Raw genomic sequence first — 115,343 nt, 5'->3', positions numbered from 1 at the left:
CCATCAATGCGTTTATCGGTTAAGATGATTGGGCTAACCACTCTTACCATGATTGAATTTTCCTCTCCGAATTTCAGTAACTTATCGATACGAAAACTAAATGGCGTGTAACCACCTTCGTGAAAGCCAACCACCTGATCGTTCACCCACACTTCTGAATAATAGTTAACGGCGTCAAAATCTATTTCAACAATTTTACCTTCCCAACTGGCTGGAATGTCAAATTTTCGGGTATAAAAACCAACTCCTTCATAATTCTCCTCGGTCTCTTCCCAGCATGAAGGCACTTCAATTTCTTTACTTTGCAGCTTGGTGAATTCTTTATCCAGGTACCATTTCTTCTCAATACCTTCGTTAAGATCATCGAATACGATGTTCCACGTGCCATTTAGTGAGAGGGTATTTTTATCTGATTGAGCACAGGCTACTGTTGGCATCAACAATAACAAGGTCAAAATATTTGTAACAAACTTAGTCATCTACTTCTTAATTAATCAATAACATATTTAGCAAGGACTTCCATATTTACATCTACACCTAAACCAGGTGTGTCAGGCACATGCAAGTATCCATTCTTGGGTACTATCAATGGTTCAGTCATCACATCTCTTAATTCATTCTCTGATCGATCAAGCTCCATCCATGGCGTTGATTCAAACATTCTACCCGGAACCACATCTAAATTAGAAATCAAGTGCATGGCTGCGTATAAGGCAATACCAGTACCCCAACTGTGCGGAACCACCTCAACGCCAAAAGTATTAGCCATAGCTGCTATTTTTTTCACTTCAGTTATACCTCCTGCTGCTGCAATATCGGGCTGAGCAACATCGACTGACAGGTTTTGGAATAGTTGCAAAAATCCGTAACGAAGGTATTCACACTCACCACCCGCGATTGGTATATGCGTTCTATCACGCAGCTGCTTGTAACAGCTATAATGTTCTGGTGAAACTGGTTCTTCAAACCACGAGATGTTTAGGTGTTCAAGTTTTCGAGCCAACAGTGCTGCTTCTTTCAATGAATAAGCATGATTGGAATCAATCATCAGCTCCATATTCTCACCAATGGCCTCACGAATAGCGGTGACATACTCCACATCTTTTGCAATACCCAGACCCACTTTCATTTTCAGTCCTTTGAAACCTTGCGTTTTATAATCAATGGCTTCTTTAACCAATTTTTGTTTAAGGTTATCACTTTGTGTAAAATAAAGGCCCGTAGCATATGGTTTTATCTTTTCTCTTTTTCGTCCACCTAATAACGATGAAACCGGCAAGCCAAAATGTTTGCCTTTGATGTCCCATAAAGCAATATCAATGGCGCTTAATGCAGCCATCATCACACCTCGTCGTGCATAGTCCAATGAACGGCGATACATGGTTTGCCATACATTCTCATGCTCAAGGGCATTCATCTCAATGATAAATGGTTTAAAAAATTCAATACCTTCTTTTACCAAATGAGCTGGCCCATAGCCTTCTCCCCAGCCATAAGTTCCATCTTCAGCAGTTACTTTTACAAGGCAAATAGTTCGCGTCTTATATTCCCATTGCGAGAAATAAAACGGTTCATTTAGTTCCTGGCTAACAACAAAGGGCTCTATTTTAATTATCTTCATTTTATCTTTCTAAATAGTGGCAATAAGAAAACACCAACAACAGCGTTACGTTTGCTGGAAAACACTCATTTACACAAGTTAAACTCCGTTTTATTTTGGTAATTTCTGAAACGATTAAGAATACTCAATTCTTTCTCGTTCCGATGTTTTTGACATTTTTTATGAAGCCACTTAAAATACACGAGTTTTCTTAGAAGCACTTAATAAATTGGCTGACAAATAACTCTGCCAGCCAACAAAATATTTTCTTAAACCACGTTGGCATAGCCCAGAATAATGCTGGCAATAATCAACACTGCTAATCCCAATATCAGGGTTTTAAATGGTTTAGCTGCTCCTTGCCATTCACCGGCTCTGTAGGCCCAAAAATTACTTACAATCAGTGATAAACCTAATAACATTGGCCATCCTATTACTCCGCCAATTGGTCCTATAAGTGCAGCTCCCTGACCATATACGCCCAATGCTCCAAACCAGAAAATACTAGCCAAGATTGCCCAACGATAGGCCTTAGCAGAACCCTTAACCCGGAATGAACTCCATGATTTGTTTTTGAACAGTAAGAAGATGGCATAGCCTGCGTTCATAATGAATGCACCAATTAATACAACAACCCAGGCTGCAAGACTTGCATTTCTATCAATGGCGCCCATCGATTCAGCCAGTTTTGCAATAGGAGTCGCTTCAACAAATCCAACATTTAATAAAGCTGATAAAACACCACAGCTAACAGCAATGAGTATTCCTTTGACGATATTTGACTTATCTCCTGAAACCTCAGCAGTCATTTTATCTTTATCAATACCCGCTTTGGCTGTAATAGCAACACCAACTAATGTAATGACCAACCCTGCAATTACATAAGGAAATTGAGGTAAAGATGTTGAATTTTCCATGCGTAATAATGGAATTAAAGCACCAACAGAACCGGCTAAGCCCATTACTATTCCCATGGTTAATGATAAACCAATATAGGGCACACTTACTCCAAATAGTATTCCTCCAATTCCCCAAAGAAATCCGAAAAACATGGCGATAAGTACAATATTTTGCATTTCAGGATTTGAAAAGGATGTGCCTAAAACATCGCACAAATCAGGCACGGCCAGGTAAGCCCAACCCATTGGCAAAAGAATCATGGCAATTATGACGTGAACCAGCCACCAAGATTCCCATTTTAGGGGGGCCATATATTTCATTCCTAGTCCAAAAGATCCTTGGAAAATACTGGCAAAAATTATTAGCAGAAAAGGAAAAAACATTGCTTCCATAATGTGATTTTTTAAAACTGTAGATTTATATTTTGGATTGTTTTATTTAGCAATAGAGATTCGTTTTTTAACAAGGTAATCGTCTAATGCTAAATGAGAGCAATCATAACCAATACCACTATTCTTTATTCCGCCATGAGGCAAATAAATCGAATACTTCACACCATTCACCTGAACCTCACCAAATTCCAGTTCCGCTATAAAGCGTTCTATACGATTATGATTATTGGTAAATATGTAAGATGCCAATCCATATTCGGTATCATTTGCCAGTTCCAACACTTCATCATCAGTGCTAAACTTAATAATTGGCGCCACAGGACCAAAAATCTCTTCCTGCACCACTCTCATATCTTTTGTAACACCAGACAGAACAGTTGGCTCTATCCAATTACCTTTTTCTTTTCCTTCTGGAACTTTTCCTCCAGCCTCAAGTGTTGCCCCTTTTGAAACAGCATCATCAACAAGTTCAAACATCCTATCTCGATCAGATCTGGTTACGACAGGTCCCATATCTGGTTTTTCATCCTTACCGAAACCTAGCTTTAAACTTTTAGCCCTTTGAATGTAGGCTGTAAGAAATTGTTCATAAATAGATTCATGAATAAAAATTCGGTTAGCCGCAACACAAATCTGTCCACTATTACCAAACTTCAAGCCTATTGCTAAATTCAGTGCCTGATCAAAATCAGCATCTTCAAATACAATAAAAGGTGCATTACCTCCTAACTCCATACTTAACTTCTTAATGGAAGTTGTACTATCAGCAATCACCCGCAAACCAGTTTGAGTAGAACCAATCATGGTGAGCACATTAGTCTGTTTACTCTTTGTTAAGACATTGGCCACATTGTTAATACTACCTGAAAGTATATTAACAACCCCTGCCGGAAAATTAATATCATGCATAATTTTACCAAGCATATATGCCGACAAAGGAGACAAAGATGACGGCTTGATTATTAAACTACATCCGGCAGCTAAAGCAGGCCCCAATTTAAACCCAACATTTAACAAGGGAAAGTTCCATGCCAAATAAGCCACAGCCACACCGGCAGGTTGATGCACCATTTTATGCGTATGTGTTCCTTCATAATCAGGAATTTGTTCATCCCTAAGGTTTTTCATGGCATTTGGGTACCACTCCAGACCATTAACCACAGCTTCGATATCTTCCCATGCACCTTCATAGGTTTTACCCATTTCGTGCACCATTGCCTGTCGCAGTAAATCCTCATTATCCAATACTGCCTGACGCAATTTCATCATCCATTCTGTGCGTTCTGCCAACGATAACTTTGACCAGTAGTTAAATCCCTTACGTGCTGCCTTAATTGCTCTTTCAGTATCGTCTATTGTTGCTTCAGCAATTTCGGCAACTGATTCACCAGTGGCCGGACAAATTACCTCTTTCTTTAGCTTATTACTGGAGTTAACGAGTTCTCCACCGATGTATAATTTATGATATCCAAAATTCATGATATATCTGATTTAAATGCTTTATCAACAGCTTATTATTTACTAAACAAATGTACAAGAACGATCAAGCAGAATTTTTTCAGTATTTATCTAACACTGACCACATTTTACCAATAGAACCAAAAAAATGACAGTTAAAACTAACTGCCATTTTTATTGGAATAGCATTTCCGGCTCAGCTACTCCTCTTATTGATTAATTTATATCTTATCAAGCAAAGCATGCTTGCACACTCAAACCTGTATTTAAAGTTTGGTATTTTCTTTTAAAATCACGTGGCGTAAGGCTCTTTAAATCTTTAAATACGCGATTAAAACTGGTTAATGAATTAAACCCGGTTTCGAAGCACACATCTGATATTGACTTATCGCCATTAATAAGTAGCTCGCAGGCTTTACCAATACGATATTCATTTAAGAATTGAAAAATAGTTTTATTTGTACGTGTTTTAAAAAATCGGCACAATGAATTAGGCGTCATTGCTGCTTCTTTTGAAATATGTTCTAAGGTTAAAGGATTAGTATAATTTGACGACACATATGAGATGATTCGATTAAGTCGTTGCTCTTCTGAATTTGACATAGGTAATGAAAATTCAGGACTTGCTAAAAGTTCCGTATCATTTTGATTTGCCAATATGTTTAAAACCTGAAGAAAAAGAATGATTTGCGAAGCAGGATCCGCGCTAATTAATGAAAGTAGCAAGTCATGAATTTGACCAAGTGACTTTTCACTGAATTTCACACCTCTTTGTGATAAATTAAATAAGCTTTTAATGCTATTAAACTCTGTCATCGACAATAAATTAAAAGCATTATGATTCGTATCAAATTTTATAATAATGGCATCCAAACCATCCAATTCAACTTCTTCACTATTCTTCCATAGGTGAGGTAAGCCTGCACCTACCAGCACTAAATCGCCTTTTTTAAACTCTGATAAGTTATCTCCTACAACACGTGAACCCTTCCCTTTTATATAATAAATTAACTCGTGTTCATTGTGATAGTGCCAATTATCTTCAAAGTGACGCTCGTTTATTCTTTCAATAACAAGGGCCTTTCTTCTTTCACTTTTAATGGATTTATATTTTAGCTTCATTTTAATTGGATTTTGGAAGTATCTAAGAAAACTGAATTGCTACTTTAATTTGTGAGCACTAGTAAAAGAATGGATAACAGAATAGCCAGAATAACGAAAAGGGCGTATTTGGTTACTTTTATTTTTTTTATTGATGATTTAATATCTCTATTTTCCATAGTATTATGAACCGATTTTAACTATTGCAAGATGTTGTACATTGATGAAAAACCAATGCTTCATCTATTCAATATTCATTTCTAATCTGTTCAATATTCACATCTTAAATTCTTCAAAAGATGTAGGTCAATTCGTCATCATTAAACATATTCATCTGAAACACTTACACTTGAAATTGCGAATAAGTAATTCATATCAGCCATTGACAATGGTTCAACACGCAGTAAAATCACCTACTTGAAAAGTTATAGGTCGACTAGTAGTTGTATTCAATCTTTAATAAAATCAAGCCAAATTCAGTTACAAATAACGCTTAAGCACATAGGCAACTAGGCATCTTTTTTACGATACTCACTTGGTGTTACTCCAAACTGTTCTTTAAAATTCTTTCTGAAACTAGCTGAATCCAGGTACCCTACCCGCTCAATAATTTCCGATACACTTAAGTCGGAATCTTTTAAAAGTTGAGCTGCTTTTTTCAGTCGAATAGATTTAATAAATCCAGCCGGTGTTTGATTGGTGGATTTCTTTATTTTTCGGTAAAAAGATGATGAACTCATCGCTAATTCTTTGGACAAGGCATCCGGTGTGAAATCAGGTAATTTTATATGTTTTTCTACAATTTTAACCGATCGCTCCAAAAACTGTGCTTCTTCCGAACTTATTTCTTCTTTCTTAGCCTCCAGAACAACCTTGCGCGAATACTTCTCTTTTAGCAATACTCTTGAGGCAATTAATTGTTTAATCTCTTCTAATAGCAATTCAGGATTGAATGGCTTTTTTATATATAAATCAGCTCCTTTTTGAGAGCCAAACAATTGCTCACTATCACTTCCTTTTGCTGTCAGTAATATCACCGGAATGTCCGATATCAAATCATTGGACTTAATTTTTTCACATAACTCATAACCGTCCATACGAGGCATCATCACATCTGATAATACTAATGCCGGTTTATATTTAATTGCCTTATCGAAACCATCTAAACCATCTTCAGATTCAACGATACTAAAAAACTCTCCAAGAAATTGTCGCAAGTAATCGCGTACTTCTCGATTATCTTCCACTATCAATATTGTAGCACCTTTGGTACCAGTATTAACCGAGACTTTTGAAACCGGTCTTTCTGGTTCTATTTGCAATACCGCGTGTTCGTTAATATTTACTAATCCATCTGTCGAAAAATGCTCCTTTCCTTTTCTTAAATAAACCGAAAAGATGATTGGCTCACCTTCAGTACTTGAAACACTAACTCGTCCTTTATGAAGCTCTACAAATGACTTTACGAGTTGCAAACCTATACCACTGCTTCCAATGGAACTACCACCCTTCACTTGGTAGAAGCGCTCAAACAAATGCTCTATTTCCGACTTTGGAATAGGCTTCCCCTCATTACAAATATCAATTCTAAAATACCCATCATCTTCTGTAACTATTACATCAACTTTGCCATTGGGCTCAACATGCTTAAATGCATTAGACAAGAGGTTCGTTAACACAATAGTGATTCGTTCAAAATCAAGATATACAGTTGTATTTTTAGCTTTATAATTGACCTTAAATCGAAAAGACTGCGTTTTTGCCAACTGTTTATATGCGAGGCAACTTTCATTGATCAATTGTTGTAAATTGACTTCACTAATTCTCAGTTCTAATTTACCAGATTCCATTTTTCTGAATTCCAATAGCTGATTCACCAAATTATACAAACGATTTGTATTGTGTCCAATCATCTGCATTCGTTCTTCGTAGAAGCTGGGTTTAATTTCTGAAAAATCTTTGTTGAGTAATTCTTTAACAGGCGCCTGAATAAGTGTGAGTGGTGTTCTGAATTCATGCGATATATTTGTAAAGAAGCGTAGCTTATAATCGTTTATTTCCTTTATTTGATCATTTTGTAAACGTCCGAGCTTGAGTGCATTCTGCAATCGTTCCTGCCGAACAACAGTACGGATAATAACCAATACTACCAATAGAATAAACAGAACATATGCGAAGATAGCATAGATACTTTTCCAAGGTGCGGGTAACACCTTTATAGTAATCTCTTTCAGGCTATTACTCCAAATTCCATTACTATTCGTTCCTTTTATCTGTAGTTTATAAGTATCTGGTTTTAGGTTACTAAATGATATTTCGCGCATATTTCCTAAATCGTGCCAGTCAGAATCATAAGGGATAAGGCGATAAGTATATTGGTTTTTATCAGGCGCTTTGTAATCAAGCGATGCCACTTGAAATGAGAATTCCATTTCCTTATGAGATAGCGTTAATTCATCAAGGTCGTTGATGTTTGACTTTAATAAACCATCATTATCACCTACTTTAATCACTTGGTTTAAAACTTTGAAAGCAGACACAACCAGTGGCGATTCGTATTTATTAATATTAATATCATCAGGCTTGAAATAGCTGAGCGAAGTATAACCACCGAAATAAATGGTTCCATCAGCATTTTTATAGTACGCTCCTTCAGAATAACTAAGGTCTCCAATCCCATCCGCTTTACCAAAATTAAGCACCTGACCGTTCTTTGGGTTCAGGGACGAAATGCCTGCATTGGTCGAACACCATATCATTTCATTATCTCCTACCACAATTCCGTTGATATAATCATCGGCTAAGCCTTGTGCTTTATTGTAAGTTTGAAGCTTAGATAAACCTGACAATTGCAGCTGATGAAGGCTACAAGGGGTGCCAAACCAAAGGTTTCCACATTTATCGAGTTCTAAACACAAAATGATATCACATGCCAGGGCCGAAGAAATACCCAGGTCCTTTAATGATAAGAAGGTTGAATCGTGCGGATTAAATCGAAAAAGCCCTTTGTAGGTAGCGAACCACATATTACCAGATAAATCCTTCCGAATAGCTGTTACGCGGTTATCACCAAGCATTCCATCTTCTTCTCCGCTAACAAAATGTTTAATCAATCGATATTTTGATTCATGTTGTTCAAACAAAAACACCCCCCTTTGTTGTGTTCCTATCCAAAGTTTATCATCATCGAAGAACAGCTGATGCACCTTTCGAACCCTCTTAAATTCATCTTGTTGGAATAAATCAACAACAGGCACTAGTCGGAAACTCCCATCCTTATCTTCAATAGTGAAAATTCCTTCTTCAAAGCAGACCCATAAATTATTATCAGGATCCTTGTTAATGGTCTTTACAGTGCCATTTTTTAGAACTTGGCTTGCCCCAACACTATGAAATGTATTTTTATCTTCGGTATAAAATAGTCCATTGCCGTTCGTTCCAACCCAGGTTATACCTTCATCATCAACACAAACAGCGTTAATATGGCTAATATTCTGTTTGTCATAATCAATAACTTTTACACTATTGAAATTATTCTTTGGAGATAATCGAACAATACCTCCCTGAGTGGCTAACCATAAATCCCCTACCTTATCTTCGAAAATATCTCTTATAACACGGTAGTCAACTGGTGCTGATTGTGCATTACCAGGGTAAATATCCACTTTGTTAAACACTTTGTTCCCTTTATCGAAATGGAAAAAACCTTCGCCCCATGTACCAATCCATAAACGGCCTTTGGTATCATTGAGTACACTATAGTTCCGTGCACTACTCGTCAGGTTATTTACATAGACATCCGATTCGAGTGTTTTATAATTGACTTTCATTAATTCTTGTGTCCATCCCAAAGTCCAAAGGCATTCATTTTTTGTATCCACCGTTATTGAGGTGATACTTTTCCCACCGTAATTAATTAACTGCCCATTATTTGTAATATATTTTAATCCAGTACTGGATCCCACCCAAACTTTACCATCTGCCGTCTCCGCAAAGTCCCTGACCTGTCCTGCATCTTTAAAGTGGATAATAGTATCACGCTTAATACAAACAATACCATTACTCCAGGAACCAATCCAAGTATTTCCTTTACTATCTTCAAAAAATGAAAGCACCCGGCTTAGACCATAATTCGTTGTAAGCTCAAATTCTTTAAATGTTTCTTGTGAATTGATATATTTTGATGGTCCTCCAGATTTTAAACCGATATAGATTTCTTCCGAAGAGTTTAAGAATAAGCTTTCAATTGAGGGGTTTGTAATGCTGGTAGAATCCTGTGCTAATGGCTTAAAATGCTTAAATTCATAACCATCGTAACGATTTAACCCACCACGTGTACCAAACCACATAAAACCATACTGATCCTGAACTATAGACGTCACTTCATTATGAGACAAGCCATCTTCAACAGACAAAAAACTTAATTGGTAATTATCTATTGATGAATACACTAATACATGATTCAACAAGATAATTCCGATGAGCAGTAAACGTATCTTTACCATTATTTTCTTTCGGCAGTGGTGATTTTCGATCAGAAAGATAAGTAATTACTCTTAAATATCACCACTCAATGGTTACTTAGATAAATTACTTAGGAACAACCTGTAAAGTTACTTTCAAGACAATACTCTTCGGTATTATCATCAGCATAAATTGAGTTCCTTCGGAATGTACCAGTGTTTACTATGAGACTTCTTCACAGGCGCTTCATGTCATGTTCGTGCCACCTTCGGCTTAACTACGCTCCCAGCGAGGTTGATACGTTGCAGGTACGAAGGGAGTACCTTGTTGGTTCCTTTATGAATTATAGCTATATCTAAACATATGAGTCAAGCAATCTCTTATGGAGGAGACTGATAAACGTTTTACCTATCTACTTGCCCGATACAGAATTTTCTAAAAGTTCATTTTTAGATAGTTGCAGCGTTCACGTTGTAAATATTGCGTAAAGATTATAAAACCGTGTTTTTCACTAGAAACATTGCTATTACAGCGTTATGAGGCAATTCTCACCTACTTTTAAAGCTTTAGAAATTTTAGAAAAAACGAACGGCATCTACAACGCTACTTCTTAGCATGAGTGGTCATTTTTCTCTTCATAAAAAGCTAAATGAAAAGTTGTAAAAAATGTAAATGATAATTTAAGAATGTTGAATTACTTTTCATCTGTAATAATTTAGCCGGTTATTTATCCAAACCTGGGTTTGGTGAGACACGATAGAATATCTTCCTATTATATAGAATTTAACAGCATTTCCTTCATTTTAGCCAATTGCTGGTGAAATTTCTTTTTCCAATGATTCTATTCAGCTTTATTGTTTGCTTCATGTGTTTTTAAATCAAGCCTAGATATGAAACTGTTATTCATTATTGCTCAAATAGGTCATTGACTCTAGTAAATCTTTTACATTGATGGTAGCAATTCCAGTTGATATATCCGACATGGCATAGGGAATGATTAATTGTTGATGAAGTAATAGACCGCCGCACGAATAAATCACGTTGGGCACATAGCCTTCCCTTTCTGTTTTTGTTGGTGTTATCAGTGGTTCATCCAGCCGGGCTATCACTTTTGTGGGGTTATCCAAATCAAGTAATATCACCCCAATGGCGTATTGACGCATAGGACCAACGCCATGGGTGAGCACAAGCCATCCCTCATCTGTCTCCATTGGAGAACCACAATTGCCAATCTGTATGAATTCCCAGGGCTTGGTTGGTTCCTGAATAACCTGGGATGATTGCCAGAAGTGCAAATGATCAGAAAACATGATGTAGTTGTTTTCGCCATCCTGCCGTGATAACATCACATACTTTCCATTGATCTTACGCGGAAACAGTGCCATTCCCTTATTCTGAACAGCCTTTCCATTCAGAGTCATCACTTTAAATCGGAGAAAGTCCTTAGTCTCAATTAACTGGGGTAGGATGCTGAACCCATTATATGCTGTATAGGTAGCATAATAGGTCACTTCACCATTGTCATCTTTAAATAGTACGAAACGGGCATCTTCAATTCCCCTGCTTTCATTATCAGAAGAAGGAAAAATAACTCGTTCCGAAATGTTACTGGTTTCATCAAACTGAAGCGTATAATTGGAGTTGGCCACCCAGTAGATGAACTCAATAACTTTATCATTGCATTCAAAATCAGTATCTAAGTAAAGTACACCTATACTCACCTTTAGCTCCTGATAAGAAAAGGTATCTGGAATCTGGTCAAATATGCGAATACTTGTTTCATCCCAGGCGTCCAAATCCTGCAGTTTCCATTGAAATAAATGCCTGTCATAGGCTGAGTTGTGGCACACCGAGGCTTGCTCGACATACCTGCTGGTTTCGTCAAATGAGAATGAACCATCTGTATTGATCACCCCACTACGAAAAACAATAGAGGAAATATGGCCTTCACCCGTGGCCCGCAAGCTCATAATAAATCTCAGGCAGCCATCTACTACATATTTCTGGTTCGGATGAGCAACAATGGAAGGGTTAAATAAAGCGGCTGATTCAATGGAGTATTCCATGGTTAAATAGGCGCCAATAAGCATCCGCATATTTTGGCTTAGCTGCACGGAGGCTGGAATATACTCTGAGACTTTATTAAAATGCTTAATCAACTGGTGATCCAGATTTCTATGTCTGCTTTCAAAATCACGATACACTTTTTGTAATTCCCGCTCAACCCCGCCATTAGTAAGCTTTAGTACCCTGTTGATGATGTTATTGATACGCACCAGTTCACCCGGGATATGAGCGCGTGTGATGACGCGTGAATCGTCTCCATGGATGATTATTTTCTGCCTTTGCACTAGTTCCGAAGCGTTTTTGTCCTCAATCTTAAATACTGTCATGGCCTTGTAATGTATTTGTTAATGATTCAGAATACTTTTGTAAACATCAATATACCCTTCAACCATTTTATCTTGCGAAAAATTGGAGATAGCCCACTGCTTGCAGTCCCATCGATTGATGTTTGAAGTCTTATCAACAGCAGCAACGGCTTCATCAAGCGTATTGACTAAAAAACCGGTTTTACCATCAAGTATGATCTCGGACATTGATCCTCTGTTAAAAGCGATGACAGGAGTTCCGCAAAACATAGCTTCTGCTACACTTAATCCAAAAGGTTCATTGAAACTAATCGGATGTAACAGGGCAAATGCCTGCCGCAGCAACTCATCCCGCTGTTTAGGCCCTGAATTACCAACATATACAATGTCTTCGTTATTGATATGAGGTTTAACACTGCTGTAAAAATAATCTTCATCCTGAACCAATCCAGCAATAATAAGCTTGCGTTTTGTTCTTTTTGCTATCTGAATGGCCTCGCAGGTGCCTTTTTCAGGGTGTATTCTGCCAAAAAAGAGCAAGTAACCGTCGGGATTGGCATTGAAGGTAAAATCAACCGGATTAATGCCATTGTAAACTGTTGCTATATAATTGAGTTCAGGGCTTCGATCAGCATTACTAATAGAAACGTAATAATTATGGTTGTTGTACCGCTTAAAAACCGGGATAATTTTAGGTGATGAAAAACCATGAATGGTAGTAACCATTGGAGTTTTAATAAGTTTGGAATAGGTCAGTGGCAAGTAATCAAAATGATTATGGATGATATCAAAGTCGTTAGCTTGTTCCATCAGGAAGCTGATGTGAAGACATTCCCACACCTTGGAAGCGATCGAATCGTCCTCGCCATAAGCGGTAGGCGAGATAGATTGCAATTTAGCATTGGTATTGGAGTTACCGCTTGCGAATAAAGTCACATCCAGCCCTTTGGCAACCAAGCCTTCGGTAATGTTAGAAGCGACCTGTTCCCATGGTCCATACCTTAAGGGAGGTGTTCTCCATGCTATTGGTGATAATATGGCTATTTTCATGGGCCTTTAATTTGTATTTATTATACCATACCTAATCTCGCGTCGGCGAGATGAAAATCGTCAAGAAAATTCATCTTCGCTTGAAAAACTTTCTTGTGTTGGCTTCATGGCTTTACGTTTTAATTCCTGAGGCATCGTCAATTAACACTCCTATTAGTCAGGCTTTAAATGTATCATTGCCAAATGTCATTTGTTACGAAACTTGATCTTTGACCTCTTTTGCTATCGGTTTATATAGCTTGTCTGAGATTACTGAGACAATGATCAACCAATTCGTCAATAACGGCTGTCCCGACACACATCACTTTATCTGCACCTCCCCAGTATAATTTAAGTGTACCATCAGGTTCAGGTATCGCACCACAGGTAAAAACAACATTGTGCACATAGCCCGTTATCTCATAGTCTTCTTCGGGCTGTAAGATCCATTCATCACCAACTGCAATGATAACTGACGGATCTTCAAGCTTATGCAAGGCAACACCTAAGCGGTAAACACATCCGTCCATCGTTGGAAATACCCCGTGGTATATATTTAGCCACCCACGCGATGTTTTGATAGGGCTTGCTCCCGGCCCTATTTTCATTTCATCCCAATGGTATTGCATTGGGCGCATAATCAGTTTGGATTGGCCCCAATGAATTAAATCAGGTGAATAGGATATCCAGATGGACCAGGGTGATATTTCGGAGTGCGGACGATCTAAACGGGCATAAAGGTTATTGAACTTTTCGGGGAAAATTACCACATTCCGATAGTCGGCTTCCGTAATAAGAGCCACACGCTGAATATGATCAAAGTCTTTGGTTTTAGCCAGTCCAATCCGAACACCATATTGGGAGTAGGCACTGTAAGTAATCAAATATTCTCCTTCTACTTTTACAATGCGTGGGTCCTCAATACCATAAGCTTCATATTTGTTAAACGGTTGCTCTTTAGATGGTATCATAAAGGGGTGCTCATCAACTTTAAAGTTAAAGCCGTCATAACTCACTGCTTTACCCAATATGCTGCGCCCATTAAATTTATGGGATCTGAAAATCATGATGTACTTATCCTCATGTTTGACCATGCCGGCATTATGCACTGTAGCAACAGGATAAGGCACATCATCTTTCTGTAAAATCGGATTGCCGGAATATCGTTTTATTAACATTTTTAATAATTTAAAGATAAGTAGAAGTTGCATTTAGTAGCAATTGATATCACTAAAGGCTGTAAAAATCTTCATGTGCTTTTAACACCGTTAAGTATGATATAAGATAAGCCAGGGTGCTTTCGGCACCTTGGTTCCGATTGATTCCGTCGCGCTCTAAGCCGTCGCAACATCCATGGGTTTCAAAATCATACAGTCGCATTCGCAAATCATTCTCACCTAAAAACCACATAAAAGAGGTGAATAATTTGCTCAGGTATTCTTTGTTTTTAGTAAGCTTATAAGCCTGATGAAACATCAGAATCATGGCCATGGCATCAACCGGTTGCTGACTAAACATCGCTTTGCGACCGTTTTTGTTAAACCATCCATCATTACCTATTAAAGACAGGTAACCATCACTCAGAGTGTGTTGAATCAAAAAGTCCATAGATGCGATACCAACATCCTTGATTTGCTCATCATTAAGTACCTTAGCAACATGCAATAGCGCAAGAGGGAGCATGGCATTATCGTAGGTCAATACCTCTTCGAACCAATTCCAGTTGGCAGAGCTATTGTCATCATAATAATCAACCAGCTTTTTGGCTAATTTTCTTAATACGGCCACCATACTGTTGTTATCGGGCGAGTTAGTTAAATAATAACTAATTCCTATTATTGTATTGGCAATGCTGCGAATAGATTTTAATTCTTCAAAAATGGGTGCTGCTTTAAAGAATATGGAATGACTAGCCTGGGAATAAGAGCCGTTAGGTGCATTTGCCATCAAATAACCTAAAGCCCAAATGGTTCGGCCAAAGGAGTCTTCGGAACCAACATTGTCTATATAGTTCCGGTTAAAACTCAGAAAGTTTCTAAAGGAGCCATCCTCGTTTTGCATGTAATGAATAAAACTTAGATACACATTGCATAAATTCAGTGCCTTTTTACTTTTCTTCTGGGTATAGGTCATGAGTGCCATTAGAAGAGCTCTGGCATTATCATCGAGGCAATAGCCATGTTTCAAATTAGGTATGCCATATTTAGCATGCTGAATAATCCCGGTATCATCCGTTAATCGTTTAATATGCTTTAGCGAAAATGCTGGTATCATCAGCAAATCAAACGGTTGCTCCTTGTTATCATCCCCTTTTATGCATTCTTGAATAGTGTGTGCCAGCAATTCACTATACTTAATACCAGTTATAGGCCAGGTAATTTCTTTTCCATAGTTACCTGCATTTCTTCTCAAGGTATTCAATTCCTCAGGGTGATCTAATAAATCAATCAAGATGTCACTCAGTTGTTCGGAATTGCCAAAATCAAACAGAAGCCCCCGGTTGTTAGCCAGCAATTCAACCGCATGCCAATAGGGTGTTGAAATAACACCAGAACCAACACCAACAGCATACGAAAGGGTTCCGCTGGTTATCTGCGCCTCGTTGTTGTATGGTGTGATATAAATATCCGATGCATGCAAGTACATAAATAGCTCATCCTGGCCCATATACTTATGTGGAATAACCACATGGTTCTCCAGACCTAAAGTTTTAACCAACTGCCTCAAGTAGATAAGATACTCTTCTCCAGAATAACCCAGCACATTGGGGTGGGTTTTACCCAATACAAAGTAGAGGCTATTGGGATGCCTTTCTATTACCTTTGGCAATGCTTTAATGGCCACATCAATGCCTTTGTTACGCCCAAGGAAACCAAAAGTGAGCATCACATTTTTATTTTGAAGCTTTAAGGTGATTTTTGCTTTCTGATGGTCTAGTTGATATTGAGGTACTCCGTGTTCAATCAATTCTATTTTATCTTTAGGCACATCATAAATATCATCCAGGAAATCAATAGCTTTTTGGGTCATTACAACTATTTTGCAAGCCTTTTTACATATCTCCTGAAGTATTAACTTCTCGCTATAAGACGGAGTGCTAAGTATGGTATGCAGAGTTACAACAAGAGGTATTTTCAGGCGGTGTATCAATGGAAGGATATACACTCCATCTTTGCCACCAAAAATGCCAAACTCATGCTGTAAAATACAAATATCGGTGCCACTGTGGTTTATAAATTTTGCGGCATCAATGTAATCACGCTGGTAATCCTGACGGATAATCTGTTCCACTTCATTCTGATACGAAAGCAATTTATCTGAATTGTTTAAAGCAATAATGCCAACTTGGTTATGGCGATTTGCCCCAATAATTGATTCATAAAGGTGGCGGGTGAATGTGCCAATCCCACATTCTCGGGGAGGGTATGTTCCTATTATTGCTGCTTTCATAATCTCATTTTTATCATTTATTTATCGTTAATCAATTTGTTGCAACAACTAATTGTTAATGTGTGAGGTTATGGAAGTGCTTTTCAAACCAATACAAGTTAGTGAAATAATAATGGAATAGATATAGAAATATCATCTTTTACATGCATTCTGAAATTTTATTACTGACCAATCTTCTTCTGTAGTCAGATAATTTCGTAGGATGTCACAAACTGCTTTATAAATATTTTGAATATCCTTAACTTTATAATGCTGCAACAAAGTTTCAGTGCCTTGTTTGTATTTGCTATAGAAGGAAGAAGTAGTGTAAATTGACAACTGAATAAGCATATTATACACGCATGAAAGTTTACATTAAAAATATGGTATGTATCCGATGCCAGATGGTTGTTAAGCATGAACTGGATAAGCTGGGGTTGGAATATACAGATGTAAAAATTGGGGAGGCTTGTTTCATTGGACCAGTGACTGATGACACATTGAAAAAGTTAGATGCGGCATTAAGAAAAGCTGGGCTACAGCTTATGAGCAATAAGAAAAGCATCCTCGTTGAAAAAATAACCAATACGATTATTGAATTGGTGCATTATACCGAAGAACAAATAAAAGTGAACTTATCGAATTACCTGAGTGAAAAACTGTGCTACGACTATACCTATCTGGCCAATCTGTTTTCGGAAGTAAAAGGCACCACAATCGAAAAGTTTTACCTGAAGCATAAAATCGAAAAAGTAAAAGAGCTTATTGTCTATGATGAACTAAACCTTTCAGAAATAGCTTACAAGATGCATTACAGCAGTGTTGCACACCTATCCAACCAGTTTAAAAAGATAACGGGCCTGACACCTTCTCACTTTAAAAAGCTTAAAAACAAGAGACGTGACACACTCGAAAATGTGTGAATTTTGCAAAATTAAACAGGAAAAATGTAATGCCTTTTTTGACTGACTATACGAAATTTGCACCAATACAATTCTCGCAGACGCAATGGTTGCAATGTTTCTGATAAACAAACCATTTGCAAGCACTAAAGCTGTGAGGATACAACTCATTGGTGGGGAATGGGATTGGCCATGAGCAGGCTAAACTATTTTGATTAAAGGTGATAATGAACATTTTACTCGTATATCCGCTATATCCCGACTCCTTCTGGAGTTTTAAACATGCGCTTAAGTTTATATCTAAAAAAGCGGCGGTACCTCCACTAGGCCTCATCACTGTATCGGCCATGCTGCCAGGTGAATGGAATAAAAAGCTGGTTGATTTAAACATTTGTGAACTGGAAGCTAAGGACATTCTTTGGGCCGATTACGTTTTTATTAGTGCCATGCACATTCAAAGGCAATCCGTCAGTAATATCATTTCGGAGTGCGTGAAACTGGGAACAAAAATAGTGGCAGGTGGTCCGCTTTTTACTCAGGAGCATCATAACTATCCACAGATTGACCATTTTGTCTTGAATGAAGCAGAAATCACCTTACCCTTGTTTCTGGCTGATTTGGCAAATGGCCATCCCGCCAAAGTATACAAGACAGACCAATTTGCCGATCTATCGGATACTCCAATGCCTGATTATCACCTGTTGCAAATGAAAAAGTATTTTTTCATGAATATTCAGGTTTCCCGCGGGTGCCCTTACTCATGCGACTTTTGTGAAATCACCTCCCTTTTAGGCCATAAGGTGAGAATGAAATGGCCCCGCCAGATTATTCATGATTTGGAGGAATTATACCGCCTAGGCTGGCGTGGACCTGTTTCAATTGTGGATGATAATTTTATTGGTAACAAAAAAGAAATTAAATACCAATTACTTCCTCAGATGAGACAATGGATGCAACAGCACAATTATCCTTTTGTGTTTAATATCCAAAGTTCTATTAATGTTGCCGATGATCATGAGCTCATGACATTGATGGTTGAAACTGGCATAACGTCTACTTTTATTGGCATAGAAACACCTGATGAAACATCGCTTCATACCTGTAATAAATTACAAAACAAGGGTAGAAATTTGTTGCAATCCATTAAAGTCATTCAAAAGACAGGATTGACCGTTTCGGGCGGCTTTATTGTGGGATTTGACAGCGATACGCCCAGTGTCTTTCAACGCCAAATTGACTTTATCCAAAAAAGTGGTATTGTTTCGGCGATGGTGGGCTTGTTAAATGCTCCCAGGCATACGCAACTATATAAGCGCTTAGAGGCCGAGAAACGTTTAACCAAAGAAACCTCTGGGAACAATACCGATTTATCAATGAACTTTATCCCTAAAATGGATTACCACCAATTGTTGGATGGATATAAAAAGATAATCTCAGCCATATATACTACCAAACCATACTATAAGAGGGTGCGTCAGTTATTTTTAAATTATAATCACACCTACAAACAACATCAGGGAATCAACTTGTCACTGTTTGTTGCCTTTCTTAAGTCTATGTATATCATTGGTATTATTAAAAAAGGCCGTATCGAATTTTGGAAACTGTTGTTCTGGACCTTATTTAAAAAGCCTGGCCTGTTAACCGAAGCCATCACTTTTGCTGTTTATGGCTATCATTTTAGAACGGTATATGGCCTTAATCCGGGTTAGTAAAATGTGTGAATGATGTAAATGAAACCATCAATAGTATAACAAATTACGATGTCTGTTGAAGTACCTTTGTTTAATCAGAAAAGTAAAACGTATGTCAACCACCGAATTAGAAAAATCAAAGACACATATTTTAATTGAAATCATTGAATATGTTCCCAATTCCGTGGTATGTAAAACCATTATAAAAAAAAACACAGGTAATGTGAGTGTTTTGGCTATTGACACCGGTGAAGCACTTACTGAAAAGACCTCTCCCTTTGACACCTTTATGCAGGTAATTGAAGGTCAGGCAGAGGTGGTCATTGACCATCACTCTAATTTCCTTAAAACAGGCAACGGTATAATCATACCGGCCCACACATCCCATAATATAAAAGCCAACGAACGGTTTAAAATGATATCAACCGTCATAAAGAGCGGCTATGAAGATGTAGCAATCTGAAAATTATTAAACAGTAAGGATGTCGAGGAGAGAAATTCACTAGTTAATCAATCCTATTATTGTTTGTAGGAATCACAAATACTGGAATACTTGAGCCAAGTAACACCTTTTGAGTAACACTGCCAATAGTTGTGTTTTCAAACCATTTACGGCTATGCGAACCCATAACTATCATATATGCGTTTAACTGATTGGCAACATCAATCAATGAATCGGCACATGAACCGTTTGCTACCATAACTTCGATGTTCTTATCTGCAAGATGTAACATCGCCTTATTAAGAAATTCCTGCGAAATAGCATCAGGGTCAATATTATCAGGTGCTATAGGTGTATCACCTTTTAAGTGACCTGAGAAGCCAATAACTACAACCTGGCCAAGGGAACTGTAATAATCTGCATCAGCTTTTACATGTACTAAAGTAACCTTAGCTTTTAAAGATTTAGCTAGGGCATAACCTTCCTCAGCTACCTTTTGAGCGCTGGGATCAAAGTCGAGTGCAATAATAACTCGTTTCATCAGATGATAGTTAAATAGTTAAATAAACCATGCTAACAATCATATTTGTATAGGCTTCGAAGGCGAGCCAGCCTAATAAAAGGTTCCTTTAAAGAAACCCCTCATTACTAACTTAAACTTATGGCTTAGCATTGTTATCTAATTAGTTTGTTAATCGTCTGGTTAAAATAAACCCCATAAGTATCGCTAATCCAGCAAATGCTAACAACCAATGAACGGATCCTGAAGAATTGAATCCAAAAAAGATAATTCCCCATATAACTATTAATAGTCCTGATATAACATACAATAAATTTTTCATGGTATTTTGTTTAAATAAGTATGTAAACAAACCAAATCTGATTAATTCAGCACATGGTTCATTCGAAAGATGATGCAGCATAATTGACTGGTTAACTGACTATTACTTCCCAACTAAAACCAACGTTATTTCTTTATGCGTGACCTAATAGTTCATTAAAAACATCTTAATTGAAGCAATCATCTTAGCCTGATCCTTATCAGATTGTAACTTAGCCAATGTTAGTTTGTGAGTATTTTCTAATATTAACAAGTAACAAAGCAATTATTCTAAATGCTTTATCACCTTATTTTTGTAAGAATACCTCCTAACAAATACAAAGTTACGATCCAGTTATTGGGGAGTCCTTACACAAATCCATAAATATGTTACATAATTCACACATTGGACACTTTTAAAATAACAGGAGAAAATTGTGATAAAGCCTATTCAACAGCAGTATGAGTTATTCAAAACTCAATTATTATTGCACTGATATACAAAAAAAGAATTTCAATGGTTAATTATGATTTGACCTTCTGATTTTTAGTTTAATATGACACGTTCATTAATTTAGTTTTTGTAATTGTTTTGTCAGATATTATAAATAGTAAATTGATCGTGAATATTAGGAAATGTATTGTTGAGTAATTGCATCAGCTTGTTTGTTAGCATTAATTAAACTCTACTGCCGCAATAGGTTGGCTTTTAAATTAGCTATTCGGCGGCTTTCAACTTTTACTTGTTTCATATGGCCTAAATTCATCGAAAGATATACAAACGGTTTGTACCAATTGCCTAATAATCGCTTCAGTACTGACGTTTTACTATAAAACTTCTTCCTGGCATTTATTTTCCCCAGCTGCAGCTCAAGGGGAGTCATATTTTTGGGCTTAAACACAACTGTATTGTGGTCATAATACTTCCAATCTGTTGTAATTAAGCGATCCTCATTTTTTAGCTTTTCATACACTTTGGTTCCGGGGTAAGGAGTTAAGACATTGAATGAAACGGTGCTCACTTTGTTTCGCACCAGGAATTGAACTGTTTCATCAAATATTTCCTTCGTATCATCATCAAAGCCAAAAACAATGGATGCATGGATAAGAATTCCCATCTTTTTTACCTTTTTAAAAGCGTGTTCAAGATGTTGAATTTCCTTTATCGATTTGCGCATAGATAACAGCTGTTTTACCGAAACACTTTCAATACCTAGAAAAAGTGACTGACAGCCACTTTCAGCTGCTAATTGTATTAACTCATCATCACCCACTAATAAAGATATAGAGGCTTGCCCAACCCATTTAATCTTCAATGGTTTAATAGCTTTAAAGAGCGCTTTGGCATATGCTGGGTTACCAATAATATTGTCATCCAGAAAAATAAAGACCTTTGCTTGTGATTCTCTTATATCGCGTACAATATTTTCAACTGAGATATGTCGTATTTTTTGTCCGAATAAGTTAGTTACACAGCAAAAATCGCAATTATAAGGGCAGCCACGGGTTGTTAATATTGGAATTATATTGAACAGTCTTTTCGATGCTATTTTTTTAAAATCTTTACGAACATATTTCTCTAAATCAGGATTAGAGTTGTGATATTTTTGCTTCAGAGTATTGTTTTCAAAATCACACAGAAGTGTCTCCCAAACACCTTCTGCTTCACCTATAACCACCGCATTGGCATGCAATAAGGCTTCGTCAGGAAGTATGGTAGGGTGTACACCACCAAGTATGACTGTCTTCCCTCTTTTTTGAAAATCATCGCAAAGCTGATAGGCCCTGGGGGCGTTAGCCGTCATGCAACTTATGGCAACCAAAGCACATTCTTGTTCCAGGTTAACCTTCTTTGTTTCTTCCTCTATCACCTCTACATCAAATCGATCAGGAGTTAATCCTTCAAGTATATAAAGAGCGAGTTGCGGTATCATAAGTCCTTTGTTGGTCCTTTTTTCAGTATCGACGGTTGGTGAGATGAGGAGAATTTTCATGTGCTTAGTATATGTTTTATCAATGGTCGGAGGGAACTCCCAAATAGACCTTAATCATCCAGTTATCGTCAGGAGTGATAAATTATGTGTCCATTGGAATCATCAAAATCACATACTTGATTCAAGTGTCTCATATCTATTGGATTACCTGTACGTTTCAGCAACTGTAAAATATATCTTAACCTATCGTTTCTTTGGCGTTATACACTAATATTTAATTGCCAAACAAAGGAGATCTGATGAACAAACCTGACGAAAAACAAATGGCTCTACCAGAGTGCTTTTTATAAAAAGAGGGTCAAAGAAATTCGATTTAAGTTACGAAACTTCTGCGCCTGCAGCAAGCCAAAGTATTCTAATCTTAGGGCAGAGATTATACTAATCAGGCTGATGATTAAGGTTAATTGCATTGTAACAGCAGTAAATAAACGGTAATAATTTGGTTGGGTAGAGCATAACTGGTCCAATAGCAAAGGCGGTAACATTTATCTAACTCAGAACAGGGCTCTGTAGTTTTTAATTTACTCGTAATAGAGAACTGTCATATAATTCATTAACGTGATGTTTGTTTCTAATGAATAACAAAGTATGATGAATCTAAAAAATAAGCTGATGAATTTAAAACTAGCAGTATTAATTGATGGTGACAATATTCCATCAGCCAACGTCAAAGAAATGATGGAGGAAATTGCTAAATACGGTAATCCTACTATTAAAAGAATATATGATGACTGGACACGACCTGACTTAAGTAATTGGAAAAAGGTATGACTGGAGAATGCGATTACGCCAATTCAGCAATACGTATATACATCGGGTAATAATGCTACCAATTCAGCTATGATAATTGATGCCATGGATATTCTATATTCTGAAAAAGTTAATGGTTTCTGCTTGGTATCGAGCGATAGTGATTTTACAAAACTGGCAACCCGTTTGCGAGAAGCAGGCATAATGGTAATTGGGATTGGTGAGAAAAAAACGCCAACGCCATTTATTGTAGCCTGCGATAAGTTTATATACATCGAAATTTTAAAAACCAGAGCTAAGGAGAAAGAGGACGAAGATGATAAGGAAGTTGAAAAAGAAGCATTTGATAAGATTACCCCAAAGGTAATTAGACTGATAGCCACTACCATCAACGACCTGTCTGATGACGACGGTTGGGCATTTTTAGGCGATGTCGGAAGCTTGTTGCAAAAGAAACGCCCAAACTTTGACCCACGTAACTATGGGTTTCAGAAATTGACCCCCCTGATTAACTCCATCAATCGATTTGAAATAGAGCAAAGGGATAGCCCCAATAGCCGACATAGATTGATTTATGTGAAGAATAAAGTGAAATTCGCATCAAAAAAATAAACTATCGGGCATTTATACTCCATTTAGAGAAGTATAGATGCATCCCGGAAGATACTATCTCGGATGATTTCGCTAGTCCACATTTTGGTTACCTGCCAAAAAATTACCTTTGTTGGGACTCTTTACCATGGTAAGAAAATCCCATACCTCATTTAAAATTTGACGCTCTTCACTCTTCGGAGGTTTAGTGCCATCGAGGTAATGCACTTCAGCAACACTTTTGAAAAACTTATCAAAATCAGTATAATAGCCTTCAGTGCGTTTAAAACGGATAAAGACACTGGGAAAGCTTAGTTTAATCACAAACTCATATTCAGGAAAGAATAGCTTGTTTGTTCCCAGATAGTAATTTTTAAACTTTTCAGGAATCATATTTTCTTAATCTTTTGATTATGGTCTGTTACATGTTACTAATGCTATAAAGAGCCCCGTGCAAAAATACCTGTTGCCATTACTTATGGCAAGGTAAAGTAAATTTGAATTCGCTGCCTTGTCCCAAATTACTTTCCACCCAAATTTTACCTCCTTCAATTTCAATAAATTCTTTGCAGAGTAGCAAACCTAATCCTGTTCCATGCTCTTGTGCGGTACCATAGGTTGAGTGAATAGCTTCCTGCTTAAAAATCTTACGCAAAGCATCTTCATGCAAACCTATTCCATTATCCTTCACTACAATTTCAATAAAATCATTCTTTGCAAGGGCTGTAACCTCAATAGTGCCATTGTTGTCAGTGAATTTTATGGCATTATTAATCAAGTTCCTGAAAACTGAGGCAATCATATGCTTATCTATATAGGCAACAATATCCTTATTGATAAAGTTATGAATGGTTATCTTTTTCTTTTGAGCATTTAATTGCGCTGAATTGATAGCTTCGGTTAGAATGGGAGAGATGTTGATGCGCGACGGTTTAAATGGCATCTTATCATTTTTAACATTTAACCATTCTGATAAGCTAATAAGTAATTCGTATGTTATTTTAGACGTCCGGTATAACATTTTCAGGAAGCTTTCAATTTCCTCCATTGTATAACTCCGAAAATCATTAATAAGTAACTCTACCAAGCCCAAAATTCCATTAAAAGGGTTTCTTAGCTCATGTGCAATTATAAGATAGAATTTATCACGTGCTTTTATTACCTCCTCAAGATCGTTTATTCTACCATTAACAATTTTATCAATTTCTTGCTGTTGTTCTTTGATAATTAGCTCTAGATCAGTATTCTGCTTTTCTAATTTTTGAATATAATCATCGGCGGAAAGTCTTTTCATCGAATGTAGTTTTATCTCTGTTTCATTATACTGAATAAAATACCTCATTAAAACCGAGAGCTTGAAAGTAGTGTAACAAAAACATTTAAAAAGTTGCTGACTCTACCTACAAGTTAGCGAAATATAATAGAATACTAACAAAATAATATATTATACAAGCTACTATTTTTTAAACTGGTGCATTTCTCAATATAACACCTTCTCACTTTAAAAACTTAAAAACAAGAGACGTGACACACTCGAAAATGTGTGAATCATGTAAAATTAAACAGGAAGAATGTAATACCTTTTTTTTACTGACTCTACGAAATTTGCACCAATACAATTCTTGCAGACGGAATGATTGCATTAGTTCTGACTTTGGCTGTACAGCTTTTATTAATCTTATAGATAGAACTGAAATAAATGCTGCAACGATCTGGCGCTGCTGTTGCCAATTGACGCGTGAGGAGCACCTCTTCTTCAAAGTGAAGTGTTTATTAGAGAAACCAACATGTAAATAATTAGTGTTTTTAAGATGAGTTCTATTTAGCTCGAATTTGATGTTAAAGAATTGGTATTTTATAACACATAGATGGTTGCATATCAGATAGAATTAAATGAAAATTTAGCAGCGAAATTATCATTGGTAATACTTTAATGATGCTTACTTAGCTGTATCAAAATAGTTCTTAACCTGTTTATTTTGAGCTTGCAAGGCCTCCTCTAAAGTGCCCTGAAATACAACCTGGCCACTATCAATAAAAACGATGCGGTCAGCTATTCTAAATATACTTGATACTTCATGTGTCACTACAACAATTGACATTCCTAATTGCTCTCTTAAGTTCAGTATTAATTTATCCAATGAAACCAGAGAAATGGGATCAAGGCCGGCACCCGGTTCATCACAAAATAGCAGTAACGGATCCATTACTATTGCCCTTGCTAAGGCAGCTCTTTTGAGCATGCCTCCACTTAGCTGGGAAGGGTATAAATAATAGGCGTTTAATAAATTCACCAGTTTGAGTTTTGACCAAACAATATGATCGATGAGTTCATGGCTCAGGTTACTGTTCTGTTCCAGAGGCAAAGCAATATTTTCGCCTACTGTTAAGGCATTTAGCAATCCGCCATTCTGATAAAAAACCCCCATTTGGAAGTACAGCCTTTTCTGTTCTTCTTCCTGCATTTCAGCTATATCCTTACCAAAAATGACAACCTCCCCTTCCTGAATATCCATGAGCCCCAGCAGGTGTTTTAAAAGCACTGATTTACCGGCTCCACTTCTTCCAAGGATAACTGTTATCTCTTTATCATACACATTAAAACTAATGTCCGATAGGATATTGCGGCCGCCTAATGAGGCAGAAAGGCTTTTTATTTTAATAATTTCTCTCAATGTAATTTTTTAATAAAACAGTAATCCCATGATACTATCAGCAATAAAGACCAATGAAATAGAAACAACTACCGCCTGGGTAGTAACCTTTCCAACACCTTCGGCTCCATGTTTAGCACGAAGACCAAAAAAACTACCTGTAAGAACAATTATACAAGCAAATACAAGGCTTTTAACGAGTCCAATCAGAATATCTCTATTATATAGCGATTCCGTCATTCGATTGATAAATACCTGGAAACTTATATCAAGATAAAAATAGGCCACAATCATCCCTCCAAATATTCCTAGTATATCTGCCAAAATAGTCAGAAATGGCAAAGTAACAATAGTTCCGTATATTTTAGGAATCACCACAAAACGAACGGGGTTTATACCCATGGTTTTAAGCGCATCCATTTCGGAGGTCACCTTCATCGTGGCTATCTCAGCGGCAATGGCTGAACCGCTTCGACCGGCTACTAAAATGGCTGGCATCAGTGGACCCATTTCACTCATCATGGCAATTACTATCAAGTCTACAATGTAAATGTTAGCTCCTAAATTACGCAATTGAGTAGCAGATTGAATGGCCAATACTAATCCAATAATGAAAGACATGGCTAATACTATCCACAAGGCATTTACTCCAATAAGAACAGCCTGGTTATAAAACTCACCCTGGCGCTGCATTTTCGGCTTAAACAGGTCGGTAATTGACCAATACATTACATTAGTCATCAAAATAATAAACGCTCTTAGGTCATCGTTTAAAAAACGATACATTTGGTATCCCACATCCTCCCAAAAAGGGACTTTCTTATTTTTTTGAATTTGAATCGTTTCGTTTAAGGAAAAGGTTTGGAGTTTTAGTTTGATTTCCTTTTTACCGCCATCTATCTGTACCTTAATTTTTCGTTCGTCCAATCTTGATTTTAAATAGTTTAATGTGGCCACACCAATGCTATCAATGTATTCCAGATGATCAATTTCAATGACAATCTGTTTATGTTTGTACTTTTTCAGGCACATCAGTACCTCCTCCATAAAAACATTGGCATTTCCTATCAGTAATGAACCGGCTAAATGCAAGGTTGTTTCCTCAATATTCAACGAATAGGCTGGTATGTGATTCTTATTTTTCAAAACTGCTTATTTATTATCCAAAGCATATTTCATTATTTTTTCCGTGAAGGCATTTAATTCCTGATAAAACAGCACGCCAATGGAATTTGCATATTCATTTAAATCCTTTTTTTCAAGTTTTAACAACTTGTCTGCGCGGTGCGATATCAATGTTTTATCTTCAGTGTTAGCTGACAGTATAATTTCCAAAGAAATATGTGCCAATAAATGGTTCTCCTGTTCAACAATTTCAAGTTTGTATATGGTCGTTCTTAATTTATAAACCGGGCTTAATCGCCAATATCGTGTTGAAACACCTTTAAAAACAGGAGTCTGAGTAAAGTAATCTTCCAGTAGTAAAGTAAAGGATACACCTGGTAACTGAGCCCATTGGTGATAGTTGTAATAAACTATTTCGTATCGATTACTCCTGTTTACTATTTTTTGAGTACCATAGGCGGGGTATATCTGTACGGGACTGATTTCGCAGAATCCATTCAGCCAGGTGGTATCTGTATCCATAGCATACTGAATCGAAGGTGGTTTTTCAATCAGATAATATTTGGTTACCATTTTATTCTGACTAATGCAAGCGCAAAATAAGATAAGCGTTATCGTTGTTATGAAGTGGATGAGTCTTCTCATTTTCTATTCTGTCAATTTATTATCAGGTGTATTTTTCTGGTTGGTACCTCGAATCAGTATGGAAGGGTCATTATTAATTTTGATGGCTGCCTGATTCAGGTTCTCAAGTGTCAACCTTAATAGTTGAAGGCTTTCGGAGAAATCCTGGCTTCCCCGATCAAGGTCGTTATCAACTTTGCTCAATAAAAGATCTATTTGATTGGCTATTGCAGTTATATCTGCAACTAGTGTTTTGAAATCTGTTTCGTTTAATTTCATCGAAACATCCCTGATGTTTGAAAATATCTGGTCGATGGTATCACTTTTGGCTTTTGAATGAACCGCTTCTATGGTTGACAGCAACAAACGGCTGGTTTCATCAAGGCGATAACTAATATCTTTTAAAGGAATAATTGCGTTTCGGATATCCAATCTGTTTTCAACTATCAAACTATCCATATTGATAAGTGCCATACTGGCATTATCAGCCATTATTGTTATTTTATTCAAGTTGTTAGGTTCGGTAAAGAGTAAAAGGTTGTTCAGAACCTTTTCAACTTTTTTAGCGATCACTTCAGCTTTACCTGAAATTTGGTCGGAAAAAGAGGATCCAGCCTTGATAAAAGAACCCGGTTTTAATGCTTTCGACTTATTAGTGCCCCCACTGATTTCGATGGCCTTTAACCCGGTAATCCCCATAGATGTAATATTGGCACTTGCATCCTCTTTAACAGGCGTTTCGGGCTTAAGGGCCAATTCAACGATCACTATATTTACATTATCAGGATCGATGCGAATATCTTTAATACTCCCTACCAGAATACCCATGTATTTCACCGGACTGCCTGCATCTAAGCCGCTCACTGACAAATCTTCATATGACACGTAATAGGTATCTTCTTTTTTAAAATATTCACGAGCCGTGAAAAAGATCAAACTGGAAATCAGCGCAGCTAAACTGACTAATAAAAATAGTCCCAGTCTTATTTTTTGAGCACGGTTTTTCATATCTTTCAATTTACTTAATTACTAAGTTGAAAGCAATAATATGTAGTGTTGTGTGCTCATAATTAACCTTGGGAAGTAAACCTGATACATCCATTCAATTATTGCTGCCATGCCCTTTTGTTCACCTTTACCCATTATTGATTGGCTTTCTTATTTTTATAATCTCCCCGAAGCCCTTGAACCTGTAAAATACTATCTGAGCAAGAATACTAACTATAGAACAATGAAGCTGGCATTATCTGCATTTCATTTGATAACAGCATTACTTTAACACATATTATTATCTATACCAGTTGTTGTTTTCTACTGATCAAAGGTTATGGAAGGACGAGTGTTATGCCCATGAGCAGAGACTGTTCAGAAATTACATGTAGAATATGTTCCAAACCAAGGTCAATAAGCCAATAAAAGTCACCCACTTTTTATTACATGCTTCATCAAATTTATTATCGGCCATGATTTGATACAAAAGAGTTCGGCATAAAACGCACCAAAATCAATCATATAGCAAGCGAAATATTTATAAGTTATTAAATTATAGCTAATGTATTCTTGCCAACTCTAGCTATGCCTTTTTTTGATTACTAAACTCTCTCTTTCTAATGTTGATAATGCCTTTGGAAAGCTTGAGCTCTGGACGAATAACTTTAATTTCTTTTTGGATGTCCTCTTTGGAAATATCACTATTTTTAAAGTAGAATTGTTTAATATTATCCTTAAAACTAATTGGTTGCCGAAACAAAGCTTAACGTTTCGTCTCTCAATATCCTGAAATCTTGTTAATAGCTTATTTAAATCCTCTCGGCTGTAAATATCACCAGTCGATATAAGATAAGGAGAGAACAATCCTATAACTTTTTAATTACAAAAAACCATTGCTAAATGCACTTATTTGACTAATCTTCAGGGAAGCCAATGCGATTTTTCCAATATCCTCTTGTTGATTTTTTATTACATTCTTAAATTTTGGCAAAAAATACTGCAACTTGATATACAATTGGTATAACACTGCCAATAGTTGTGTTTTCAAACCATTTACGGCTATGCGAACCCATAACTATCATATATGCGTTTAACTGATTGGCAACATCAATCAATGAATCGGCACATGAACCGTTTGCTACCATAACTTCGATGGTCTTATCTGCAAGATGTAACATCGCCTTATTAAGAAATTCCTGCGAAATAGCATCAGAGTCAATTTTTTCAGGTGCAATAGGTGTATCATCTTTTAAATGACCAGAGAAGCCAATAACAACAGCCTAACCAAGGGAACTGTAATAATCTGCATCAGCCTTTACATGCACTAAAGTAACCTTCGCTTTTAAAACTTTTGCTATGGTATAACCTTCCTCAGCCACCTTTGGGGCACTGGGATCAAAGTCAAGTGCAATAATAACTCGTTTCATAAGATGATAGTTTAATAGTTAAATAACCTGTATTAATCTATGCCAACCATATTATTTTGAACCCCAGCTTCAACAAATTCATTATTCTTATCAGGTTTTAAACAACTGATGGTTGAGAACATTAACCCAAATATTAATGGATAAATTAAATTTTTGTAAACAACATTTTTCCTTTTCATAACAATTAAAGTGTCTAATAAAAACATTGACAATTATAAACTCTAACATCTATAAGTATTGATCCGAATGTTAGAGTTGTTTATTGGGACTTTTAATCATTTATTTACATCTATTCAATTCGGGTTTTATGATTATTAAAAACTTCTCTTCTGTTTTTCAGACACAGCGAGATGATTTTTTATTCTTTATTGTGGGCTTTTACATATATCTGGTCTTTAAAATAACCATTGAGAGATTCAGGCAATGCCTTGTGAACGTTTGTGTAACTTTCATGTTCGTGAATGACATCATAAGTTTCCTGGTTTTTCCAGTTGCCTTTCATCACATAGTTATAGTGTTCATTGCTACCTGGAACGACAGGCATAATTTTGTAGCCACAATCCATATATCCAATTGAAGCAATTGCTTCATTAAATTTGCCAACCACTTCTTCAAGTCCGCTTAAAGGAAGTTCCTCGGATATTTTCATCAGGTGAATGCTTGAATAGGCTTTGTCATCCGGATCAGCTAGGTGTGTACTGTGACAATAGTGCAATAACCACTTGTTGTTTACCCGCTTTAAAATATAGTTTTCATAGGTCTGAAATGCTATCATAACCGCACCTTTTGTAAAGGATGCGTCAAATTCTACGATCGAATGCGCGATATCTCCAACAATCTCAGTTTTAACAAAATTAAGATCTATATCAATAGCCATTCCTTCCATAGATTTCAAAGTATTAATGTACCCATCTATGGTACCAAAGTCGAAACCTTCTTCAAAAGCACTGAATTCATCAGTACAAAACTCTGGCAATTCATCGTAGTTAAAATCAACAACGGCCGTGTAAAATCCTTTAATTGATGCTTCTGCATTTTGAATATCTTGCTGCTGATCAATAGTAGTGCACGCAGTTATAACTGAGGCAATTCCTAAGAGAATAATAAGTTTTTTCATGATCGTTTTTTTAAGAAATGAATTATCTGATTTTTAAGCTATAGCCTTGCCAAGTTTTTTGATTGGCATCATTAATAACTGCCCATACAATAGTGTCCTCTTTCATTTTGCCTATCCAGCGCAATTCAGAGTTTATCGTTTTATTTATGTTGTATAGCTTCATGTTAGTAAAAGTGTCTTGATTCTGAATGTAAGTGCCGCCATGGCCCATATTATTACCTTCATTATCGTTTGCCATATATACATAATATCCTTGAAGCATTATGCCTTGTCCGGTAAGAGGAGGAACGTAATTAAATGTTCCTTCAAATTCGTTCATTTGTTGGATCAGATGGTCATCAGCTGCAACTTTTTTAAGTGATCTTACCTTATTGACAATGTTGCCATCATCATCTAATACGGCTGCTAATAAGGTATCGCCAGATAAGCTAAGCACTTTCCATTGAAACGACTTTCCAATATCCTCTGATTTTGGTGAGAATAGAATCGTATTTGTAATTATTTCACCGGAAGTCTTATAGATTCCTGAGTGACAATACATGTTATCGTCCGATTCACTATATATGTATATGTATCGGCCTTTTAACATGATGGCAATTCCTTGATTCGGGGTGAGATATTCGAATACACCTTCGATTTTAGCAATCAGGTGACCCTGTTGAGGGCTGCTTGTTTGGTTCTTTTTAGCTTTATTTGAACCAGGGTTGCAGGCTGCCAGGCATATGCTTGTTAAACAGATGAGGAATAGAAATCTCCCTGCTGACAATTGTTCTTTCATAAGGCTTAATTATTTGTTTAAGAAATAACTTTACTTTCAATATATATGTGGATTAGTCAGAAAGCTCAGCGCTTTTTTCTTTCTGAGTATCATCATTGCTATTGAAAATATTACGATACACAAGCCACCTGCCATCTGACTGTTTTTTATAAATAGCAATCATTTTATTGTTGAAATCTATTGATTCACCTCCAATCCGAGTTGATGAACCAACCCAATTTGCCATTACATATCCATAATCACCAAAAACATTGATTTCACTGATTGATTCAGTAACACTAAAAGTAAATGCATTAAACGATTCACTGTAGATTGACTTTAGCGCCTCAATACCTTTAATAGAATGGGCGGCCGGGGGCATTACAGAGGCATTGGAATCCAGGAATCCGATAAAGGCCTGGTAGTCTCCTTCATTCCAGGCTTTGACAATTTGTTCTGAGACTTCTGTTATCGCTTTGACATCACCTTCTGTATTAATTATGTCAGGTGCACAGGCAATGCCAATAAAAATCAAGCTAATTACTACTATTGAATTTGTTTTCATGACAAGTTGATTTATATGAAACTAAAGAATATGCAATAAATCCTCAGCCTGATAAGCTTCTTTAATCAAGCTTAAAGTCGGTCAATAGTGGTTAAAATGTCAGGTTATTTAAAACAAAGTAGTAAAAAGGAGTTGTGCTTGTTTTTCCAATATAGTATATATTTGCAAGCAAAGCAACCTGATTATCACTAGTATACAAATGTTATAATATAATTTCAGTGTTTTTTTAATTCAAATATCTACTACAGATAAGCTTTGCTTGTAAATTCCCGAAGGTGAGCATTATAACATGATTAGCTATTATTTATGAGAGGTGAAGTCATAACTGTCAATTTAAGGCGCTAAAAACTATTTTAAACACCAAGTAAAGTTGAATATGACGTTGTAGAAAATGTAATACTTTGTTCACAACTTACCACTATTCAATAAATGTTTATCATCTAAACCTGCATTCTGTGAGACTCCTATTCATTCGATTGAACTCTTTAGGACATTTGTTTTGAAGCCGAATAATCCTCAACGGCTATTCGGAAAATTATTAAGTCATTATAAAATATCAGCAAAAGAAGATATCATAATTTCTTTCGGCTTTATACACCCAGGAAACCCCGAAGCCATAACCATGCCGTAAGCCCCAGTATTACGAATGACGACAATATCATCCTCTTCAATCATTGGCAGGCTTCGATCTCTCGCAATGAAATCGGTTTGCAAAACTGTTGCTGCTCTTACATCGTATACCCCCTGTATTTTATCCTTACCTGCAACTTCAATTAAATGACAGGCATCGTACAGTTTAGGTCTGGCAAAACCTCCGAATCCAACATTGATTGCTACTTGTCTCTTATGTTCAAGCTGTTTGACATTGGTTACTTTTGCAAGTAAAATTCCTGCAGCTGCTATTAATGAACGACCAGGCTCTATTTTTAGTTGAATATCTCTTTTAAAAAATGTACTTAGTTCTGTTGTTATATCCGAATAATACTGGCCCGTTTTCTTAAAGTCAAACTGTTTTTCGGCCGAATCGCAGAAAACACCGAAACCACTCCCAAAATTAATATACTCGATATCCGGAAACTGTTTTGCACACCTTTTTAAATAATCGGCATAGTAAAAAAAAGGACTTGAATCCAATAGGTTAGATGCTAAATATCCATGTACACCAATGACCTTACACCCATAACGAGCAGCTATTAGTTTAACCGATTTAAAATCCTGTTCCCGAATACCAACATCGGTGTGTCTATAGGAGTTAGTATGCCCAGCCTCCAAGGGAATGTCTACAACTATGTTCACCCTAATACCAAAATGCTTTCCCCTCCCAGCCTTGCAATACTTCTCCACCTCCTCTAGTGAATCCAGATTAACTGTAAGTTGGTTGTTAATTAGCTCTTTAATACTTTTCTCATTGAGTCCGATAGATGTAAAAGATATGTGCTCATCTTTAAAACCTAGCTTCTTCACTAACTCAAGTTCGCGCAAGGAATTAATCTGTACTGAACCACCCAATAACTGTATAGTCTTTAGCACATCAGGATAGTTATTGCACATTACTGCATAGTGAATCTGATTAGGTCGATAAGGAAAAGCCCTTTCAATCATTTGGTAATTATTCCGAATGGCCTCTTCGGAATAGACATAGAGCGGTGTATCATATTTGTCGATTAAACATTTAAGCTTCATAACAATAGTTTTTTAACCTATACCAGGCGTGAAAAGCGCTTATTGGACTTTGGAAAATCAACACCCATGGCAAAAAATGTAAAAAAGCCTAATACACAAGCTGCCCAAACAATATCCCACCCCCAGACTGGCTGGACATAGAGTGATTTTACAGGCAGCAAGGTCATTATAACACCTATAACAATTGATAATATGGCGGTCCATTGATAGAGTCTTAAGCTATACAGTATTGGTGTTTGTACTTCTCCGCGATAGGCTTCTTCGACAAATCGACCAATCCCCGTTAAAATCAGGTAAAGACCAAAAATTAAGGCATATGAGGTATTATTCCACCACAATGATAACAGTATAAAACCAATAAAGAAGAGCCATATAATAGCATACAAAGGTGTAGGATGAAGTGATTCGCCTTTTAAATGCGATAAGCCACATACTCTGGAGCGGGGATGAAAATATTTAATGCCTAAACCCTTAACTTCATTTTTACTACCATGACAACAACCGTTAATCAAACAACGTAATCGACCAATAGCTTGAACCCAAGGCATAAAAACAGAAATAACACCAATAATCACCCAAATATCATATCCCGTTAAATACACTGAAAAGGTGGCAAAAACAATACCTACCAAGGCTCCGTAATAGCCAAAAGGGCGCTTCAATTTCTCCGAACCTTCAATAAACTGAGCCCATAAAGCCGAAAAAACAATAACAACCAATCCAAAGATAACGATGGCCCATGCATAACGTACGCCTACCAGTAATCCGGAAAAAACGACCCCTAAGAATGCTGCAAAACCCACATATATGCCATGATTAATAATTCTCACGGAACCAAATACCCACTCTTTCCACGAGTTGGCTATTGTTTCAGCAGTTTTCCTCAACCATTCCCAAACCAGCTGTCGCTTAATGACAATTACAAAAACAACTATATAATTAAATGTACTCAAATATGGATGGTTCGTTAACAATGCCATTATAACTACTAGTATAATTGAAATCAGGTAGGTGAATAAATGCCATCGCGGTAATGCTTTTGAGTAAGCACGGCCAATCAATAACATCCATGCCCCATGAAATACCCACAAATTAGTTAGTGGTAGTACTCTTCCTGTAACTACACTCGCAATCACTTCTGATTTAAAATAATACAGAACGGTATATTCAGGCCATATTAAAGCAACATACATTACGAGTGCGCTAATACCTAAACCTGAAATTGCAAAATCGCGCAGTTCCTTTTTTTTGAGTGGTAGAAAAGCTACGCCTGCTATAAGCAGTAATATCAGAAAGTTGAGATATGAAATTGTCTGTAAATCCACTTGATTCACATTTCCTTTGGATTCATTGGTAACATGATTGAAAAATACAAGGATAACCGCATTCACAATTACCCAAAAACATAAAGGAACAAATACAGCATTCAAACGATGATTCCATTTGGGTTTATCTTCTGTATCTGAAGGCAAAGAAAAAAATACAGGTTGGGCACTCTCTGCAAACCTTTTTCTCAGTTGAATATTCTCATGCCCCCATACAAGGGCTATCATACTCAGCATAACAATTGGGGTAATCAGCCAAAGTCCGCCGGGCGAGCCGATGATTACAAATACTCCAATGAGGATAAGTCCAAATCCAACATATATAGGGTGTTTCAGAAAGCAATATGGACCTTGCGTTACATACTTCTCGGGCGGAAATGCATTTAAGGGAAGCCCCCTGCCAAAATACATTATGGACAACATAGCCCATACCATAAGGATAAAGCCGGTAATTAATACAGACCACCCCCATAAGGAAGATTGAACAAACGGCCACTGTAACATAGTATCGAGCTTAATACTCCACAGATACAGAAGCACTGGAAAAACTACAGTGAAAAACACACAATAAATTACCTTTAACAATCCTTTTGTTAATGCATTCACAATACACCTATACCTTTCTCATTTTCAAGTAATAAATAACATTTGCCAAACCAGCAAAGACAGCAGAATAACCAACAGATCCAATCAACACCTTACTTACACTTAAACTTTCAAATGCTGCTACAATAGCCATTTGCGATGGATAATATGCCGGAAGATACTTTATTAGGTCCTTATTCAGAGCTTCGGAATAAAACAGAGGATTTTGAAGCCAGCCCGCATCTATATTGGCGAGCAGAACGATAAACAGAATCCCTTCCAATTCACCTTTGACGATGCTACCCACTAACAGCCCATAAAAACCATAAACCAATCCGGATAAAACTAAAGCAAAGCAAAACAGTACAAACTGTTCGGGCCTGAAAAACAATAAAATTGCCAAAGCCGTATAAACGGCAACGAATACAATTATTAGTAACAATACTATTAGGTTACTCATTAATAATTCCGACGGATGGTAACCACATATTATCAGACGCTTATTAACGTCAATGGAATCCTGAATAAGAACTAATCCGATATAAGAAGACAAAAAGCCGACCGAGGCGACGCTAAAAAATACCAAAGAGCTAAATCGTTCAGATACTTCTATAAACCGTTGCGGTATTAAAGAGGCAACTTCAAAAGGCACTACTCTTTCTGATGTTGTTAAATATACTACGAGGAAAAACACACTGGGAATTACAAACATCAGAATCGGTACCATTCGCCTTCTGATAACCATCCGGCTAATTAGTATAGTACTTGTATGTAATCGAGAGATACTCATTCTAAAACACCATTATTCAATTTATATACTTCATCGAAATAAGAGTTATCTGTAAGCAGGTGGGTAACTAAAAGTACACTTCCTCCCTGCTTCCTATAAACATCTATAAATTCCAGGAAAGCCTGATAAGTTTCCAAATCAAAACCATTATAAGGTTCATCCAGAATCAGTAGATCGGGCCGATGCATTAAAGCTATTGCCAGGTTGAGCTTTTGAACTGTTCCTCCGCTTAAGTGAAGTACCTTATCGTTTTTATATTGTCCAAAACGGAAGAATTCCATCAGGTACTTGTAATACCGCGATTGCTCCTTATCATAAGCTTGTAAATCATATGCGCTTGCATAATACTTAAAATTCTCTGCTACCGATAGCCTGCTGAACACAAGCGGTTCCTGTGGACAATAACCAATTTTTCCTTTTACTCGTAACTGTCCGGCATCAGCCTTTACAAAACCAACGAGGATTTTTACCAATGTTGATTTACCGGAGCCATTCTCGCCAACCACACCTTTTACACATCCTGCGTCTATAGCAATATCAATGCCCTTAAGAACAGTTCTATGACCAAAAGCTTTCCTGATATTTTGCCCTTTAAGAATCATCATCCTAGCTACCTTTAAAATCAACTAACTCATGTATACTCCAACCTTTATCATGCATTAACCCATTGCGATAAAGTTGTCCTTTACTTAACCATTTGGTTTCCTTGGCCATTAGAAATACTTCGGGTACAATCTTATTAAAACCCGGAAGTAAACGCAGTAGCTTCTTAACAACATAGGCAATTTTATGGCCTTGTTCAAGCACTCTATCAGGCACCAAATGTAATGTCAGCTGCAAATCAGGTATTACAATCACTTTATCATTCAATACAGATACCTCAACCTGTTCGCCGTTATACCATAACCATCGCTTAGGTTCAACTCCCCGGAAATCAACCCAAACCATATTTACAGAACCTGAGAAAAAATGCCCCCATCGTAACTGACTTAAGTTAATTTTCCATGGCTCAACTGTTAATTTTAAATGTTCAACATATCCTTTACCACTATACTTTTTGCCATTATGAAGTTCCACCTTAACATCAGAAAAACTCTGGTAACAACACCAGTCCAAACCACCTTCTTCTGAATTAAATAATTGTTTTTTAAACATGCTGCCCTGTTGAGTCCACTCTCCATTAGCGCCTACTGCCTTACTATGCCATTTTATCTTACCTTCATTGCAGATCGGCCACTCAACTTTTTTAAATGATGAATTGACATTATTATCTTTTCCAGGTTTAGAAAACAGTAAACTACTATATGGAACACAAATACCTCTCCATTTTAGAATAGCCGCATAAGCTATGATACAAAAGCCCTCTTTGGTTACACTATCGAAAAACCACTTGGAAACCGTAAAGGCAGGTTTCTGAGTCTGAATAATATTGGCTTTTGATTCTGTCATAGCAAGCTTTAAGCTAAGTGATTAATTTCTATGTTATTAGAAGAGTCTTTTTGAAGTATTTCCTCGCCGGCCACTCATAAACTACCGGAAGCGTACAACGGGTAAGCAATGAAAAGTGAGCTTTTTTAAGGTTTTTGTGATGTTCCTCAATAAGTTGCATTCCTTTATTAGCTTGGTGTACAAACCATTTTTTTATAGCAGGATGAGAAGGATCTTTAATGATATCTAAATCAATACCAAAGCGGTTACAATCTTCTTGGGTAATATTAATATACCCTGCTTCAAAATCAGTTTCAAAATCCTGTAAGTCATAATGAATTCGGGTAGCAATACCCAGCGGTGATAAGAGTTCATACTTCGCGGAAGCTTCATTAAAAAGCTTTAGTGTTGCTTTTATTGTGCCGCGTACATCCAATATATGAAAATGCCACATCAATTCCTTTTCCGGGAAAATCAAGTATTTACCTCTTCTTTTTGCGTCAAACAACAGACTCGATAAAATATCATCCGTTTCTGACACAAAATCCTGGTTAAACTTCTTACCCAACTCAAAACAATACAACATCAGGTAATCCACTTCATCAACCGGATTTTCCAATGACTTTGAGAAAGCAATTTTCTCAATAATATAATCTTCTACACTCTTATATTTTGCAGGCAAAGGAGCATCACCATCAACAATATCATCAATGAAACGCATTAATGTGTAATAGGACTCCAAAAAAGCCCCCCTGGTTGGACTAAAAGAAACATATTTGAAAATCCGCAAATACCAAAGAAACGTTCTATACTTCCAGGCTCTGGTTTTTAACAACCAACGGTAAACTTTACGCCTCATTTGACGTGCTAAACGGACTGATGGCATCATTGCTTCCATAAAATGGGTATATACCAGCTATTAATCGTTGCTTTTTATAAAGTTATGGAAGTTATTATAGAAACTCAAAGTTGCGACTCAATATCCTAATGAGAAGGATTAAACTTTTAAATAAATCAAGCTCATAAATAGGCTTTTTGTGAGACTATTAATAATAGCGAATTACAAGCACTCCCCTCATCCAGCAAATTATTAGCCATTAAAACATTCTGAACATAGAGTCCTATTTACTTCTTGTTTCAATGTTTATTGCAAATTGCGATTATAAATTAATAATTAACAGCCACAACGTGATCAGTAGGAAATGGAAAAATAATCTATTTATATAATATTTCATTAACAGGCTTAATTTCTCATTCTTTTTTGGCGTATCTTAGACACATTATTTTTATTGTTTTACTAGCTGTTGTAAGTATTTTGAGAGATGTTGTTAGTCATTGATAACCAGAGTGCTTTTATAAAGAAATTTAAACGTCAGTTTCTTTCAGAGCAGGATTTTGATTATGTGTTTTTCGACCATAATCAGCCGATTACATTATCTGCCAAAACGGAGATAAAAGGAATCATCTTATCAGGAGGTAAGGGCAACCCGTATGAACCTCTAAATCTCACTTCCAATTTTGTTGCGCTAATGAATTTTAATGTGCCTGTGCTAGGTTTTTGCCTGGGGCATGAAATTATAGCAGTAAGTTACAAGGGGCGTATAAAAAAGCTCTCTGAATACAGCGGTAAAAAGGAAATGATAACCATTACAAAACCTGATGATCCCATTTTTGAAAACTTGAATAAAACTGAAGTAGCATTAGTGAAGCGTCATGCTTATTATGTTGCCGAACTACCTGCTACTTTTGAAAGCCTCGCCACATCAGATACATGTTTTTCTGAAATCATAAAACACAAAGAAAAACCAATTTACGGATTTCAGTCACACCCCGAAGTATCAGGAGCCGATGGAGTACTAATGGTGAAAAACTTCCTGAAAATTTGTAAGATTATATAATATAAATAGTTAATCTCTGGCATTAAAAACCATTTACACCCATTGTACAGGATATTGATGTCATTTACTTAAATTCAATTAGTATAATAAAATTAATAAATGAAAGTTGCTTTAATTTACAACAAAGATATCAGCGGTGTAATTAATACCTTTGGTATGCAAAATAAGGAGTTCTACAATGAACAAACTGTTAAAAAAGTAGCGGACAGTCTTGAAAAAGCCGGCCATAATGTGGCTGTACTCGACGGTAATAAGCAAATTATTGAACGTCTGGAAAATTTTATGCCCAGAGTGAACGAAGGGGAACAGATGGGTATGATTTTTAATATGGCATATGGTATTCAGGGTGAATCGCGTTATACCCATATACCAAGTATGCTCGAAATGCTCGGATTACCTTATGTTGGTTCTTCGCCATCGGGCCATGCACTCGCATTAGACAAAGTTCTGACTAAAATTATATGGAAGAACAACGGTTTACCAACCCCTGATTTCTGGGTCTTCAACAGCCATGATGAAGATATGTCATCAGTGAAGTTTCCGGTCATTGTAAAACCCAAAATGGAGAGTGTATCCTTTGGATTAAAAGTGGTTTATAACCAGGAGGATTTAAGAGAAGCGGTTCATTTTATTGTTGCCGAATTTGGTCAGCAGGCATTGGTGGAGCAGTTTATTAGAGGCAAGGAATTTTGTGTGGGTTTGATTGGTAACTCCCCTGTTGAATCCTTTCCAGTGCTAGAAATCGATTTGGAAGGAGATCCTGATGCCATTCAAACAGTTGACGATAAGCAGGGTAAACCCAAGAGGAAAGTTTGTCCGGCACACATCTCTGAGGAATTGTCAGCAAAAATGCAAAAGATCAGCATTGAAGCTTTTAAGGCATTAAACCTAAGAGATTTTGCACGTGTTGACATTCGGCTGGATGAAGACGACAATATCTACTTGTTGGAAATAAACTCTATGGCAAGCCTTGGTGAGACGGGTTCGTATCCCACGGCTGCAAAGGTTGCCGGGTATAACTTTGAAGCTTTGGTCAATAAAATGCTCGATGTAGCCTCGGTGCGTTATTTTACAAATACCTTGCCTCAGGCAGAAGCTTCAAAACCAGTTGCTAAAAGTAATCCAACAGCGCGTATGCGCACGTTTATCAAAACCAGACAACAACGCACTGAGAAACTTCTAAAACAGTTGGTAGATACCGATACCTATGTTAGGAATGTGGAAGGGGTAAATTATTGTTCTGGAATAATAAGTTCTGAATTGAGTCAGATGGGATTTACACAGGAAGTTCATCCCCAGCTTGAGGTGGGTAATATTCTATATTTCTCCAATTCATTCAATCAGGATGTTGATTATCTAATCATTCAACCATTGGATAACCGTATTAAGCTGGCAAAACACGAAAACTATAATGAGCAAGAACAATACCTTGAAGGAACAGGGATTTGGGAAAACAAAGGAGGAATTGCCATTTTTATATCTGCATTACAAGCACTAAAGTTTTCAAGAAATCTTAGAAAACTTAAAATAGGCATCCTCCTGATAACCGATTCTTCGATTGACGGAAGGTATTCCAAAGCAATTATTCAACAGAAGACTGAAAAAGCTAAAGCAGTTATCTCATTAAGTGGCTCTTCAAAAAGCGGTGGGATGATTTTGTCTCGTTCAGGATCAGCCTTGTACCGTATTGAAACAAAATTAATTAAGAAAGATAACCCCGAAAATGTGTCAGCTACCGCCATGAATTTTAATAAAACACTGGCATCAATTACTGACATTTCGCATAATGATAGCAACAATATTATTGCACCTTATAACATTGAGTTTACGAGTAATATTTTTAAGATGACAGCTTATGGCTCGGCCGGGATTAGTATTCGATATAATAGTCCGGAAAAACTTGATGAAATTGAGAAGAAGATAAAGAAAATATTAGCCGCTCAAAAGCGCAGTAAAATATTTCAGGTTAAAATTGAAGGAGGTTTAAAAAGGCCTGCAATGGCTGTTTCAACTAAGTCTAAGCAATTTTATGACAGCATTTGTGATTTGGCAAAGAAAATTGATGTGCGTATAAGTGAAGAGCACCGGTGGAGTTCGGCAGATATATGCCACATCAATAAAGACATGCCCATCATAGATGGCTTAGGCCCTGTTGGAGAGTATTTGCCATCGGATAACGAAAGAATAATCCGTCATAGTTTAATTGAAAGGGCTTTGCTTCTTGCCTTGGTGTTGAAGTATTAGAAAACGTATCAATAACCCAAATTAAAAACTCCTGGTTTATTTTTAACCGGGAGTCCTTTTGCGGCAAATTAATTACTTAAAGATTACTACCCAGTAAATATAAGGCTAACTATTAAACTATGGTACGAGAGAGAGTACCGCTTTCTAACTTTGCCAAGTTTAGAAAAAACAAACGGTATTTACAACGTTTTTTCTTATCATGAGTCGCTAATTCGTGCATTAAAACAGCTATATGAGAAGTTGTAAAAAGTGTAAATATTAATAATTTGTTTTAACGTTAAGGAAAAATTCAATACGAATATTATTTCGCATTTATTTGATCAACCATGGCAATAAAAAACTTAACCACATTAATGAAAAACACCACCAAAGCCCTGAAATACAAGAAGGCTGTTTCATTCCAAAACAGCCTCCTTTACCATTTTTTATTATATGTTATTACTTTAATTCCAGTTCCTGAGTTTTTAAATTTAGATCACCTCTCAAAAGCTTATAAGACTCAATCATTTCTTTGAGTTTTACTGGTTCATTTTCAGCCAGGTTAATTTGCTGGCCAATATCCTTAGCTAAGTTATAAAGTTGATAGTGATTACTATTTCCTAATTCAATATTTACCCATTTATTCTTTGCGGGTCCATCATAAGGCGGAATCATCAACCATTCACCTTTGCGTAAAGCTGTTTTAGTATTTGCTTCGATCACCAAGGATTCCCTTCCTTTATGGCTTTCGCCAATCATTACATCCAATAATTCTTCACTGTCAGTATTTGTCTCTTTAGCTCCAACTAATTTTGCAATAGATGCCAACAGGTCAATCTGACAAACCAAAGCATCAGACACACCAGGCTGAATAGTACCTTTCCAATAGGTAATGAATGGCACACGGGTACCTGCCTCGAACAAGCTGTACTTACCACCGCGTAAGAAACCAGCCGGAGTATGATTTCCTATTTTCTCCACCGCATCATCATAATAGCCATCTTAGTATTTGCTTCGATCACCAAGGATTCCCTTCCTTTATGGCTTTCGCCAATCATTACATCTAATAATTCTTCACTGTCAGTATTTGTCTCTTTAGCTCCAACTAATTTTGTAATAGATGCCAACAGGTCAATTTGACAAACCAAAGCATCAGACACACCAGGCTGAATAGTACCTTTCCAATAGGTAATGAATGGCACACGCGTACCTGCCTCGAACAAGCTGTACTTACCACCGCGTAAGGGACCAGCCGGAGTATGCTTTCCTATTTTCTCCACCGCATCATCATAATAGCCATCATTCAATACAGGTCCGTTATCACTTGAAAAGATAATCAAGGTATTTTCAAGAATACCTTCTTGCTCTAATGTTTTTATAAACTCACCGACACACCAATCTGCTTCAATAATGACATCACCACGGGGGCCCATGCCCGATTTACCTTCAAAACGGGGATGAGGGGTACGTGGCACATGTGGTTGTTGCATGGCATAATACAAGAAAAATGGCTCATCTTTATGTGACTTCACATAGTCCTGTGCTTTGGATAGAAAATGATCTGCCATATCTATGTCGCTCCAACGAGCAGCTTCGCCACCTTTCATATATCCAATACGTGGAACTCCGTTCACAATGGTTGCATTATGACCATGGTGCCACATCATTTCACATAATTCAGGGTTATCATTACCAGTTGGTTGACCTTCAAAATTATTCTTATAATTTATTTCAATCGGATCATTCGTATCAAGCCCTTCAACCATGCCATTCTTTAAATAAACTGTAGGTACACGACCTGAGTTGCTGCCAGGTAATATGCATAATCAAATCCCACCTCATTGGGACCAGGTGATACATGCCTGTTCCAATTAACATTTCCTGTTCCTAAACCCAGATGCCACTTACCAACTAATGCTGTTTGATAACCATTCGACTTTAACATTTTTGGCAGAGTAACCTGAGCAGTGTCAATAATTAATGGTGCTGTGCCCGGCAGTATTTTAGCCTGTTTGTTTTTCCATGGGTAAACTCCTGTCAGTAATGCATAACGACTTGGTGTACATGTAGCTGATGAGGCATAACCATTTGTAAACTTTATACCTCCATTAGCTAGGGCATCAATATTAGGGGTTTGTATTTCTGTAGCACCATAGCTGCTTAAATCACTATAGCCAAGGTCATCGAGATAAATAACCACTATATTAGGTTTTAGGGGCTCTTCAGACTTCTTTTGTTTAGCTGGTTGGCATGCAAAAAACACAGCCATCCCAATAATTAGAAAACTATTTAAAAATTTCATTGCTGTATTTTTTCAATTTGTCGATTCATTATTTGAATAAGAAAAGGTATTTCAAGTTAAAAAGCGCAGTTCACTATTGCGATCATTAATTCGGTGAGTATGCTTTGGTTCATATATTTCGAATCTTCCATTCGTTAAGGACATAGATAACCCATTAACAGCACTTCTGCTGCTTTATATTTTTTTGAATAGTGAGTCATTGCTTTATAGGCTTCTTATTTATTATGCTGGTTGAACCTGATTTTAGGAGCAGGATTTCCCCATACCGGGCTATGCCAGTCTTATTTGATTTCGCTTTCTGACAAAATGGTCATATTCAACACTATCAATATCCACCTCTAAAAAGAAGGTACACAACCTTTTCCAGAGATACTTGATGGTCATTTTGCTGTCTTTCTTTAATGCAGGCTGGAGGTCTTTGCTCTTTTCAACAAATTGATTGATCATGTGCGCAATCATCATGCATTGATAATAATTGCGCAATGCCGTAAAAGACACCCTTGAGTACTTGTGCTTCATATTGTAGCCGTGGTTTTTTAGGTAATCAAAAGAGTTTTCAATAACCCAACGCAAACGCCCTGAGCAGGATATGCGTTCATAGTTTTTAGCACATGCCTTTATGCTACTCAGATGTGTAAACGTTTTTATTTTATCTTCTGCATTTGGAGATTGAATCTGTTCTTCACATTTAACGTATGAAAGGGCAATGCCTTTGTAGTCGATATTATCGATGTAAGTATAGTTCTGCTTTTTGAAGCTTTTGTTTGCCCCAGGAATTAGGCGTTCGGCATGTTTGCGTGCTGATGGTGGCAGCAGGTCAATCTCCTGATGAACAGAAGGTAGGTTACCATCTTTAAAAGTGACGATAAATTCCCAACCATGCTCGATACAAATCTTGAAGAAAGGTTCGTTGGCATACAAAGCATCAACAAGAATAAGGATGGGCAGGCGAGGAAACTCTTTCTTTAGTTTTGCGGCCAACCGCTTAAAGGCGTTTAATTCACAGTCTTGTTTGTCATATTCTCCTTGTTCGCTATTGCGTATCCATTCAGTTCCAATTGAAAAGGCCATATCATTAGTCGTAACCAACTTGGCCTCCAGTACATGATGAAAGTATGTTGTATTCCCATTTTTTGAAGTTTTACTGGTGCATTCCCCACAATAATCTGAGCTGTAAGACGCAATGCCGGTTGCATCTACTGAAATCATAAAGTATTGGTTTTGAAAGCGAAACTTGTGTAGTACCCTCTTAGCCAACAAGCTATGCAGAACCTGACACTTCAGCTGCTCCAATTCATTGGTTGAAATGGCCCGCATGACATCATCTATGGCATCGCAACTCGGCAGTTTAAGTTTAAATACACGAGTATAATTCTCACTAAAAAGCGGATCCTTACGATCCTGATCAAAAGCATTGCGAGAGCCAGAATTAAAAACGGACATCATAATCCCACCTAAGATTAATTCTGATAGCTTATACTCTTTTCGCATTCGCGGATCAGTTAATGCTAAAATCCGCTCTTCAAGATTTGGGAAATGACTATTGATGACTTTACCAATCTGGAAACATACTTGTTTGCCGACACTAAACTCTTGGGCACATTTACTCACTAAAAATTAGTGGATTACGTTAAATTTAAGTATCTTTAAAGCACACAAGGTTAGCTAGATAGATAGCTAACCTTATTAATTCTATTAAATATAATATTATGAGTAAATGACTATTTACCCATAGCATGGGTAAATGTATACAATACTATATTCTTCCCGAAAAATATTTTCAAGTACTACTCCTAATCAATTGATATACTGCCTATATATTTTTAAGCGAAATCAATGATTAAGATTGGTGAGCCACACTTTTTAATTAAAGGACAATTATTATTTCTTAACAGACATTAATTTTACCTGATAAGCGACTCCTTGTTTGTTGTTAACGCTTTATTTCGCATGACTATTCTCTATTTTATCTTTTCCAGTTAATAAAATCCCTATTTATTGTTCAAATCTTGATATTTACTTAGTTTTGATTTCAATTCATTAAGTATTTCTGTACCCTCATATTTCCAAAAGGCATTTTCATTTTCTTTTGGATCCTTCTTTAGGTCAACTAACATTTTTGATTTTAATGTTCCTTTATACTTATTTACATATTCAGTGTACAGAAACCTATCTGTGATAATTGTCTCACCATGGGCAAACCTTGCAAAAACTTGTTCTTTATGCTTTTTTGACGGGTCATCCAATACGGGAACAAAGCTTTTACCATGGAGGTGCTCCGGTAACTCTAGCCCTGCCAAATCACAAAAAGTTGGGTACAAATCTACATACTCAGCCAGTGCATTTGTTTTTACATTTGCTGCCTTTCCAGGTACTTTTACAATTAAAGGTGCTTTTAGTACACGGTCGTAAAGGGAATGTTTGCCCCATTGCTGGTGTTCACCAAGGTGCCAGCCATGATCGCCTATAAGAACAACAGCAGTGTTTTTGTGTAAATCGAGGCGTTCCAGTTCACTCAGCACATCACCCAACAGTTTATCGATATAGGACACACAAGCATAATATCCGTGCAGCAATGTCGTTGCTGTACTGTCATCCATAGCTCCTATTTTAGGAATTCCGGAAAAATTTCTTATCTCGGTAGAATTAAAAATATCTGTTCTTCCGCTGATTTTAAAAATGGCTTCTGCTGGTGCTCCGATGGGAGGAAAAGGGTTATCCGCAAGCTTTATATCTTCGCGTTGGTACATATCCCAATACTTTGCAGGTGCACTAAAAGGTAAATGTGGTTTTTGAAAACCCATTGCCAGGAAAAAAGGTTTTTCTGATTTGGATAATTCCTGTAGGGTTTCAATCGCTTTTTTAGCCACCTTACCGTCAATATATGCATCATCAGGAAAATCTGCCTTATCGTAAGCTAAACCCTTTTTACCCTGCTTAATGAGATCTTTGTTTTCTTGTGAATAATAACATTTATTCCAACCTCTATCCGTTTTTGCCCTAAATGGCTTTTGACTCCAGGCATTCACATCATCATTGGGATCATGAAATACTTTCCCCAGTGATATAGTTGTGTAGCCATTCTCTTTAAACCACATAGGTAAGCTGGTTACTTCGGGTGCATCCACATCGTGACTTGCCTTATAATTGACAAACCGTTCTCGTGTGGGGTACAAACCTGACATAAAACTGGCTCTTGAAGCCCCACATGTTGGTACCTGACAATAGGCACGGTTAAATATCACTCCCTCCTGCCCTAACTTATCCAGGTTTGGTGTAATCATTTGGTCCTGACCAAAAACACCGGCTTGTACACGTAAATCGTCAACGATAACAAACAGTATATTTTTAACTTCGTTTTGCTGGGCCGAGATTTGAAAATGCAGGGCCAGTAGTATAAAGAACAGGCAAACTTTTATTTTATTCATAACTTTAAATTTTTAACTAAAGTATTATGTATTAAGCTTAAAATATTCAATAATTGTCCGTTAATTTTATTGATTCATCCACTTGGTGCAAACAAACGATAGATAATACACCTTTTAAAACAGAATAAAAAAATCCCGACAATAATTAGCCGGGATTCTATTGATAAAGTGTTGCGATTAATAAGCTCGCGTTAAGTAACTCATTTTACGTAATTAATCGACAAGCTCATTTCCATCAATTTCAATAAGAGGGATGGGCAAGTACATAACATTTTCTTCATTAGTATCTAAAGTGACATCAACAGCGTCTTTAAATGTAGGCGCTGTATTGTGCGGAATGATTACATTATTTAAGAAATATTCATACCCTCTACGACGGTTGTTGAACCATTCGTGCCCTTCAAAAGCCAATTCGAATTGGTATTCTTTCATAATGGCATTTCTAAAGGATTCCTGATCGCCGGAATAGTCTGCATGGGGCGTTAATCCAACCCTGCTCAATACTTTGGTAACATAGCCCAGTTGTTCTCCATTTTGTAATTCATTAGAAATTTCAGCCAACATTAATAGCAAATCAGAATACCTATAAACTATAAAGTTCTTATTGGTATAAGTGGTAGTAATGTTTTGGTCTTTTTCTCCTAATTTAAGTACGTATGGAAATGCATTGTTAAAATTAGATCGCCAAGTGACATCAGGATAGCGCTTTGATTCACTCCCGTTGACTTGGTTAATAAAATTACCAATATATGTTGACGCTAGTCTGGGATCGCCCGGATAGGTATTGGCGTGTAAATCATAAACCTCGGCATTGACATAAAGCTTTCCCCAAGTAGGCGTTATAATGTATCTGTGTGAGGGTGTAAACTCTTTGACGTGATTCATACTGGCCATTTCAGAGGATTGAATTTCAAAGATTGATTCCTCCGTGTCGTCACTGGTAGCTGTTTGAAATAAAGCATCATAATCGCCCACTAAAGCATATTTTCCATATACTTTTATGGCTTCATCATAAGCCATTTGCCAATAATTTAAACCTGTCTCTTTGTGTTCTGCTGGAGCAGTTGCTAATGTCATATATACTTTTGCCAGCAACATAGCCGCTGCCTCCGGTTTTACGGTACCTTTACCAACAGCGCCATTCATTAATTCCTGGGCTTTTTTCGTGTCGCTAACGATTTGAGCGTAAATGTCCTTAATTGAAGATTTCCCAAGATGTACTTCTTCTTTGGTTGCAGGAACAAGCCTTAATGGCACCTCTCCCCACATTCTCACCAGATTAAAGTAATTAAATGCTCTCACAAAATAAGCCTGGCCCACAACATCGTTGATGACTTCATCGTCTTCTGTTGTAGGGTTTTCTGAAACAATTGCCGATTGAATCGCATCATTTGCCCTCGCAATAGATCTGTAAATACCATTCCAGGTATTATTAAGTTCGCTAATGGCACTTGTTGGTTTTAAGGAAGCAAGTGTAACATTAGGAACGCTGGTATTTTTATTACCTTGACCTCTTGTTACTGCAAAACCAGAATTTAAACTTGATAAGAAAATAAAATTATATCCATAATAATTTCCATCTGCAAAGCTTGCGTAAATGCCTGTTAGTGCCCTACTGGCATCTTCACCTGTAGCATAAACGTTTTCGTTGGCCAAAAACGGAGGTTCTTCGTCCAGATCACAACTGGTAACAATTAGACCTAATATTGCGAACAGTAAAATTTTATATTTTTTCATCTGTTTATAATTTGATTTTTATTTGTCAGATGGAACTCTCAAGAAAAATCTAATCATCCTAAAGTGCAGAAATTTGGATGCCGATTTTTCATGGTCGTTTCATGTGTATTCTTTTTTATATTAAAAACTTAAGTTCAGTCCAAAGGTAATTGAACGGGCATTTGGTGGAGCCAACCAATCTACGCCAATAATATTACCATTGTTTAAAAAGCTGGTAATTTCAGGATTAAAACCACTATAGTTGGTAAACGTAAACAGATTAGATCCGGAAATGAATATGTTAGCTCTGCTGAAAATGTTGGTTTTTTCTACAGGAATATCATACCCCAGGGTAATTTCACTAATTCTTAAAAAACTACCGTCTTCTACTTGTCTGTCACTAATTGCCGGACGATCTTCCCATGAATATCCGATTCGCGGATACGTATTGGATGGTGCATCTGGTCTCCAGGCCTGGAAGTAAGCATCTTTTCTTATATTACTAAATATTCCTTGAGCATAATCAATACTAACATTGGTTCCGTTTATGATATCGTTACCATAAGTACCGTTTAAGAGCACATTTAAGCTTAGTCTCTTATAACTCATATTCAAATAACCCCCAAATATGAAGTCCGGGTTTGGATTGCCAATAACTGTTCGGTCGAAAGCATCTATTATACCATCCTCATTGATATCTATAATTCTCACATCACCAGGTACTGCATCGCTTACCTCAATAACGTCGTCCGTTTGGTAAATCCCATCTGTTTTAAATCCGTAAAATAAACCTACTTGCTCGCCCTCAATGAAAATATTGGCAGGAACACCGAAATACTTACCTGTAGATATTTCATCTCCTATATAAAATGAACGTTGTTGTAGCGAGCCATCAATATAAACCCCAGATTCAGGAATGCCCAAGTTTAAAATTTTATTTCTATTAAAAGCGATATTACCACCAATCTCTACATTAAAATCGTTCTTATCGACCAAAACACCACTAAGCGTTAACTCCAAACCTTTTGTTTCAACACTTCCTCTGTTAATTAATAATTGGCTAAACCCTGTGGATGTTGGAAGTTTTTCTAATTGTAATAAATCATCTGTTTGTTTAGAATACAAATCTACATTACCTAATATCCTATCATTAAATAAACCGAAATCCACACCTAAGTTAATCTGTGTTGTTGTTTCCCAAATTAGGTCTGAATTTCCGATGTTTACAGGTGCAAAACCAATTTCTGTTCCATTTCCAGATTTACCGTACAATACGTCGCTATAATTTGCAAATGTTTGGTAAGGTTGAATGGCCTGGTTTCCTGTTTTACCCCATCCAGCTCTTAATTTTAAGTTATTTAGGATTTCTGAGTTCTCTAAAAAGTTTTCATTACTACTTAACCAAGCAAAGGAAAATGATGGGAAGGCACTGTACCTATTTTCTTTAGAGAATTTTGAAGACCCATCAATTCTATACGTACCCGTAAAAATGTATTTATTATCGAAAGTATAATTAAAACGAGATAAATAGGACAGTAATTGGGTTTTTTTTGGAATCTCTGTATAAGGTCGGTTTACAAGTTGTCCATAATTAGGTATTTCTGCTCCAAACAAAAATGTTGAGAAGTCTGAAATTTGATAAAGTGTATTGCTAACATCACGAACATCATAAGTTACACCTGCTACGGCATTTAGCCTGTGCTTTTTGTTAAAAGTTCGATTATAATTTAGTAAGTTATTGATTTGGTAAGACTTGGTGTTTAATTTGGATATAGATAATTGTCCATTGGAAGTTCTACCAGTGCTTGTTGTGGGCCCATAAAAGCGTCTGCGCTCTTTGTCACGAATATCGCCTCCTGCCTGCAATTTATAGCTTAAACCTTTAATGTTAAACTTATAAGTAAGACTAAGGGCACCTCTAAAACGGCTTTCTTCTGTAAGGTCTTCAAAATCATTAATCCAAGAAAGCGGTGAGGCAGTTTGTATCTGATCGTCACTAAAATCTTGTCCAACACCACCTGTTAAGGGGTTATATCGAAGAATATTATTTATGAAGCTTCCGCCACCTCCAGATCTACTTCCATCTTGAGCAAAACTGCCGTTGGCGTAAAAGCCACTAACTCTTGTGTCTAATTTTAATTTGTCAGATAAATTCTGAGTGAGGTTGATACTTAAATTTCCTGATTGAAATCTTGAATTCTCAACAACACCCCCCTGGTCGTTATAGCCTGCAGAAACATAAAAGTTGCCTGTGTCTGAACCGCCACTAAAAGAACCACCAAAGCTTTTTGAAAAACCTTGCTTATAGATATCATCTTGCCAATGATTTTGAATTAGTGCCTGCTCTGCTATTACAGGATCCGTGTCACTATTAAGAATCTGATATACCTGACCATCACTTATATGGTATAAAGGAACGCTATTGGATTCATTTCTATATTGAGCATACTCTATAGCACTTAAGACATCAATTTTTTTATCAATTGCTGAAACGGATGTGTTTGCAAAACCCGTAACAGCCATCTTTCCTTTACGTCCTTTCTTAGTGGTAATGATAATAACACCATTAGCCCCTCGGGAACCATAAATAGCCGTTGCTGAAGCATCTTTTAAAACCTGCATACTCTCAATATCCCTTGGGTTAATACCATTTAGTCCATTTTGAACCTCTTGCAGGCTATTTCCACCCTCAGGGTTTTGCGTATCTTCACCGGCAGAAGCAATAATAACACCATCTACAACATATAAAGGCTCGTTATTACCTCTTAAACTGCTGGCTCCTCTAATTTTTACTGTGACACCCGAACCAGGGGCCCCGGCATTTTGTGTAACCTGAACACCTGCTGCCCTACCTTGTAGTAATTGATCTACAGTAATGTTTTGTTGAGCAGCTGTTTCATTAACTTTTACTGAAGTTACGGAGCCTGTAAGGTCTTTTTTGTGTACCGTACCATAACCTACAGCAACAACTTCATTCAAATTTACAACATCGGTTTCCAGTATTATATTAATAGTATTTCTCTTATTTACAGCTACCTCCTGAGGAGTAAAACCTATAAAAGAAAACACAAGAGTCGCATCGGAAGGGGCATTTAAACGATAAACACCATCGATGTCGGTAATTGTACCTTGAGATGTCCCTTTAATCAATACCGAAACACCCGGAAGAGTTTCCCCGTCGGCTTGTATTACCTTACCTGTAATAGGAATTTGCTGAGCAAATATAGCTGTGCTCATGAATAGAGATAAGAAGATCATTATCGTGATCTTAGTACTCCACAATCCTTTGACATTTTTTTTCATAAATAACTGATTTGAAATGATAATAAATATTTTCTCTTAAAATTCTATACTGAATTTTGAGGTTTCTATTTTACTATAGGCATCCATTATAATAATAGGTTTCTTAATTACAATGAATGCCAAAAGACAAATTAACAAGTGCAAAAAAAGGGTAATAGATGTATAAATTCAGAAAGGATTGTACGCTTTTTTTAGAAATTTATCCGTTTAAAAACCAGACCATCATTTACCCTTCAAATCCATATGCTAAACCTTATTATATAGGTTTCTTATGCATATTTCGTATGTCAGCATCACCTATTTCATATGATTATATTTTGTTTTTTATTGCCACTACTTGTCCCGATTTTTCGGGATGGAACTCGCCAAAATTAATCATGCTCCTGTGTGAGAATCTATCCGCATAGCTCGTTTCATATGTTTAAACTTTCTTTCAGTTGTCACATGGAACTCTCAAGAAATTTTAATCATTACCCTGTGTGTAATTTTTAAGATTAAAATTTACATGTTCGTTTCATCCTATTCCCCGAAAATGGCCAATGTGAATTGGCCTCACTCTGACTCTTCATTAAGTCATCCATTTCCATTAACAACTCAGTACGCTTCTGAGCCTGGTCGGACTCCTCATACAAATCCTCCTCAACATTATAGAGTTCGGGCTTACCACTTTGCTTGTAACGTACCACTTTCCATTGGTCTTTGCGCAGAGCCTGCCTGTAGCCATTTGGCGTTGATCCTACCTGTAATTCCCAATATAGGTGCTCGTGTTCTTTTTGAGTTTTATTCATTAACTCGGGTAAGAAAGAGATGCCATCTGTTTGCTCAGGAGCTTCTATTCCTGCTGCTTCTGCCAGGGTTGGCATGATGTCGTAGAAAATCCCTGCATGATCAGAAGTGGTACCTCCTTGAATTTTACCTTTCCACCAGGCTATCATTGGTACGCGAACACCTCCTTCGTACATATCTCTCTTTTTTCCTTTTAGCCCACCGGAGCTTTTAAAGAACAGATCGCTGTGTTTTTTTTCAGCTTGGGGACCATTATCACTGGTGAAAATCACCAGGGTATTATCCAATTCACCCATTGCATCCATTTTATCAAGCAATCGTTGAACCTGCTCATCCAGCATGCTTATACGTGAGGCATGGCGTCGCTCAATTTCAGGCCAGCCAAATTCCTTATAGCGTTCTGCTTCCCTTAAATCCGGTTCATGGGCGTGCGGGGTACGATACGACATCACCAGGAATAAAGGTTTTTGCGTATCACGATTTTTGTCGAGAAAGTCGATAGCCAGATTGGTTCGGAAAACATCCTTGCAATCATACTGCTTCCAATCATAATGAATAACGCTGTCCCTACCATTGATCCAATGGTCGTTCACTTCAAACTTTCCGCCCTCGGCCTTCTCACCCCATTGTTCCTGGATGGCATAATCAAAACCGCGCCCGGCTGCCCATGTGTTTACATCCTGCGGTATGCCTAAGTGCCATTTTCCTATAAAAGCGGTTTGGTAACCTGCACCCTTCAGCATTTCGCCGATTGTAAGTTCTGACTTTTTAAGTGCCACACGCCCCCAGTTTCCATCCTCAACATGACCATAATTACCACGTACATTTAACTTCCCTACCTGAATCCCCGTCATTAATACACCTCTCGAAGGAGCACAAACAGAACTTCCGGCATAAAATTGTGTAAAACGCATGCCTTCACTGGCCATTTTATCAATGTTAGGTGTTTTGATGACTTCCTGCCCGTAACAGCCTAATTCACCATAGCCCATATCATCAGCCAAAAGAATAACAATATTTGGTTGAGCAGGCTTTTGAACACCATCCTTATTTCCAGTTTTACTGCTACAGGAAAATAGCAAAACAGCCAAGCTGAAATAAATCGTTTTCAATACACTCAATTTTTTCATTACTTTAATTTATTATACATATCATAGCCAACTGATGCTTTATAAAACACTAAGCAACTCGTCATTAGTTATTTTATAAACTTACTATCCTTCAATCGTGGCTTTTCTTGTTAGGAAGGTTAAATAGTAACTTCAATACATTTACTTCTCAGCATCCTAATAATTCATTGGAAGTGTTCTTCAATCCGAAAAACACTGGCTCGATGCTCTCTCGATTCCAGCCTTTGCAAAGCTTATCATTTTTTTACTTTATAATTCCTCACCGATTCGGCCTGTCCAAAACTCCATTTTCATACCATAGAACCGAATAATCGCCTGTTACTTTAGTTTCTGAATCCACAATCCAGTATTTAGTAATATCTTTTACAGTTCTATTAAACAGTTTACCACTTTTGCTCTTACGCGTTAAATTGCGCAATACAATATCTTTTGAGTTGCTAATTACAACTATTGCACGGTCGTATTCTCTATCCATATAATAATTACCCGAGCCTCCAATTACTTGTATATTTTCGGAATCAACTATATTGAGATGCTCTGCCGGACCTTCGTATTTCATACCAAATATTGTGGTATTCTTCGCATTTTTAATCATAATAGATGGTGAGTGCGGGTGATGCTCAACACTAAGCTGGTAGAATGTTAGAGGATTGGTTGTATTGTTTACATCTACAATATGATAGCCAGAAACAGGAACATTGGAACGGTAACGATCGTCAAGCGCAATATGGTCTGCTGAAATATGATATACCTTACCTCCTGCATTTTTACAGAATTCGATGTATGCAGCGCCTTTCTTTTTGTTTTTCTTCCAGTTGTCGGCTTGTGGCCAGCCATATCGGCGTTTATCTTCGGTAACTATATCACGTACTATTGTATTTGCACTTTGCACACGCAGATAGCACATACGAGGATGCCCCATGATTGTAAAATCGCTGAGAATAATGTTTCCTTCGGCATCGTCGGCTGTATTAATAATGGCTCCATCCTTATAGTCCCATGCTGTTTTTGCCACCAGTTTCGAACTACTTTTAGCTGTACCAATAAGTTTAGTTCCTTTTTTTACAAAAAGAGCTTGCCCCAAATCGAAATTACCGCGAGGAATTAAAACTGTTTTACCGTAGTTCTTGCTCTTTGGGTTTGAAACATCGTCAAGTGCTTTCTGAATGGCAATGGCATCGTTATCATCAGCATTTTCGTTGGCACGAGTTGCTCCGTATGCTACAATATCCACTATATTCGGGTCGTTAAAATCGGGCATTTCACCATACGAGTGTTTGCTGTAAATGTCTTCCTTTGGATCTTTGTCGATTACTTTTTCCGAATATTCATAATTCTTTGTTCTGTCGCTCAACTCTTTCCCATTAACTACCACCGATGCTTTATCCAATTTTGAGGTAAACATGTATTTAGTGATTTTCTTCCACTTGCTATTATCCCCTGCGATATACGAGTATGGAGCTGTAGTTACGCCGCTCTCGATCAGTTTGTCGGCTTTTATGTATACATTCACAAGGGTTACATCCTGTGAGCCGTTTGAGATGGCAATACCTCCTTCTCCCGGCACTTCAATACTTCCATCTGTAAGACACATATCCGCAATAGCATGATGAAGTGCTCCTGATTCCTTAATGTCACCATAAGTATTATTAAGATGTATTGCTCTGTAATTGGCAGAGGCATCTTGGGGCGCTGTTATTTTAAACCCGGCTAATACCAATGGCCCTCTTACATTTTTAATTTTTATACCATATTCTTTTTGTCCTTCAAGAATCAAGCCTTCAATGGTAGGGTTGGCACGGTGCTGATTCTGGTCGATACCAATATCGCCACCCACAATATGTATATTCACACAACCACCGCCTGAGCCTGGTAAATCTTTAATTCCTGCTTTAAATGCTTTTCCGTATATTTTTGTATTCTCAAGAACACATTGCTGCGCTCCTGCTGCCATAATACCAATGGCTTCGGGATTGTTTCCCAAATCAACATTTATGTTTCTAAACGTAAATCCATAATGACTGGCCGGGGCTTTGCCTTTTGTGGGACTATTCAATTGAAAAAATACCAATATATTGTCATCAATTGTGCTTCCATCTTTTAAGCGAATTACCGGTTTTTTACCTTTTTCAGCCCCAATGAATTGATGTCCGTATTGACGCGTTTCCAATGATGCTATCAATTTAAGCTGTTTCGATACTAAAAAGGTTTTTCCGGCTGGCAGGTATACCATAAAACTATTTGGGTAGGCATCGTCAATGGCATCCTGAATGGCCTGAGTGTCATCATTAATACCATCGCCCTTGGCGTTGTATGGTTGGCAGGTTACATCAATAACTCCTTTGTGTGTTTTATCGGGGTTAATCTGTGCATATTGTTTTAATCGACTGTTAAATTCAGAAACAGTTGTAGTGGTGGTACGATGCTCAACAGTTTGCGCATTTGCCAATTGCACTACTATACTTAGAAAAAGGATAGAACTAACTGCTTTTAGTGCCTGTTTTATAGATTTCATGATTTTTTCAATTATTTTAAAATTATTGTTTTCAATAATACATTTATTCGTTTCAAACGAATCAAAAAAAAGACATTTTAATAAGTCGAAAGTAAGGTGAATATCTTCACGAAATCAGAAAGAATTGTACGTTTTTTTTTGAAAATTATCCGTTAAAAAAACAGCTTGCATCATCATGCAAGCTGCTATTCAATAAATACTGAAACTTCCTTTTAATTCTTCACGACCTTGATACTGTAGCTTCCACTTTCTGAAGAAATATTTAACACATATACGCCCGGCCTTAGAGAAGAACAATTGATTTGATTACGTTTTAAAAATCCTTGTTGCATTAGTCGGCCGGATAAGTCGAGTATCCTATATTGACATTGAGCCGCTTGATTAGATAATGAAACGTATACAAAGTCGTCAATAGGATTTGGATAGACCTGTATCTCATTATTTTTTTGAATCTCATCATTAGTGGCAGCAGGCGTATCACTATCCTTTTTATACCATAAAATGGCATGGTATGGGCTTACCTCTGTTTCCGAATCTAAAACCCAAAACTTTGTAATGTCATTTACTGGGTAATCCCTACCAAAAATATATCTTCCGTGTAGCGTTTTTCGGGCCATATTTCGCAACAAGATATTAGTGGAATTACTAATATTAATTATTGCCTGGTCGCCTTCTCTGTCCATGTAATAATTTCCGTTACCGCCACATATTTTAATATTATCGGAATTTATGATATGAAGGAGTTCTGCAGGACCCTCGTACTTAAAACCAAATATGGTCAGGTTAGATGCATCTTCTACAAGTACCTTTGGTGAAAATACATGATGCTCCACACTGATTTGATAGAATGCAAGTGGGTTACTGGTATTTTTAATACTAACATGATGATAATCGGGCTCATTTGGAGATGGATTCCATCGGTCATGTTTTGTAAGTTGACCTGTACAAACTTGATAAACCTTGCCTCCTGCATTCATTGTAAAATCAAGATATGTTGCCACTCTAGGATTAACCCTTTTCCAGTCGTCTGTTGTGCCGGGCCAGCCCCAGGCAATTTTGTCTTCAGTCATAATATCTCTAACCACGCTATTACCACTTTGAACACGCAGGTAACACATGCGTGGATACCCCATGATGGAGAAATCGCTGAGAATAATTTCTCCATTAGCATCATCAACTGTTGTAATTATTGCCCCGTTTTCGTTTTTCCATGGATTGTTTGCGTATATGGTTGAGATGTTTTTTGCTGTACCAATCAGTTTCACTCCTTTTTTTACCACAATAGGGTTGTCTATACCAAAATTTCCGCGCGGAATTAAAACCGTTTTCCCATAATTAGCGCTTTCAGGATTGGAAACATCATCAATGGCACTCTGTATGGCAAGCGCATCATCGTCATCCGGATTTTGGTTGGCTGTTGTTGCTCCATAAGTGGTAATGTCAACCAGGTTTGGATTGTTAAAATCCGGTATTTCTCCGTATGAATGTTTACTGTAAATTGATTCATCAGGTGTTTCATCCGTTATTGTTCCTGTGGATTCGTAACTATTGGTCCTGTCATTCAATGATTGACCGTCTATCACTACCGACGATTGATCGAGGATTGATGTATAATAATGTTGACTGATTTTTTTCCATTGATTTTCATCCCCTTGAATAAAAGAATAAGGGGCTGTATGTACTCCATTTTCAATCAATTTGTTTGCTTTAATATACACATTCACCAGGCTCAAATCTTGTCTTCCATTTCTAATTCCAACGCCATTCACTCCAGATACTTCGATACTACCATCGGTAAGGCATAAATCTGCAAGGCTATGGTCAACAACAGTAATTTCTCCTATTACAGTCTCATTAAAATTTTTATTATTGAGATAAATTCCATTATAGTTTGCAGATAGTGCTTGCGTACTGCTAATTTTAAATCCGGCTATCACTAATGGCCCTTGCGTATTTGTGAGTTTAATACCATAGTCTTTTTGTTCTTCCAGCACCAATCCAATCAGCGTGGGACATGAGCGATTTTGGTCTTGATGAATTCCTATATTTCCGCCTATAATGTGAACATTTACAGAACCACCACCAGAACCCGGTAGATCTTTTATTCCAACATTGAATGCCTCGCCGTATATTTTAATATCTTCTATCACACAATGTTGAGCTCCTGCCATTGTAAGGGCGGTTGCGGCAGGGTTGTTTCCCATATCAATATCAATATTCCGAAAAGTAGCTGTGTAATGTTTGGCAGGTTCAGTGCCTCCTTGACCATTGTCATATTGGAAACGTATTAGTGCGTCATCATAATTATTAGCTCCCCCGATTCCACTTCCATCAATCAATCGAATAATGGGTTTATTCCCATTGGCATCCCCAAGTAATTGATGGCCATATCGGCGACTTTCAGTAACAGTGATCAGTTTAAGTTGTTGCGATACCAAAAATATTTTACCGGCAGGAAGATATACAGCAAAGTTATTATCGTAGGCATCATCTATTGCATTTTGTAAGGCCTGAGTATCGTCAGTATTGCCGTCGCCTGCCGCACTATACGGAGAGAGGGTAACATCAATAATTCCCTTTTGTGCCTCGTTAGGGTTCGTATTTACATACTCTTGTAAACGTGTGTTAAATGCAGAATACGGAACTGTTGTTGGACCGTGCACGGGGGGTTGCGCATGTGCTAATTGAATACCCAACCCCAGAATAAGGATGAAACTAATTGTTTTTATCGATTGAATGATGTATTTCATAATATTCTAATATTTCAATGGAAAAACCTTCCAATTAATTCTTAACGACCTTTATACTGTAGCTTTCACTTTGTGAGAGAATATTTAAAACATATACGCCCGAGCGGAGAGAAGAACCATTTATTTTATTACTATCAAGGAGTCCTTCTTGCACCACCTCTCCGGATAAGTTGAATATTTGGTATTGATATTGAGTAGCTCGACTAGATAATGACACGTACACAAAGTCATTGATAGGATTTGGATAGACCTGTATCTCATTATTTTTTTGAATTTCATCATTAGTACCCAGGGGCGGTTTATTAATTTCAATCATGTACAGGTCGTTCTTACCTGGTTCGGTATAATTATCCATGTTGCTGCGAAAGAAGAGGCGGTCACCGGCGTGATTAATCCAAGGTTCTGGTTGATCGGCGAAATAATGGAAAGAACCGTCTTGGGTACGCGCCCTATGATGGGCCACCCGGCTAATCGCACCCGTTCCCGTTGTGACCAGTGGCACCTGTACAAGTTCTCCTAAGTAGGGAAACCACTCTACATTTGGATCGAGCCCTTTGGACTCCACGGCAAGAAAAATATGGTTTCGGCTCGACCCTCCTACTGCACTGTACATAATGACGCTCAGCTCACTCGCAGCAAGGATATTAAATTGCTTCAGATCCGAAAAGCGAATAGCCCAAATGCCTCCACTAAGTTTAGTGACCAGGCACTCCTCGTCCGTACCGTCCTGATACGCCAGATCCATGTGCGCGTTCCCAATTCTTGAGCCATCACTTTTCGTGATTTCTCGTTCATTCGTCCAGTCCCGGTTCCATATCCATTTTTTACCCACTCCTGGTGTTGCAGCGGCTGGGTCAAAAGAGGTTCCCACAATATACTGCCCACTAGGACTTATGGTACAATAGTCTAATAAGTAGCTTGACATGTCCTTTACCGGACCTGTTTCGCCGGTGCGTATGTTATAGGCAAACATTTCACCAGGCAGCCCATTTGCATCCTGAGGGCCCTTGTTCAACAGTAACCATTCTCCGGTGTCGTCAAAGTCATTGCCGTCACCACCACACAACTTACCCGTTGCGTCGCCGATCGGTTCAGAAAAGGTGCCCAGGGTGGTTGTTGCATCGGTCACGACGTTAAAACCCATTAATTTGTTTCCCTCTGCATACACCAGCACCTCCGGATCATAAGCCCAGCGAACGATTGTACGATCCGATACGAAGTTTGGTAGTATGCGGATTAAATCACCGGTTCGGCCATCGAACAAATGAAGCCTCTTGGGAGCAGGGAGATCGACTGCGATAACAAAGTATTGATCGTCTGAACTGAACATGGCTCGCTCACCATTGAATCCAAAAACACTCTGGGTATCAGTCAGCCGCTTGATTTGTGTACCGAAGACCGGGTCGGTGAACCATTCACCTGCAACAGGCGGCTTAAATGTTTCATAATCGGATGGCAAGATTATTTGACCTAAAACAACTGTAAAAGCGTGTGACATTAAAATTAGTAGTACAATCAATATCCTTTTATGAAAACCCATTAGATTATTAATTAAGGTAATAATTACTTCTTATTCTTGTTGTCCTTAAACTTCTTGATGTGTTCCAGTCCTAAATAGGCTGGTTCAATCAAACCTTTGCTCCATTCAATACGCAGCTTGTCAATCTCTTGATAACGCTCAGGAGATGTTTTGACCATATTATTTTCTTCGCTAATATCATCTTTCAAATTATACAACTGACGCCACGCTCCTTCATTTTGTGTAATAATTTTATAGTCTCCCATACGTACGGCATAAGTGCCTTTTGACCCGTTGCCCCTCAGATAAATAGCTTTGTGTGGCGCACCCTGTTTTGCACCCGTAACATAAGGGATAAGATTTACTCCATCGAGCGGTTTCTCAGGATTAAGAGGAGCATCGGTTAAATCAGCAATGGTAGCCAGTACATCCAATGAATTGACGGGCTGGTCGTAGACCGAAGGCTTGGTAACCCCTTTCCACTTCATCAAAAACGGCACTCGAAATCCTCCCTCAAAAGAAGAGCCTTTATCTCCACGAAGAACACCGTTATTAGCACCCCATTTCATTTTACCTCCATTATCGGACATGAAAAACACAATTGTATTTTCTTCCAGTCCGCATTCACGAAGCTTTTTCATTATCTGACCAACACCATCATCTAGACCTACAACCAACCCTGCATAGAGTTTCCTGTTCTTGTCTTGTATGTGCGATACCCGCTTCAGATGTTCCTCCGCCGGGTGCAATGGAGTATGTGGAGCGTTATACGACATAAATAGAAAAAATGGTTTTTCCTTATGGCGATCGATAAAGTCTACTGCCTCGTCAGAAAACTGTTCCGTCAGATGTTTCTTGAACTCTACGGGTGTGTGATCGCGAAGTATCCAGGTTCTCATTTGCTCAATCTCTTCGTTATCTTTAGTGAGATTATACGAGTCTTTATAACGCATCGCCTTCTGATAATAATAATGACTTCCGCCAAGATGTCCATAGAACTCATCAAATCCACGATTTAATGGGTGGTGCGTTTCTTTATGCGCTCCAAGATGCCATTTACCAATAATTTTTGATGTGTAACCAACCGGTTTCAATACTTCGGCAATTGTTTTTTCACTTTTAGGCAGTCCCATATTGGGGTCATTAGGTCGGTATTGCGGATTGCGTTCGGACCCAAAGCGCTGCTGATAGCGTCCTGTAATAAACCCTGCACGACTAGGTCCACATACCGAATAAGCAGCATATCCACTTGAAAACTGCACGCCACTTTCAGCTAACGCATCTATATTAGGGGTCGGTATATCGGTACAACCATTATAGCCCACATCGGCATATCCGAGGTCATCGGCCATTATAACAATAAAATTTGGCTTTTGCTGAGCGCTTACTAAAGAACTCGCACTTATTATACTCAATACAATAATCGATAAGAACCTTTTGTAATTCATTTTGAGTCTATTTACTATTTTCTAATAGTATTATTTCACAAACTGCCCGGGTAGTTTATCTAAGTAAGTTTTCAGTTCATTGCGCATTTCAATGAGTTTCTCTGCAAACGCAGGATCGTTCGCCAAATTGAAATTCTCATCGGGGTCAGCTTCAAGATCATAGAGTTGTTCTGCTTCAAAAAAAGCGGGCTTTTTACCGAAAGTATTTTTCTCGGCACCCCCTCCTCCCGGATAGAGTTCCAGATGACCATACGGTAAAGTAGGGTCCAAATTAATTGCTTTCCCTCCAAAAGAACGCCTCAATTCATTATAGTCATCCAACATTTTTGTGCGTTCTTCAAGCGTTGCATTCTGTGCAAATTCCGGATAGTTGAGTGTTAAAAATTTGAACTTGCCTTTTACTACGGCACGGGCATACCCCAATTCATGGTACATGCTTTCTCGTTCCGTGTAATCACCTCCTTCCAGGGCCGCCTTGAAACTTTTTCCATCGCAAATAGCATCCGGACTTTCATAACCAGCAAAATCAAGCAGCGTAGGTAAAAAATCTATATTTGAGACCATCACATCACATGTCTGTCCGCACTCGAACCCGGAACTGCGCCATACAATACTTTGCGAGTGAATACCGCCCTCGTACAGTGTCCCTTTGTTATGCTGCCCATGATCAGTAAAGAACAGGATTATGGTGTTATCAATAGTACCGGTTGCTTCCAGTTTATCCAGTAAAGCACCCAAAGCATCGTCCAGCCATAATAAATTGGTTTCTTCTTTCCCTTCCAGACCAGCCTCTTTAATTCGGCTCTTGAGGGTTTCACGTGGTGGCAGTACGTTTAAAGGTTCATCCAAATAGCCTTTAGCCGTAATTCGGGGATCAGCATCATATGAATTTTCAGGATTTAATGGGTCATGCGGAAGTGTTGTGGCAAAATACATAAAGAAAGGTTCATCTTTATAGGTTTCTATAAACCTTAATCCGCCCTCTGCAATCCAATCCATATTCTGTGCCGCCAAAGCTTTAACGCCTAACCAACTGGGATTATTATGATACAGATTATCTGCAAAATCGAAACCGCAATTTTTAATATCTTCCTGTAGTAAATGATGCCTGTGTTCGAGTTCTGCTCTAACCTTTGGGTCATTAGGATCGGCGTAAAGATCCGGCTTGTCATCATCATTAATTTGAGAAAGGCTTTCAACCACATGGTTTTTACCAACGAATCCGGTTTTATAGCCTAGTTCCTGAAAATAACTTCCCATGGTTTTGTTCTTTCCCGGAACGATATGGGTATTAAAGTTAACCACTGTCTGGCCTTCATTTTTTTCCGTATCCTCAAGAAACTCGGCATTAATGGCTCTGCTTGCATAATTTCCTGTCAAAGAATTATATCGACTAGGCGTACAAACCGGTGACACAACGCGCTGATTGGCCATAAAAACTCCCTCTCGTGCTAATCGGTCAAGGTTTGGGGTCAGGTTTTTACCTCGCCCTTCTGGTAGACAATTAAACATTTCAGGAGTCATATCATCAGCAATAAAGAAAATGATATTAGGTTGCTCCCCATTCACAGATTTCTTCGGCAGGAATACAAGGCTGGCAAAAACTATAGCAATTGCCAGTCCCAATCCTGAATATATATACTTCTTTAAATTCATCTTTCAATTAATTAGAATAGTTTTTTCCGTTGATCGTTACATTTTCCAGCAGAACCTGGTCATGCTCATGTATTTTCACAGGTAACTGGGCTTTCTCGATGGTCACATTTTTGATGTGTACATTTGTGATTGGTGATTCAATATGCCCTTGCACTCTAATGCCATAGCCGGTTTCTTCACATGTAACATTCTCTATATGAAAGTTTCGGAAGGTAGGAGGGAAATGCCCCCCACGGAAACTATGGTAATCTGTTTGAAAATAAATTAAAGCTTTAGTCGCCTGCCCTACCTCAATATTCCTTACACTTACATTCTCAATCATGCCACCACGGTCAAGATTGGCCTTAAAATAGATCAGATGACGTCCGCTTTTGATGGTATTGTTTTCGATAAACACATTGCGTACAGAGCCGGACATCTCGCTGCCAATCGCTATGCCGTTATGTACTTCAAGACAGGTATTGTTACGAATCACTATATTCTCCGAAGGTCTTGCTAACTGACGTCCTTCATAATCGCGTCCGGATTTGATGACCACAGCGTCATCTCCGGTACTGAATGTACACCCTTCAACCAGTGCATCGGTACATGAGTCCAAATCGATACCATCGTTATTGAGACGGAAACTCTCAATATGCAGATTGCGCATGATGATATGAGAAGAATAGACCGGATGAATAATCCAGAATGGCGATTCTATTACCTTAACTCCCTCCATTTTTACTCGGTGGCAATTGATAAACTGAATAAAGGATGGCCGCAACCAATGTCCCTCTCCGAATACACGTTGTTCAACAGGGACTCCTTTATCACCCATATCGCGCAAATTATTCTGATCCGGCGTTTGTTTCTCTAACCAGGGAGCAAAAGTATCTTTGGCATTACCGTCAATGGTGCCGGAGCCGTTGATAGCAATATTTGTGCAGCTGTTTGCATAAATAAAAGGGGAATAATTAAAAAGTTCCGTCCCTTCCCAACGTGTAAAAACAAGGGGTAAAAAATCCGCTGGCTCTGCACTAAAACGAATAATACTCTCTTCGCTTAAATACAGGTTTACATTACTTCTGAAATGGATTGGACCTTCCAGCCAGTATTCTCCCTCAGGAATAACAACTCTTCCTCCACCTGCCTGGCTACAGATATTAATCGCGCTTTGTATTGCTGGCAAATCGTTGTGCTTTCCATCTCCAATAGCACCCAAATCACGCACATTAAAACTGCGATTAGGGAACGAAGGCTCTTGAATACCTTCTATGATCTCTTGTGCTTTCTCCCAGCCTTGTGCATTAGCATTATTAACACACAAGATAGTGATACCCAGTATTAAAAGTGCTATTTTATTAAAAAAACAATTTTTCATATGATTATAGTTTACTCTCATTGGCCATATGGAACTCTCAAGAAAAATCTAATCATCCTCTTGTGTGGAAAATTGGATGCGATTTTTCATGATCGTTTCATGCCTTTGTAATTTTTATTTGACATTCAAGCATTTAACGGGGCGACTTGTTTTATACCCTATGCGCTTTGCCCTTGTCACCAGCTTCTGTCCGGCTTTTAACTTAATAGGTTTGCTATATAGCATCCAACGGTTCCCTCCGATCTGATCATCGATCTGATAACCTATTGAAGCACCTTTGGTAGCACATGACAAAACAATGCCTTTATTGCTTTTAACAACAATAACATCCTCTGTTGAGGGTTGAATAAGGTTCGGCCAAAACATCTGCACAAGGTTGTATTCATCTATCAAACCTTTATCTCCTATTGCCAATTGCCAATCGGCCAATTGTTTTCTCATTTTTTGCAATTGCTCCTTGTAAGCAGGATCATGAGCCAGATTGTTCACCTCGTAGGGATCGTTTTCTAAATCGTAAAGCTCCTCAACTTCTCTGGTATCCTTAAAAATATAGGCAGCACCATCAGTCAGTTCTTCGTTTTTATCCATTTCAATAAGAACACTGGTCATTTCAATCTGCTCTCGATACTGGTTTCTGTAAATCAATGGAGTGCCGGGATCAAAATTTCGAATGTATGAAAACTTGCCATCAATGACCGAACGGGAAAAGTCATATACCTCATCAAAACGATCGGCAGAGCCAAAAACAGCTTCTCTTTTTTCATCTTTACAAGCTCCTAAGAATGCTTTACCCTGCATGTGTTCAGGTGGTTTTATTCCTGCCAGGGATAAAACTGTTGGTGCCAGGTCCATTAATGAGACTAAATCCTCATTCACCGTTCCTGCATCTCTACCATCGGGGAATCTAACGATTAAAGGCACGTGTAAACCTGTATTACCCACTGCTCTTTTCTGACGTAATAGAGGTCCTCCATGATCGCTCCAAAAGAAGATGATTGTTTTATCCAACAAACCCTCTTTTTCCAATTTATCCAAACGCTGTCCAATTAAGGCGTCCAATTCAACGATGTTTGAGTATTTTCTCCCCACATCCTTTCTAACCACAGGCAGATCCGGATAATAAGCCGGTATTTTTAGTTCCTCAGGATTTACCAACATAGGATCTTTGGCCTTCTTCCAAATCCTTGACTCATGAGACACCTCGTGGTTATACACTGAAAAGAATGGCATCCCTACAGGAGTATTTTCATAACCGGCTGTTTTACCATTCTCATCCCAAGCTGTAAATGGAGGATAGAATTGATAATCACATTTGGCATTATTGGTACAGAAATAACCGGCATTACGCAGGTACTCGGTAAAACATTTTACTTCGGCAGGCAGAACAGCTGAGTAGGCAGGTATATTGCGTCCGTGCTTTCCGGTAATGGCCTGATGAGAAGGATATGTCTCACCATCAATTCCGTTGTATCCCACATGTTTGGCTGTTCGCATGTTATGAGTACCAATACTAACCGGATACATCCCGGTAATAATTGACGATCGACTTGGCGCACAAACACCCGCAGTGGAATAAGCATTGGTAAACTTTATTCCCTCTTTCGCTAAACGATCTATATTTGGCGTTTCTATGCCTTCTGTTCCGTAACATGATAAAATAGGATCAATATCTTCGCAACTAAGCCATAGGATATTATAAGGTTCTTGTGCCTTAACAAAAGGTGCAAATAATAAAAGACCAAATACAATTAAATAACGCATATTTCTCATTATTTTTTTTTTAAACATTGTGCAATTACATCTTCAATTTCACTAGTGCCCGCCTACCAATCCTAATTCAGCATCAGTCATAGTGCGCATAACGCCAAGTGACTTATCAATACACAAGTTGTTCTGATGGTTCACAATATCAATCTTCATCTCCTTAATTATTTCTGCATAAGCAGGATCGGCAATGGCATTATTCATTTCATTTGGATCTTTCTCCAGATCATAAAATTCCCACACATCCATATTATAATAAAAATGAATCAACTTATATCGTTCGTTTCTCACGCCATAATGAGGTTGCACATGATGCCAAAAAGGATACTCGTAATACTGATAATAATAGCTTTTTCGCCAATCGGCAGGTGTTTGACCTTGCAGGTTCTCAGCAAAGCTTCGACCTTGTATTGCTTCAGGAACATCAACATTAGCAAAATCAAGCAGTGTTGGTGCAAAATCGGCATTGGTAATGATATCGTTACTTTGAGATTTAGCTGCTACTTTTTCAGGATAACGAACAATGAATGGCATTTTAGAGGATGTTTCGTACATAAATCGTTTATCAAACCATCCATGTTCACCTAGATAAAAACCTTGATCACCGGTGTAAACAACAATGGTATTCTCGGCCAAACCGTTCGCATCCAAATAATCTAATACGCGTCCTACATTGTCATCAACCGACTTGACACAGGCCAGGTAATCTTTAATATATCGCTGGTATTTCCATTTACGAGCCTCTTCCTGTGTTTTACAACCTTCGGGTAACCATGCTTCATCCGGATTGTTTCCATGTGTTTTCCATTGCCATAACTCTTTCCCTTCGAGTCCTTCCGGAGCTGTTACTTTCATATCAATTCGATTGAAATAGTCCATGGTCATCCAGGTATCACCGGCAGTAAGTTCACGTCCTTTATAATCATCATTAAAATTATCGGGATAGGGCATCTCTATGCCTTTGAACAGATCTTTATACTTTTCTTCAGGTTTCCAGGGACGATGTGGTGCTTTGAAATGAAGCAAAGCTGCAAAAGGCTTATCCTTGTCACGTCCATTCTCCAGCCAGTTCAAAATAAAGTCGCCTGTTAGGGTCGTTGCATAACCTTCTTCTCTGACATTTTTTCCATTCTCATTATACAAAGGATCATAATAATCGCCCTGCTGACTCTTATTATTGTGATACTTGAAATAGTCAAAACCAACCGGTTCAGAACCAAGGTGCCATTTACCAAAGAGTGAAGTCTGATATCCATTATCGTTCAAGGCCTTTATAAAAGTCCATTGTTTTTCGTTAAACTGCCCGCCACTTTCATTTTTAAAGTAACTATTTACGTGGCTATATTTCCCGGTAAGAATGGTTGCCCTGCTTGGACCACATATAGCGTTGGTACAATATACGTTGTTGAATATCATACCTTCATTTGCCAACCGATCTATATTTGGAGTGGTAAATATGTCTCCAAAAATGGTTCCATAAGCCGAAATGGATTGCGATGTATGATCATCTGCCATGATGAACAGAATGTTTGGACGTTTCTGTTTTTGTTCATTCTCACAAGAGAGAAGTAAGACGGACAATACGCCGATGGCTAATACTCCTAAAATTAATTTCACTTTCATTACCATTCCAATTTTCAGGTATGAATTAATCAGGCTGGACTGTTATTCACGCCCTCATCAAATACCATTACTTAACTTCGAACTCTATTTTTCTCAAATCCTCATTACGCGATGAACCTCCGATCATGGCAATAAAAGTTCCTTTTTCGATTATAGGATTCATGTCTATATCTAAAAAGGACAACATATCAGGCGTAATCGTAAAACTCACTTTTTGTGTTTGACCTGCTTTTATAGCAATGCGTTTAAAGTCCTTTAGCTCCTTTACAGGGCGACATACAGAAGCATATTGATCCTGGATATACAATTGAACGACCTCTTCACCATCAATATCCGATGAATTGGTTATCTCAACTGAAATTTCAATGGATTCATTTTTATTGATGGCAGAGTTTGACAACACAGGCTCGGCATATTCAAAAGTACTGTAAGACAAGCCATAGCCAAATGAAAATAAATCTCCTGTTTTGTTATTGACATAGTTGCGGAAATAATGCGATGGCTGGTGGTTGTAAAACATCTTTATCTGCCCAACACTCTGAGGCACTGTCATCGGCAATTTTCCTGACGGGTTTACATCGCCATAAAGAATCTCTGCAACAGCCTGCCCACCGAAACAGCCGGGTTCCCATGCTTCAATCAATGCAGGGACATGGTCTGCAATCCATGTCGTTGATAGGGGTCGCCCATTTACTAAAACCACTATGGTTGGTGTTCCGGTATTATAGATGGATTCAACCAACTGCTGCTGCAAACCTACCAACTGTAGGTTATCCCTGTCGTAGTTTTCTCCACAGGATCTTTCTTTCCGGTCTTTCATCCATCGTCCCGAGTTTTCGCCAACTACCACAATGGCTAAATCGGCTTTTTGAGCCATTGCCGTTGCTTCAGTTACTTGTTTTTCCGACTTCTTACGAAAATCCCACGCATAGTCATAGTGCATTATGTTGACCTGATCGTCTATTTGCTTTATCCCTTCAAGAATGGTGGTAACATTTTCATCCGGCTGCTTAAAAGCCCAGTCGCCTAAAATAGTTTGATTATTGGCATTTGGTCCGGTTACCAGTATGTTTTTGTATTTCTCTTTCTTCAGAGGAAGTATTCCGGTGTTTTTCAAAAGTACAATTGATTTTCGGGCGGCCTCCAAGGCTGTTATTTGATGCTCTTCCGCAAAAAGAGCTTCGGAAGTTTCTTGCTCTGTTATTTGCTGTTTTTCAAAAAGACCCAGTTTAAATTTAGCCTCTAAAATTAAGCGGACACTCGCATCAATACGTTCTTCAGAAAGCTTTCCTTCTTTAATCAACTCTAAAGTAGGTTCGAGAAAACCCGGTCCGTGCATGTGCATATCCATTCCGGCCTCAATCGTGATAAAACACGCATCTTTTTGTGTTTCTGCGACGAAGTGTGTATTTTTAAGTCGCTCAATATCCATCCAGTCGCTCACATAAAAGCCATCAAAACCAAATTCATCACGCATTATATCCTGCATCAACCATTTGTTGGCATGGCATGGAATTCTGTTTAACTCATTATGAGCAGTCATCACCGTAAAAACACCTGCATCAACAGCCGCCTTGAAAGGAGGCAAGTGCAACTCACGAATGGTTCTTTCTGAAAGTTCGGTTGGTGCAGCATTAATGCCGTTAATGGATTCTCCTCCGCCCAGCAAATGTTTTCCACAAGCCAATACTTTTTGGTCTCCTGTAAAATCACCTTGCTGTAAACCGTTAATCATTGCCACGCCCATTGCTGAAACCAAACAGGGATCTTCGCCAAAAGTCTCTCCAACTCGTCCCCATCGGGCATCTCTGGCCAAATCAATATTGGGTGTAAAGTTCCAATGCGAACCTGTGGCTCTCATTTCCCGGGCCGTTTCAACTGACATTTTTTTTACCAGTGCTGTATCCCAGGTGCTGGCCAAAGAAATTGGCGTTGGGTAAACCGTTGCTCCATTCACCAATCCACAGCCATGAATGGCATCATCACCTAAAAGCAAAGGTATTTTCAACCTGCTTTTCTGAGCCAAAGTTTGCAGGTAGTTCGCTTCATTAACGTCAAGAACGTGCAGGAAAGAGCCAATCATTCCCTGCTCAACCATTTTTGCTATTTCCGAAGAGTGAAGGCCAGGATAATACCCATGGGCGTCACTATTGGCCATCTCCTCTTTGGTGAGGTTTTTCTCTGCTTTTTTGATATGCTCCAAACCCACATACTGACACATTTGGGCTACCTTTTCTTCAAGCGTCATACGACCCATAAGGTCATTTACTCTCTCTTTAACAGGAGCTGATGCATCCAAATAGAGTGGATTATTATAGCTGTCGACGTTGTTACATCCAATAACACCGACTATTACAAACAGAAATATTATACTATGTTTCATATGATTATATTTTCTTTCATTTGCCATATGGAACTCGCCAGAAACAATCATCTTCATGTGTGAGTAACGTATACTCATGGCTCGTTTCATGCGTTTAAATTTTGTTTTTTATGGTCGCATGGAACTCGCAGAATTCAAGCATCCTCATGCGTGAGAAATCTTTTATCATGCTCGTTTCATTACCTATTTTATTGTTTTTTTCTACCTTTTTCTCTGCTAAATCTATCTACAAGTCTAGCTCGATCATATATAAGTCGTGTTTGGCATCTTCATTTAAAAAATTATCCATGTTGCTTCTAAAAAAGAGGCGGTCACCGGCATGATTGATCCATTGTTCTGGTTGATTCCAAAAATCAATGCCCCCTTCTACATTTCGGCAACGGTGATGCGCCAGACGTATTGGTTTAATCTCTCCGGTCTTAAGTGGTAACAAAATCAGCTCTCCAAAATAGGGGTGCCATTCTTGGGTAGGATCGAGATCATGCCCTCTCATGGCCAAACAAACATATTGCTTGTTAGATCCCGCTACTGCAGAAACCATCGGGCTAAACCACTTGGTAGTCCTTAACAATTCGAATATTTTTCCATCTGACAGACGTGCAGCCAGAAAGCTACCATTACCCACACCATGTTCTGCCCACCATAACTTACCATCATTCCACTCAGGAATACGGGAAACCAAACACTCCTCAGTGCCGTTTAAATACCCAAAATCTAAATGCGAATTATTGGGCAAGATTGTACGTAAGAAATCCCAGTTTCTGTTAAACAAAACCTGTCCTTGATCTTCCGTGTTGGCTAATATGTAATTTCCACTGGCACTGAGTGTACAGTAATTCCAATCATATGCTGACATATCCTTCTTTGGTCCTTCTTCACCGGTACGAATATTATACGCAAACATGGTGTCTCCCATGTTTAGAAGTAGCCATTCGCCGGAATCGTCGAAATCATTGCCGTCGCCACCGCATAAACGGTTCCTTTTTCCTTTTCCTAATGTTTCAGGAAACTCTTTTAGAATGGTTTCTTCATCAGTCTCCACATTGTAGGCCATTAACCTGTTCTCCTTAGGATAGACCAACATCTGCGGATCATAGCTCCATCGGAATTCGGAGTTGTCTTTCCATGAAACTGGTAAATCTTTAATAAAATCACCCGTTCTGCCATCGAACAAACCGAGTTTGTATGGGTTACTTTTAGCAATAGCGAAATATTTGTCGTCAGCACTAAACATGGCCCGTTCACTGTTCCAACCTAGAATGTTTTGTTCATCGCTTAGCCGCTTGATTGGCGTACCAAATGCCGGATCAGTAAACCATTCCCCTGCAGCCGGTGGTTTAAAACCCTCATAATTAGGGGGTATAATCATAGCAGGATTTTGCTCTATCTCAGTTACTTCATTGTCCTCTTCTTTAAGTTCTTTATCAGGATCTACATCAACTTTATCGTTACAACCAATCGCTATAACAGTAAAGAACAGGAAATATAGAATCTTATTCATAATCAGGATAATTAAAAGTTAACATTTGTCCCAAGCAGTGCGGCCGCACACCACAAAAAAGGAGCTTGTCCATGCAGGTCGCCTTCAATCCTTGGCCTGTTCATATAATGAGTCCGATCGAAACCGATATTCGTACCACCACACACTTCTGTAAGCTTATCTTCGTCGTTTAAATAAGCCGTTAAGGCCAGCCACCCCTTACGGGCGGCGATACTATAGCTTTTCTCATCAAGCCATCCGTTCTTTACACCTCTGATTAAAGCATAAGTAAACATGGCAGTTCCAGATGTTTCCTTCCAAGAATCTGTGTCATCAATAAGTTGACGCCACATGCCATCTTCTGCCTGATAAGTAAGCAAAGTAGCCATCATTTTGAGGTAACCTTGCATAATACGCGCCTTGTGCGGATGGTCATCCGGCAGGGCTCTCAACAATTCAGCCATGCCTACGGCCATCCATCCATTACCCCTTCCCCAGGCAAAGGGGGCATCCGGCGAATGATGGAACAAACCATTTTTCAATTGGATTTCGTCCAGATACAAAACCATCTCTTTGGCTGCACGGTCGATATACGTTCGATCACCTGAAGCACGGTAAGCTTGTGTCTGCACTGCGGTGATCATGAACATGTCATCAATCCAAATTCTGGTTTGCCAGGAATATCCTTTGTCGGCATAATCCTTTTGCTCTGGTTTAACATCTGCCGGCACTTCCCACTGGCTGTCGGCATAATAAAGGCCAAGCTCTAAATAGGGTTTTCCTTTTCCCTGCAGGTACAGCTCTAAAGGCACTGCACCAAATACATTGTTATCAACATGATCAGGCGTGGGGAGCAAGTGCTTCTCATCGCTATACAGAGGCAGGAAACGTTCTTCGAGACGGGTGAGCAAATCCTCATTGTGTGTTGCCTTGGCAAACCAAAGTCCTCCTAACCATGTGCAGACATCAGGGTAGGTAATCCGATTCGCAGCCTTACGATACTTTCCCCAATGCGAATGCGGTAAAGAGAGATACTTATTGGCGATTCTCATGCCTATCTGTTCCGGTGTTTTACCTTCAGGCCATTTAGTCAGGTCGAATGATTCCTGAGCGGATATTCCCCATCCCAAGGCAAGGAATAAAATGGTCACCGATATTTTTTGCCAACTATTCATATTCATTTCTATTTTACATCAATTATCATTTACTATACATTCGCTTCTTGACTATAAACCAAATCAAAAATCGACTTTGATATAAGATGCAAGAAAGGGGAATCGCTATACAAAATCAGAAAGCATTGTACGTTTTTTTTAGAAAATCGTACGGTTAAAAAAACGACTGTATAATAGTTACAAACCCTTATAAAACAACAGCCCAAATAAAGAATATACGGGCTGCCATTTTATGAATCATTAAAAATATATCTGGTATTTGTTACTTCAGGAGGTTTCCTTATAAATGACCATAAATACTTTGAGGGTTCAAATGTTAGTAACCCGGAGTGATAGATGAGGGAAATCAGACTCTCATCATGCATACTAAAATCTTAGCCCATTTCTATTTTCCATACACATTTTTTTCATAGGCAGTATGCAATATACCATGCATATGAACCACCACCTCTTTATATGCTATATCTTCTGCTACATTTACATTTTCATCCGGATCACTTTGGTGATCATATAAGGTACGGGCGATGGTTTTATCATTCTTAGGGTTAATGAATTCCGTATAACAATACTTGGACGTTTTAACGGTATATGCGTTTGCGTTATTTATAAACACGTGATCTTTACCCTTTAAATCCTTCCCATTCAATATTTGTAGCAAACTGGCTCCTTCCAATTGATTTTCAGGCACCGGCAATCCGCACAATTCAGCCAGCGTTGGATAAATATCAACCAGCTCAACCAACGCATCGGTGATATGTTTATGTTTTAAGAATGGAGATGATATTATGAGTGGCACTTGCATTGATGTTCGATGGCTCGTCCATTTTGCCCATTGGGTATGTTCTTGTAGGTTATAACCATGGTCGGACACTAAGATAACAATCGTATTTTTATCCAATTCCAATTCTTTCAATTTGCTCAGAATATGGCCTATCAAAACATCAACGTAACTAACCGTTGCATAATACCCATGAATCAGACTTATAGCTGTCGAGTCACTCACCTGCTCTCCTTTGGGAGGAATACTGGTATACTGGCGTAGTTCGTTTGATTGTGAAATAGATAACAATGGGGCATTTTCAGGAATAAAATTATTGTAAGGCTGTTGAATGCTATCACGGCTGTATTTATCCCAGTGATGCGAGGGTGCGTTAAATGGTAAGTGGGGACTGATAAAACCAGCTGTCAGGAAAAACGGTTTATCTTCCTTCTTTAATTTAACCAAGTCTCTGATCACCTTTTGTGTCATTAAACCATCAATATAGGCCGTATCATTAACATCTGCACTTTCGAAAGCAGGCCCTCGATCGGTAGTCTTATAAACCTCTATATTCTCAGGCAACATATAATCTCTCCATAGTGACTGCCACCAGTCTGTTGGAGCCAAACCTTCAGGATTTTTTTCAAAAGCATATGGACGCCATACCTCATCCCAATCACTAATCCGATCATCCAGATGATGGTATATTTTTCCGTTTGAAATGGTAGTATATCCATTGTTTTTAAACAATTGAGGTAAAGTAATGGCTTCGGGTGTATCCTCCTGAACAAAGGTATTGTAATTCCTGAACCGATTTTTTGTAGGGCGCATTCCCGTTAACATACTCGCTCTGGATGCTCCACAAACCGCCACATTACAATACGCATTTGTGAATGTTATGCCATTACTAGCCAAAGCATCAATATTTGGTGATAACGCTTGTGTGTTATCATAACACCCTAACTGAGGGCGAAGGTCATCCATATAGAGCAATAATACATTGGGCTTAGCATTATATTCTTTATCTGTTGCACAAGCACTTACTAACACTAAAGCGACTAGTAAAAAGCCTGGAAGAAACATTTTTTTCATATTTTAGTTCTTAAGATTATTAATTACAGCCATTTGCCAGATTCTTATTCGCGACATGGGTTCAATCATTAATGGCAGGTAACTTTCGTATTAAGCCTGTTTTATTCTTTTAAACAGTACACAAAAACGTTAAACCGTGCAAATATTACCGGCTACTTACCATGATTTTTTCGTTTTACTTATATCATCTATCCAGCGCTTGTCTCTCGAATAATAGAGTGGATGATTATCATATATATAGAAAAACATCTCTACTGAATTCTGAACATTATAGTCAAAACCAGGTACTCTGTTTTCACCGTAGCGGTCTTTGACTTTTTGAAATTCCGTTTTAAAATCATTTGCTAGTTCAGGTAGGTATAAGACCTGCTGCATAGCATGGTGTGAAGCATATTTATTAGCACCGATAATAAGCTGGTTTAACACTGTCTTTGCCTCAGTATTTTTGCCAGTTTTATATAATAAGGTAGCCATCTCTGCCTGCACATATGATGAAGAGTCTCGTAAAGCATCTTTCAAGGGCTTCTCAATTCCTTTAGTTTGACCAATAAAGTTTAAGCCTACGGCTGCCCAGTAGCGAATTTCTTCTCTTTCATCCTTCAGGTAAGGCAGAAAAGATTGCGTTTTTTTTTCACGCCCTACCATATCTGCCACTTCTAGAATTTCAGCAATAGGTAAATTATTGCTTTGCAAGCGTGCTTCGTAAGCACTTGAATTTTGAGACCTTTCAAGCATTAATTCTTCCGGCAAGAAGTGAATATCCTTAACTTGAACAATGCGCTCACTAACGACTTTCCCTAAACGTTCCAAATCTTCCTGATAGTCTGAATGATCAGCCAGATTATTTAACTCCCACTTATCATTTTTAAGATCAAACAAATATTCCACTGCTCTTGGTTGCTTGACCAAATCAAACTGGACCTCATTTAATAATCCTTCTGCCGCATCTTTTCGAATAGTTCTTACAATATCACTCACATCGGCATATTTTTGATAACGCTGCACCGGCAAATGCGGGTAGAAGTTGCGGGAATAAACAAATCGTCCATAGAAAACAGTACGTTCCAAACCAGGTGTGTCATCTAATCGGTTGCGTGAACCAAATACATAAGGTACCGGTTTTTTTCGTTCTGATCCCATAAATGGCCTGCCTTTCATATATTCAGGTATGTCACAGCCTGCCAGGCTTAATATTGTTGGAGCCAAATCTTCAAAAGAGATGAGTTCATCCGTAATCTCCTGCACACCCCATGGCGATAAATGTTTATATTTTTCAGGAAACCAAATATAAAAAGGAACGCGATGGCCGAATCCTATAGAAGTGCATTTGCCTCGCGGAATACCCTGACCGTGATCAGCATAAACAAAAATGATGGTATTCTCTTTTAACCCATCTTTCTCCAACCGGTCCAGAAGTAACTGAACTTCATGGTCCGTCTTGCGCAGACTATTGTAAACGCGCGAAACCTGCTTTCTCATCTCTTCTGAATCCCGGTAAAAAGGCGGCATCTCAATATCTTCAGCGGCAATATGGTCAAATTCGGATAAACGCTTTAATATTTCATTTTCATATAAGGCCCATGGGAAAGTCATGGTACGGCTTTGATGACAACTATTGTAGTTAAACACCGAAAAGAACGGCTGCCCTTCTTTCCGGTTCCACCAGCCTGCTTTTTGACTGTTTTCATGCCAGGCTTCCTTTATGAAGGCCTGTTCATTTTGTACATTGTAATCAGTTTTTACATTATTAGTTGTAAAATAACCCGCTTCATTTAAGTAATATGGGAATCCTTTGATAAAATCGGGTAACTTATATTTACTGCGATGGTTACCTGTTCCCAGTGCTTCAGTTGAACAACCGGTTATGATACTACTACGGCTTGAAGAGCATACCGCTCCCGGTGCAAAAGCATTGGTAAATACAACGCCTTCCTGACCCAATTGATCCATCGTTGGCGTTGTATTAATGCTATTGCCATAATTCGCCATAAAATGAGGAGAGGTATCTTCGATGGTGATCCAAAGGATATTTGGTTTTTCATCTTTGTTGTGACAGGAATACAATATAACACAAAGTAAGCTAACTGATAATATTTGTCTCATCGTATACATAAATAACAGATGATTAAAAAAGGGATAAAATAATTGTACACAAATCCTTAACTCACAAAAGGAGCAACACAAAAATGCGTTAAATCAAATGATTTAATTTTAAGAATTATCCTCTTTTTTTATGATTTTATACAAGTGACTAAAATGTAATTATCATCCATTATTATATAGTCTTCGCAAGAAAACTCAAACGACTACGTTATGCTTGCCTGAAAATACTCATTTACACAAGTTAAACACTTTTTTTCAAGCTCCACAAGCCCTGCCTACCCTCAGGCAGGCTTGTGTTTTGGACCTTCTTACAAAACCTTAAGAATAAAAGTATTTTCTTACAGACACTAAATATGACTATTGATGTATTTTTTAGGGGTTACACCAAACTGATCTTTAAACATTTTACTAAAATATTGCTGAGAAGTAAAACCACAATCGTATGCAATTTTAGATATTGCCTCTCCTGGATTCTCCATTAGCAACTGCTTACTTTTTTCAAGACGGAAAGACATAATGAAGGCATTGGGTGTTTTACCGGTTATGGCTTTCATTTTCGAATATAAGACGGTACGCCCCAGCTGCAAGTCCTTACCAAGAGCAGCAACATCATATTGAGCATTATCAATATTATTCTCTACAGCCTCTTTTGCTTTTTCAATAAATTCTTTATCAATTTTATTCTTTGCAATGGATTTTACATTTAAAGATGGATTTTGGGAGAATCTGGCTTGTAAAGCCTTGCGATTGTTAATGATATTATTAATTCGAGCTACTAGAACTCTTGAATTAAAAGGCTTTGTAATATAATCATCAGCACCTGTATCCAGTCCCTCTATTTTATATTCTTCAGCTGTTCTGGCTGTTAGTAAAATAATAGGTATATGCGAGGTATTCACATTAGTTTTGAGATTACTGCACATCTCTGTTCCGGTCATTTGAGGCATCAGTACATCACTCACAATTATAACAGGCTGAAGTTCCAGTGCCTTTTGCAAACCCTCTACACCGTTAGCTGCAAGTGTTACTTCGAAAAGTGGATTAAGCAGGTCGAAAAGAAGTCCCTGCACTTCTATATTATCTTCTACAATTAAAAGCTTTTCTTTATCTTTTTCTTCCGTTGGCACTTCAATAACATCATCAATTGAACCTTCTTTAATAAGGGTATCAGTAGCTTGTGTTTCACACAACTGATCATCTGAAAAATGTTCCTTTCCTAAAGGCATACGAACAGTAAATACTGAACCCTTATTTAGCGAACTAGACACCTTAATCTCACCGTGATGTGCTTCAACAATACCTTTGGTAAGTGCCAAACCTATGCCACTTCCCCTAATATCATCGGATGACATATTGTCTAACTGATTGAAACGATCAAAAATAGTTTCCAGGCTATCATGCGGTATACCACGACCCGAATCTGCAACTTTAATATCCAAAACATCACTCTCCTCTGTAATACTCATCAAAACATGTCCGCCATCGGGAGTAAACTTAAATGCGTTGGAAAGTAAATTATAAAAAACCTTTTCAAGGTGCAGACTGTCAAACCAAACACGCATTGGCTTGTGTGTATAATCAATTTGGTAATCAATGTTCTTATGTTTTGCCAGCTCCATAAAAGAATAAAATATTTCCTCAAGGAAAGTAATAAAGTCATGCTCTCCTACTTTTAGTTTTAGCTGTCCGGCTTCCTGCCTTCTAAAATCCAGTAATTCAGTTATCAGGTTATTTAAACGTGAAGTATTTCGATTGATACTTAACACCTTTTTATAATCGCTGTGCCGGATAGAATTACTTGATAACAAAACCTCCACATGGCCTGCAATTAGTGTTAATGGCGTTCTGAATTCGTGAGATATATTGGTAAAAAAACGCAATTTAGATTGATTCATTTCAACTTCATATGCTTTTTCCCGTTCTTTTATCAGAACACTGTCTTTCAAACGCCTTCGGATAAGATGCAATCTATTGTAATACAAAATCATTAATAATATTAGGATAACATACAATATATAAGCCACAGGGCTCTGCAAAGGATGAGGCTTTATGGTAATGTCAAGTTTCCGAAACAAGCTTGGTTCTTTACTATTGGCTACAAAAAGTGTGTACTTACCCGGATTCAAATTCATATAATTAACGCTATTGCTAGCTGACTCTAACCAATTGCTATCAAAACCTTCCAGTTTATATTTTAGCTTTTGACGCTGATGTGTAAAAAAGTGATTATCGTGAAACTCTATCGAAAATGAAGTATGCTGGTGGTTAAGAACAATTTCATCTGTCAATATAAAAGACTGTTCTAAAATGCCTGTTGTATCATTGGGGTTCACTTCCTTATTATTAACCAACAATTTAGTAAGTCGTGGCGCATTTATTTCCTTTGAATCCAGAACACTTCTGTAATTAAAAACACATAAACCATCAATACCACCCACAAAAACATCATCATTATTCATAACAAGAATGCTGGTTAAGTTCGGTGCGTTTATGGGTAATCCGTTAAATCTATCTATGTTTTCAATAACATTATTCTTGAAATCCAGAATGCAAACGCCGATTTTCGTGCCAACAATAAGTATATTTGGCTCTAACTCTGCTATACTTACCACAAAATCATTTTCCATACCATCCTGCTTATCGAACACTTCAAAATTATCATCTTCAGGATTGTATTTATTCAGGCCATTTGATGTGGCAACCCATAAGTTATTATAACTATCCACAAATAAGTCATGAACTTGATTTGAACTTAAAGAGCCTTGTGCCTTTTCATCATAAAAATAACGTTTTATGGTTTTAGAATTAAGATCGTATTTTATTAAACCGTTACTTCCACCTGTCCATAACACACCTTCTTTAATCTCAATACACCTAAGAAAATTATAGATATTATGCTGCTTTTTGTTTCGTTCTGAGAACAGGTAAGTTAACTGCTCTGTTTCGGTATCAAATACCTGAACAGCCATATGTGTGGCCATATACAATTTCTTATCAAATGCTTTTATATCGTTAATTCGATTAGCCCTTGTCAGGTATTGTCCATTTTGCTGACGGGCATAACTGGTATAGGATTGTTTATCAACATCAAGCTTTACCAGTCCTCCATTAAAAGTACCAAGCCATAAATTTTGATCATTCTCCTTATAAATAGATTTTACATTTTTTATAATTGTCCCATCGTTTAAAACAAGTGGGGGGTAGTATATGAAACGATTGGTTTGACGATCCAGATAATTAAGCCAACCACCTTCGGTACAAATCCATACATTCCCCATAGTATCCTCACTCATCTGACTAACCACTTTATAGCTAAGCCCTCTGTTTTCCGTAAGATCTTCCTCAAATAAATAATAAAGGTGATCAGTTGGATTGAAGTAATTGATGCCTCCGTTATAAGTTCCTGCCCAAATACCTCCGTCTCTATCTTTAAATAAAGATAAAACTGAATTATTAGAAGGACCCCACGCATTATTTCGCTGGTATTGAAATTGCTTAATTTGGCCGCTCAATGCAATTTCATTTATTCCCTTTAAGCCTCCCATCCAGATGCTTCCATCATTATCTTCCTCAAAGCAACTAATATCATATGAAAGAATCCCGTCATTTTTAGTATATTTTTGAGTTGTGCCATTACTTAGGGTCTTAATCACACCCTGATTGGTATCGACCAGCCATATTGTTTGACGACTATCTACGAATATGGCCGAAACCTCAACATCAGACAATAGTACTTCTTCTTTGTAGGTATTTAAATTATAAACAACTAACCTTTGTGAAGTACCAACATATAATAAATGATTGAACAATTGCATTTTAGCTATTTGTTCTCGGGGTAACAATTCTATTGGTATTGATTGTTGATCGTTTAAAAGATTATAGATACGTGTGGGAGTAGCCACCCACACATCAGAATGATGACCGGCAAAATCAACTGAACGACCCGTATGAAATACCTTAAACTGTTCTGTCATCAAATCAAAGGCATACACATTTGAATTAGACCTCATCCAAAGCTTGTTACCCAGTGCTTTGAGATGTCGAATTCTTTCAATATTTGAAGAGCCTACTTCATTATTGGTTTGATAATAAAACTTTTTAATAGAATTACCATCGTATCGGCTTACCCCACCGGAGAAAGCAAACCATATGTTTCCGACAGAATCTTGCGTAATGGCCTCTATACTATGTGCGTCGTATGGATTTAGTACATTAAGTTGCTCAAAACGTACAGTAGCATTGGAGCAATGAAAAACCAAAGCACCAATAAACAACAGAAAATATTTTTGAAGTGACTTAACCATCCTAATTAATTCATAGAAGCACAAAGCAAAAGTAATTACTATTAATTGATTTAAGTATGAGATCAATTATTTTTTACATTAACTGGGTTTCAATTGAACATTAAATAATTGATAACAGTATCTGACACGTAATATGAAATAATATATACAAATATGTTCACTGCAATTATAATTCGTTATACAATTTGGAGGAATTAGCATACTTAATGCGTAATTCCTCCAATAAATCAGATTTATGTTTTATTATTGAAAAAGATGTATTATTTCTTTTGACTCAGGTAATCAATCATATTGAGTACCATTTGCACTGCTACCGGGTCGTAAGCAATTTCATGCAATGTATTTGGCTGTAAGTTCTTATCCAAACGTTGATGCGTTATTAACTGGCTAATCATTAACTGTCCATACCCCTTACCAAAGTTGACTTCATAAACAGGAGCTTTCACCAAATTGCGTCCAGCTGATGCATGAGCAATTAAGGCTTCTGCTTTTCCATCGGCAGATTTTTTATATAGTTGCACCAAATCAGTCTTTAAAATTTTAGCGTTCGGATTAACACGTTGCTTAAGAGCAGGTGCATCTTCTACTAAAAATTTAACTGCCTTACGAAGTGAGTCCTGAAGTGCCTTATCGTTGGGCAAAGCGGAATAGGCATAAAATCCTTCCAGCTCATAAGCATAGTAACTTCCCTTCTTAATCTTTTCTACATCAGCACCTTTTCCCGACCAACTCTCTACGAAAGAGGCCTGACTTAAACCGCTTAATTCAAGACCAACAGATGGAACAATTAAACCTCCTTTTAAACCATTCCACAGCCAGGTTGATTCTTTAGAAAGATGCTTCCATAATGGCGATTGTTTCACATTGGGATGAATATGACTTTCGGGTTCAGCCACCTCTTTAAAAGAAGCCTTAACGCCTAGGGGCAAATTAATCTGAGCTAAACTCTGGCCCGCACTTTTTCTAACACCTTGCAAATCTTGTAAGCTATTATTGTATCCCTGGCCTAACAGGTATGGTCCTACATCCAACAATATTACATTTGTTCCATTCGTAATAGCTGTTTCAATTTGTTGTATAAAAGTTTTGTTACCTATATGATTATCCCATGTGTGACGTGATACTAAAATGACATCTGCTTTATTATTAAAAGCGGAGACTTTTGAAAGTTTATTCTGCTGTAAAAAAGTATGCAAATGATGATCATCCTCTGTTACTCCAATATTTAGGGATAGCAACTCCGTGTTTACCTTTGGTGCTATGGTTCTGATATCCCACTCTGAGACAACGGGATGTTTAATGCTACAAGGAGCATTCAGCACCTCGGCTTTTAGCAACCAGTCTCCTTCTTTTTGTGGTAAAGCAAGTTGTATTTCATTTTCAGCTCGGGAGTATTTACTTACAGGTAGTTCTTTAATTTCGAACCACACAGCTTGTCGGTATTGAGGATCTTCGAGTGAATATTTTACACGAATCGTTTTGTCCATTTCAGTATCATTAAACAATACTACAGGTACTGTTATTTCTTGTCCGGGTAAAAAATTTCTGTTCCAGATATTCAGGCTCACACTTACAGGCGACCAGGCAGCCGTAAGTGCATTCCATACCGGCATGGGATTGCCTTGTGTAATATCTCCTAAGAACCAATGATTACCATCTTCCGGTGAGCCCAACGCGCAAAATGGTGAAAAGCCGGCTACGCCAATAGTTCTCCAATATTCCGATATTTTTGCATTGGACAAGGCGTGATGGTAAAAACGCTGAGCCTTACTATGCCCCTTTCCTAAAAAACGTGCATAGGCCGACTCCACCATAGGATAACCTCCAATATCACCGTATTCATTGAGATAGTTACCACCATATTCATCAGCCATTACAGGCAAAGGAAATTCATCATAACTGTCATAGAAAACCCCCACATTCTCAAACAAGCTCCACCAGTATTTATGTACATGAATCACATCGCGATGGCCGATAACCAGACCGGGATAGTCTTCGGCTACCTCACTGATGGCCTCGTAGGCTATTTTCAGTTGCTCTTCATCGGTTTCATTCCAGCCGTGCATCAGCACATTGCTGGGGTAACGTGATGACACATCGAACCAGGATGCCCATTGTTCCGACAGGCTTTCTTTTGAAGCTTCCAAACCATGAAAGAAATGCCATTCAGCCTGAACCAGTAATCCATGTTTATCACATAAATCCAAAAACTTTTGCGGAGGCATCCCCAAATGAAAACGCAAGGTGTTAGCCCCATGTGCTTTCATGCGTTTGATAATATTTTCTTCGAACCAATTCGTGTCCCATGCCAATTCTTTGACTTCGGGGTAACGCAACCAACGGTACCATACCACAGATGCTGCACGCATTTTAACAGGGTGTCCGTTGAGTTCGAACTGCTTTCCGACAACCTTAAATTCGCGATGCCCATAATTACAGGTATCTGTATCAATAACTTTTTTACCCTTTTTCAGTTGCGTAACTATACGATACAGGTGAGGTGTTTCAGGCTCCCATAACTTTAGTTTACCTGAAACCGGTATGGTGAGATCTCCCTTATTATCACTAATTTTATAGCTCTTATCAATAACAGTAGTGCCTTTATCATCTATAATAGAAATCTGCAAGGCCGAATAGTCTGACGCTGATTCACTCTCCAGGCGGTATTTAATCTTAACGGCATCTTCTTTCAAAACAGAATACCCATGTACGTGATTTATGGATGCTGCGCCATGTACTTTTAATACCACATCATCCCATAGGTGAGCCGCCACGTCGGAGCGCCAGTAATCGGCTTTGGGAATCCGCGAAGCATCGGTTTTTGGCATATCTTTTAAAGATGCTAAGGCAATTTCGATACTTACCTTTTTGCCCGGCTTTATATTTTTATGTTTTAAGGGGTGCAATGTGGGCGCCATTCCTCCGGCTGTTTCTGATACCAAATCACCATCGACATACACCTTAGGCATAAAACGGGCACCTTTTAGTTCGAGCGTTGCATTTAACCAGGTCCCCTCCGGCAATACTATTTCCTTTTTATACCAAAGTACTCCTTTGTTGATTTTGGTAGGGTCGCTTGCCAGGCCAGGCACACTCACCTCTCTGTTATACACACGATTTTCGCCACATTGCCATTGACCATTCAGCACAATACTTTGCGGCTGCCCTTTTAACAATAATGGAATTAAAAAAAGCAGGCAGAATAATTTTCTCATATTAACTAACTTTGTTTGCGAAATAATCTATAAAACAAGCACCCAAATATTAAAAATCGTCTTTAAACAATGTTCAAAGACGATTTTTAAGGACGTGTAATTAATTATTTTTTAATCTTCACCACTTTTGTACCGGCATCAGTAGCAACTGATACCACATAAAGCCCTGAAGGAATATTACCTAACGTAAGCACTAAACCAGGTGCACTGTATTCAGCTACCTTGGCACCGCTCAATGAATAAACACTAACCATATTAGCTGTAATACCATCGATGTTAAGCGTATTATCAGAGGCAATATACCAAACCTTTACACCAGCCATCACATCGTCTGATATGGCAGTTGGTGTGCTACTTAAAGCCACATCATCAAATTGATATGTACCTACACTTTGTGTCCAGAATGAAAGTTCATTTGCTTTACCTTTCAAAATTTCATCAAGGATTAATTCATATTCTGTCCAGGTTGTCGTTAAGGTAAAATCAGCCTGTGATCTGTTTGTATTATCTATACTACACCTAATTTTCAAAAGTTCTCCACCCACAGTGCCTCTTGCTTTAAAGATAATTTTGGTATCACTTGCGCCAACAGCCACATTATTTTGTTTAAGCCTCAAATTCCATGGTTCATCAGTATTAGCAGCGGTCACTACCACTTGCTGAAAATGACCGGTTGCCGGGGCATCATAAGCTTCGTAGGTTTTTGTTGCTGCTCCTGGAGTTGTAGTAGTTGCAGTATTATTTACACTTAAATTCCAGGGCCAGGTTGGATTACCGATAGTTTCCATATCGCCATTTTTAATTTGTGCAATAGTATTGACAGACAGCCCTAAGCTTACAAGCATTATAAAAAGTAGTTTTGCTTTCATAATAAAATGAATTTAGTTTTTTAATAAAATTTATTGATTTAAAAGTAGAAGAAAGACTGTTGGTGCCTGTTCACATGCGTACGTATTTTTTACAAATTCATACATAACGTCAATACATTAATAACCAGCGTAATAAAGCCAAATCATCATCCTTTCTACTATTGCCAGATTAAATTAATGGCTAAAAAAGAACACGATAAAGGTTTTAATTTACTTTAAAACCACATCATCAAACTGATATGTACCTACACTTTTTGTCCATAATGAGATTGTACCTGTTGTGCCTTGAGAAGTAGCAGGCAAAACCAATTCATATTCTTCCCAGGTTGTGGTTAAGGTAAAATCAGCTTGAGGCTTTCCATCTCCATCATATTTGATTCTCAAAAGCTCACCTCCTACAGTACCTCTTGCTTTAAAGGTTATTTTGATATCACTTGCACCAACAACCACATTTCCTTGTTTCACTCTCAAATTCCATGGTTTCTCAGTATTAGCCGCAGTCACCACCACTTGCAAAAAATGACCGGTTGTAAGAGCATCATAAGCTTCGTAGCTCATTGTTGCTGCACCTGGTGTTTCTGTACCGGCATTATTTACATGCAAATTCCATGGCCATTTGGTATTACGGGTTTTTTCCATATCACCATTTTTAATTTGCGCAACAGCATTGATAGATAAGCTAAGGGTTACAAGCATTAATAACAGCACTTTTGTTTTCATAATTAAATGATTTATTTAGTTGATTAACAATAATTTATTATTAAAGTATAGGGTAGTTGATTTGTACTTATTAATTATGGTACGTCCTTTTTACAAGCTTATACACTTCCGACCCGGCCGCCAAAAAAGCACCAACATCAGTCACTTCTTCTTTAGCAGGGTAATCATCGCCAATGCCTACATCCATCGTTTGCTTATAATCCAATACACCTTCAGTAGTCACACAAGGTGTTAAAGCTTCCCAGGCTTTAAAAACAACAGGTTCAAAATCCGCTCTTGGCAACATTTCATTATTGATACCATATGCTAGTCCATGCGTAAATAAAGCAGTTCCCCCCATATCCATATTCGGATAATCACCAACATCTCCCAGTAATCCCTTTCTCCAGGTTCCATCCTCACACTGAAGGAGTTTAAGCTGGTAGGCCATATTTTTAAATAAAGAAACATAAAACTGACGTCCGGGCCAGTCTTTTGGCAAGTCAGAAATCACAAGGGCTAATCCTGCGAAAATCAAACCATTACCTTTCGACTCAAATATCTTCCGCCCATTTTTCTCTTTCAAAGAGAAATAAGAAGCATCCTGAAAAAAAAGCTTTTCACTTTTATCATAAAGAAAATCATAGGTAGCATGGTACTCTTCATCCATAAACTCCAGGTATTTCCTCTCACCTGTTATACGTGCCAATCTGGCCCATACCGGAGGAGCCATAAATAATGCATCGGCCCAGCCCCAGCGGTTATAACAATCCGTTTCGTTTTTACCGGCTTTAACCTCAGCAAGTGAAACGCACTCCAGTGAACCGGTTTTTCGATTGACTAATATGGAATCAAAGTTGCTGATTGTTGGAAATATCATTTCTTGACTACCACAGTCCTGATACAGAGATGTATACAATTGCCCGATGGCGTAATCTTCGGCGTGATATAAACGCCCCCCTAGCTTCCAGTCATTTTCTTCGCCTATGCTTAAAAGCCATTCTCTATATTTCCCCGGTTCATCAGCAATCTCACTCCACCTATACATACCGGCATATAAAACGCTATTGGTCCAGGATATTTCATGCCTGTTTTTGTTATATAAACCTGGCATATTATTGTTAGTCTTACTCCACATTTCGGCATTCTCTTGTTGGATACCTGAAGCGGTTCGCTGAATAGACAGGTCTTCGACAGCTAGAATTTGTCTATCGGCAACTTTTTGAGTTATAGATTTTACTTGTTCCTGTGAGAGTGAGTATGTAGAATGTGTGTCATAATTAGAACAAACAACCGTCACAGCACCTGCAATAATTATAAGTATAACAACACTTAATGGCTTCATATAATTAAACTCTTTAGACATGTTCCAAAACTAAAGAGCGTGCCATTTATTGTTGTAATTGATTGTACAGTTTTTTTACGAATTTGTACATCGAAAGCCTATCTCAAATTACGTAAATCACTTTTTAAAAGGATTTAAGGGCAATAAACAAGCTGCAATCGACCTGGACATATCTTGCTAATTTCGGCAAACTAAAAATGCCACATGCAATACAAATTGCACGTGGCACTCTAGCCATAACTGGAGAAAACAGTTCCTTAAAACCTACTAATAATAATTACTTATCATTAAATAGCATTTTCGTTTTCCACATAACCAAAGTTGGCCAAAATACCTCCATCGACATATAATACATGTCCATTGACAAAATCACTTGCCTTAGATGCTAAAAACACAGCTGCATTTCCTACATCTTCAGGTTTTCCCCAACGAGCAGCCGGAGTTCTTGTCATGACAAGATCATTAAACGGATGCCCATCTTCACGGATTGGTGCAGTTTGAGAAGTAGCAATATATCCTGGACCAATACCGTTAATCTGAAGACCATATTTAGCCCACTCACAACACATATTAGCGGTTAATAGCTTTAGGCCTCCTTTGGCTGAAGCATACGCCGATACCGAGTTACGCCCATATTCACTCATCATCGAACATATGTTAATCACCTTACCTGATAGTTTTTCAATCATCTTTGGAACAACTCTCTTGGAAACAATGAAAGGTCCTACTAAATCAACTTCCAATACTTCCTTAAAGTCATCAACTGGCATATCCAGTATCGGAATGCGTTTTATAATGCCTGCATTATTAACTAAAATATCTATTTGTCCGACGTCCTTTTCTATTTGAGAAATGCCTTTATCAACCTCTTCTTCTTTGGTCACATCAAAAGCTACGGTATACACATCAATTCCCTCATCGGCAAATTCCTCTTTACAGGCATCTAATTTGCCTGTAGAACGAGCATTGATACACACCGTTGCACCTGCCTTTCCTAAAGCAACTCCAATGGACAAACCAATACCGTGCGTTCCTCCTGTTACTAAGGCAACTTTACCTTGTAGTCCAAAAACACCCTCCAACATACGCTTATCTTAACTCAAATGGTTGTACATGATCCATATCGGTATAATCAAGGTTTTCACCTCCCATACCCCAGATGAACGAATAGTTGCTGGTTCCCACACCTGAGTGAATGCCCCACTCTGGAGAGAACACCGCCTGCTCGTTGAGCATAAACAGGTGGCGTGTTTCCTGCGGCTCACCCATCAAATGACACACCGCCTGACCTTGTGGTACTTCAAAATAGAAGTATGCCTCCATGCGGCGATCATGCGTATGGCTTGGCATGGTGTTCCACACCGAGCCTTCGTACAACTCCGTTAATCCCATCACTAACTGACACGATTCTACAATACCCGGAACGATTAACTGGTAAATGGTACGTTCGTTACTGGTGGCTTGAGAACCCAGGTTCAGAATATTGGCTTTTTCCTTATTCACAACCGTGGTTGGATACTCTTTGTGAGCAGGTGTAGAGCTAAAGTAGAACTTAGCCGGGTTGTTTTTATCCTCACTTGAAAAAACAATCTCCTTGCTGCCACGGCCAATATAAATCGCTTCCTTGGCTGTTAGCGGATACTCTTTTCCATCAACCTTAACCACACCATCACCGGCAATATTGATAACACCCAGTTCGCGGCGTTCGCAAAAGAACTCCGACTTAATGGCATCAATGGTTTCCATCACCAAAGCCTTCTCCACCGGGAAAGCGCCTCCTAAAATATAACGCTCATACTGTGAGTAACTCAGGTTGATTTCATCCTTTACAAAAAGTGTCTCAACTAAAAACTCTTTTCTTAATCTCTCTGTATCGTATTGCTTCACGTCACCCGGATGACAGGCCCTGCGACGATCGTAATTCACTGTTGTCATAAAAAATATTTATTTGCTGGTTTCATCCAAAACAATCGGCTGATACTTTGGCACCAACGACTTCATAATTACCCAGCCTATTATATAGGCCACAGCACAAATGGAGAAGATGATGAAATAACCTGACTTAATCCCCTCAAAGCCCATAAACTTCATATTGGTATTCTGAGCAAAATCAAAAAGCATACCTGAACCTTTATTGATCGTAAAAGAACCAAGACCTCCGGCCATACCGCCAATACCGGTTACTGTTGCAATAGCCGTTTTGGGAAACATATCGCCCACCACTGAGAAAATATTGGCTGACCAGGCCTGATGTGCAGCACCTGCTATACCTATGATGATTACGGGAAACCAATAGGAATAAGCGCCTAGCGGCTGTGCCAATAAAGCTAATAAAGGAAAAAATGCAAAAATTAGCATCGAACGCATCCTTCCTGCATAAGGATTCATTCCTTTTTTATCCACGAAATAGGTTGGCAACCAGCCTCCGATTATGGATAATAAAGTAATCGCATACAAAACAAATAGCAATACCTGCGCCATGGTGCTATCTGATGCTAAACCGTATACATCACTCAAGTAGGCTGGCGTCCAAAACAAGAAGAACCACCACACCCCATCCGTCATAAACTTACCAGCCAAAAAAGCCCATGTTTGACGATATTTAAATGTCTGAAAAAATGGTATTCGTGGGGCATTTGAATCATCAGCAGTATTGGTAAAACTGTCATCATCCTGACTAATATACTCCAACTCAGCCTCATTTACCTTAGGGTGTTGATGTGGTTTTTTATACATAAACTGCCAAAATCCCATCCAGATAAATCCTAATGCACCAATAATAATAAAAGCCATTTCCCAGCCAAAATGCGAGGCAATAACCGGAATGGTTATAGGTGCAGCCAAGGCGCCAACTGTTGCGCCTGCATTGAAAATACTGGTCGCATAGGCGCGGTCTTTCTTAGGAAAATACTCTGCCGTAGCTTTAATGGCCGCCGGAAAGTTACCGGCTTCACCAATAGCCAATACGAAGCGGGCAAAAATAAACATCACCACACTCACGTTAACTACTCGCGAAACATTTTGTACATGTTCTATAGCTTCTCGTGCACCTTTAAAACCCACAAACCACTCACCCGCGACAATACCTGATGTAGCAATTCCGCAAAATGCGTGTAACACAGCACCAACAGACCATACTCCAATGGCCCACAGAAAGCCTTTTTTAGTATCCATCCAATCAACAAAACGGCCGGCCACCAATAACCCAATGGCATAAAACACTGAAAAAAGTGCTGTTATATTTCCATAATGACTATTGGTCCAATGAAACTCGGGTGCAATAAAATCTTTCCAGGTTAATGATAACACCTGCCTATCCAAATAATTAATTGTTGTAGCAAAAAACAATAAAGAACAAATCGTCCATCTGTACTTTGTCATATTGCGTTTAATCTCGCTCGTTGACATAAACTTTTTCTATTTAGTTAATTCTGAATTCAAATTTGATTTTCTTGTCTCTGCGTTTTTCTTTCCCGCTAATTGGGAAACGCACTCATCTCAGACGCTAGCGCAGATTCTTGATTGTCTCAATTAGCAATCTTGTTTTTTCTTCAAGTGCTTTCCAATCCTTGTTCTCCATGATTGATTTTGGAAACAGATTAGACCCCATACCCACACAGGTTACTCCTGCAGCAAACCATTGTTCCAGATTCTCTTTTTCACAGCTCACGCCTCCGGTAGGCATAATGTCGGTCCAGGGCATTGGTGCCTTCACCGCCTTTACAAACGATGGGCCTCCAACTTCAGAGGCCGGAAACACTTTAACAACTTCTGCACCCAGCTCCTGTGCCTGATTAATTTCTGAGATTGTTCCACAACCGGGTGACCACATAATTTTCCGACGATTGCAAATACGTGCCATTTCCTCATTTAATAATGGTGATACAATAAAGTTAGCACCATTCTGAACGTATAATGCAGTTGTTCCTTCTTCGACGATAGAGCCAGCTCCCATTATCATACCAGGGAGTTCTGACAATGCATATTTATTAAGTTCAGTGAATAACTCGTGTGCAAAATCACCCCGGTTAACAAACTCAAATACGCGTATACCACCATTATAACATGCTTTAACAACTGCTTTGCACACTGCAATATCGGCATGATAAAAAACGGGTACGGCGCCTGTTTCCTTCATCGCCTGAAACACTTCTATCCTTGAATACTTAGCCATATTTTATAATAAACGACACAAGTATTAACCACTACTGGTATATCCCTCTTCTGTCCGGTTAATATCAATTACTTTTTAGTAAAAAGGATGAAGAACTTAATCTCCCCCCTTACTTTTACTCCTTCAAAAAAAACTATTATTCGAACATGTATTTTTTAGTAATCCTATATACATACGATGACGCGTTTATCGGGAAACCCGACCAGAAGCATCTCCTCCCATCAATTTCTCAACTTCGTCAACCGTCACCAAATTATAATCTCCATGAATGGTATGTTTCAGACAGGAGGCTGCCGTGGCAAATTCCAGGGCTTTCTGGTCATCTCCTTCGTATGTTAACAAACCATAGATAAGTCCACCCATAAAAGAGTCGCCACCTCCCACACGATCAACAATATGCGTTATCTGATAGTCGGCCGCCTTGTATAAAGTTTCACCATCAAATAATACTCCTGACCAGGTATTGTGGTTGGCATTTATAGAGCCTCGTAACGTGGTTATCACCTTCTTTACGCGCGGGTATTGTTTCATTATTTGCTGTGAAACACTGCGATAGGCCTCAGCCTCAACATGTCCACTGGTCACATCCATGCCTTCCGGATGAATTCCTAAAACCATAGCCGCATCTTCTTCGTTACCAAGTACAATATCACATCCAGCAACCAAAGCAGGCATCACTTCAGAAGCCTTTTTACCATACTTCCACAGGTTTTTGCGATAATTTAAATCGCACGAAACAGTCACTCCCAATCGGTTGGCAGCTTCTATAGCTTCCAGGCAAGCATCAGCAGCACCCTGCGATACTGCAGGCGTAATACCGGTCCAATGAAAGAAATTGGCACCTTTCAAAACTTCATCCCAATTCACCATACCCGGTTCGATGGTAGAAAATGAAGAATGAGCTCTATCGTAAACAACTTTACTGGCACGGGCTACAGCACCCGTTTCTAAAAAATAGATACCTAGGCGTTCACCTCCAAATAAGATATTATCTGTATTAACACCGTATTTTCGTAATTCTTTCATGCACGAGTCGCCAATATCATTCTTTGGCAAGCGCGTTACCAAAGATGCTTCAATTCCATAATTAGCAAGCGAGTAGGCCACATTAGCTTCTCCTCCTCCATAACAAATATCTAACTCAGTGGATTGAGAAAATCGCTGATATCCAGGTGTAGATAAACGGAGCATTATTTCTCCGAAAGTGATTACCTTTTGGGTCATAGCTTAAAATTAATTTCGTTAATATTTTCAGGGCTATCTCACAATAACCTTCTCTTTTTTTACTATCGTTTTTTTACTATTAAGCTATGATTCAATAAACACAGCAAAACGTTGTACCCATTTGCTATTTCTCACAGCTAGCCATGTTGTATTTGAGTCACATTTACGAATCGTAAAAAACTGTTTTGTGCAAATATAAATATTTTTGTGTGTGCGCACACATTTTTATAATATATTTGTCCAAACATTATTTAAGGTCAAAAACATAATCGCATGAAATCACTCAACAGAACTAGTTATACCAGTGTGAGAGAACATCAATTTAAAATACTACAGTTTGGTGAAGGTAATTTTTTAAGGGCCTTTGTCGACTGGATGATAAATAAGTCGAACTCAACCCTTGGCACCAACAATGGTGTAGTGGTGGTTCAGCCATTAGCACAGGGCATGGTAGACATCCTTAATAAGCAAGACAACTTATACCATGTATTATTGCAAGGTATTAAGGATGGTCAGCCAGTAGAGGAAACCGAGTTAGTCGATTGCATTATGGATGCTATTAATCCTTATACTCAATATGAGGCATACAAGGGCTACTTTCTGAATCCTGAATTGGAACTTGTAGTTTCTAACACAACTGAAGCAGGCATCAGCCGCATTGATAATGAGGATATTTTTGCTTTGCCTCCCAAATCTTTCCCGGGAAAGGTCACTCAATTACTTTACGAACGATACAAACATTTTAAGGGAGCCACGGACAAAGGCCTTACTTTTTTTTGCTGCGAACTGATTGATAAAAATGCCAGTACCCTGAAAGAAATTGTACTTGAGCTATCTGTTGCCAACAAACTGGAGGAGGAATTCATTAACTGGATTAACACCTGCTGCACATTCTGTAATACACTTGTTGACAGAATTGTACCTGGCTTCCCCAAGGACAATATAAAAGATATTCAAACTAAATTGGGGTTCGAGGACAACCTGGTAGTAGCTGGCGAATATTTCCACCTATGGGCCATTGAAGCGCCACAATCTGTTCGTGAGAAATATCCGTTTGACAAAGCTGGACTAAACGTTGTTTGGTTGGAGGACATGACCAAGTTCCGCGATAAGAAAGTACGTATCCTGAATGGGGCTCATACGGCATTGGTACCTGTTGGTTTGTTAAGCGGTCACCAAACCGTTAAAGAAGCTTTTGATGACCTTACACTTGCCTCATTCATTAACGAAATGGTGGCTCAGGAAGTGATTCCGAATATCGAAGGTGATAAGAATGCATTAAAGGTTTTTGCCGGTGAAATTCTTGAACGCTTTTTCAATCCATACATTCGTCACTTCTTAAAAGATATCTCACTGAACTCAATTTCGAAATGGATGACACGTGATTATCCGTCATTGATGGATAGCCTGCATCGTACAGGCAAGCTACCTGCAAAGCTTAGTTTCTCATTGGCTGCTTTACTCGTCCTTTATCGAGGTCAGTACAACAACCTCGAATTCACAATCAAAGACACACCTGAGCATGTTAACTTCATCCAGGCTGAATGGAATAAGATGGAATCCTACAGCACATTAACAGCCAATATCCTTTCGAATAAGGCTATCTGGAACACAGACCTGTCAACAGTGGAAGGACTAAGTGCTGCTGTTGCCGGCTACATTGAATCCATTATGGAACAAGGAATTAAGCCTGCACTAAAACAAATTATCTAAAAACAGAACCATGAATAAGATATTACATATACACCTTAACGATAATGTGATGGTGGCGCTTGAAACCATTTCAGTGGGTGCCATACTAGATGTAGATGCCAGCAAAATATCAGTTCAGTCTGATATTCCGCAAGGACATAAAATTGCCATCGCCCCTATTGCCAAAGGTGAACACATCATTAAATATGGCTATTCCATTGGTTTGGCTAAAGAGAACATTTCAACCGGACAACATGTGCACTCGCACAATGTTACAACTGGCCTTGACGAAAACCTGGAGTACCAATATACTCCTAAAGGACAAGCCTTAACCATCCCTAAGGAAGACCGTACATTTGATGGCTATGTGCGTAAAAATGGTGATGTTGGTATTCGTAATGAGCTATGGATAATTCCAACTGTTGGTTGTGTCAACGGCCAGGCTAAACTTATTGTTGACCAGTTAAAAGCTGAAGCAGACACCAGTCACCTGGACGACATATTGGTCCTAAGTCACCAATATGGTTGTTCACAATTAGGAGGCGACCACCTCAATACACAAAAAGCACTGGCGGCTGCCATTAAACACCCAAACGCAGGTGGAGTTCTGGTACTGGGATTGGGTTGTGAAAACAACCAGGTTTCTCAGCTGCAAGAGATTATTGGCAAATGGGACAAGGAACGAGTGAAGTTTCTAATCTCTCAAGAGGTGGAAGATGAAGTGGAAACCGGACTGGAGATGGTAAAGGAACTGTGCGAAAAAATGAAAGCCGATAAGCGTGAAGCGGTTTCCGTTGCCAAACTAAAGATTGGTTTGAAGTGCGGTGGTAGTGACGGGTTCTCCGGTATAACCGCCAATCCTCTCTTGGGCAGATTCTCTGACTGGCTGGTAGCCCAGGGTGGTACAACGGTATTGACCGAGGTACCTGAAATGTTTGGCGCTGAAACCATACTGATGGAACGGGCTGAGTCCAATGAGGTATTCTGTAAAACAGTGGACCTTATTAACGGATTTAAAGATTATTTCAGAGCAAGCGAACAGCCTATCTACGAAAACCCTTCACCGGGTAACAAAAATGGCGGTATCACTACACTGGAAGAGAAATCATTAGGCTGTGTACAAAAAGGTGGCGATGCCATTGTTAATGATGTACTTGACTATGGTGAGCAGATAAAAACACCTGGACTGAACTTGTTATGGTCGCCAGGCAACGATTTAATTGCCAGCTCGGCACTTGGCTTTACCGGTTGCCAGATGGTACTTTTTACAACAGGCCGAGGAACACCTTTCGGCAGCTTTGTTCCTACCATGAAAATAGCTACTAACTCCAAACTGTTTAACCACAAACAAAACTGGATGGATTTCAATGCCGGCGGATTGGTAGATGGTGAAGTTACCATGGACGAGCTCAGAGAACAATTCACTGATTTTCTGATTGAAATTGCTAATGGCAAAAAACTAAAACACGAACTAACGAACTTTAAGGAGATAGCCATTTTTAAGAGTGGCGTTACCTTATAATTAAAACAATATAATAATGAGCACTTTTATACACGATGACTTTCTTTTGTCGAACGACATAGCCAGGAAACTTTATCACGATTATGCAGCCAACCTGCCTATTATTGATTACCACTGTCACATTCCACCCCAACAAATTGCGGAGGACGTAAACTTTAAAAACCTGACAGAGATATGGCTGTATGGCGACCATTATAAATGGCGTGCCATGCGTACCAACGGTATTCCGGAGAATGAAATAACAGGTGATGTCAGCGATTGGGATAAGTTTTACAACTGGGCGAAGACTGTGCCTTACACCTTACGGAATCCGTTGTATCACTGGACGCATTTGGAGCTAAACAAGCCCTTTGGTATTAAAACAATTTTAAATCAGAACACGGCAAAAACTATTTGGGACGAATGTAATGCTAAATTACAAAGCCCTGAATTTTCGTGTAAAGGTCTTATCAAGCAAGCTAATGTGGAAGTCATCTGTACCACTGATGACCCGGTGGATTCACTGGAATATCACCAGATGATAAAAGACTCGGGCTTCGAGACAAAAGTCTTTCCTACCTGGAGAGCAGACAAGGCCATGGCAATTGATAACCTGGATGACTTCAATGTTTATATCTCCAAATTAGCAGAAACTTCAGGTATTACCATCCAAAACTATGCTGACCTGTTAAAAGCCTTGCAAATACGACAGGACTTTTTTGCAGAGATGGGCTGTAAACTATCTGATCATGGTTTGGATCGTTTCTTCTGCGACGACTTTACCGCGCAGGAAATTGAAGCCATATTCACTAAGGCTATAAATAAGCAAGCATTAACCGTGGCTGAAATATTAAAATATAAATCAGCCGTGCTATACGAGTTGGCAGTGATGGATCATAACAAAGGCTGGACACAGCAATTCCACATTGGGGCCATTCGAAACAGCAATACTAAAATGTACAACGAGCTTGGTCCTGATACTGGTTTTGATTCAATTGGTGATGATTTGGTAGCCAAAGATTTGTCAAAGTTTTTAAATCGATTGGCTACTGAAGATAAACTGACGAAAACGATACTGTACAACCTCAACCCGGCACACAACGAAGTGTATGCAACCATGTTGGGTAATTTTCAGGATGGCAAAATAGCCGGTAAAATACAATGGGGTTCTGGCTGGTGGTTCCTTGATCAGAAAGATGGAATGGAGAAGCAGATGAATGCCCTTTCAAACTTAGGCTTACTAAGCCGCTTTGTTGGAATGTTAACTGACTCCAGAAGCTTTTTGAGCTACAGTCGTCATGAGTATTTCCGTCGTATACTATGTAATCTTTTAGCTGAAGATGTTGAAAAAGGCATTATCCCACATGATAAGGAACTTTTAAAGGAGTATGTGGAAGGCATCTGCTACTACAATGCTAAAAACTATTTCAACTTTTAATTCTTCCCAATTAATAGTTTCTTTGAATGCAACAATTGAAAGAACAGGACGCTGGTTAATAACTGGCGTCCTTATTTTATAAGGCATGAAACGAGCCAATTCTAATAACTCCTCATACAAGGGAATCATTAGAATTTGCGAGTTCCATATGACAATTGATTAGTGATTACAAGAATATGAAAATCAGAATAGTCGATATTGCAAAAAAAGCTGAAGTTTCAGCAGGTACAGTTGATCGCTATATCCATCAACGTGGTAAAGTTTCAAAAAAAGCAGCTGAGAAGATTCAAAAAGCTGTTAAAGAGTTAGGTTATGAACCTGATATTATGGCGCGTAATCTGGCGCTAAAAAAAGAGCTAAAGATCATTTGCCTTCTTCCCGATCCTAAGGAAACTAAATACTGGGAGCGACCAGATGCTGGCATTGACAAGGCTATTAAAGAGCTATCATCTTTCAAAGTATTGATTGAAAAGATTTATTTTGCTCCTCGTGTGAATGCCTTTAACGAAGCTTGTGACCATGCCATTGAGAGCAAAGCAGATGGTATTATTTACGTTCCCATATTTTTTGAAGAATCAACCTTATTCGCTGAAAAACTTATAAAACTAGAAATTCCATTTATTCATATTAACATTCACCATTCGGAGGCCTCACCCCTATCATTTATCGGTCAGAATGCATATGACGCAGGCAAGGTTGCAGCCAGCCTCTGCCGAATGGCATTAAGAAATAATCAGGAGATTTTAATTACCTATATCTCAAAAGAACAACAGGAATATTCACATCATCATGCCCGCATTGAAGGTTTTGTAGAGTTTTTTGAGAATCAAAATACACAACCAACAGTTCATCACCTTAATCTCAAGGTTGATGAAAAAGATAGCATACATGAAAACCTACTGGCTAATTTTCTGTCAGAACATCAAAATATTAAAGCAATATACGTTCCCAACTCACGTGCCTATAGCATTGCATCTATTCTCAAAAAGAGTAAAAATACTGATAAAATGATCATCGGTTTCGACACATTGGATGCAAACATCCAATACATGAAAGAGGGAGTTATAGATATACTAATCGGCCAACAATCAAAATCACAGGGATACAATGCCATCGTACTTATGTTTAATGCGATCTTTAGAAAAGAAAAAATTGCAAAAACTAACCACATTCCAATTGACATTCTAAACAAGGAGAATATTGACTATTACGAGGGATTAATGCGTTAATAATCAAACAAATATTAAATTATTAATCTTCCTTTACTGCACTTTTGGGCTCCTAAAAGACTAAAGTGCCGCCTCTTTTCCCAACACCTCAAATTGGGCCTCCAAAGTTAATTCTATGGTAGGAACCCATGCATAACCTATTTTCTTTCCTGTTTCTTTTAAGGCCAAACCGTGAAACACATTAATGAAACCAGTTTTTGAGACTGTCAATGATAATACAGAATAGAGAATCGTCTCAACAAACGGTAGTTTTGTGACACTGAACAAATTTTGACAGATTAAATATATTCCCAAGAAAAACATCAACTAACACACTAGAGCCTTGATTATCAACTTATCAACCCCTATTGGATATATTACACAGAATTATTTACAACTCTAATTATCAGTCAATTAACCTCACTTACCGATACAGAATTTTCTAAATACTGACATTTAATCACTTACAGCGTTTGCGTTGTAAATATTGCGTAAATAATATATAACCGTGTTTTCCGCTAGAAACACTGCAATTACGGCGTTATGTGGCAATTCTCACCAACTTTTAAGGCTTTGGGAATTTTAGACAAAAAAGAGGGTATTTACAACGCTACTTCTTAGCATGAGTGGTCATTTTTCTCTTCCAAATAGCTAAATGAAAAGTTGTAAAAAGTGTAAATGATAATGTAAGAATTTCTGAATGGGTTATTATCTGTGCTAATTTATCCGGTTATTTATCCAAACTTGGGTTTTTGAGGACTCTAAATTGTTAATCAATTAGTTTCTGTAATGCTTCATAAGCTGGCTTCTTCTGAAAATTTCTATCGAATAATAAAGGGTAGTCTGTACGTCCTTTCATAGGATGATAGTTGCGCCAGGAATTTCCATCCCAAACTCCCCAAAGGGTTACACGCTCAACATTCTCACTATATTTCAAAAAAAGGCTAAAAACATCAGCGTATCGTTTCGCTTGCTGTTCGAGCAAATCGTGTGAAATACCTTCAGAATATGGATTGAATTCCTCAGCCAGTTCAAAATTATCTTCTACACTCGCTCCTCTGTGCTTCCATGCATTAGGCAATACACTAATATCCATTTCTGTCACATGTAATGGTATTTGCTTGTCAGCACACTTCCTTAACCAATATTCTATCTGATCTAACTTAGGATGCTCTATAAACATATGGGCTTGCGAACCAATACCATGAATTGGCACTCCTTTGCTTTTGAAGTCATTTACCATATTAACAATAAAGTCCGTCTTTTCTTTATTGTACATGTTATAGTCATTATATAGAAGCTTACAGCTAGGATCAGCTTTATGCGCAGTTCGGTATGCAATTTCTATATAATCATCACCAATTATGTCATACCATGGCGTAGATTTCAATTTAGCGACTCGTCCACCTTTTCCATCCGGAAAAACATCTACAGCCTCATTTACTACATCCCAATAGGCTATTTTACCTTTGTATCTGCTAACAACGGTATCGATATATTCGGTCATACGAGCTATTAGCACATCACGGCTAACGGCATCACCATTTTCATTCTTAAAGAACCAATCCGGTGCGCTGTTTTTCCAAACCAATGTATGCCCCACAATCGTGAGGCCTTTATCCGAAGCATATTTTACAAAACGATCTGCCTCATCAAAATTGTATTCTCCTTTTTCACCAATGATATGCATCGGTTTCATACAATTTTCAGCTGTTATCACATTAAACTCTCTTTCGGTAATGGCATATTCTTCCTCTAAATAAGGATTCACTATATCATTGCCTAATACCTCACCATGATATAAAGTGCCGATCATAAAATGATCTTTGTAGGAATCGGCCAATCCTTTTTCAAGCTTATCTTTTGGTTGACAAGACACCATCAAAAGAGCTAAAAATATTACTGCTAATTCTCTCATACCTCTATGCCATTTAATAATGTAACTCCAAATAATCTTCCTCATTCAATGTATTTTCTAATTCAGCGGGCACTTGTTTGAATTTAGAACTTCGATCCAGGTGATGGTGGATTGGTTTAAGCAGAGGCATGTAGTTTTCTTTAACCAGGAAATCCCCTTGTTCTGCCATCCACATGTAAAGCTCGGTTCGTAATTCATCTTTTATTTCCCTGTAATCATCATCTTTCGCAAGATTATTCCGCTCAAAAGGATCGTTTACAATATCGTAAAGTTCTTCATACGGATGATTCTTAAATTGCATTGCACCTCTTTTTATGAAGGCATTCACAAATTCATTCTCTCTCAGATTATTCTCCACAACCTCAATTGAATTGAAATTGCAGATATACTTGTATTTATTACTGCGCACCATACGAGCCGGGAAAACAGCATCTTTCTGAATATTCTGATTGGTCTGGACACCATACACATACTTATGAATGTCTATATCATTCCCATTTAATATATCAAGGAAACTTATGCCATCCATTCCTTCAGGTTTTTGACCACCTGCCATATCTATAAATGTCGGCAGTACATCGGTATAATGAATCAAAGCATCAGACCTGCTATTTTTCTTCACAACACCTGGCCATCGAACAATAAACGGAATATTAAGCCCTCGATCATAAACTGTAAACTTACCACTTCTTCCATGGTCTGCACTATAAATAAACATCGTATTCTCATCCAAATATTTATCTACCTTGACGAGCACTTCCTCCAGTTGCTTATTGTCTTCTTCCACACTTCTGTAGTAGCCAGCAGTGCGCTTTAATGAAACTGGATTATCTTTTCCTTTTTCTGTATGAGGATAAAACTTATACTTATCAATATCCTCTGGCATAACATCAAAGTAGGGACCATGGGGATATTCTGAGGTAATAAACATACAAAATGGTTTATCGGCATTAGCCAAATAATTATCGATACTATCAAAGGGGAGGTATTTTCTTGGAACACCTTCTTTATGAACTGGCTCCCACTCTTTTGTCCAGTTAAAAACACTTGATGGTCCAACATGACTTTTCCCAGCCAGAATAACGTCATAACCTAAATAACCAAGATAGGCCGTAACGCTAACCTGATCGCTTTTTGCATGAATATGGTTTATAAATACACCATTTTTCAGCGGATAATTACCGGTATATAATTGGCTACGACTGGGTGCACATATCGCCTGGCCGGTAAAAGCATTTGTAAACAACATCCCTTCTTTTGCCAATCTGTCTACTGCCGGCGTATGAATTTTTTCATTCCCGTAACAACCATAATCATATACATCCTGATCATCAGCTAAATAGAAAATCATATTGGGTTTACTTTGCCATTGCTCACTTGTAGTCTTTATTTTACTATTCGAGCAACTAAAAGTGACAGCACCAACTATTAAAATGAAGCATGCCAATAAAAATACTTTAATATGAATTAACATTGTACAATAATTTAGACTTTAAAAAGGAGACTACCATTGGTGCAGTCTCCCGAATGCTTCAATAACGTTTCCGGGATTACGAAGCTTACTTTAATGTTTATAAAATTATAGAAGCGATAATTTATCTAATACGATTCAATTATTCAGAGCAACACATGCTTAATTAGCCAATTCTATTAATTTCCTTACCACAGGCTTGGCTGATTTATCTCTATTAAAAAGCAATGGGTAGTTTGTTCGGTTAGGAATTGGATATGTATTTTTCCATGACATACCGTCGTGAACCCCCCAAAAAGTGACTCTGGAGATTTTATCACTCTTTGAATTAAATATTTGAAAAAGTTCGGTATATCGATTCGTTAATTTCTTTTCTATTTCATCAGGAATTCCCTCTTTATAAGGATCTAGAAAGTCTTCAAATTCTTCAAGCTGGAATTGTTTTTCAGTAAAACATCTGCCAATTATCTGCCCCTCTTTTGTTAAAGGTAAAATATCTATATCCAGTTCTGAGATCATTACTTTAATCCCTAATGAAGCAAATGTATCAATGGCCGCCTCTATATATTCGTTTTTTGGATAGTTAAGTCCCCAGTGCGCTTGCATTCCAACTCCATCAATTCGGATTCCTTTTTTCTGCAACATTCTTACTAATCGGACTATCCCATCCCTTTTTGCAGGTCGCCAGACATTAAAATCATTGTAATATAATTCAGCATCAGGATCAGTTTCTTGCGCACTTTTAAAAGCCAATTCAACAAGTTCATCTCCATTACCAATCCCATTAACCCAAGTTGTTGATCGATATTCACCATTTTCATCAATAACTTCATTCACAACATCCCAGGCATGAACACGACCTCTATATCGCCCCACTACAGTATCGATATATGATTTTATCAGACTCACTAACTCTTTCTTATCCCGTTTTGATCCATCTTTTTTCCCAAAAAACCAGTCAGGTGTTTGGTTGTGCCAAACAAGAGTGTGCCCCACAATAAACATTTGATTCTTTTGCCCAAAGTCAACAAAGTCATCAGCAGGTTTAAAATTATAAACTCCTGGCTCAGGATTAATTACCTCAGCTTTCATTACATTCTCGGGAGTAATAGTATTAAAATGTTTTAAAACAATATTTTTAGACAGAGTATCTTTTAGAATAATCTCTTCACTTACTGCCGTACCAATTATAAAGGCTTGCTCATATGATTCCTTTAAGCTCTCACGTGAGTCCCTTTTTTGTTTTAAATGAGCACAAGAAGAACATAGCAATATACTTAAGGCAATTAATAACTTATCTTTCATCTTATTAATCATAAAATACCCCACAGCTACTTAATCAACTATAACCAAAAAGCAACTATGGGGTAAATGTCAATTTTATAAATAAGAAGTTACTTAACAAACTTCACTATCTGATCGCCAACTTTTGCTATATAAATATTACCCCTGTTTAATCCGGAAATATCAACCATTGGGTTTTGACCAATAACGTTGGTTTGAATCAATAATGAACCAGTTACTCCATAAATTTCAACTACACTATTTAAGTCACCAAACAGAGCCAATTTTGAACCATCAGGTGCAACTGACACTCTTAACTTTTCAACTTCTGTTTTATTAATGCTGGTTGCGGTTCCTTCATAAAGACTTACATTGTCAATATAGAAAGCTCCTGTCGTGGAGGCTCCACAGGCAATAATCTTTAAGGCAGTTGGTGCGCTACCATTATTAGCTTGCGCATCTGCCGGAAATACAAAACTATCAAACACCCAACCATCTGCTATATCAACGGTTGTTTCTTTACCAGTTGCGCCTTCCCAATTGCTGGCACCATCAGTATCATAATTAACTCTAATCCCAATCACTTTCGCATCAGTATCGGACTTAATCCAATAAGAACAGGTATGTGCTACCCCACTTGTGATATCGATCCATTGATGCTGAGCTCCCCATTTGAAGGTTGAAGCATCCAACGCTCCGTTAAACTCAACCTTTCCGCAAGAAGTATCATCATTCCCCTGACCTGGTGTTGCTGCAACCATATTGCCACCCAAACCTGTCTGATAACCACTCCACCACCAACAACCCTGGGATAAATCACTGGCATCTTTTGCATTTAATGAAGGATTCTTCCCTGCTGTTTCCAATAGGTTTTCCTGAGCATATGCCGAAAAACATAAAAATGAAACAATAAATAAAAAAGTAATTTTTTTCATAAGGCATTTGATTTAAATTAAACTAATCGGGTTTATTTATCCATTAAATATTCATTTCTTCAGCAGCGAGATAGGGTTTTATGGTCTGAATGTCCCCCTCATCATTATATTGTAATTCAGTACATTTAACAGACCTCAGGTGTGTTTCACCTTTAGACAGGATGCAGTCATGATAAAATAAATACCACTTTCCTTTGAATTCAACAACTGAATGGTGCGTTGTCCACCCTACAACAGGCTCCAGTATAACACCCTGATAGGTGAATGGGCCATATGGATTATCTCCGGTGGCATAACATATTTTGTGAGTATTGCCTGTTGAGTATGAGAAATAGTATTTCCCTTTATATTTATGCATCCAGGAGGCTTCAAAGAAGCGACGTTCGTGGTCTCCTGCTTGTAAAGGATTACCTTCCTGATCTAGAATAACCAAATCTTTTGGTTCCTCTCCAAACTCAAGCATATTATCACTTAGGCGTACTACTTTAGGACATAGTGCTGGTTCTTTGTCGGCTGGTTCACAACCTGCTTCCTGGGCTTTATTGTTTCGATAGCGTTGCAGCTGTCCACCCCATATACCACCAAAATACATATAATGGCTGCCATCTTCATCTTCAAACACAGCCGGATCGATACTGTAACTACCATCAATAGGCCTTTCTTCTGGAACAAATGGCCCTTCGGGCTTATCACTGATGGCTACACCAATACGGAAAATATCATTCTTGTCCTTTAGCGGAAAGTACAGGTAATACTTGCCATCTTTATGAGTTGCATCCGAATCCCATAATTGCCTGCCGGCCCATGGAATATCTTTTACATCCAGTACATTACCGTGATCCGTCACTTCTCCTCCAATTTCATCCATGGAAAGAACGTGATAATCCCTCATATCAAAATGATCCCCGTTATCATTAAAAGGAATACCTGCTTCAATGTCATGTGAAGGGTAAATATACAAACGACCATTAAAAACGTGTGCAGATGGGTCCGCCGTATATATATGTTCAACCAATGGTTGTGAAATTGCTTTTTCTTCAAGTATATCGTATTTATCTTGTTTCATTTTTTTAGTTCTTTCTTCGTTCATTTAATTCTGTTTCAATCATCACTTCCGTGCTTTTATTTATTTCATAAAAGAAAAGCAGGCCAATAGCTATAAAGAATGGAATGGCTGGAAAGACGCTTACTAACATTTTGGTTCCATGAACAGCACTATCTGGTTGCATCAGATTTTCACCCATAAACATTGCCTCTTTTGTTAAGTATCCGTATAATCCTAAAATCCATGTGACCAGGGCTCCTCCGATACTTAATCCTCCTTTTAGGCCTACCATCATGGCAGAGAAAATAATAGCTGTTGCCCTGCGGTTATTTTTCCACTCTGAATAGTCAGCTACATCAGCAATCATGGCCCACAATAGAGGAATGGTAAGTCCATAGAAAAAGCCATGGAGTATCTGAGATATGAATATCAGACCAATAGACTCCGGACTAAAGAAGTAGAACAAAACAATAAAGATTGTAGAAATAAACAGTGCTGTTATAAACACATCTCGTTTACCATACCTGTCTGCAAATCGTTTTGACAAGGAAATACCAACTATCATAAAAATGATACCGCCTGCATTGAATAAGCCAAAGCCAGCAGACACAGGATTCTCCCCAAAGAAATTAAGCCCAATTGCTGTTAGGAAATTTAGTATCGGCTGAATAAATAAAGTGAGGCTTCCCGCATCGATATAGTTCTGAAAATAATACACATACGACCCACCCTTCATCGCAAGCGTAATAAATAACAAAGTTGTTACAGCCAATATAATGACCCATGGCTTATTTTTAACCAGATCGGCCAAATCCTCAATCACACTTGATTTTTGCTCAGGTTTAGGCACAATTCGCTCACGTGTAAAGATAAACGTAATTAACAACATCACAGTGCCTATGACAGCCAACCATGTCATGACTATTTCAATACCCAAAGCTTTATCGCCACCTCCTGCCGACTCGATAATGGCCAACATAAAAACCTGCACAAAAAACTGGGCGAACATAACAGCTACAAATCGATATGATGAAATGCTATTACGTTCTTTCATATCACCTGTAATCACACCGCTTAAAGCCGAATAAGGCAGGTTATTGGCAGCATATAAAAGCAAGAGTAAAGTATAGGTGACGACGGCATAAATCAATTTACCTTTATACGAAAAATCAGGGGTGCTAAATGCCAATAAAGCTATCACCCCCAGAGGAATAGCAGTCCAGAGTATCCAAGGTCTGAATTTACCCCATTTGGTAGCAGTTCTATCTGCAATGGCGCCCATAATAGGATTAAACCCAAAGGCCGCAACTAGACCTACAATTAATATGACAGCAGAGGCATCCTTCGTTTCCAATCCATAAATATCGGTATAGAAATAGGCCAGGTAAGTCATTAATGTTTGAAAAACAAGGTTAGCTGCCAGGTCTCCCAGACTATATGCCACCTTCTCTCTTATGGATAATTTATTCGTCATTAATTTATTTCTTAAATTATAATTCTCAATTCCAACAGTTTGATACTCATCCTGCAGAAAAATTACTTATTGTTTCTTCATTAAATCACATATGCCATGAAAGGCAACTTTTGGTTTAAACTCACGATCCCACAATAGAGGATAATCCGTTCTATTCTTCACCGGAAAATTATTTTTCCAGGAATATCGATCGCTAACACCCCAGAAAGTAACCCGACTAACAGCTTTCTGGCTCATATATATTTTGAACAGATCAACGTATTTATCCCTCAGTTTTTGCTCCATCTCATTTGGTAATCCGTTCCTATATGGATCGTATTTTTCCTTATATTCTATTGAAAGTCCGACATCCGCACTCACATTTTCATTTGGAAACGGAAGCACTGAAATATCCAATTCAGTCACCAATACATTTACCCCCAAACTGGCAAATGCATCAACACTTGTTTTAATTTGCTCAAGAGGAGTATCAAGTAAATAATGTGCTTGCATGCCAATGCCATCTATACGAATGCCTTTATCAAGTAATCGCTTAACCACCTTTATCGTTGCCTCCCGGCGTGCTGGCACATAAAGATTATAGTCGTTATAATATAATTCGGCATCAGGATCGGCTTCATGTGCAAATTGAAAAGCTAGCTCCACGTACTCTTCGCCGATGATTTCATACCACTTGCTTCGCCGCCAGCCATCTCCCTCGCTTACCACAGCTTCATTAACGACATCCCAGCCATGTACTCGCCCTTTATACCTTCCTACAAGGGTTTTGATATGCTTTTCCATACGGTCTATAAGCACCTCTCTCGATACATTATTCCCAGCTTCATCAACGAAAAACCAATCAGGTGCTTGAGAATGCCAAACAAGCGTATGGCCTACAATGAACATGTCATTGGCCTCTCCATACTTAACGAAACTATCTGCATCTTTAAATACAAAAACTCCTTCGTCAGGCTGAATACGTTCACTTTTCATACAATTCACCGCCACAACAGAATTGAAATTATTTCGGACAATCGTATCTAGGTCACTGTTATGAGCATTATAAAGTCGGTTACTTATGGCTGCACCAACTTTAAAGTGATCCTGAAAAAGCTCAGCTAAGCCATTGTTATTATTTTGCCCTGCGCTTTGGAGCAAACAACCAAGCCATAAGAACAGAACTATGTCAATTTTCCTCTTCATTACTTATTCTTATAACATGTATTGATGATTATCTCTTTTAGTCTCAATTTGTCAGCCATATACTGCTCTTGTCCTGCTACATTTTTCCATTCATAAGGATCCCCCGAATGGTCATACAATTCTTCCTCTCCATTACGGCACAATACATATCTATATTTTTTAGTTCTAATGGAGTAATGTTGTGTTTCCGGTTTAGCCGATTCATCTTTAGCTAATGCTTCAGAGGAAGCAATCGCGGTAATGGCATAATCATTTCCACTCCATTGGCCTTTTACAGGGTTTAACAACAATGGAACAAGGCTATATCCGTCAATCTTTTTCTGATTACCATTCACATTTGGCTCCCCTGGCAGCCCACATAAATCAATCATTGTCGGGTAAATATCAATTAATGATACAGGCACTTCACAACTTTGCCCTTTTGCCACGCCAGGACCTTGAAAGATTAGAGGCACCCGCGCACTTTCTTCCCAAAGGCTATTTTTGAAAATATATTCCTTTTCGCCCATATGGTATCCATGATCACTAGTTACCACAATGATTGTATTGTCTCCGTATGGACTGCTTTTAATCGCCTCAATGGTTTGACCTATCTGATCATCAACAAAAGCCACACAAGCTAAATAGGCTTGTGTCCATCTCAACAGCATGTCTTTACCTACTTTATCGAGTTTATCATACTTTTGAAAGCCTGTTGCTCCCATGCCCACATCAAGTGTTTTCCATAAGGAAGGAGCACAATCTGCCAAGTCATTTACAAGATAGGGCGCAAGCTCCAGTGTTTCCAAAGGAAACATGTCGAAATATTTTTCCGGAACATAACATGGCGAATGAGGGCGATTAAATCCAACTGCCAGAAAAAACGGATTTTTATGCTCATCCGCTAATACTTCTTTTACATATTCAACGCATCGCTCATCAGGCATTAAATCGCGGTCATCTTCACTAACGTACCTGTATTCTTCTTCATCGTGATTATACAACCAGGTTCCTTTCCCTTTCATTGTTTCAGAAAGATTCTTAACGGGTCCAAAACTATCCCAGCACGAATTACTTTCATAAGCCTCAGGTAAGTCAGGGTGTTTAACGCCTCTAATATTAACAGCTGCTTTTGCCGGATCTCCGTCCCATGGGTAAGGACCAAATGATGGGCCTACTTCAAATCCGTTAGAGCCATCCTTATTATTAAAGACACTAAAATCCTCATGCCCATTGTGATGAATTTTCCCCGTTCCATACACCTGGTAATCATTTGCTGCCAAATGCTCAACTAAAGTCACTGAGTTCTTTAAAACTTCATTGTTTCGCCAGTGATACTGTTGTTGCTTATATCCGAAATAACCTGTTGAGTGCGGATAAAGGCCACTCCACAAACTTGCTCTAGATGGCCCACAAACCGGACAGTTGCTTTGTGCATTACTAAAGCTCACCCCCTCGTTTATCATCTTATCAAGATTCGGCGTTAAGGCTTGTGGGTGTCCCCCCATTCCAATACCACCAATGGCATCATTTAAATCATCACATATAATAAAAACGACGTTGGGTTTCTGCTTGTTATTTTTACTATTGACTGGATTCTGACAAGAAATAATACTAGCCAGCCAACACAACAAACCTATCACCCTTAAAAACATCCTCATAAAACTTTGCATTTATTGTTTATTCAAAGCATTTCGGTTCTCTTCCAATAAGGCAGCTAACTCTTTAACTACATCGCTATATGCAGGGTCCTTGGATACATTTATATTTTCATCCGGATCATTTGCATGATCATACAGCATATCAGCTACCACTTTTCCATCATTTAACCACTGGGTATATAAGTACTGATCCGTTCTTACAGATTCACCATTGTGATATCTGGCAAACACCGCTTCCTTATGTACAGCTGAAGGATCCTTCATGACATTTTTAAGACTTTTTCCATCTAAATGCGTTGGCTGTTCTATACCTGATAATTCACAAAGTGTCGGGTAAATATCAATAAATTCAACCAGCGAGGATGTTTTACCACTCTTTATTTCAGGATCTTTTATAATGAGTGGCGCATTAAGCACTTTATCAAAATGACAATGCTTACACCACAGACCATGATCGCCCAGGTGCCATCCATGATCACCCCAAAGCACAACCACTGTATTTTCATCTAAACCTAAGTGTTTCAACTCCTTTAGTATCATACCAATTTGTGCGTCTGTATAACTCACACATGCGTAATACCCGTGGATGAGCTTTTTTGCTAATTCGTCAGATACAGGCCCTTCCTGTGGAATACCCGTGTACATCCCTCTTAGTTCGTTCCAGTTGTGATGGGCTTGTGCAGGTGCTCCTTCTGGCATTTCCGGATTGTCTGCTAATTTAAGATCGGATTCATCATATAAATCCCAATACTTTTTAGGTGCATTAAAAGGTAAATGTGGTTTCCAGAAACCAACAGCCAGAAAAAATGGCTCTTCATTCTCGGCAAAATGTTTTAAATCTTTTACAACCTGTTCTGTTAACAATCCGTCCGGATAGGCATTATCAGCCACATCAGGAGACTCAAACGCCGGTCCTTTAATACGATTTGGTTGCTCTGCAGTCTGGTTTGCCTTTACAATACTCAAAGATTCCTCTGTCAAATAGTTTTGAAAACCAACACCCGTTTGTGGTATGTACGGCGTATCTGACCAGGCCAAGGTATCATCCTTCCAGAAATGATATATTTTACCTCGTGATAAAGTTGTATACCCTTTCTCTTTAAACCATTTGGCGATACTAGGAACCTTAGGAGCATCATTATCTTTTTTGGTATAATAATTAACAAAACGAGATGGCGTTGGTCTTAATCCACTCATTAAACTAGCCCTTGATGCTCCGCAAACTGGAACCGCACAGTAGGCCTTATCAAACACAATACCTTCAGCTCCTAATTGATCTATTGAAGGTGTTTTCATTTGATTTTTACCATAAACACCAGCTTGCAAGCGCAAATCATCAACAGCAATAAATAGCACATTCTTTTTTTGTGCAGACTGCTCATTGTTTCTTTGGCACGCATAACAGGATATTAGTATAATAATTACACCAATAATGTTGATTTTTTTCATTGTTATTTTACTTGTAAGTAGTGGACTAAACATATATCTCTCTGAAAGATTTTGAAGTTATTGTTAAACTTTTATTTTTGCATTCTCTTATAGTCACAACGAATACATCTTTTTGTCATTTTGACTACAAGTGTAATTTCTTTTTAAGAATTATCCAAATAAATAATTCTATTTTTGACTATTATCAAATGATCTAATTATTTACAAGTACTGATATGACAGGAACAAAAGCGATTAGTAATATTTCAATAGACTGCATAATATTTTCATTTCATAATGACGAACTACACACCTTATTACTCAAATGGGCAGCAGGTAAAAGCCGAGGTGAATGGGCCTTGCCGGGCGGATATGTCAATTATGATGAGAATATTGATGCGGCAGCTTCTCGGGTTCTGAAAATACACACCGGCCTTGATCATGTATACCTTGAACAGTTGAAGGCATTTGGAGATGTAAACCGCTATCCGAAGAAACGGGTTATCACCATCACATACTTTTCACTTGTCAAATACAGCGACATAAAGGTTGAAGCCAGCGAATCGGTCTATGAAGTTCAATGGTTCCCGGTTAAAAATCACCCTGAATTGATTTTTGATCATCAAGAAATTTTACAATTCGGATTAAACAGGTTGAAGCAGATAGTCAGACATGAGCCTATTGGATTCAAATTATTGCCACTTGAATTTACCTTACTACAACTGCAATCGTTATACGAAGCCATTTTAGAGACCAAATTTGACAAACCTAACTTCAGAAGAAAGTTACTTAAAATGAAATTGCTAAACGATACGGGCAAAAAACAAGAGAATGTATCACATCGGGCAGCAAATCTTTATAAGTTTGATCTCAATATTTACGAAAAACTTAAAGATAAAGGCTTTACATTTGACTTGTAAGTAAGTAACATACCTGATTATCTTATTTCAATGTATGGTTCCTTCTGAAGATAATTAATCGATATCAAGAAGGAATCAGCTTTTACCAGCGTTTCTTGGTAAAATTTTAAGTTGCTCCGGTTAAAAAAACCATGCCCTTCACCATCATAAAGATATAAATCACATCTGCTCCCCACCTTTTCCATCACCGTTTGATAATATTTTACAGTTTCTACAGGTATTAAATGATCTTCTGTTCCAAGAAACATTATTGTAGGAGGTGCATCTTTTATAATATTATGAAGTGGTGAAAAGTCCTTATAAGCATCCCCAATACGCTCATAACCATAGCCACCGGGTCCATTATCAATAACCGGGTTAAAAAATATCAACGCATTCGGTTTACAGCTAACGGAAATTGAATCTGAAACATCGTCATAATGGTCAATCAATGCTGAAGCAGCAGCCAAATGACCTCCCGCGGAACCTCCAGCAGCTACAATTTGTTCAGGATTAACATGCCATTTACGAGCATTTGCTCGTATAAAACGAATGGCAGACTTCGCATCCTTTAGCGATTCAAAAGGTGTCGTTTGATGCCTCTTATTCACTCTGTAATCAACCAAAAAGCACACCATCCCTCTTTGAGAAAGATAGTTGGCATGTGCTTTAAATTGATTTAAACTACCCCTTTGCCACCCACCACCAAAAAAGAAAACAATGGCAGGATATAAATCATCAACACTCTCTTTATTCGGCCGGAATACCTCCATTCCCAGTTTTATGGAATCTACCTGCTTATAGATAACTTGTTCTTGAGACAAAACTGCTAGAACATTGACAAATAACAATAAAGTCAAACTAAAATTTCTCATCATTTCAAAAGTTAGTTTAATTAGTTAATCCTTACGAACTAAAAAACACTGGAGATATGCTATAAGTTTTAAAGTATATTTCCAGTATTATTTTTAGC

Annotated in this window: 80 protein-coding genes and 2 pseudogenes (1 of these 82 running past the window's edge); 12 read left to right on the top strand and 70 right to left on the bottom strand. The window is 38.1% G+C overall.

The window, feature by feature from the left end; all coding sequences use genetic code 11:
* The 10 genes from JIV24_RS02245 to JIV24_RS02200 all read right to left on the bottom strand — a co-directional run.
* A protein-coding gene (locus JIV24_RS02245) for a glycoside hydrolase family 2 protein (RefSeq protein ID WP_200463374.1) crosses the window boundary here: on the bottom strand, positions 1-479 show its 5' portion. The gene continues 2,452 nt to the left of window position 1, outside the view; the window shows 479 of its 2,931 coding nt (coding positions 1-479); it begins with the start codon at positions 477-479; the stop codon falls past the left edge of the window.
* 11 nt (positions 480-490) lie between these two features.
* A complete protein-coding gene (locus JIV24_RS02240) occupies positions 491-1,621 on the bottom strand; it encodes a mandelate racemase/muconate lactonizing enzyme family protein (RefSeq protein WP_200463373.1) in 1,131 nt (376 codons plus the stop codon).
* A 248-nt stretch (positions 1,622-1,869) separates the two neighbouring features.
* Positions 1,870-2,892: an L-rhamnose/proton symporter RhaT gene (locus JIV24_RS02235; protein WP_200463372.1), complete on the bottom strand. Its 1,023-nt coding sequence runs from the start codon at positions 2,890-2,892 to the stop codon at positions 1,870-1,872.
* Positions 2,893-2,934: 42 nt separating this feature from the next.
* On the bottom strand, positions 2,935-4,371 hold the full coding sequence (locus JIV24_RS02230; protein ID WP_200463371.1) for an NAD-dependent succinate-semialdehyde dehydrogenase: 1,437 nt from the start codon (positions 4,369-4,371) through the stop codon (positions 2,935-2,937).
* A gap of 210 nt (positions 4,372-4,581) precedes the next feature.
* Positions 4,582-5,472: an AraC family transcriptional regulator gene (locus tag JIV24_RS02225; protein ID WP_200463370.1), complete on the bottom strand. Its 891-nt coding sequence runs from the start codon at positions 5,470-5,472 to the stop codon at positions 4,582-4,584.
* A gap of 488 nt (positions 5,473-5,960) precedes the next feature.
* Entirely contained in the window at positions 5,961-9,956 is a 3,996-nt protein-coding gene (locus JIV24_RS02220; RefSeq protein ID WP_200463369.1) for a hybrid sensor histidine kinase/response regulator transcription factor, read from the bottom strand.
* An 858-nt stretch (positions 9,957-10,814) separates the two neighbouring features.
* On the bottom strand, positions 10,815-12,308 hold the full coding sequence (locus JIV24_RS02215) for a glycoside hydrolase family 130 protein (protein ID WP_200463368.1): 1,494 nt from the start codon (positions 12,306-12,308) through the stop codon (positions 10,815-10,817).
* Between the two features lie 18 nt (positions 12,309-12,326).
* Positions 12,327-13,337, bottom strand: coding sequence for a glycosyltransferase family 4 protein (locus tag JIV24_RS02210; protein ID WP_200463367.1), 1,011 nt, complete (start codon positions 13,335-13,337; stop codon positions 12,327-12,329).
* A 230-nt stretch (positions 13,338-13,567) separates the two neighbouring features.
* Complete coding sequence (locus JIV24_RS02205) at positions 13,568-14,494, bottom strand: glycoside hydrolase family 130 protein (RefSeq protein WP_200463366.1); 927 nt, start codon at positions 14,492-14,494, stop codon at positions 13,568-13,570.
* A gap of 52 nt (positions 14,495-14,546) precedes the next feature.
* On the bottom strand, positions 14,547-16,766 hold the full coding sequence (locus tag JIV24_RS02200) for a glycosyltransferase family 4 protein (RefSeq protein WP_200463365.1): 2,220 nt from the start codon (positions 16,764-16,766) through the stop codon (positions 14,547-14,549).
* A 341-nt stretch (positions 16,767-17,107) separates the two neighbouring features.
* On the opposite strand from JIV24_RS02200, the gene JIV24_RS02195 reads away from it, so the two are divergent.
* The 3 genes from JIV24_RS02195 (at position 17,108) to JIV24_RS02185 (ending at position 19,804) form a co-directional block, all read left to right on the top strand.
* Positions 17,108-17,668: a helix-turn-helix domain-containing protein gene (locus tag JIV24_RS02195; RefSeq protein ID WP_234445673.1), complete on the top strand. Its 561-nt coding sequence runs from the start codon at positions 17,108-17,110 to the stop codon at positions 17,666-17,668.
* A 206-nt stretch (positions 17,669-17,874) separates the two neighbouring features.
* Positions 17,875-19,359 (top strand): B12-binding domain-containing radical SAM protein, encoded by a 1,485-nt coding sequence (locus tag JIV24_RS02190; protein WP_200463364.1) that lies wholly within the window; start codon positions 17,875-17,877, stop codon positions 19,357-19,359.
* A 94-nt stretch (positions 19,360-19,453) separates the two neighbouring features.
* Entirely contained in the window at positions 19,454-19,804 is a 351-nt protein-coding gene (locus JIV24_RS02185) for a cupin domain-containing protein (protein WP_200463363.1), read from the top strand.
* Positions 19,805-19,847: 43 nt separating this feature from the next.
* Here JIV24_RS02185 and JIV24_RS02180 read toward each other — a convergent pair whose 3' ends face one another.
* Positions 19,848-20,324 carry a universal stress protein gene (locus JIV24_RS02180; RefSeq protein ID WP_200463362.1) on the bottom strand — a complete coding sequence of 159 codons (477 nt, stop codon included), beginning with the start codon at positions 20,322-20,324 and terminating at the stop codon, positions 19,848-19,850.
* A 965-nt stretch (positions 20,325-21,289) separates the two neighbouring features.
* Positions 21,290-22,597: a B12-binding domain-containing radical SAM protein gene (locus JIV24_RS02175; protein ID WP_200463361.1), complete on the bottom strand. Its 1,308-nt coding sequence runs from the start codon at positions 22,595-22,597 to the stop codon at positions 21,290-21,292.
* 588 nt (positions 22,598-23,185) lie between these two features.
* On the opposite strand from JIV24_RS02175, the pseudogene JIV24_RS22735 reads away from it, so the two are divergent.
* Together JIV24_RS22735 and JIV24_RS22730 are read left to right on the top strand one after the other, a co-directional pair.
* Positions 23,186-23,614: pseudogene (locus JIV24_RS22735) on the top strand (NYN domain-containing protein); the annotation flags it as partial.
* Entirely contained in the window at positions 23,594-23,959 is a 366-nt protein-coding gene (locus tag JIV24_RS22730; protein ID WP_289047791.1) for an OST-HTH/LOTUS domain-containing protein, read from the top strand. The pseudogene JIV24_RS22735 and the gene JIV24_RS22730, both read left to right, overlap by 21 nt.
* Before the next feature lie 72 nt (positions 23,960-24,031).
* On the opposite strand, the gene JIV24_RS02165 is transcribed toward JIV24_RS22730, so the two are convergent.
* From JIV24_RS02165 to JIV24_RS02085, 16 genes and pseudogenes are all read right to left on the bottom strand, one after another.
* Complete coding sequence (locus tag JIV24_RS02165; protein WP_200463360.1) at positions 24,032-24,331, bottom strand: hypothetical protein; 300 nt, start codon at positions 24,329-24,331, stop codon at positions 24,032-24,034.
* A gap of 79 nt (positions 24,332-24,410) precedes the next feature.
* On the bottom strand, positions 24,411-25,232 hold the full coding sequence (locus tag JIV24_RS02160; protein ID WP_200463359.1) for a sensor histidine kinase: 822 nt from the start codon (positions 25,230-25,232) through the stop codon (positions 24,411-24,413).
* A 646-nt stretch (positions 25,233-25,878) separates the two neighbouring features.
* On the bottom strand, positions 25,879-26,613 hold the full coding sequence (locus JIV24_RS02155; RefSeq protein WP_234445672.1) for an ABC transporter ATP-binding protein: 735 nt from the start codon (positions 26,611-26,613) through the stop codon (positions 25,879-25,881).
* A 9-nt stretch (positions 26,614-26,622) separates the two neighbouring features.
* Positions 26,623-27,738: an MlaE family lipid ABC transporter permease subunit gene (locus tag JIV24_RS02150; RefSeq protein ID WP_200463358.1), complete on the bottom strand. Its 1,116-nt coding sequence runs from the start codon at positions 27,736-27,738 to the stop codon at positions 26,623-26,625.
* Positions 27,739-27,744: 6 nt separating this feature from the next.
* Positions 27,745-28,290 (bottom strand): ABC-type transport auxiliary lipoprotein family protein, encoded by a 546-nt coding sequence (locus JIV24_RS02145; RefSeq protein WP_200463357.1) that lies wholly within the window; start codon positions 28,288-28,290, stop codon positions 27,745-27,747.
* A gap of 75 nt (positions 28,291-28,365) precedes the next feature.
* On the bottom strand, positions 28,366-29,349 hold the full coding sequence (locus JIV24_RS02140) for an MlaD family protein (RefSeq protein WP_200463356.1): 984 nt from the start codon (positions 29,347-29,349) through the stop codon (positions 28,366-28,368).
* Positions 29,350-30,308: 959 nt separating this feature from the next.
* Positions 30,309-30,758 (bottom strand): annotated as a pseudogene (locus tag JIV24_RS22350) (universal stress protein).
* Between the two features lie 358 nt (positions 30,759-31,116).
* Positions 31,117-31,875: a nuclear transport factor 2 family protein gene (locus JIV24_RS02125; protein ID WP_200463353.1), complete on the bottom strand. Its 759-nt coding sequence runs from the start codon at positions 31,873-31,875 to the stop codon at positions 31,117-31,119.
* 22 nt (positions 31,876-31,897) lie between these two features.
* Positions 31,898-32,653 (bottom strand): hypothetical protein, encoded by a 756-nt coding sequence (locus JIV24_RS02120; protein WP_200463352.1) that lies wholly within the window; start codon positions 32,651-32,653, stop codon positions 31,898-31,900.
* A 52-nt stretch (positions 32,654-32,705) separates the two neighbouring features.
* Positions 32,706-33,197: a YybH family protein gene (locus JIV24_RS02115; protein WP_200463351.1), complete on the bottom strand. Its 492-nt coding sequence runs from the start codon at positions 33,195-33,197 to the stop codon at positions 32,706-32,708.
* A 546-nt stretch (positions 33,198-33,743) separates the two neighbouring features.
* Positions 33,744-34,880, bottom strand: coding sequence for an alanine racemase (locus JIV24_RS02110; RefSeq protein ID WP_200463350.1), 1,137 nt, complete (start codon positions 34,878-34,880; stop codon positions 33,744-33,746).
* A 17-nt stretch (positions 34,881-34,897) separates the two neighbouring features.
* On the bottom strand, positions 34,898-36,709 hold the full coding sequence (locus tag JIV24_RS02105) for a prolipoprotein diacylglyceryl transferase family protein (RefSeq protein ID WP_200463349.1): 1,812 nt from the start codon (positions 36,707-36,709) through the stop codon (positions 34,898-34,900).
* A 109-nt stretch (positions 36,710-36,818) separates the two neighbouring features.
* The gene (locus tag JIV24_RS02100; RefSeq protein WP_200463348.1) at positions 36,819-37,517 is read right to left on the bottom strand and encodes a hypothetical protein; all 699 of its coding nucleotides are present in this window, start codon (positions 37,515-37,517) and stop codon (positions 36,819-36,821) included.
* 59 nt (positions 37,518-37,576) lie between these two features.
* Complete coding sequence (locus JIV24_RS02095; RefSeq protein ID WP_200463347.1) at positions 37,577-38,185, bottom strand: ABC transporter ATP-binding protein; 609 nt, start codon at positions 38,183-38,185, stop codon at positions 37,577-37,579.
* A 1-nt stretch (position 38,186) separates the two neighbouring features.
* Positions 38,187-39,029: a hypothetical protein gene (locus JIV24_RS02090; protein WP_200463346.1), complete on the bottom strand. Its 843-nt coding sequence runs from the start codon at positions 39,027-39,029 to the stop codon at positions 38,187-38,189.
* A gap of 28 nt (positions 39,030-39,057) precedes the next feature.
* Positions 39,058-39,906, bottom strand: coding sequence for a hypothetical protein (locus JIV24_RS02085; RefSeq protein ID WP_200463345.1), 849 nt, complete (start codon positions 39,904-39,906; stop codon positions 39,058-39,060).
* Between the two features lie 424 nt (positions 39,907-40,330).
* Here JIV24_RS02085 and JIV24_RS02080 point away from each other — a divergent pair, with 424 nt between their 5' ends.
* Positions 40,331-40,906, top strand: a complete 576-nt coding sequence (locus tag JIV24_RS02080; RefSeq protein ID WP_200463344.1) for a glutamine amidotransferase-related protein — start codon at positions 40,331-40,333, stop codon at positions 40,904-40,906.
* Positions 40,907-41,005: 99 nt separating this feature from the next.
* Complete coding sequence (locus JIV24_RS02075) at positions 41,006-43,150, top strand: ATP-grasp domain-containing protein (protein ID WP_200463343.1); 2,145 nt, start codon at positions 41,006-41,008, stop codon at positions 43,148-43,150.
* Positions 43,151-43,588: 438 nt separating this feature from the next.
* Here JIV24_RS02075 and JIV24_RS02070 read toward each other — a convergent pair whose 3' ends face one another.
* The 31 genes from JIV24_RS02070 to JIV24_RS01920 form a co-directional block, all read right to left on the bottom strand.
* A complete protein-coding gene (locus JIV24_RS02070) occupies positions 43,589-44,110 on the bottom strand; it encodes a sulfatase-like hydrolase/transferase (protein ID WP_200463342.1) in 522 nt (173 codons plus the stop codon).
* Positions 44,098-44,895, bottom strand: coding sequence for a sulfatase-like hydrolase/transferase (locus JIV24_RS02065; protein WP_200463341.1), 798 nt, complete (start codon positions 44,893-44,895; stop codon positions 44,098-44,100). Before JIV24_RS02065 ends, JIV24_RS02070 begins: the two co-directional genes overlap by 13 nt.
* 8 nt (positions 44,896-44,903) lie before the next feature.
* Positions 44,904-45,431: a sulfatase-like hydrolase/transferase gene (locus JIV24_RS02060; protein WP_200463340.1), complete on the bottom strand. Its 528-nt coding sequence runs from the start codon at positions 45,429-45,431 to the stop codon at positions 44,904-44,906.
* Between the two features lie 270 nt (positions 45,432-45,701).
* On the bottom strand, positions 45,702-47,042 hold the full coding sequence (locus JIV24_RS22725; protein ID WP_200463339.1) for a transposase: 1,341 nt from the start codon (positions 47,040-47,042) through the stop codon (positions 45,702-45,704).
* Between the two features lie 380 nt (positions 47,043-47,422).
* A complete protein-coding gene (locus JIV24_RS02050; RefSeq protein WP_200463338.1) occupies positions 47,423-48,859 on the bottom strand; it encodes a sulfatase in 1,437 nt (478 codons plus the stop codon).
* Positions 48,860-49,072: 213 nt separating this feature from the next.
* Positions 49,073-50,596, bottom strand: coding sequence for a RagB/SusD family nutrient uptake outer membrane protein (locus JIV24_RS02045; RefSeq protein WP_200463337.1), 1,524 nt, complete (start codon positions 50,594-50,596; stop codon positions 49,073-49,075).
* Positions 50,597-50,716: 120 nt separating this feature from the next.
* Positions 50,717-53,878: a SusC/RagA family TonB-linked outer membrane protein gene (locus tag JIV24_RS02040; RefSeq protein ID WP_200463336.1), complete on the bottom strand. Its 3,162-nt coding sequence runs from the start codon at positions 53,876-53,878 to the stop codon at positions 50,717-50,719.
* Positions 53,879-54,372: 494 nt separating this feature from the next.
* Positions 54,373-55,794, bottom strand: coding sequence for a sulfatase-like hydrolase/transferase (locus JIV24_RS02035; RefSeq protein WP_200463335.1), 1,422 nt, complete (start codon positions 55,792-55,794; stop codon positions 54,373-54,375).
* A 259-nt stretch (positions 55,795-56,053) separates the two neighbouring features.
* Positions 56,054-58,309 carry a glycosyl hydrolase family 28-related protein gene (locus JIV24_RS02030; RefSeq protein ID WP_200463334.1) on the bottom strand — a complete coding sequence of 752 codons (2,256 nt, stop codon included), beginning with the start codon at positions 58,307-58,309 and terminating at the stop codon, positions 56,054-56,056.
* Positions 58,310-58,521: 212 nt separating this feature from the next.
* On the bottom strand, positions 58,522-61,059 hold the full coding sequence (locus JIV24_RS02025) for a glycosyl hydrolase family 28-related protein (protein ID WP_200463333.1): 2,538 nt from the start codon (positions 61,057-61,059) through the stop codon (positions 58,522-58,524).
* 34 nt (positions 61,060-61,093) lie between these two features.
* Positions 61,094-62,599 carry a T9SS type A sorting domain-containing protein gene (locus JIV24_RS02020; protein WP_200463332.1) on the bottom strand — a complete coding sequence of 502 codons (1,506 nt, stop codon included), beginning with the start codon at positions 62,597-62,599 and terminating at the stop codon, positions 61,094-61,096.
* Positions 62,600-62,622: 23 nt separating this feature from the next.
* Positions 62,623-64,026 (bottom strand): sulfatase-like hydrolase/transferase, encoded by a 1,404-nt coding sequence (locus JIV24_RS02015; protein WP_200463331.1) that lies wholly within the window; start codon positions 64,024-64,026, stop codon positions 62,623-62,625.
* A 30-nt stretch (positions 64,027-64,056) separates the two neighbouring features.
* Positions 64,057-65,682 (bottom strand): sulfatase family protein, encoded by a 1,626-nt coding sequence (locus JIV24_RS02010; RefSeq protein WP_200463330.1) that lies wholly within the window; start codon positions 65,680-65,682, stop codon positions 64,057-64,059.
* A 7-nt stretch (positions 65,683-65,689) separates the two neighbouring features.
* Positions 65,690-67,042 (bottom strand): glycoside hydrolase family 28 protein, encoded by a 1,353-nt coding sequence (locus tag JIV24_RS02005; RefSeq protein ID WP_200463329.1) that lies wholly within the window; start codon positions 67,040-67,042, stop codon positions 65,690-65,692.
* A gap of 114 nt (positions 67,043-67,156) precedes the next feature.
* Positions 67,157-68,812: a sulfatase family protein gene (locus JIV24_RS02000; protein WP_200463328.1), complete on the bottom strand. Its 1,656-nt coding sequence runs from the start codon at positions 68,810-68,812 to the stop codon at positions 67,157-67,159.
* A gap of 42 nt (positions 68,813-68,854) precedes the next feature.
* Positions 68,855-70,429 (bottom strand): sulfatase family protein, encoded by a 1,575-nt coding sequence (locus JIV24_RS01995; protein ID WP_200463327.1) that lies wholly within the window; start codon positions 70,427-70,429, stop codon positions 68,855-68,857.
* Between the two features lie 67 nt (positions 70,430-70,496).
* Complete coding sequence (locus tag JIV24_RS01990; RefSeq protein ID WP_200463326.1) at positions 70,497-72,812, bottom strand: glycoside hydrolase family 3 N-terminal domain-containing protein; 2,316 nt, start codon at positions 72,810-72,812, stop codon at positions 70,497-70,499.
* Between the two features lie 226 nt (positions 72,813-73,038).
* Positions 73,039-74,313 carry a hypothetical protein gene (locus tag JIV24_RS01985; protein ID WP_200463325.1) on the bottom strand — a complete coding sequence of 425 codons (1,275 nt, stop codon included), beginning with the start codon at positions 74,311-74,313 and terminating at the stop codon, positions 73,039-73,041.
* Between the two features lie 11 nt (positions 74,314-74,324).
* Positions 74,325-75,467, bottom strand: coding sequence for a glycoside hydrolase family 88/105 protein (locus tag JIV24_RS01980; RefSeq protein WP_200463324.1), 1,143 nt, complete (start codon positions 75,465-75,467; stop codon positions 74,325-74,327).
* 385 nt (positions 75,468-75,852) lie between these two features.
* Positions 75,853-77,319 carry a sulfatase gene (locus JIV24_RS01975; RefSeq protein ID WP_200463323.1) on the bottom strand — a complete coding sequence of 489 codons (1,467 nt, stop codon included), beginning with the start codon at positions 77,317-77,319 and terminating at the stop codon, positions 75,853-75,855.
* A 156-nt stretch (positions 77,320-77,475) separates the two neighbouring features.
* Positions 77,476-79,422 (bottom strand): sulfatase family protein, encoded by a 1,947-nt coding sequence (locus tag JIV24_RS01970; RefSeq protein ID WP_200463322.1) that lies wholly within the window; start codon positions 79,420-79,422, stop codon positions 77,476-77,478.
* Positions 79,423-79,769: 347 nt separating this feature from the next.
* Positions 79,770-83,726, bottom strand: a complete 3,957-nt coding sequence (locus JIV24_RS01965; RefSeq protein ID WP_200463321.1) for a hybrid sensor histidine kinase/response regulator transcription factor — start codon at positions 83,724-83,726, stop codon at positions 79,770-79,772.
* A 260-nt stretch (positions 83,727-83,986) separates the two neighbouring features.
* Entirely contained in the window at positions 83,987-86,941 is a 2,955-nt protein-coding gene (locus JIV24_RS01960; RefSeq protein ID WP_200463320.1) for a glycoside hydrolase family 2 protein, read from the bottom strand.
* A 104-nt stretch (positions 86,942-87,045) separates the two neighbouring features.
* Positions 87,046-87,810: a T9SS type A sorting domain-containing protein gene (locus tag JIV24_RS01955; RefSeq protein WP_200463319.1), complete on the bottom strand. Its 765-nt coding sequence runs from the start codon at positions 87,808-87,810 to the stop codon at positions 87,046-87,048.
* A gap of 210 nt (positions 87,811-88,020) precedes the next feature.
* Positions 88,021-88,530, bottom strand: coding sequence for a hypothetical protein (locus JIV24_RS01950; RefSeq protein ID WP_200463318.1), 510 nt, complete (start codon positions 88,528-88,530; stop codon positions 88,021-88,023).
* A 70-nt stretch (positions 88,531-88,600) separates the two neighbouring features.
* Complete coding sequence (locus tag JIV24_RS01945) at positions 88,601-89,854, bottom strand: glycoside hydrolase family 88 protein (protein WP_200463317.1); 1,254 nt, start codon at positions 89,852-89,854, stop codon at positions 88,601-88,603.
* 287 nt (positions 89,855-90,141) lie between these two features.
* Complete coding sequence (locus JIV24_RS01940) at positions 90,142-90,939, bottom strand: gluconate 5-dehydrogenase (RefSeq protein ID WP_200463316.1); 798 nt, start codon at positions 90,937-90,939, stop codon at positions 90,142-90,144.
* A 4-nt stretch (positions 90,940-90,943) separates the two neighbouring features.
* Positions 90,944-91,789, bottom strand: a complete 846-nt coding sequence (gene kduI / locus JIV24_RS01935) for a 5-dehydro-4-deoxy-D-glucuronate isomerase (protein ID WP_200463315.1) — start codon at positions 91,787-91,789, stop codon at positions 90,944-90,946.
* Positions 91,790-91,798: 9 nt separating this feature from the next.
* Positions 91,799-93,262 (bottom strand): MFS transporter, encoded by a 1,464-nt coding sequence (locus tag JIV24_RS01930; protein ID WP_234445671.1) that lies wholly within the window; start codon positions 93,260-93,262, stop codon positions 91,799-91,801.
* A 97-nt stretch (positions 93,263-93,359) separates the two neighbouring features.
* A complete protein-coding gene (locus JIV24_RS01925) occupies positions 93,360-94,028 on the bottom strand; it encodes a bifunctional 4-hydroxy-2-oxoglutarate aldolase/2-dehydro-3-deoxy-phosphogluconate aldolase (protein WP_200463313.1) in 669 nt (222 codons plus the stop codon).
* A gap of 186 nt (positions 94,029-94,214) precedes the next feature.
* Complete coding sequence (locus JIV24_RS01920; protein ID WP_200463312.1) at positions 94,215-95,252, bottom strand: sugar kinase; 1,038 nt, start codon at positions 95,250-95,252, stop codon at positions 94,215-94,217.
* 273 nt (positions 95,253-95,525) lie between these two features.
* Here JIV24_RS01920 and JIV24_RS01915 point away from each other — a divergent pair, with 273 nt between their 5' ends.
* From JIV24_RS01915 to JIV24_RS01900, 4 genes are all read left to right on the top strand, one after another.
* Positions 95,526-96,965 carry a tagaturonate reductase gene (locus tag JIV24_RS01915; RefSeq protein WP_200463311.1) on the top strand — a complete coding sequence of 480 codons (1,440 nt, stop codon included), beginning with the start codon at positions 95,526-95,528 and terminating at the stop codon, positions 96,963-96,965.
* Between the two features lie 10 nt (positions 96,966-96,975).
* The gene (locus JIV24_RS01910; protein WP_200463310.1) at positions 96,976-98,466 is read left to right on the top strand and encodes a UxaA family hydrolase; all 1,491 of its coding nucleotides are present in this window, start codon (positions 96,976-96,978) and stop codon (positions 98,464-98,466) included.
* Positions 98,467-98,482: 16 nt separating this feature from the next.
* Positions 98,483-99,883 (top strand): glucuronate isomerase, encoded by a 1,401-nt coding sequence (gene uxaC, locus JIV24_RS01905; RefSeq protein WP_200463309.1) that lies wholly within the window; start codon positions 98,483-98,485, stop codon positions 99,881-99,883.
* Positions 99,884-100,059: 176 nt separating this feature from the next.
* The gene (locus tag JIV24_RS01900) at positions 100,060-101,112 is read left to right on the top strand and encodes a LacI family DNA-binding transcriptional regulator (protein ID WP_200463308.1); all 1,053 of its coding nucleotides are present in this window, start codon (positions 100,060-100,062) and stop codon (positions 101,110-101,112) included.
* A 60-nt stretch (positions 101,113-101,172) separates the two neighbouring features.
* Here the strand turns inward: JIV24_RS01900 and JIV24_RS01895 are convergent, their stop codons facing one another.
* The 10 genes from JIV24_RS01895 to JIV24_RS01850 form a co-directional block, all read right to left on the bottom strand.
* Positions 101,173-101,379, bottom strand: a complete 207-nt coding sequence (locus JIV24_RS01895) for a hypothetical protein (RefSeq protein WP_200463307.1) — start codon at positions 101,377-101,379, stop codon at positions 101,173-101,175.
* A gap of 481 nt (positions 101,380-101,860) precedes the next feature.
* Positions 101,861-103,009, bottom strand: a complete 1,149-nt coding sequence (locus JIV24_RS01890) for an endo-1,4-beta-xylanase (RefSeq protein ID WP_200463306.1) — start codon at positions 103,007-103,009, stop codon at positions 101,861-101,863.
* Positions 103,010-103,022: 13 nt separating this feature from the next.
* Positions 103,023-104,483, bottom strand: a complete 1,461-nt coding sequence (locus JIV24_RS01885) for a sulfatase family protein (protein WP_200463305.1) — start codon at positions 104,481-104,483, stop codon at positions 103,023-103,025.
* A gap of 159 nt (positions 104,484-104,642) precedes the next feature.
* Entirely contained in the window at positions 104,643-105,785 is a 1,143-nt protein-coding gene (locus tag JIV24_RS01880; protein WP_200463304.1) for an endo-1,4-beta-xylanase, read from the bottom strand.
* An 89-nt stretch (positions 105,786-105,874) separates the two neighbouring features.
* Positions 105,875-106,699, bottom strand: coding sequence for a hypothetical protein (locus JIV24_RS01875; RefSeq protein ID WP_200463303.1), 825 nt, complete (start codon positions 106,697-106,699; stop codon positions 105,875-105,877).
* A 43-nt stretch (positions 106,700-106,742) separates the two neighbouring features.
* A complete protein-coding gene (locus JIV24_RS01870) occupies positions 106,743-107,789 on the bottom strand; it encodes a glycoside hydrolase family 43 protein (protein ID WP_234445670.1) in 1,047 nt (348 codons plus the stop codon).
* Entirely contained in the window at positions 107,770-109,218 is a 1,449-nt protein-coding gene (locus tag JIV24_RS01865) for an MFS transporter (RefSeq protein WP_200463301.1), read from the bottom strand. Before JIV24_RS01865 ends, JIV24_RS01870 begins: the two co-directional genes overlap by 20 nt.
* Before the next feature lie 66 nt (positions 109,219-109,284).
* Positions 109,285-110,403, bottom strand: a complete 1,119-nt coding sequence (locus JIV24_RS01860) for an endo-1,4-beta-xylanase (protein ID WP_200463300.1) — start codon at positions 110,401-110,403, stop codon at positions 109,285-109,287.
* A complete protein-coding gene (locus JIV24_RS01855) occupies positions 110,403-112,043 on the bottom strand; it encodes a sulfatase (RefSeq protein WP_200463299.1) in 1,641 nt (546 codons plus the stop codon). Before JIV24_RS01855 ends, JIV24_RS01860 begins: the two co-directional genes overlap by 1 nt.
* A 12-nt stretch (positions 112,044-112,055) precedes the next feature.
* Positions 112,056-113,492, bottom strand: a complete 1,437-nt coding sequence (locus JIV24_RS01850) for a sulfatase (protein WP_200463298.1) — start codon at positions 113,490-113,492, stop codon at positions 112,056-112,058.
* A gap of 215 nt (positions 113,493-113,707) precedes the next feature.
* On the opposite strand from JIV24_RS01850, the gene JIV24_RS01845 reads away from it, so the two are divergent.
* Complete coding sequence (locus JIV24_RS01845; protein WP_200463297.1) at positions 113,708-114,391, top strand: NUDIX hydrolase; 684 nt, start codon at positions 113,708-113,710, stop codon at positions 114,389-114,391.
* 17 nt (positions 114,392-114,408) lie between these two features.
* On the opposite strand, the gene JIV24_RS01840 is transcribed toward JIV24_RS01845, so the two are convergent.
* Complete coding sequence (locus JIV24_RS01840) at positions 114,409-115,248, bottom strand: alpha/beta hydrolase (protein WP_200463296.1); 840 nt, start codon at positions 115,246-115,248, stop codon at positions 114,409-114,411.
* Positions 115,249-115,343: the final 95 nt, after the last annotated feature.

This window comes from Carboxylicivirga marina (assembly GCF_016612505.1).
In the GTDB taxonomy this organism is placed as follows: Bacteria; Bacteroidota; Bacteroidia; order Bacteroidales; family Marinilabiliaceae; genus Carboxylicivirga; species Carboxylicivirga marina.
This window is presented reverse-complemented; position numbering and strand designations above follow the sequence as displayed.

Excerpts from the sequence above, each read along its gene's own strand:
- JIV24_RS02215 (WP_200463368.1), bottom strand. The coding sequence starts at position 12,308 with ATGACAGTATTTAAGATTGAGGACAAAAACGCTTCGGAACTAGTGCAA.
- JIV24_RS01915 (WP_200463311.1), top strand. The coding sequence starts at position 95,526 with ATGAAATCACTCAACAGAACTAGTTATACCAGTGTGAGAGAACATCAA.
- JIV24_RS01855 (WP_200463299.1), bottom strand. The coding sequence starts at position 112,043 with ATGAGGATGTTTTTAAGGGTGATAGGTTTGTTGTGTTGGCTGGCTAGT.
- JIV24_RS01955 (WP_200463319.1), bottom strand. The coding sequence starts at position 87,810 with ATGAAAGCAAAACTACTTTTTATAATGCTTGTAAGCTTAGGGCTGTCT.
- JIV24_RS02025 (WP_200463333.1), bottom strand. The coding sequence starts at position 61,059 with ATGAAATACATCATTCAATCGATAAAAACAATTAGTTTCATCCTTATT.
- JIV24_RS02220 (WP_200463369.1), bottom strand. The coding sequence starts at position 9,956 with ATGGTAAAGATACGTTTACTGCTCATCGGAATTATCTTGTTGAATCAT.
- JIV24_RS01865 (WP_200463301.1), bottom strand. The coding sequence starts at position 109,218 with ATGACGAATAAATTATCCATAAGAGAGAAGGTGGCATATAGTCTGGGA.
- JIV24_RS01850 (WP_200463298.1), bottom strand. The coding sequence starts at position 113,492 with ATGAAAAAAATCAACATTATTGGTGTAATTATTATACTAATATCCTGT.
- JIV24_RS01880 (WP_200463304.1), bottom strand. The coding sequence starts at position 105,785 with ATGAAAGATAAGTTATTAATTGCCTTAAGTATATTGCTATGTTCTTCT.
- JIV24_RS02035 (WP_200463335.1), bottom strand. The coding sequence starts at position 55,794 with ATGAAAAAATTGAGTGTATTGAAAACGATTTATTTCAGCTTGGCTGTT.
- JIV24_RS02100 (WP_200463348.1), bottom strand. The coding sequence starts at position 37,517 with ATGGTACCGATTCTGATGTTTGTAATTCCCAGTGTGTTTTTCCTCGTA.
- kduI (WP_200463315.1), bottom strand. The coding sequence starts at position 91,789 with ATGACAACAGTGAATTACGATCGTCGCAGGGCCTGTCATCCGGGTGAC.
- JIV24_RS01960 (WP_200463320.1), bottom strand. The coding sequence starts at position 86,941 with ATGAGAAAATTATTCTGCCTGCTTTTTTTAATTCCATTATTGTTAAAA.
- JIV24_RS02085 (WP_200463345.1), bottom strand. The coding sequence starts at position 39,906 with ATGGAAGCAATGATGCCATCAGTCCGTTTAGCACGTCAAATGAGGCGT.
- JIV24_RS02190 (WP_200463364.1), top strand. The coding sequence starts at position 17,875 with ATGAACATTTTACTCGTATATCCGCTATATCCCGACTCCTTCTGGAGT.
- JIV24_RS02230 (WP_200463371.1), bottom strand. The coding sequence starts at position 4,371 with ATGAATTTTGGATATCATAAATTATACATCGGTGGAGAACTCGTTAAC.
- JIV24_RS02065 (WP_200463341.1), bottom strand. The coding sequence starts at position 44,895 with ATGGTTGAAGGGCTTGATACGAATGATCCGATTGAAATAAATTATAAG.
- JIV24_RS02110 (WP_200463350.1), bottom strand. The coding sequence starts at position 34,880 with ATGAAGCTTAAATGTTTAATCGACAAATATGATACACCGCTCTATGTC.
- JIV24_RS01995 (WP_200463327.1), bottom strand. The coding sequence starts at position 70,429 with ATGAAAGTGAAATTAATTTTAGGAGTATTAGCCATCGGCGTATTGTCC.
- JIV24_RS01950 (WP_200463318.1), bottom strand. The coding sequence starts at position 88,530 with ATGAAAACAAAAGTGCTGTTATTAATGCTTGTAACCCTTAGCTTATCT.
- JIV24_RS01875 (WP_200463303.1), bottom strand. The coding sequence starts at position 106,699 with ATGAAAAAAATTACTTTTTTATTTATTGTTTCATTTTTATGTTTTTCG.
- JIV24_RS01920 (WP_200463312.1), bottom strand. The coding sequence starts at position 95,252 with ATGACCCAAAAGGTAATCACTTTCGGAGAAATAATGCTCCGTTTATCT.
- JIV24_RS01870 (WP_234445670.1), bottom strand. The coding sequence starts at position 107,789 with ATGAACGAAGAAAGAACTAAAAAAATGAAACAAGATAAATACGATATA.
- uxaC (WP_200463309.1), top strand. The coding sequence starts at position 98,483 with ATGAGCACTTTTATACACGATGACTTTCTTTTGTCGAACGACATAGCC.
- JIV24_RS02075 (WP_200463343.1), top strand. The coding sequence starts at position 41,006 with ATGAAAGTTGCTTTAATTTACAACAAAGATATCAGCGGTGTAATTAAT.
- JIV24_RS02115 (WP_200463351.1), bottom strand. The coding sequence starts at position 33,197 with ATGAAAACAAATTCAATAGTAGTAATTAGCTTGATTTTTATTGGCATT.
- JIV24_RS02240 (WP_200463373.1), bottom strand. The coding sequence starts at position 1,621 with ATGAAGATAATTAAAATAGAGCCCTTTGTTGTTAGCCAGGAACTAAAT.
- JIV24_RS01890 (WP_200463306.1), bottom strand. The coding sequence starts at position 103,009 with ATGAGAGAATTAGCAGTAATATTTTTAGCTCTTTTGATGGTGTCTTGT.
- JIV24_RS01945 (WP_200463317.1), bottom strand. The coding sequence starts at position 89,854 with ATGAAGCCATTAAGTGTTGTTATACTTATAATTATTGCAGGTGCTGTG.
- JIV24_RS01965 (WP_200463321.1), bottom strand. The coding sequence starts at position 83,726 with ATGGTTAAGTCACTTCAAAAATATTTTCTGTTGTTTATTGGTGCTTTG.
- JIV24_RS02180 (WP_200463362.1), bottom strand. The coding sequence starts at position 20,324 with ATGAAACGAGTTATTATTGCACTCGACTTTGATCCCAGCGCTCAAAAG.
- JIV24_RS01975 (WP_200463323.1), bottom strand. The coding sequence starts at position 77,319 with ATGAAAAAAATGTTTCTTCCAGGCTTTTTACTAGTCGCTTTAGTGTTA.
- JIV24_RS02160 (WP_200463359.1), bottom strand. The coding sequence starts at position 25,232 with ATGAAAAGACTTTCCGCCGATGATTATATTCAAAAATTAGAAAAGCAG.
- JIV24_RS02235 (WP_200463372.1), bottom strand. The coding sequence starts at position 2,892 with ATGGAAGCAATGTTTTTTCCTTTTCTGCTAATAATTTTTGCCAGTATT.
- JIV24_RS02050 (WP_200463338.1), bottom strand. The coding sequence starts at position 48,859 with ATGAATAAAATAAAAGTTTGCCTGTTCTTTATACTACTGGCCCTGCAT.
- JIV24_RS01990 (WP_200463326.1), bottom strand. The coding sequence starts at position 72,812 with ATGAAACATAGTATAATATTTCTGTTTGTAATAGTCGGTGTTATTGGA.
- JIV24_RS02080 (WP_200463344.1), top strand. The coding sequence starts at position 40,331 with ATGTTGTTAGTCATTGATAACCAGAGTGCTTTTATAAAGAAATTTAAA.
- JIV24_RS02195 (WP_234445673.1), top strand. The coding sequence starts at position 17,108 with ATGAAAGTTTACATTAAAAATATGGTATGTATCCGATGCCAGATGGTT.
- JIV24_RS01840 (WP_200463296.1), bottom strand. The coding sequence starts at position 115,248 with ATGATGAGAAATTTTAGTTTGACTTTATTGTTATTTGTCAATGTTCTA.
- JIV24_RS02205 (WP_200463366.1), bottom strand. The coding sequence starts at position 14,494 with ATGTTAATAAAACGATATTCCGGCAATCCGATTTTACAGAAAGATGAT.
- JIV24_RS02090 (WP_200463346.1), bottom strand. The coding sequence starts at position 39,029 with ATGACAGAATCAAAAGCCAATATTATTCAGACTCAGAAACCTGCCTTT.
- JIV24_RS02120 (WP_200463352.1), bottom strand. The coding sequence starts at position 32,653 with ATGAAAGAACAATTGTCAGCAGGGAGATTTCTATTCCTCATCTGTTTA.
- JIV24_RS02030 (WP_200463334.1), bottom strand. The coding sequence starts at position 58,309 with ATGAAATCTATAAAACAGGCACTAAAAGCAGTTAGTTCTATCCTTTTT.
- JIV24_RS01930 (WP_234445671.1), bottom strand. The coding sequence starts at position 93,262 with ATGTCAACGAGCGAGATTAAACGCAATATGACAAAGTACAGATGGACG.
- JIV24_RS01980 (WP_200463324.1), bottom strand. The coding sequence starts at position 75,467 with ATGAATAGTTGGCAAAAAATATCGGTGACCATTTTATTCCTTGCCTTG.
- JIV24_RS02200 (WP_200463365.1), bottom strand. The coding sequence starts at position 16,766 with ATGAAAGCAGCAATAATAGGAACATACCCTCCCCGAGAATGTGGGATT.
- JIV24_RS02005 (WP_200463329.1), bottom strand. The coding sequence starts at position 67,042 with ATGAAAAATTGTTTTTTTAATAAAATAGCACTTTTAATACTGGGTATC.
- JIV24_RS01985 (WP_200463325.1), bottom strand. The coding sequence starts at position 74,313 with ATGAATAAGATTCTATATTTCCTGTTCTTTACTGTTATAGCGATTGGT.
- JIV24_RS02015 (WP_200463331.1), bottom strand. The coding sequence starts at position 64,026 with ATGAATTACAAAAGGTTCTTATCGATTATTGTATTGAGTATAATAAGT.
- JIV24_RS02000 (WP_200463328.1), bottom strand. The coding sequence starts at position 68,812 with ATGAGAAATATGCGTTATTTAATTGTATTTGGTCTTTTATTATTTGCA.
- JIV24_RS02060 (WP_200463340.1), bottom strand. The coding sequence starts at position 45,431 with ATGAAATTTTTAAATAGTTTTCTAATTATTGGGATGGCTGTGTTTTTT.
- JIV24_RS02040 (WP_200463336.1), bottom strand. The coding sequence starts at position 53,878 with ATGAAAAAAAATGTCAAAGGATTGTGGAGTACTAAGATCACGATAATG.
- JIV24_RS02125 (WP_200463353.1), bottom strand. The coding sequence starts at position 31,875 with ATGAAAAAACTTATTATTCTCTTAGGAATTGCCTCAGTTATAACTGCG.
- JIV24_RS02010 (WP_200463330.1), bottom strand. The coding sequence starts at position 65,682 with ATGAATTTAAAGAAGTATATATATTCAGGATTGGGACTGGCAATTGCT.
- JIV24_RS02020 (WP_200463332.1), bottom strand. The coding sequence starts at position 62,599 with ATGGGTTTTCATAAAAGGATATTGATTGTACTACTAATTTTAATGTCA.
- JIV24_RS01860 (WP_200463300.1), bottom strand. The coding sequence starts at position 110,403 with ATGAAGAGGAAAATTGACATAGTTCTGTTCTTATGGCTTGGTTGTTTG.
- JIV24_RS02225 (WP_200463370.1), bottom strand. The coding sequence starts at position 5,472 with ATGAAGCTAAAATATAAATCCATTAAAAGTGAAAGAAGAAAGGCCCTT.
- JIV24_RS01910 (WP_200463310.1), top strand. The coding sequence starts at position 96,976 with ATGAATAAGATATTACATATACACCTTAACGATAATGTGATGGTGGCG.
- JIV24_RS01845 (WP_200463297.1), top strand. The coding sequence starts at position 113,708 with ATGACAGGAACAAAAGCGATTAGTAATATTTCAATAGACTGCATAATA.
- JIV24_RS02185 (WP_200463363.1), top strand. The coding sequence starts at position 19,454 with ATGTCAACCACCGAATTAGAAAAATCAAAGACACATATTTTAATTGAA.
- JIV24_RS02145 (WP_200463357.1), bottom strand. The coding sequence starts at position 28,290 with ATGGTAACCAAATATTATCTGATTGAAAAACCACCTTCGATTCAGTAT.
- JIV24_RS02095 (WP_200463347.1), bottom strand. The coding sequence starts at position 38,185 with ATGATGATTCTTAAAGGGCAAAATATCAGGAAAGCTTTTGGTCATAGA.
- JIV24_RS02045 (WP_200463337.1), bottom strand. The coding sequence starts at position 50,596 with ATGAAAAAATATAAAATTTTACTGTTCGCAATATTAGGTCTAATTGTT.
- JIV24_RS01885 (WP_200463305.1), bottom strand. The coding sequence starts at position 104,483 with ATGTTAATTCATATTAAAGTATTTTTATTGGCATGCTTCATTTTAATA.
- JIV24_RS02105 (WP_200463349.1), bottom strand. The coding sequence starts at position 36,709 with ATGTTACAGTGGCCGTTTGTTCAATCTTCCTTATGGGGGTGGTCTGTA.
- JIV24_RS02210 (WP_200463367.1), bottom strand. The coding sequence starts at position 13,337 with ATGAAAATAGCCATATTATCACCAATAGCATGGAGAACACCTCCCTTA.
- JIV24_RS01940 (WP_200463316.1), bottom strand. The coding sequence starts at position 90,939 with ATGTTGGAGGGTGTTTTTGGACTACAAGGTAAAGTTGCCTTAGTAACA.
- JIV24_RS01925 (WP_200463313.1), bottom strand. The coding sequence starts at position 94,028 with ATGGCTAAGTATTCAAGGATAGAAGTGTTTCAGGCGATGAAGGAAACA.
- JIV24_RS01970 (WP_200463322.1), bottom strand. The coding sequence starts at position 79,422 with ATGAGACAAATATTATCAGTTAGCTTACTTTGTGTTATATTGTATTCC.
- JIV24_RS02175 (WP_200463361.1), bottom strand. The coding sequence starts at position 22,597 with ATGAAAATTCTCCTCATCTCACCAACCGTCGATACTGAAAAAAGGACC.
- JIV24_RS02140 (WP_200463356.1), bottom strand. The coding sequence starts at position 29,349 with ATGAAAAACCGTGCTCAAAAAATAAGACTGGGACTATTTTTATTAGTC.
- JIV24_RS02165 (WP_200463360.1), bottom strand. The coding sequence starts at position 24,331 with ATGATTCCTGAAAAGTTTAAAAATTACTATCTGGGAACAAACAAGCTA.
- JIV24_RS01900 (WP_200463308.1), top strand. The coding sequence starts at position 100,060 with ATGAAAATCAGAATAGTCGATATTGCAAAAAAAGCTGAAGTTTCAGCA.